The organism is Paenibacillus sp. FSL R7-0216 (assembly GCF_037969915.1).
Lineage (GTDB): Bacteria > Bacillota > Bacilli > Paenibacillales > Paenibacillaceae > Fontibacillus > Fontibacillus rhizolycopersici.
This window is the reverse complement of record NZ_CP150222.1, coordinates 2,570,032-2,685,374: the sequence shown is the minus strand read 5'-3', so window position 1 is coordinate 2,685,374 and position 115,343 is coordinate 2,570,032. Positions and strand designations below refer to the sequence as shown.

At 46.8% G+C, this 115,343-nt stretch carries 97 protein-coding genes, 4 pseudogenes and 1 other annotated feature (1 of these 102 running past the window's edge); of the genes and pseudogenes, 46 read left to right on the top strand and 55 right to left on the bottom strand.

Translation table 11 applies throughout. The features are described 5' to 3' along the window. The first annotated feature begins 90 nt into the window (after nucleotides 1-90). Together MKZ15_RS12070 and MKZ15_RS12065 are read left to right on the top strand one after the other, a co-directional pair. The gene (locus MKZ15_RS12070) at nucleotides 91-957 is read left to right on the top strand and encodes a VOC family protein (RefSeq protein WP_339816346.1); all 867 of its coding nucleotides are present in this window, start codon (nucleotides 91-93) and stop codon (nucleotides 955-957) included. Nucleotides 958-1,055: 98 nt separating this feature from the next. Continuing rightward, the gene (locus tag MKZ15_RS12065) at nucleotides 1,056-1,625 is read left to right on the top strand and encodes a GNAT family protein (RefSeq protein ID WP_339816345.1); all 570 of its coding nucleotides are present in this window, start codon (nucleotides 1,056-1,058) and stop codon (nucleotides 1,623-1,625) included. Nucleotides 1,626-1,685: 60 nt separating this feature from the next. Here the strand turns inward: MKZ15_RS12065 and MKZ15_RS12060 are convergent, their stop codons facing one another. Further along, nucleotides 1,686-2,537: an SDR family NAD(P)-dependent oxidoreductase gene (locus MKZ15_RS12060; protein WP_339816344.1), complete on the bottom strand. Its 852-nt coding sequence runs from the start codon at nucleotides 2,535-2,537 to the stop codon at nucleotides 1,686-1,688. A 177-nt stretch (nucleotides 2,538-2,714) separates the two neighbouring features. Between MKZ15_RS12060 and MKZ15_RS12055 the strand changes: the two genes are divergently transcribed. The 5 genes from MKZ15_RS12055 (at nucleotide 2,715) to MKZ15_RS12035 (ending at nucleotide 8,918) form a co-directional block, all read left to right on the top strand. After that, a complete protein-coding gene (locus tag MKZ15_RS12055) occupies nucleotides 2,715-3,224 on the top strand; it encodes a MerR family transcriptional regulator (protein ID WP_339816343.1) in 510 nt (169 codons plus the stop codon). 88 nt (nucleotides 3,225-3,312) lie between these two features. Continuing rightward, on the top strand, nucleotides 3,313-3,582 hold the full coding sequence (locus MKZ15_RS12050; RefSeq protein WP_155605949.1) for an ACT domain-containing protein: 270 nt from the start codon (nucleotides 3,313-3,315) through the stop codon (nucleotides 3,580-3,582). A 22-nt stretch (nucleotides 3,583-3,604) separates the two neighbouring features. Beyond that, nucleotides 3,605-4,960, top strand: coding sequence for a PFL family protein (locus MKZ15_RS12045; RefSeq protein WP_339822403.1), 1,356 nt, complete (start codon nucleotides 3,605-3,607; stop codon nucleotides 4,958-4,960). Between the two features lie 17 nt (nucleotides 4,961-4,977). Further along, on the top strand, nucleotides 4,978-6,939 hold the full coding sequence (locus MKZ15_RS12040; protein WP_339816342.1) for a translation factor GTPase family protein: 1,962 nt from the start codon (nucleotides 4,978-4,980) through the stop codon (nucleotides 6,937-6,939). Nucleotides 6,940-7,012: 73 nt separating this feature from the next. Next, nucleotides 7,013-7,244: a binding site (T-box leader), on the top strand. Nucleotides 7,245-7,358: 114 nt separating this feature from the next. After that, a complete protein-coding gene (locus MKZ15_RS12035) occupies nucleotides 7,359-8,918 on the top strand; it encodes a 2-isopropylmalate synthase (RefSeq protein WP_339816341.1) in 1,560 nt (519 codons plus the stop codon). A gap of 65 nt (nucleotides 8,919-8,983) precedes the next feature. Here the strand turns inward: MKZ15_RS12035 and MKZ15_RS12030 are convergent, their stop codons facing one another. Beyond that, a complete protein-coding gene (locus MKZ15_RS12030; RefSeq protein WP_068785695.1) occupies nucleotides 8,984-9,163 on the bottom strand; it encodes a small acid-soluble spore protein H in 180 nt (59 codons plus the stop codon). A 202-nt stretch (nucleotides 9,164-9,365) separates the two neighbouring features. On the opposite strand from MKZ15_RS12030, the gene MKZ15_RS12025 reads away from it, so the two are divergent. Then, nucleotides 9,366-11,540 carry a 5'-nucleotidase C-terminal domain-containing protein gene (locus MKZ15_RS12025; RefSeq protein WP_339816340.1) on the top strand — a complete coding sequence of 725 codons (2,175 nt, stop codon included), beginning with the start codon at nucleotides 9,366-9,368 and terminating at the stop codon, nucleotides 11,538-11,540. A 120-nt stretch (nucleotides 11,541-11,660) separates the two neighbouring features. Here the strand turns inward: MKZ15_RS12025 and MKZ15_RS12020 are convergent, their stop codons facing one another. After that, nucleotides 11,661-11,798, bottom strand: a complete 138-nt coding sequence (locus MKZ15_RS12020; RefSeq protein WP_339816339.1) for a DUF6254 family protein — start codon at nucleotides 11,796-11,798, stop codon at nucleotides 11,661-11,663. Between the two features lie 179 nt (nucleotides 11,799-11,977). Between MKZ15_RS12020 and MKZ15_RS12015 the strand changes: the two genes are divergently transcribed. Beyond that, a complete protein-coding gene (locus MKZ15_RS12015) occupies nucleotides 11,978-12,631 on the top strand; it encodes a hypothetical protein (RefSeq protein ID WP_339816338.1) in 654 nt (217 codons plus the stop codon). 184 nt (nucleotides 12,632-12,815) lie between these two features. Then, nucleotides 12,816-15,011: a heavy metal translocating P-type ATPase gene (locus MKZ15_RS12010; protein ID WP_339816337.1), complete on the top strand. Its 2,196-nt coding sequence runs from the start codon at nucleotides 12,816-12,818 to the stop codon at nucleotides 15,009-15,011. Between the two features lie 59 nt (nucleotides 15,012-15,070). On the opposite strand, the gene MKZ15_RS12005 is transcribed toward MKZ15_RS12010, so the two are convergent. Then, nucleotides 15,071-15,442, bottom strand: a complete 372-nt coding sequence (locus MKZ15_RS12005) for a metalloregulator ArsR/SmtB family transcription factor (protein ID WP_193416235.1) — start codon at nucleotides 15,440-15,442, stop codon at nucleotides 15,071-15,073. A 397-nt stretch (nucleotides 15,443-15,839) separates the two neighbouring features. On the opposite strand from MKZ15_RS12005, the gene MKZ15_RS12000 reads away from it, so the two are divergent. From MKZ15_RS12000 to MKZ15_RS11925, 16 genes and pseudogenes are all read left to right on the top strand, one after another. Beyond that, nucleotides 15,840-16,148: a rhodanese-like domain-containing protein gene (locus MKZ15_RS12000; RefSeq protein ID WP_339816336.1), complete on the top strand. Its 309-nt coding sequence runs from the start codon at nucleotides 15,840-15,842 to the stop codon at nucleotides 16,146-16,148. Between the two features lie 21 nt (nucleotides 16,149-16,169). Next, the gene (locus MKZ15_RS11995) at nucleotides 16,170-16,541 is read left to right on the top strand and encodes a rhodanese-like domain-containing protein (protein WP_336244898.1); all 372 of its coding nucleotides are present in this window, start codon (nucleotides 16,170-16,172) and stop codon (nucleotides 16,539-16,541) included. 135 nt (nucleotides 16,542-16,676) lie between these two features. Further along, nucleotides 16,677-17,342: a hypothetical protein gene (locus MKZ15_RS11990; RefSeq protein WP_339816335.1), complete on the top strand. Its 666-nt coding sequence runs from the start codon at nucleotides 16,677-16,679 to the stop codon at nucleotides 17,340-17,342. Beyond that, complete coding sequence (locus MKZ15_RS11985) at nucleotides 17,343-18,068, top strand: cytochrome c biogenesis protein CcdA (protein ID WP_339816334.1); 726 nt, start codon at nucleotides 17,343-17,345, stop codon at nucleotides 18,066-18,068. It begins immediately after the preceding gene. 15 nt (nucleotides 18,069-18,083) lie between these two features. Beyond that, nucleotides 18,084-18,638: a TlpA disulfide reductase family protein gene (locus tag MKZ15_RS11980; RefSeq protein WP_339816333.1), complete on the top strand. Its 555-nt coding sequence runs from the start codon at nucleotides 18,084-18,086 to the stop codon at nucleotides 18,636-18,638. Between the two features lie 474 nt (nucleotides 18,639-19,112). Further along, nucleotides 19,113-19,496 carry a DUF302 domain-containing protein gene (locus MKZ15_RS11975; protein ID WP_339816332.1) on the top strand — a complete coding sequence of 128 codons (384 nt, stop codon included), beginning with the start codon at nucleotides 19,113-19,115 and terminating at the stop codon, nucleotides 19,494-19,496. A gap of 106 nt (nucleotides 19,497-19,602) precedes the next feature. Continuing rightward, a complete protein-coding gene (locus tag MKZ15_RS11970; RefSeq protein ID WP_339816331.1) occupies nucleotides 19,603-19,956 on the top strand; it encodes a hypothetical protein in 354 nt (117 codons plus the stop codon). 96 nt (nucleotides 19,957-20,052) lie between these two features. Continuing rightward, complete coding sequence (locus tag MKZ15_RS11965; protein WP_339816329.1) at nucleotides 20,053-20,820, top strand: hypothetical protein; 768 nt, start codon at nucleotides 20,053-20,055, stop codon at nucleotides 20,818-20,820. 160 nt (nucleotides 20,821-20,980) lie between these two features. After that, nucleotides 20,981-21,163, top strand: coding sequence for a DUF2933 domain-containing protein (locus tag MKZ15_RS11960; protein WP_193416241.1), 183 nt, complete (start codon nucleotides 20,981-20,983; stop codon nucleotides 21,161-21,163). A gap of 48 nt (nucleotides 21,164-21,211) precedes the next feature. Beyond that, nucleotides 21,212-21,337, top strand: coding sequence for a hypothetical protein (locus MKZ15_RS11955; protein WP_339816328.1), 126 nt, complete (start codon nucleotides 21,212-21,214; stop codon nucleotides 21,335-21,337). 18 nt (nucleotides 21,338-21,355) lie between these two features. Continuing rightward, nucleotides 21,356-21,541 (top strand): annotated as a pseudogene (locus MKZ15_RS11950) (prolipoprotein diacylglyceryl transferase family protein); the annotation flags it as partial. 30 nt (nucleotides 21,542-21,571) lie between these two features. Further along, nucleotides 21,572-22,288, top strand: a complete 717-nt coding sequence (locus MKZ15_RS11945) for a response regulator transcription factor (protein WP_339816327.1) — start codon at nucleotides 21,572-21,574, stop codon at nucleotides 22,286-22,288. Beyond that, nucleotides 22,275-23,678: a HAMP domain-containing sensor histidine kinase gene (locus tag MKZ15_RS11940; protein ID WP_339816326.1), complete on the top strand. Its 1,404-nt coding sequence runs from the start codon at nucleotides 22,275-22,277 to the stop codon at nucleotides 23,676-23,678. Before MKZ15_RS11945 ends, MKZ15_RS11940 begins: the two co-directional genes overlap by 14 nt. A 1-nt stretch (nucleotide 23,679) precedes the next feature. Next, entirely contained in the window at nucleotides 23,680-23,877 is a 198-nt protein-coding gene (locus tag MKZ15_RS11935; protein ID WP_193416246.1) for a hypothetical protein, read from the top strand. Nucleotides 23,878-24,414: 537 nt separating this feature from the next. After that, a pseudogene (locus tag MKZ15_RS11930) lies at nucleotides 24,415-24,549 on the top strand (four-helix bundle copper-binding protein); the annotation flags it as partial. 581 nt (nucleotides 24,550-25,130) lie between these two features. Further along, nucleotides 25,131-25,421 carry a hypothetical protein gene (locus MKZ15_RS11925; protein ID WP_339816324.1) on the top strand — a complete coding sequence of 97 codons (291 nt, stop codon included), beginning with the start codon at nucleotides 25,131-25,133 and terminating at the stop codon, nucleotides 25,419-25,421. Between the two features lie 48 nt (nucleotides 25,422-25,469). Here MKZ15_RS11925 and MKZ15_RS11920 read toward each other — a convergent pair. Next, nucleotides 25,470-25,583: pseudogene (locus tag MKZ15_RS11920) on the bottom strand (SAM-dependent methyltransferase); the annotation flags it as partial. A 457-nt stretch (nucleotides 25,584-26,040) separates the two neighbouring features. On the opposite strand from MKZ15_RS11920, the gene MKZ15_RS11915 reads away from it, so the two are divergent. From MKZ15_RS11915 to MKZ15_RS11905, 3 genes are all read left to right on the top strand, one after another. Next, nucleotides 26,041-26,442: a hypothetical protein gene (locus MKZ15_RS11915; RefSeq protein ID WP_339816323.1), complete on the top strand. Its 402-nt coding sequence runs from the start codon at nucleotides 26,041-26,043 to the stop codon at nucleotides 26,440-26,442. Between the two features lie 611 nt (nucleotides 26,443-27,053). Next, nucleotides 27,054-28,214 (top strand): ATP-binding protein, encoded by a 1,161-nt coding sequence (locus MKZ15_RS11910; RefSeq protein WP_339816322.1) that lies wholly within the window; start codon nucleotides 27,054-27,056, stop codon nucleotides 28,212-28,214. Between the two features lie 240 nt (nucleotides 28,215-28,454). Further along, on the top strand, nucleotides 28,455-30,068 hold the full coding sequence (locus tag MKZ15_RS11905; protein WP_339816321.1) for a hypothetical protein: 1,614 nt from the start codon (nucleotides 28,455-28,457) through the stop codon (nucleotides 30,066-30,068). 638 nt (nucleotides 30,069-30,706) lie between these two features. Here the strand turns inward: MKZ15_RS11905 and MKZ15_RS11900 are convergent. From MKZ15_RS11900 to MKZ15_RS11885, 4 genes are all read right to left on the bottom strand, one after another. Then, a complete protein-coding gene (locus MKZ15_RS11900) occupies nucleotides 30,707-31,564 on the bottom strand; it encodes a hypothetical protein (RefSeq protein ID WP_339816320.1) in 858 nt (285 codons plus the stop codon). A gap of 260 nt (nucleotides 31,565-31,824) precedes the next feature. Further along, complete coding sequence (locus MKZ15_RS11895) at nucleotides 31,825-33,069, bottom strand: RES domain-containing protein (protein ID WP_339816319.1); 1,245 nt, start codon at nucleotides 33,067-33,069, stop codon at nucleotides 31,825-31,827. Between the two features lie 856 nt (nucleotides 33,070-33,925). After that, on the bottom strand, nucleotides 33,926-34,759 hold the full coding sequence (locus tag MKZ15_RS11890; protein WP_339816318.1) for a Ku protein: 834 nt from the start codon (nucleotides 34,757-34,759) through the stop codon (nucleotides 33,926-33,928). A 107-nt stretch (nucleotides 34,760-34,866) separates the two neighbouring features. Beyond that, nucleotides 34,867-35,208 (bottom strand): helix-turn-helix transcriptional regulator, encoded by a 342-nt coding sequence (locus MKZ15_RS11885; RefSeq protein ID WP_339816315.1) that lies wholly within the window; start codon nucleotides 35,206-35,208, stop codon nucleotides 34,867-34,869. A gap of 136 nt (nucleotides 35,209-35,344) precedes the next feature. Here MKZ15_RS11885 and MKZ15_RS11880 point away from each other — a divergent pair, with 136 nt between their 5' ends. The 6 genes from MKZ15_RS11880 (at nucleotide 35,345) to xerS (ending at nucleotide 42,643) form a co-directional block, all read left to right on the top strand. Then, a complete protein-coding gene (locus MKZ15_RS11880) occupies nucleotides 35,345-35,665 on the top strand; it encodes a Mu transposase C-terminal domain-containing protein (protein WP_339816313.1) in 321 nt (106 codons plus the stop codon). A gap of 439 nt (nucleotides 35,666-36,104) precedes the next feature. Continuing rightward, a complete protein-coding gene (locus tag MKZ15_RS11875) occupies nucleotides 36,105-36,791 on the top strand; it encodes a TnsA endonuclease N-terminal domain-containing protein (protein ID WP_339816310.1) in 687 nt (228 codons plus the stop codon). After that, complete coding sequence (locus MKZ15_RS11870) at nucleotides 36,778-38,763, top strand: hypothetical protein (RefSeq protein WP_339816309.1); 1,986 nt, start codon at nucleotides 36,778-36,780, stop codon at nucleotides 38,761-38,763. The genes MKZ15_RS11875 and MKZ15_RS11870 overlap by 14 nt, the downstream gene beginning before the upstream one ends. A 12-nt stretch (nucleotides 38,764-38,775) precedes the next feature. Continuing rightward, nucleotides 38,776-39,747: an AAA family ATPase gene (locus MKZ15_RS11865; RefSeq protein ID WP_339816307.1), complete on the top strand. Its 972-nt coding sequence runs from the start codon at nucleotides 38,776-38,778 to the stop codon at nucleotides 39,745-39,747. Nucleotides 39,748-39,821: 74 nt separating this feature from the next. Further along, a complete protein-coding gene (locus tag MKZ15_RS11860; protein ID WP_339816306.1) occupies nucleotides 39,822-41,327 on the top strand; it encodes a hypothetical protein in 1,506 nt (501 codons plus the stop codon). Nucleotides 41,328-41,572: 245 nt separating this feature from the next. Then, a complete protein-coding gene (xerS, locus tag MKZ15_RS11855; protein ID WP_339816304.1) occupies nucleotides 41,573-42,643 on the top strand; it encodes a tyrosine recombinase XerS in 1,071 nt (356 codons plus the stop codon). Between the two features lie 607 nt (nucleotides 42,644-43,250). Here the strand turns inward: xerS and MKZ15_RS11850 are convergent. The 19 genes and pseudogenes from MKZ15_RS11850 to katG form a co-directional block, all read right to left on the bottom strand. Beyond that, nucleotides 43,251-43,580, bottom strand: a complete 330-nt coding sequence (locus tag MKZ15_RS11850; protein ID WP_204801148.1) for an antibiotic biosynthesis monooxygenase family protein — start codon at nucleotides 43,578-43,580, stop codon at nucleotides 43,251-43,253. A 140-nt stretch (nucleotides 43,581-43,720) separates the two neighbouring features. Then, nucleotides 43,721-44,284, bottom strand: coding sequence for a TetR/AcrR family transcriptional regulator (locus tag MKZ15_RS11845; RefSeq protein WP_193416249.1), 564 nt, complete (start codon nucleotides 44,282-44,284; stop codon nucleotides 43,721-43,723). Nucleotides 44,285-44,938: 654 nt separating this feature from the next. Beyond that, nucleotides 44,939-45,294, bottom strand: a pseudogene (locus MKZ15_RS11840) (cation:proton antiporter); the annotation flags it as partial. Nucleotides 45,295-45,557: 263 nt separating this feature from the next. Then, nucleotides 45,558-46,988: an aldehyde dehydrogenase family protein gene (locus MKZ15_RS11835; RefSeq protein WP_339816300.1), complete on the bottom strand. Its 1,431-nt coding sequence runs from the start codon at nucleotides 46,986-46,988 to the stop codon at nucleotides 45,558-45,560. A gap of 29 nt (nucleotides 46,989-47,017) precedes the next feature. Next, nucleotides 47,018-48,184, bottom strand: a complete 1,167-nt coding sequence (locus MKZ15_RS11830) for an MFS transporter (protein ID WP_339816298.1) — start codon at nucleotides 48,182-48,184, stop codon at nucleotides 47,018-47,020. 95 nt (nucleotides 48,185-48,279) lie between these two features. After that, the gene (locus MKZ15_RS11825; RefSeq protein WP_193416252.1) at nucleotides 48,280-49,104 is read right to left on the bottom strand and encodes an oxidoreductase; all 825 of its coding nucleotides are present in this window, start codon (nucleotides 49,102-49,104) and stop codon (nucleotides 48,280-48,282) included. A gap of 285 nt (nucleotides 49,105-49,389) precedes the next feature. Continuing rightward, nucleotides 49,390-50,817, bottom strand: coding sequence for an aldehyde dehydrogenase (locus tag MKZ15_RS11820; RefSeq protein WP_213624053.1), 1,428 nt, complete (start codon nucleotides 50,815-50,817; stop codon nucleotides 49,390-49,392). A 1,464-nt stretch (nucleotides 50,818-52,281) separates the two neighbouring features. Next, a complete protein-coding gene (locus tag MKZ15_RS11815) occupies nucleotides 52,282-52,650 on the bottom strand; it encodes a hypothetical protein (RefSeq protein WP_193416254.1) in 369 nt (122 codons plus the stop codon). Between the two features lie 749 nt (nucleotides 52,651-53,399). Continuing rightward, complete coding sequence (locus tag MKZ15_RS11810) at nucleotides 53,400-53,597, bottom strand: hypothetical protein (protein WP_339816294.1); 198 nt, start codon at nucleotides 53,595-53,597, stop codon at nucleotides 53,400-53,402. A gap of 80 nt (nucleotides 53,598-53,677) precedes the next feature. Next, nucleotides 53,678-54,436 carry an ABC transporter permease gene (locus MKZ15_RS11805; RefSeq protein ID WP_339816292.1) on the bottom strand — a complete coding sequence of 253 codons (759 nt, stop codon included), beginning with the start codon at nucleotides 54,434-54,436 and terminating at the stop codon, nucleotides 53,678-53,680. Continuing rightward, entirely contained in the window at nucleotides 54,433-55,182 is a 750-nt protein-coding gene (locus MKZ15_RS11800; protein WP_339816291.1) for an ABC transporter permease, read from the bottom strand. The genes MKZ15_RS11805 and MKZ15_RS11800 overlap by 4 nt, the downstream gene beginning before the upstream one ends. Further along, entirely contained in the window at nucleotides 55,179-55,901 is a 723-nt protein-coding gene (locus tag MKZ15_RS11795) for an ATP-binding cassette domain-containing protein (protein WP_244868568.1), read from the bottom strand. The genes MKZ15_RS11800 and MKZ15_RS11795 overlap by 4 nt, the downstream gene beginning before the upstream one ends. Before the next feature lie 82 nt (nucleotides 55,902-55,983). Then, nucleotides 55,984-56,994: a HAMP domain-containing sensor histidine kinase gene (locus MKZ15_RS11790; RefSeq protein ID WP_339816287.1), complete on the bottom strand. Its 1,011-nt coding sequence runs from the start codon at nucleotides 56,992-56,994 to the stop codon at nucleotides 55,984-55,986. Further along, a complete protein-coding gene (locus MKZ15_RS11785; protein ID WP_213624058.1) occupies nucleotides 56,991-57,668 on the bottom strand; it encodes a response regulator transcription factor in 678 nt (225 codons plus the stop codon). Before MKZ15_RS11785 ends, MKZ15_RS11790 begins: the two co-directional genes overlap by 4 nt. Before the next feature lie 150 nt (nucleotides 57,669-57,818). Continuing rightward, a complete protein-coding gene (locus tag MKZ15_RS11780) occupies nucleotides 57,819-58,544 on the bottom strand; it encodes an NAD(P)H-binding protein (RefSeq protein ID WP_193416260.1) in 726 nt (241 codons plus the stop codon). A gap of 169 nt (nucleotides 58,545-58,713) precedes the next feature. Then, entirely contained in the window at nucleotides 58,714-59,046 is a 333-nt protein-coding gene (locus MKZ15_RS11775) for a helix-turn-helix domain-containing protein (protein ID WP_193416261.1), read from the bottom strand. A gap of 143 nt (nucleotides 59,047-59,189) precedes the next feature. Further along, on the bottom strand, nucleotides 59,190-61,451 hold the full coding sequence (locus MKZ15_RS11770) for a glycoside hydrolase family 3 N-terminal domain-containing protein (protein ID WP_339816283.1): 2,262 nt from the start codon (nucleotides 61,449-61,451) through the stop codon (nucleotides 59,190-59,192). 91 nt (nucleotides 61,452-61,542) lie between these two features. Further along, nucleotides 61,543-62,442, bottom strand: coding sequence for a polysaccharide deacetylase family protein (locus MKZ15_RS11765; RefSeq protein WP_339816280.1), 900 nt, complete (start codon nucleotides 62,440-62,442; stop codon nucleotides 61,543-61,545). A gap of 130 nt (nucleotides 62,443-62,572) precedes the next feature. Beyond that, nucleotides 62,573-64,762 (bottom strand): catalase/peroxidase HPI, encoded by a 2,190-nt coding sequence (katG, locus tag MKZ15_RS11760; protein ID WP_339816277.1) that lies wholly within the window; start codon nucleotides 64,760-64,762, stop codon nucleotides 62,573-62,575. A 223-nt stretch (nucleotides 64,763-64,985) separates the two neighbouring features. Here katG and MKZ15_RS11755 point away from each other — a divergent pair, with 223 nt between their 5' ends. Continuing rightward, a complete protein-coding gene (locus MKZ15_RS11755; RefSeq protein WP_213624062.1) occupies nucleotides 64,986-66,161 on the top strand; it encodes a serine hydrolase domain-containing protein in 1,176 nt (391 codons plus the stop codon). A gap of 122 nt (nucleotides 66,162-66,283) precedes the next feature. Here MKZ15_RS11755 and MKZ15_RS11750 read toward each other — a convergent pair whose 3' ends face one another. The 4 genes from MKZ15_RS11750 to MKZ15_RS11735 all read right to left on the bottom strand — a co-directional run bounded on the left by MKZ15_RS11750 (nucleotide 66,284) and on the right by MKZ15_RS11735 (nucleotide 72,422). Continuing rightward, nucleotides 66,284-67,306, bottom strand: a complete 1,023-nt coding sequence (locus MKZ15_RS11750) for a stalk domain-containing protein (RefSeq protein ID WP_339816273.1) — start codon at nucleotides 67,304-67,306, stop codon at nucleotides 66,284-66,286. A 252-nt stretch (nucleotides 67,307-67,558) separates the two neighbouring features. Beyond that, nucleotides 67,559-70,177, bottom strand: coding sequence for a phosphoenolpyruvate synthase (gene ppsA, locus MKZ15_RS11745; protein ID WP_339816271.1), 2,619 nt, complete (start codon nucleotides 70,175-70,177; stop codon nucleotides 67,559-67,561). A gap of 194 nt (nucleotides 70,178-70,371) precedes the next feature. Further along, nucleotides 70,372-71,352, bottom strand: coding sequence for an aldo/keto reductase (locus tag MKZ15_RS11740; protein WP_339816269.1), 981 nt, complete (start codon nucleotides 71,350-71,352; stop codon nucleotides 70,372-70,374). A 50-nt stretch (nucleotides 71,353-71,402) separates the two neighbouring features. Further along, nucleotides 71,403-72,422 carry a DUF2804 domain-containing protein gene (locus MKZ15_RS11735; RefSeq protein ID WP_339816267.1) on the bottom strand — a complete coding sequence of 340 codons (1,020 nt, stop codon included), beginning with the start codon at nucleotides 72,420-72,422 and terminating at the stop codon, nucleotides 71,403-71,405. Nucleotides 72,423-72,669: 247 nt separating this feature from the next. Between MKZ15_RS11735 and MKZ15_RS11730 the strand changes: the two genes are divergently transcribed. Both MKZ15_RS11730 and MKZ15_RS11725 read left to right on the top strand, forming a co-directional pair. Next, on the top strand, nucleotides 72,670-72,840 hold the full coding sequence (locus MKZ15_RS11730) for a hypothetical protein (protein ID WP_167521196.1): 171 nt from the start codon (nucleotides 72,670-72,672) through the stop codon (nucleotides 72,838-72,840). A 105-nt stretch (nucleotides 72,841-72,945) separates the two neighbouring features. Then, nucleotides 72,946-74,256 carry an MFS transporter gene (locus tag MKZ15_RS11725; RefSeq protein WP_339816261.1) on the top strand — a complete coding sequence of 437 codons (1,311 nt, stop codon included), beginning with the start codon at nucleotides 72,946-72,948 and terminating at the stop codon, nucleotides 74,254-74,256. A gap of 32 nt (nucleotides 74,257-74,288) precedes the next feature. Here MKZ15_RS11725 and MKZ15_RS11720 read toward each other — a convergent pair whose 3' ends face one another. Both MKZ15_RS11720 and MKZ15_RS11715 read right to left on the bottom strand, forming a co-directional pair. Then, entirely contained in the window at nucleotides 74,289-75,983 is a 1,695-nt protein-coding gene (locus MKZ15_RS11720; RefSeq protein ID WP_339822233.1) for a M3 family oligoendopeptidase, read from the bottom strand. 104 nt (nucleotides 75,984-76,087) lie between these two features. Then, a complete protein-coding gene (locus MKZ15_RS11715; protein WP_213624068.1) occupies nucleotides 76,088-76,852 on the bottom strand; it encodes an SDR family oxidoreductase in 765 nt (254 codons plus the stop codon). 108 nt (nucleotides 76,853-76,960) lie between these two features. Between MKZ15_RS11715 and MKZ15_RS11710 the strand changes: the two genes are divergently transcribed. Then, nucleotides 76,961-77,356, top strand: coding sequence for a MerR family transcriptional regulator (locus MKZ15_RS11710; RefSeq protein WP_155605997.1), 396 nt, complete (start codon nucleotides 76,961-76,963; stop codon nucleotides 77,354-77,356). A 39-nt stretch (nucleotides 77,357-77,395) separates the two neighbouring features. On the opposite strand, the gene MKZ15_RS11705 is transcribed toward MKZ15_RS11710, so the two are convergent. After that, complete coding sequence (locus tag MKZ15_RS11705) at nucleotides 77,396-77,896, bottom strand: hypothetical protein (RefSeq protein WP_339822227.1); 501 nt, start codon at nucleotides 77,894-77,896, stop codon at nucleotides 77,396-77,398. Nucleotides 77,897-78,110: 214 nt separating this feature from the next. Between MKZ15_RS11705 and MKZ15_RS11700 the strand changes: the two genes are divergently transcribed. Further along, nucleotides 78,111-78,620 (top strand): hypothetical protein, encoded by a 510-nt coding sequence (locus tag MKZ15_RS11700; protein WP_213624071.1) that lies wholly within the window; start codon nucleotides 78,111-78,113, stop codon nucleotides 78,618-78,620. 61 nt (nucleotides 78,621-78,681) lie between these two features. On the opposite strand, the gene MKZ15_RS11695 is transcribed toward MKZ15_RS11700, so the two are convergent. The 3 genes from MKZ15_RS11695 to MKZ15_RS11685 all read right to left on the bottom strand — a co-directional run bounded on the left by MKZ15_RS11695 (nucleotide 78,682) and on the right by MKZ15_RS11685 (nucleotide 84,205). Next, nucleotides 78,682-79,716 carry a Cfr family 23S rRNA (adenine(2503)-C(8))-methyltransferase gene (locus MKZ15_RS11695; protein ID WP_339822224.1) on the bottom strand — a complete coding sequence of 345 codons (1,035 nt, stop codon included), beginning with the start codon at nucleotides 79,714-79,716 and terminating at the stop codon, nucleotides 78,682-78,684. 309 nt (nucleotides 79,717-80,025) lie between these two features. Further along, a complete protein-coding gene (locus tag MKZ15_RS11690) occupies nucleotides 80,026-81,504 on the bottom strand; it encodes an Lsa family ABC-F type ribosomal protection protein (RefSeq protein WP_339822221.1) in 1,479 nt (492 codons plus the stop codon). Nucleotides 81,505-81,808: 304 nt separating this feature from the next. Next, the gene (locus tag MKZ15_RS11685) at nucleotides 81,809-84,205 is read right to left on the bottom strand and encodes a polyprenyl synthetase family protein (protein WP_339822219.1); all 2,397 of its coding nucleotides are present in this window, start codon (nucleotides 84,203-84,205) and stop codon (nucleotides 81,809-81,811) included. 126 nt (nucleotides 84,206-84,331) lie between these two features. Between MKZ15_RS11685 and MKZ15_RS11680 the strand changes: the two genes are divergently transcribed. Beyond that, the gene (locus MKZ15_RS11680) at nucleotides 84,332-85,192 is read left to right on the top strand and encodes a protein kinase (protein WP_339822216.1); all 861 of its coding nucleotides are present in this window, start codon (nucleotides 84,332-84,334) and stop codon (nucleotides 85,190-85,192) included. Nucleotides 85,193-85,577: 385 nt separating this feature from the next. On the opposite strand, the gene MKZ15_RS11675 is transcribed toward MKZ15_RS11680, so the two are convergent. The 6 genes from MKZ15_RS11675 to MKZ15_RS11650 all read right to left on the bottom strand — a co-directional run bounded on the left by MKZ15_RS11675 (nucleotide 85,578) and on the right by MKZ15_RS11650 (nucleotide 93,573). Further along, on the bottom strand, nucleotides 85,578-86,861 hold the full coding sequence (locus MKZ15_RS11675; protein WP_339822215.1) for a cellulase-like family protein: 1,284 nt from the start codon (nucleotides 86,859-86,861) through the stop codon (nucleotides 85,578-85,580). Between the two features lie 36 nt (nucleotides 86,862-86,897). Beyond that, nucleotides 86,898-87,701: a carbohydrate ABC transporter permease gene (locus tag MKZ15_RS11670; RefSeq protein WP_213624018.1), complete on the bottom strand. Its 804-nt coding sequence runs from the start codon at nucleotides 87,699-87,701 to the stop codon at nucleotides 86,898-86,900. After that, nucleotides 87,698-88,654, bottom strand: a complete 957-nt coding sequence (locus MKZ15_RS11665) for a sugar ABC transporter permease (protein WP_339822213.1) — start codon at nucleotides 88,652-88,654, stop codon at nucleotides 87,698-87,700. The genes MKZ15_RS11670 and MKZ15_RS11665 overlap by 4 nt, the downstream gene beginning before the upstream one ends. A 97-nt stretch (nucleotides 88,655-88,751) precedes the next feature. Next, nucleotides 88,752-90,158, bottom strand: coding sequence for an extracellular solute-binding protein (locus MKZ15_RS11660; RefSeq protein WP_155606005.1), 1,407 nt, complete (start codon nucleotides 90,156-90,158; stop codon nucleotides 88,752-88,754). Nucleotides 90,159-90,265: 107 nt separating this feature from the next. Further along, nucleotides 90,266-92,002 carry a histidine kinase gene (locus MKZ15_RS11655; RefSeq protein WP_339822210.1) on the bottom strand — a complete coding sequence of 579 codons (1,737 nt, stop codon included), beginning with the start codon at nucleotides 92,000-92,002 and terminating at the stop codon, nucleotides 90,266-90,268. Then, nucleotides 91,999-93,573, bottom strand: a complete 1,575-nt coding sequence (locus tag MKZ15_RS11650) for a response regulator (RefSeq protein ID WP_339822208.1) — start codon at nucleotides 93,571-93,573, stop codon at nucleotides 91,999-92,001. Before MKZ15_RS11650 ends, MKZ15_RS11655 begins: the two co-directional genes overlap by 4 nt. Before the next feature lie 155 nt (nucleotides 93,574-93,728). Here MKZ15_RS11650 and MKZ15_RS11645 point away from each other — a divergent pair, with 155 nt between their 5' ends. The 3 genes from MKZ15_RS11645 (at nucleotide 93,729) to MKZ15_RS11635 (ending at nucleotide 97,097) form a co-directional block, all read left to right on the top strand. Beyond that, on the top strand, nucleotides 93,729-95,189 hold the full coding sequence (locus tag MKZ15_RS11645) for a 4-hydroxyphenylacetate 3-hydroxylase N-terminal domain-containing protein (RefSeq protein ID WP_193416283.1): 1,461 nt from the start codon (nucleotides 93,729-93,731) through the stop codon (nucleotides 95,187-95,189). A 221-nt stretch (nucleotides 95,190-95,410) separates the two neighbouring features. Beyond that, nucleotides 95,411-96,553: a cation:proton antiporter gene (locus MKZ15_RS11640; protein ID WP_339822205.1), complete on the top strand. Its 1,143-nt coding sequence runs from the start codon at nucleotides 95,411-95,413 to the stop codon at nucleotides 96,551-96,553. A 139-nt stretch (nucleotides 96,554-96,692) separates the two neighbouring features. Beyond that, nucleotides 96,693-97,097: a collagen-like protein gene (locus tag MKZ15_RS11635; protein WP_193416285.1), complete on the top strand. Its 405-nt coding sequence runs from the start codon at nucleotides 96,693-96,695 to the stop codon at nucleotides 97,095-97,097. A 118-nt stretch (nucleotides 97,098-97,215) separates the two neighbouring features. On the opposite strand, the gene MKZ15_RS11630 is transcribed toward MKZ15_RS11635, so the two are convergent. After that, the gene (locus MKZ15_RS11630) at nucleotides 97,216-97,677 is read right to left on the bottom strand and encodes a DinB family protein (protein WP_339822202.1); all 462 of its coding nucleotides are present in this window, start codon (nucleotides 97,675-97,677) and stop codon (nucleotides 97,216-97,218) included. Nucleotides 97,678-97,840: 163 nt separating this feature from the next. After that, complete coding sequence (locus MKZ15_RS11625) at nucleotides 97,841-99,139, bottom strand: Nramp family divalent metal transporter (protein WP_239483821.1); 1,299 nt, start codon at nucleotides 99,137-99,139, stop codon at nucleotides 97,841-97,843. 242 nt (nucleotides 99,140-99,381) lie between these two features. Here MKZ15_RS11625 and MKZ15_RS11620 point away from each other — a divergent pair, with 242 nt between their 5' ends. Next, nucleotides 99,382-99,975: a YjgB family protein gene (locus MKZ15_RS11620; protein WP_339822199.1), complete on the top strand. Its 594-nt coding sequence runs from the start codon at nucleotides 99,382-99,384 to the stop codon at nucleotides 99,973-99,975. A 68-nt stretch (nucleotides 99,976-100,043) separates the two neighbouring features. On the opposite strand, the gene MKZ15_RS11615 is transcribed toward MKZ15_RS11620, so the two are convergent. From MKZ15_RS11615 to MKZ15_RS11585, 7 genes are all read right to left on the bottom strand, one after another. Continuing rightward, a complete protein-coding gene (locus MKZ15_RS11615; protein WP_339822196.1) occupies nucleotides 100,044-102,635 on the bottom strand; it encodes a LuxR C-terminal-related transcriptional regulator in 2,592 nt (863 codons plus the stop codon). A 146-nt stretch (nucleotides 102,636-102,781) separates the two neighbouring features. Beyond that, a complete protein-coding gene (locus tag MKZ15_RS11610) occupies nucleotides 102,782-104,389 on the bottom strand; it encodes a DUF3502 domain-containing protein (protein ID WP_155606014.1) in 1,608 nt (535 codons plus the stop codon). A gap of 39 nt (nucleotides 104,390-104,428) precedes the next feature. Beyond that, nucleotides 104,429-105,340, bottom strand: coding sequence for a carbohydrate ABC transporter permease (locus MKZ15_RS11605; RefSeq protein ID WP_193418487.1), 912 nt, complete (start codon nucleotides 105,338-105,340; stop codon nucleotides 104,429-104,431). A 12-nt stretch (nucleotides 105,341-105,352) separates the two neighbouring features. Beyond that, nucleotides 105,353-106,327, bottom strand: coding sequence for an ABC transporter permease subunit (locus MKZ15_RS11600; protein ID WP_155606016.1), 975 nt, complete (start codon nucleotides 106,325-106,327; stop codon nucleotides 105,353-105,355). A gap of 14 nt (nucleotides 106,328-106,341) precedes the next feature. Beyond that, a complete protein-coding gene (locus tag MKZ15_RS11595) occupies nucleotides 106,342-109,143 on the bottom strand; it encodes a beta-galactosidase (RefSeq protein ID WP_339822192.1) in 2,802 nt (933 codons plus the stop codon). 324 nt (nucleotides 109,144-109,467) lie between these two features. Then, on the bottom strand, nucleotides 109,468-110,520 hold the full coding sequence (locus MKZ15_RS11590; protein WP_339822189.1) for a LacI family DNA-binding transcriptional regulator: 1,053 nt from the start codon (nucleotides 110,518-110,520) through the stop codon (nucleotides 109,468-109,470). A 164-nt stretch (nucleotides 110,521-110,684) separates the two neighbouring features. Further along, on the bottom strand, nucleotides 110,685-110,849 hold the full coding sequence (locus MKZ15_RS11585; protein WP_339822186.1) for a hypothetical protein: 165 nt from the start codon (nucleotides 110,847-110,849) through the stop codon (nucleotides 110,685-110,687). Between the two features lie 338 nt (nucleotides 110,850-111,187). Between MKZ15_RS11585 and MKZ15_RS11580 the strand changes: the two genes are divergently transcribed. Further along, entirely contained in the window at nucleotides 111,188-113,239 is a 2,052-nt protein-coding gene (locus MKZ15_RS11580) for a GxGYxYP domain-containing protein (protein ID WP_339822183.1), read from the top strand. Between the two features lie 84 nt (nucleotides 113,240-113,323). Here the strand turns inward: MKZ15_RS11580 and MKZ15_RS11575 are convergent, their stop codons facing one another. Together MKZ15_RS11575 and MKZ15_RS11570 are read right to left on the bottom strand one after the other, a co-directional pair. Then, nucleotides 113,324-115,264 carry an ABC transporter permease gene (locus MKZ15_RS11575; RefSeq protein WP_213624006.1) on the bottom strand — a complete coding sequence of 647 codons (1,941 nt, stop codon included), beginning with the start codon at nucleotides 115,262-115,264 and terminating at the stop codon, nucleotides 113,324-113,326. Then, nucleotides 115,261-115,343: the final stretch of an ABC transporter ATP-binding protein gene (locus MKZ15_RS11570; RefSeq protein ID WP_155606022.1), read on the bottom strand. 673 nt of this gene lie beyond the right edge of the window; 83 of the gene's 756 nt are visible here — the last part of the coding sequence; the start codon falls outside the window, past its right edge — the gene reads right to left on this strand; its stop codon occupies nucleotides 115,261-115,263. Before MKZ15_RS11570 ends, MKZ15_RS11575 begins: the two co-directional genes overlap by 4 nt.

The following is a 115,343-nucleotide window of genomic DNA, read 5'->3' as shown; positions in this document are numbered from 1 at the left end:
CTATACTGATTACAACGACTCTTTTGTAACAATCGCAGTTACATTTAAGTGGATTATTGAAACGTTACGATCCGAAGGAGGAAATTGTTCATGGCTTATCCCTTGCCTATTCATCCCGCCGCACAAATCGGCGTTGTTCAACTAAAAGTCCGCGATCTCGATCGGTCTGTCGCATTTTACCAGGAGGTCATCGGCTTTCAGGTGCTGCGCCAGAACGGCACGATCGTCGAATTAACCTCAGATGGCAAAACCCCTTTGCTGATTCTGGAAGCAGATCAAAGCTATCGAGTGCTGCCCGAGCGGTCCGTATCCGGTTTATATCATTTTGCCATTTTAGTTCCGGACCAAGTGACGCTAGGACTTGCCTTGCGAAATCTCATCCGTCATCAAATCCCGGTTGGACAGGGCGATCATCTGGTCAGCGAGGCGTTATATTTAAACGATCCGGATCAAAACGGCATTGAGATTTACGCTGACCGTCCTCGTGATACCTGGCAAAAAAGCGCTAGTGGCGAAGTGAAGATGACCACGGATCCTGTGGACGTGGAAAACTTGTTGAATCTGTCCGAGCAAGCCGAATGGAATGGATTGCCGGAAGGCACCCGTATGGGACATGTGCATTTCCACGTCGGCGATTTAACTCAAGCCGAACAGTTCTACTGTGGCATCCTCGGATTCGAGGTCACCGCCCATTATGGCGCGGCGGCGTTATTTGTCTCCGCTGGCGGCTACCATCACCATATCGGCCTGAACTTATGGGCCGGCAAAGGTGCGCCTCCAGCACCCGAGGATGCGGTCGGCATCCGCTACTTCACAACGGAGCTGCCGGATATTCCGGCACTGGAAGCCGTTGAGAGCCGGTTGGCTGAAGCGAAGGTGGCCTATAAGCGGGAGGGGAATGAACTCCGTTTAAGCGATCCGTTTGGCATCGGAATTAGACTTACCGTTGTTGCCTGAGTCGTAGAGGATCAACTCACGCGTTTTTGACTCTTCCTTTCGGCGTAGTCCTTCACCTATAATAGATTTACGTAAACTCTAGGAAAGGACCGGTCGTTATGAAATTGTTCCCTCAACTGGAAACGGAGCGTTTTGTACTGCGAAGGCTAACTTCGAAAGATGCCGCCGATTTGTTCCATTATCTCTCCAACGACGAAGTGACCAAATATTACGATCTGGATCGTTTCGTGGAGCTCCGGGAAGCCGAAGAGTTGATCCAAATGTGGAACAGCCGTTATTTGGAGAAGCAGGGCTTCCGTTGGGCAATCACGGTCAAAGCTGAAAGCGACCGGGTGATCGGCACCTGCGGATTTCATAACTGGTCGAAGAATCATTATAAAGCCGAGGTCGGCTATGAGCTCAACCCGGATTATTGGCGCCAAGGCGTTATGACCGAAGTACTGCAGGAAATTCTGCGTTTCGGGTTCGAGGATTTGGGGCTCAACCGGATTGAAGCCTTTATCGACCCGGACAATATTCGGTCCAGGTACTTGCTGGAGAAGACCGGCTTCCACGAGGAAGGTTATCTGAAGGAAACGTTTTTTGAGAAGAACCAGTTCGTTGACGCCATTTTATTTGCGCTACTGAAGAAGCAATACGAGGCCAAACTGAACCGGATATTTCGGTAAGAAAAAGAGATTTGTTCCTGCTGATCGAACGGCGGAGCAAATCTCTTTTGTTTCTTTGCGTTATCGACCGAGAAACTCGGTTTCATAGATTGTGCGTACCTGGTTCAGCACATGTTGGGCATGCTCCCGGAACTTCAGCTCTACAGGCTGATCCTTCATCAGAAAGACGCCGGTATGGCCTTGGTGCTTACCACGTGCGCCGGCATACAGCAAGCCAGCCCCATGGGTCGGCGGGGAGAAGAAGAATTTCATGATCGGCTTTAACCAGATGGGGAGTCCCGAGCGTTTTCCCTTCCGCAGGGTATTGTTACCTCCCGGATCGACGCTGCGAATTTCGATGCCCTCAGCCGCAAGCTTGGGGGCGATGGATTTCGTCCATAAGGAGAGAGCCAGCTTGGATGTGGCGTAAGGACCTAATAGCTTGCGGAATGTTGTCGGTCGCGCTAGTTGGTCCGGATCAAAGGACTTGACCCTGCTTACCACAGCGGAAGAGGTATTGATTACGGTTTTTAACCGCCCGCTTTTTAGCAAATCCATCAATTCCATCGTGACGATATAGGGGACGACCGTCATTAACTCGTAGTGAAGCTCTCGTCCTTGCTTCGAATACTCCAATTCCGGAAAACTGCGGCCGGCATTGTTAAACAACACGTCAATTCGCGCTTCGTTGACTTTAATCAGCTCCAGCGCTTGCCGTAGGCTGTTAAAGTCGGACAAATCCGACGTCTTGTAGGTTCTTAGCTGCCCTTGGCGAGCGGCGGACTGGAGTCCCTGATCTTCCGCTGGCCAATCGGAACGGTTTAATCCGACGACTTGCCATCCTTCGTTCAGCAGCTTGCGGGTTAACTCTAGTCCGATCCCGGAGCTAGCCCCCGTTATGAAAGCGACATTTTCGTTATTAGTATGCACCATGATCATTCCTCCTGAAATCGTTTTGCAGACCCTATTGATGTCTTCTGGCCGATTCTAGATCTTGGAGTCGACTCCAAGTCAAGCTGTTTTTATGAACGAAAATGAAATTTGACTTGGAGCTGACTCCAAGTTGTATAATTCAGATTAGACACTTTGTTAGGAACAGGAGGATGAACCATGGCGATCGAATCGCTAGATAAACTCACCTTTACCATTAAGCAAGTCGCGGAGCTAACCGGGATAACCGAGGATACGATTCGATATTATGAGAAAATATCGCTCCTGCCTCGAGCCGAGCGAAAAGAGAATGGACACCGCGTTTATCACAAGGAGGACCTGGATACGATCCGATTGGTGAATTGCCTCAAGAAAACCGGGATGCCGCTGGACGAAATGCGGCCCTTCCTGAAGGTGTCCATCGATGCTGATCCCGGAGAATATCCGGAGCTGGTCGAGCAGATGGTTCAACACCGGGCCAACATCGTTGAGCAAATCGCTTCACTGCAGCAGGTTGTCGATTTTATCGATTTGAAACTTGCGCAGGGCAAGTACCGTTCTTCGGACTGCGAGGTCGAGAGGGGCAATGGCAATCGCGCGGATGGCAAGAAAGGCGCAACGCAATCGAAACCGTTGTCGACAGCCGAACTGCGTTATTTTTCCGCAGCACCGAGTGAAAGTGGTCATTGATGATTTGGTTTTCTTTTGCCATAATAAGCGGAGCAGATGACTCGTCCGAAGTCTTGGGGGAGTCTTTAAATTAAAGGGGGAACTTCGTTTGAAGGGGATTATCACCGTACTGGGCAAGGACAAAGTGGGCATTATCGCCAAGGTGTGCACCTATCTGGCCGATAATAACGTTAACATTCTCGATATTTCGCAAACGATCATTCAAGGCTATTTCAACATGATGATGATTGTCGATATTTCCGCGCCGGCCAAAGAATTCGAGAAGCTGGTCGAAGAGCTGCAGGAGCTGGGCCGTACCATTGGCGTGGAAATCAAGCTACAGCACGAGGATATTTTTAATACGATGCATCGGATCTAAGAAGAAGGGAGGGAATCGCATGATTTCACGCGTAGAAGTACAAGAAACCAACTCGATGATCCGTGAAATGAACCTCGACGTACGTACGATTACGATGGGGATCAGCCTGATGGACTGCGCTCATGAGGACATGAACGTATTTAACCGGAACATCTATGATAAAATCACTCGGTCGGCAGAGCATCTGGTCAAGACGGGGGAGGATTTAGAGAAGCAATTTGGCGTACCGATCGTCAACAAACGGATTTCGGTAACTCCCATTTCGATAGCTGCCGGGGGGCTGAAAACCGATACGTTTGTGCCAGTGGCCGAGGCACTTGACCGAGCCGCCAAGGAAGTGGGCGTCAATTTTATCGGGGGGTTCTCAGCCCTTGTGCAGAAAGGCTTTACGAACGGCGATCGCGTACTGATCAACAGCATCCCTGAAGCACTGGCCGTCACGGACCGGGTCTGCTCCTCGGTGAACGTCGGCTCCTCGCGCAGCGGGATCAATATGGATGCCGTCAAACAGATGGGCGATATCATTATCCGTACGGCCGAGCGGACGGCGGATCGGGGTTCGATCGGCTGCGCCAAGCTGGTTGTATTCTGCAACGCGGTGGAGGACAACCCGTTTATGGCCGGGGCGTTCCACGGGGTTGGGGAGCAGGAATGCGTCATCAACGTGGGCGTCAGCGGACCTGGCGTAGTGAAGCGTGCGCTGGAGGAAGTGAAGGGCAAGGATTTCGAGACATTATGCGAAACCATCAAGCGGACGGCGTTTAAAGTGACCCGGGTAGGTCAGTTGGTGGCGCAAGAAGCCTCGAAACGGCTGGGTGTGCCGTTTGGCATTATCGACTTGTCGCTTGCCCCAACGCCGGAGATCGGCGATTCGATCGCGGAGATCTTCCAGGTGATGGGCTTAGAGGAAGCGGGTGCACCGGGGACCACGGCCGCTCTGGCAATCTTGAACGACAACGTGAAAAAAGGCGGCGTCATGGCTTCCTCCTACGTCGGCGGCCTGAGCGGCGCCTTCATCCCGGTCAGCGAAGACCACGGGATGATCGAAGCGGTGCAGCGCGGCGCGCTGACGCTCGAGAAGCTGGAAGCGATGACGTGCGTCTGCTCCGTCGGGCTCGACATGATCGCGATTCCCGGCAGCACCCGTGCCGCGACAATATCCGGCATCATCGCCGACGAAGCGGCGATCGGCATGGTCAACAACAAGACGACCGCCGTCCGGATTATCCCGGTCATCGGTAAGGACGTCGGCGAAATCGTGGAATTTGGCGGCTTGTTGGGCTACGCGCCGATTATGCCGGTCAACGCCTTTAACTGCGCGCCGTTCATCGAGCGGGGCGGACGGATTCCGGCGCCGATTCATAGCTTTAAGAACTAGGCGGCGGGGGAGCAGCCATGTATAAAACGATAGGATTGCTGGCGCATGTCGACGCCGGCAAAACGACTTTTGCCGAGGCTTTGCTGTACCATACGCAAACGATCCGCTATCGAGGCAGGGTCGACCACCGCGACGCTTTTCTCGACAGTCACGAAATTGAGAAAGCGCGTGGGATCACCGTTTTCGCTGATCAGACCGAAATGAAATACGGCGAATCGACGTATTTTCTGTTGGACACGCCCGGTCACGTCGATTTCTCCGCAGAGATGGAAAGAGCGCTGCAGGTGCTCGATTACGCGATCATCATCGTCAGCGCGGTGGAAGGTGTCGAAGGACATACGGAGACGGTATGGGAGTTGCTTCGAACCTACGGGATTCCGACGTTTTTCTTTATCAACAAAATCGATCGCACCGGCGCTGATCCGGATCAGGTCTTGCAGGACATAAGCCGCGAGTTGAGTGGTGATGTGCTGGACGTATCCAGTTGGGCAGAAAGCGGGCGTATGGACGATACACAAAAGGCTTGGCTAGCTGAGCGGGAAGAAGCACTGCTGGAGGCGTTTTTGGAAGGCTCCGGTACCGCGGAGACGTGGAACGTGCACCTGGCTCGGCTCTTTCAGAGCGGGCAAGTCTATCCTTGCTTGCGAGGTTCGGCGCTGCTTGATATCGGTATCGACGCTTTTCTCGGCGCGTTGGAACGGTTAACCCGAACCGCGTATGATCCGCAGCTTCCGTTTGCTGGTCGAGTCTACAAAATACGGCATGATGAGCAAGGAACTCGAATTACGTTTCTCAAAGCTCTGCAAGGAACATTGAAGGTCCGTGATGAACTTGCTCTTGGTCTAGAAGGAGACCGGCGAACGGAAAAAATCACCGGCATCCGCAAATACAACGGGCAGCGCTTCGTTCAGGCGGATTCCGTAACTGCCGGTGAATTGTTCGCGGTAACAGGTTTAACCGAAGCTCATTCCGGTGAAGCCGTAGGGGTTTTGCATGATCCGATCCGACGTGAACTTGTGCCTACGCTACAATCCAAGGTGCTTTTTGAACCGCCTTTGCACTTAAAGGAAGTTCTTCGCGTTTTCCATCTGTTGGATGCAGAGGATCCTACCTTGGGGACCCGATGGGATGAAGCCTTGCAGGAGTTACATATCCATGTCATGGGTAAGATTCAGCTAGAAATTTTGGAGCAGGTGCTGCTGGAGCGTTTTCGGATGAAAATCGCGTTTGGGCCGCCGGAGATTTTGTATAAGGAAACGATAACCGCTCCGGTTGTGGGCTGCGGACATTTCGAGCCTTTAGGGCATTATGCGGAGGTTCATTTGCGGCTGGAACCGGGAGAACGGGGAAGTGGCGTAACCTTCAATAACGCCTGTCATGCGGATGATTTAACCGTTGGTTATCAGAACCTGATCGGCCAGCATGTGCTGGAGCAGGAGCATCGCGGCTTGTTAACCGGTTCTCCTCTGACGGATGTGCGCGTGACGTTACGAACCGGACGGTCGCATAACAAACACACCAGCGGCGGGGATTTCCGCGAGGCCACCTACCGTGCACTGCGACAAGCGCTGGAGCAGGCGGAGAATGCGCTTCTGGAACCGGTATATCAGTTTAAAATCAAGGTAGGATTGGATCAACTCGGCAAGGTATTGACCGATATCCAGCAGGCTCACGGCCGATTCGATCCGCCAGAGACGGGTGCCGAGACGGCGATCATTACTGGCGTTGTTCCGGTAGCCACTTTTATGGATTATGGGGTAGAGCTTGCATCCATGTCGCACGGGAAAGGATCCATCATGCTGAAATCTGGCGGATATGAGCCATGTCATCAGACGGATAAAGTGATCGCCCGAAAGAATTACAACAAGGACGCTGATCCGGCGTACACCTCGTCTTCGATTTTTTGCGCGAAAGGACAAGCTTATTCCGTTTCCTGGGAAGAGGCTCCGAATAAAATGCATGCCTCAGTGGAACGTTAAAATGCATCAGCCTCCGAAGCAAAATGTTGACAATCCACCGCCACGTGCATATAATAACCAATAATTCCATATGCCAAATGTGTTGATTAGAAATAGTAAAGATGACTTGACCTTTCAGAGAGCCGTTGGTTGGTGCGAAGCGGCAGTGTCCGTCATGTTGAACTCGTCTATGAACAGCTGCCTGAAATGTAGGGCCAGCCGGGATTCCGCCGTTACAAGGATAGATGGTGTTAGCCATCGAAGGAGATCATTTCATCACATGAAATGAATTAGAGTGGTACCGCGAGTTAAACCTCGTCTCTATAGCAGAGACGGGGTTTTTGTGTTGATTAAATTCCGGGTTTAATCAACCTCGCTTGACATAGATGCAAAGAAAGGTGACTTTAAACCCCAATCACAAATCAAGGAGGAGCGCACAGATGGACCGTTACCGCAACATTATCGTATTGGATACAACGTTACGCGATGGGGAGCAAGTTCCCGGCGCCAAATTGAATGTACGGCAAAAGCTGGAGTTTGCCCAGCAACTGAAGCGCCTCCGTGTAGATATTATCGAAGCGGGCTTTCCTGCCTCCTCGCAAGGAGACTTTGAGTCGGTGCAGCAAATCGCCCGAAGCGTAGGGGATAGCGTGGGAATTACGGCTTTGGCTCGAGCCGTGAAAGCCGACATCGACGCGGTATACGAGAGCATCCGTGAGGCGCAGCACCCGCTGATCCATATCGTTCTCGGCGCTTCCAACGTACATGTGGAGAAGAAATTCAACCGCTCGCAGGATGCCGTTCTGCAGATGGGCGTCGATGCCGTGAAATATGCCAAGACGCTGCTGCCCGATGTTCAATACTCCACGGAAGACGCATCTCGTGCGGACTTCGAATACTTATGGAAGACGATTGAGGCTGTCGTCAAGGCCGGAGCGACGATGATTAACGTCCCCGACACCGTTGGCTACGCAGAGCCGGAGGAATTCGGCCACCTTATCCGACGCATCCATGAGCGGTTGAAGAACTTAGACGAGCGGGTCATTCTTAGCGTGCATTGCCACAACGATCTGGGATTGGCTACTGCGAATACGTTAAGCGCCATCAAGAATGGAGCAGAGAAAATCGAGTGTACCATCAATGGACTTGGCGAACGGGCCGGCAATGCTTCGCTTGAGGAGGCGGTGATGGCGTTAAAGGTACGCGAGGCGCTGTACGGCTGCCGCACGAATATCGATGCGAAGGAGCTGACTCGCACGTCGCGGCTGCTCACCCATTTGACGGGACTTGACGTGCAAGTAAACAAAGCGATTACCGGTGACAACGCATTTGCCCATTCCTCCGGCATCCATCAAGACGGTTTGCTGAAGGATAAACAGGTATACGAAATCATGTCCCCCGAGGATGTGGGGGCTGAAAGCATGGAGTTAATACTGACGGCCCGCTCCGGTCGCCATGCCGTCAAGCATGCGGTGGAGAAGCTGGGCTTCGATTCCTCCGATGCCGTGGGGTTCGAACGGCTGTTCCAGCAATTCTTGACATTGGCTGATGCGAAAAAAGAAGTCTACGACCACGATCTCTACTATCTGCTGAGCGAACAGCAAGTGCAGAACGAATCCAGCCATTCGCTGTTCGAACTGGTTTCATTCCAGGTCATTACCAATGAGATATGCCCGACCGCCACCGCCGTCTTGAAGATCAACGGGCAAGAACGAAAGGGCAGCGCCATCGGAGACGGTCCGATCGATGCGTTATACAGCGTGATCAAGTCGTTAACCGGCATCGACGCCAAGTTGACTTCCTATAAGATTAACAGCATCTCTCACGGCAAAGAAGCCATCGGCCGCGTGAATATTCAGCTTGAAGCGGGAGGAAGAACCTACACGGGACGTGCCATGGATACCGATATCATCAAAGCGAGCGGTCAGGCGTTCCTGGCAGGGATCAACGCGATGATCTTGGCTGGCACCCATGATATTGACATAACATATATTATGTAAACTAGAGAGGTTCGGAAATTAAAAAGGCAGGCGGGATGATCGAAATCATCTCTCCTGCCTGTCCTTTATTGCTCATTAAGCTGAGATAAAGCAACTTCTTTCTCATTCTCCGGTTGTCCGAGCGGAAAGATCCGCGCGGTTTCGTTCTTCTCGTCGACATGTTGAATGTAAATCGGTACACCGTCACAAGTCACGTCTACCATGGAAGGAGAAGCGACGATCTCTTTGGCCCGTTGGCTGTTCATAGTTAACCTCCTGAATTCATTCGATGTCATCCTGCTGATCATAAAGTACCCGGGCTCCACGGTTCTTATTCTTTAGACGGCTCAAACGCAAGGAAATGTAAATTTTAATCGCTTTTTGTGTTGGAGCGATTTACATTCAAATCTCTACTACTTATATTTAATAGAGTAGTATATCAAAATGTGGTAGAGGAGGAATGGATTGATGATTTGGGGAAATAAAGCTTTCGGTAAACTGCTGGTCATGAGTACCCTTGTTGCCGGACTTGCTTCCGGAGCCGTTCAATTCCCTGTGAACGCTGCTGATGCTGTGGGTTCGGGGGCGAAGGATTATCCGTTGCGCGTCTTACATACGAATGACACGCATGCGCACCTGGATAATATCGCCCGCAGGGTGACGGCTGTAAACGCAGCCAGGAACGATCACACCTTGCTACTTGATGCGGGGGATGTTTTTTCCGGTACGTTGTATTTCAATCAGTTCAGCGGTTTAGCCGATTTATTCTTCATGAACGAGATGAAGTATGATGCCATGACGTTTGGCAACCATGAATTCGATAAAGGTCCTGGTACCTTGGCCGAGTTCATCAAGCAAGCTAAATTTCCGTTCGTCAGCGCCAACCTGGACTTTAGCGCGGATGCTAACCTCAACGTATTGAGTCATACCGGGGTAGGAAAACCCGGAGAGCAAGGACAGATCTACCCGGCCGTGATTAAAGAAATCGCTGGCGAGAAAGTGGGGATCATCGGCTTAACCACACCTGAGACCTCCGTGTTGTCTTCTCCGGGTCCTGGCATTAAGTTCGCCGACGAAGTCCAAAGCACACAGAAGCAAGTCGATGCCTTGGAAGCGGAAGGCGTCAACAAGATCATTGTGTTGTCTCATCTCGGTTACACCGTTGACCAGGATCTGGCCGAGGCCGTCGACGGTATCGATATCATTGTAGGCGGACACTCTCATACCAAACTGACGGCGCCAGAGGTGCACCATGCGGACCAAGAGCCGACGCTGATCGTGCAAACGGGCGAATATAATCAAAATTTAGGCCAGTTGGATGCCACCTTTGATGCAACCGGGAAGCTGACCGCTTGGAAAGGCGAGTTGATCGCGCTGGACGCGAAAGACGATGCAGGTAATTTCTTGATCAAAGGCGATGTCGCCGCGGAAGCTAAGCTAAAAGAATACGCCGCTCCCCTGGAAGAACTGAAGAAGACTGTCATTGGAGAATCAGACGTGAACCTGGACGGCGAGCGCGGCAGCGTTCGCAAACAGGAAACCAATTTGGGGAACCTGATCGCCGATGGCATGCGTTCGAAGGTCATGAGCATCGTAAAGGAAACCGGAGTTAAAGGTTACGTTACGATTCAAAATGGCGGCGGTATCCGCGCCTCGTTGAAGTCCGGAGATATCACTTTGGGCGATTTGCTGACAACGATGCCGTTTGGCAACAATTTGACGGCACTGAAGATGACCGGGGCAGAAATTCGCGCTGCGCTGGAAAACGGCGTCAGCGGCGTCGAAAATGGCGAAGGACGTTTCCCGCAAGTTTCGGGCCTGCGCTTCTATTACGATTCGACAAAACCAGGCGAAGTGATCGACGACGTTACCGGCAAGAAAACGCAAACCGGTCAACGCATCGTTCAAGTTCAAATCCAGAATGAAGATGGCACTTATACCGATATCGATCCTAAAGCGTATTACATTGTGGCAACGAATTCGTTTATGGCGGGGGGCGGAGATTTCTACGCTTCCATGAAGCAAGCGAAAGACGACGGTCGATTCTACGAACTGAATCTGGTGGACTATGAAGTGTTCCGTGAACACCTCGATAAAGTAGGTACCGTGAAGGCCACCCTTCAAGGTCGGATTACGGACCTGAAAGGGGCCGCGCTTCCGGCGGAAGCCGGTGGAGCAACACCGGTGGACCAAGGATCGACTCCGGAGAAGGGGGCGTCCGGATTCAAGGATATTTCCTCTGACCTTCATGCTGCATTGATCGAAGAAGCGGCTGCAGCTGGAATTGTCCAGGGGTATGGCGACGGAACGTTCCGTCCCGCTGCCGAAGTGACTCGCGCTGAATTTGTGGTCATGGTTAGCCGGGCCTTCAAGGTGCCTGCAGCTTCTACAGCAACCGGTTTTACCGATGAAGCCGATGTTCCAACTTGGGCTTTACCGGCAGTAAAAGCACTGAAGGGAGCAGGGGCTCTAGAGGGGCTCGGCGGTAAAACGTTCCTTCCGAAAAGTTCGCTAACGGTTAGAGAGGCTGCCACGGTCATCGCTAAAGCGTCGGGCAAAGAAGTCAACCTGGCGGACTTATCCGACGAATCCAAAGTTACGCGCAGCGATCTGGTATTGCTGATAACGACCGCTCAAAAATAAGTTGAATAACACACCGCTTCGTCTATTTCTTAGAGGGGCGGTGTGTTTTCGATTGTCGGGAAACGACATGAACCCGATGGAGAATAGCCAGTGCCTTCTTGTATGGGTCAAGAGGGTCAGTTACTTAGACTTGGATCCGTTAGATCCCTGATCGTATTCATTTGACAATTCTTCTAGGGACTTGATGGGACCATGCGGATGTTGAGCTTGTTTTCGGCTCTTCATTGCATTTTCTTTGCTTTTTGAGGATCGGGTCATTGTGGGATAACTCACTCCTTTCGTCAAAGATGGGAAGCATTTGCCCTCCATTTCGATAGGTTGTTTCGTGCGAGGGGCAAATATACAAAGTTGGATGATCAATGGCATGCTAGTTCGAATAAGGTAATGGGGAAGTGAAGTTGCGCATATGGACTAAGAATAGGAAGGAGTGATCACCTGTGCTGCAAAAGTATACTATACTGATGAAATTCGCGTTGTTCGTCATTATTCTGTCGCTCACGGCATGTTCGGGAGGGGCAACTGAACCTTCTGATGACTCTGATCATTCACCTCCAGTGAAAGAAGAGGTCCCGGCTCCTACACCGGGGAACGAAACGGATAACCATCCTGAGGAACCTCATTTGACACGCCCCGAGGTCGAAAGTTTCGAATTGTTGACAGGGGAGGGAAATCAGACGCTGGAGGCGAAATTGCACCAAGGCCAAGGTTTTAGCTTATATGTATTTGATAATTTCGCCTTTGACGCTGACGAAGGACGTCTGTACCTAAATAGCAATCCCAAATACGAGGTGAAAATCGAACCCCTATCCGCCAATTATGATCTAGAGCAGCTTCGAGCTGAGGGGAGAAAGGAATTGGAGGCACTCGGGAAGGTATCCGATTTTAGCGGCGAACTGGTCGAACATCCTTTGGGTTCAGCCGAAATTTATCTTCAAGCCTCAGGCGCAGACGGCATTAGCGATTATATCGTGTGGAAATCAGAAACCGGTGACGGTTTTCTGTTCCGCCTTCACAATCCAAAAGGCGAAGAGGCGTCAGATTTTGCCGGGCCGGTTCTAGTGTCGTTATCTACGGTTCTAAGCGATTCGTAAATCATTCGTGCTCCACTGCAGGATTGGCGAATAGTACAAACAGAAACGGGAGAAACCATTGGATGGCTTCTCCCGTTTCTGTTACTCTGTTCTCCATTTTATTGACAACCGTGAGATCCGAGGAATATACTACATATGAACAAGTGCTCATATATGGTTTTGGATGAAGGGATGGGACTAGAATATGGAGACCGGTAGTCCTGCGGTTAAGCGAAAATTGGTGCTAGAAGGCCTGGATTGTGCGAATTGTGCTTTAAAAATCGAGAACGGCGTCCAGAAGATTGACGGGGTTTCGGCTTGTTCGGTGAATTTTGCAAACCAAACGTTGACCCTGGAGATGTCGTCGGACCGTTCGGATGACATTCTCGAGCAGACGAAGAAGAAGATTCGTACACTCGAACCTGGAATAAAAGTGTTGGATTACGGAGCAGCCTCCAAACCTAATCACGCTCATCATCAGGATCACAGCCATGATCACAGTACCGAAGCGGCAGAAGACGGACATGGACATACCCATGACCATGCCGCGGAGAGTATCAAAGTCATGGTTGCCCGACTGATTACGGGTCTTGCCATTGGCGCGGCGGCGTTCGCCTTACCTCTGAGCGAGGAGCTTGAATGGATCCTGTTTCTGGTCGCCTATCTGATCGTGGGCGGGGATATCGTTTTCAAGGCGCTGAAGAATATCGTAAGAGGTCAAGTGTTCGACGAATACTTCCTTATGTCGATCGCGACGGTTGGCGCTTTTATGATCGGAGAGTACCCCGAGGGCGTAGCTGTCATGCTTTTTTACCAGGTTGGCGAACTGTTCCAAAGCATTGCCGTTAACCGGTCGCGGAAATCGATCGGTGCGTTGATGGACATTAGACCGGATTTTGCCAACTTGAAGTCAGATGACGAGATTCGACGGGTGAGTCCGGAGGAAGTGCGGATCGGCGACTTCATCGTCGTGCGGCCCGGTGAAAAGGTGCCTCTAGACGGTAAAGTCATTGAGGGGCTTTCGGCCATGGATACTTCAGCGTTAACCGGTGAGTCCTTACCGCGCGAGGTAGCAGCCGGCGATGACGTGCTGAGCGGATTTATGAATAAGAACGGAGTTCTGACGATTGAAGTCACGAAGGAATTTGGGGAGTCGACAGTTGCCAAAATCCTCGATCTTGTAGAGAACGCAAGCAGCAAAAAAGCCCCGACGGAAAACTTCATTACAAAGTTTGCACGTTATTATACCCCGTTTGTCGTCATTGTTGCCGTATTGCTGGCCATTCTGCCGCCGCTGCTCTTCAGCGGCGAAACTTTCGCAGATTGGGTGTACCGGGCACTGGTGTTCCTGGTCATTTCCTGTCCTTGCGCCTTGGTGGTTTCCATCCCGCTGGGCTTCTTCGGGGGCATCGGCGCTTCCTCCAAAAACGGCGTGCTGGTCAAAGGTAGCAATTACCTGGAAGCGTTAAATGACGTCAAATACGTCGTGTTTGATAAAACGGGAACACTGACCAAAGGCGCATTTAAAGTGAACGGGATCTATCCGCAGAACGGTTGGACCGAGCAAGAGCTCTTGCGCCATGCTGCTTTTGCCGAAATGCACTCCACCCACCCGATTGCCCAGTCCATCAGGGAAGCTTACGGTCAGGAATTGAATGAAGAATGGGTAGCGAGTTATAACGAAATATCAGGACACGGCATTCAGGTTAGGTTCGAAGGCAGGGAGGTACTGGCCGGGAACGCGAAGCTTATGAATCAGGAAAATATTAAGTTCACCGCACCTTCCGAGCTGGGAACCATCGTGCATGTGGCGATCGACAAACAATATGCCGGTTACCTGGTGATTGCCGACGAGGTGAAAGCGGACTCGGCGCAAGCGATTCGTTTACTGAAAAATCTCGGCATAAAGAAGATCGTCATGCTGACGGGCGATATCAAGGCAGTGGGCGAGGCAGTCGGTAAAAAGTTGGGCGTGGATGAGGTCCGGTCCGAACTGCTGCCGCAGCATAAGGTCGAAGAACTGGAGAAGATCGACCGTCAAAAGTCGAGCAAAGAGAAAATCGCATTCGTCGGCGACGGGATCAACGACACCCCGGTGTTAGCCAGAGCCGATGTTGGCGTGGCCATGGGCGGTCTCGGGTCCGATGCAGCCATTGAAGCCGCGGATATCGTCATCATGACCGACGAACCTTCCAAGCTGGCTTCCGCGATCAAGATTGCAAAGAGGACCCGGCGGATTGTATGGCAAAACATCATTTTTGCCATGCTGGTTAAAGCGGTTTTCCTGCTTCTGGGCGCGTTCGGAGTTGCCACGATGTGGGAAGCGGTATTCTCGGATGTGGGCGTGACGCTGCTCGCTGTATTGAACGCGATGCGCGTATTGAAGATCAAACCGAATTGAATGGAAATGAACACAAGGACTGTCCCACACGGGGCAGTCCTTGTTATTTGCGGCACACTTTATCCATGGTTCGTGTGCTGGAGGGTTTGTAGAAAAATCTGCTCGATATGCCCGTCGTCGAGTGAATAATAGACGGTTTTCCCAACCTTACGCCGTTTAACGATTCGGAGATTACGCAAATATCGCAGTTGGTGAGAAACGGCGGATTGACCCATTTTGAGGAGTACGGTCAGGTCATGTACGCAGAGCTCATGTTTTAACAGGGCGCTGATGATTTTGACACGCGTCGGATCACTGAAGGCCTTAAACCAGTCCGCAAATTGAACGGCTGCTTGGTCATCGATCAGCTCTTCCTTGATTACGTCCAAATCCGCAGTTGTGCCCACGCAGTTCGTTTCGCATTCTTCCACCGTATTTATAGGCTGTGTCATTCATGATCACCCTTCTATTAGGCGTTTGCATCATTATATCAAAAAGGATGGGCTAAACGAAATTATTACAATTAAGCGGCTATTGTCATCACAATAACATATAAGGATATAACGAACAAGACAGCAAATCAGGATGCCACATGTGTGACATTCCGGAACTGATCTAAATGGAAATCAATTCAATTGATCTGATATTGACAAGGGACTCCCAAGTCTTTATTATACCTATAGGGGTATAGGTAGGTGATGAAGTTCATTGCAGGTGATCTTTCCGAAGAAGATGCATTCCAGGCTAATGGCAGTCATGACCCTAGTAGAGAGGCCGTGGAACTGCTTGTTAAAAGTAGATAGTAGATAAATTGAAACAGAAGAAGATATCAGGAGGCTGGAATATAAAATGGCATTTAAAGCAACAACTCCAAACGAAGTGGCAGAGCGTCTTAACAAAGGGGAAACCTTGTCTTTACTCGATGTCCGTGAACAGGACGAATGGATGGAAGGTCATGTAGCCGGAGCTAAACACATTCCTCTGGGTGAACTGGATTTAAGACTCAACGAACTCGACCCGAACCATGAAATGATCGTCATTTGCCGCAGCGGTAATCGCAGCAGAATGGCGTGTGAGTTTCTAAGTGAAAGAGGATTTCATGTTGTTAACATGACGGGTGGGTTAAGCGCGTGGACCAGCAATCTGGTTCGAGATTAATGGCAGGCAGGTGAAGAACAAGTGAATTATCTATTTTATGCAATCCTATTCCTATTCGTTCTCTGGATGCTCTATAGACAGTTTGCCCCCGTAAAGGGATTGCGAACTTTATCTGCCGAGCAGTTCCAAAGCGAATCCAAAGGCAAGAAAGTGATAGACGTTCGGGAGATTCATGAATATAAGCGCGGGCATATTAAAGGAGCAATCAATATTCCTTTAAGTCAGCTCCAGCAGCGAATGGGTGAGATTACTAAAGATCAAGCGGTTTATGTTTATTGTCAGAGCGGAATGCGGAGCAAACAAGCCGCCAAGTTGCTCGGACGTCATGGAATCAAGGAAGTCGCGGATCTTCGCGGCGGAATCATGTCATGGAGCGGACCCACCCAAAAATAATGATTCAACAGAGAAGTTAGTCAACCAGAAATAAGGTAGATAAGAGAGAACGAAAGGGAGTCCTTTCGTTCTGTTTTTTTATCATTTCTTAACCTAGGAACGAGAAGATGACCATGAAAGCGAGGAGTGGACACTTTGTATACGATTCAGGTCGGTTCATTCGTATTGAATGGGCAAATATTGTTGCTTTTCGCGTTCGGTGCGGCAGGATGGACTGCTCTCTGGAGTTATGAGCGAAGAATGAAATGGGATCATGAGCTGGCGGACGTTTCAATTCAAGCGTTCCTGATCTGGTTGTTGGTTTGGAAAGGAAGTCTTTTGTTATGGGAGCCCACGTCGGTGATTCGGCAGCCCTTATCGATCGTTTATTTTGATGGTGGAGTCAAAGGACGGTGGGCTGCGACATTCGCCGTTATAGGATATCTTCTTTATCACCTGATCAAGAGGAAAATGTCTTTTCTTAAGGTCGCTGAAGCAGCAACGATTTATCTAATGGCCGGGTTAACGGTTTACGATCTTGGATTGGCATGGTTTATACCAGAGCAAAAACTGACATTTCTGGCCACTTCCGCCTTGTCCCTCTTGATTGTGCTCTCCTTCCAATTCACTAAAGGACAGATCCTTTGGACGGGATTAGTAGAGAGAGGGTTATGGCTATGTATCGGTTTCATAGCGATTGGATTTCTGAATTCTAACAGAGTAACCGTTTTTCTATCCTTCAACTTCTTCCAAATCGTTGGGATTGCGGCTGCAGGAGGGCTATATTTTATTTTATCGGTAATGAAAAGGAGGGCCCCCTAGGTGGATCTATTGACGATGCTGATCGCTCTCGCAGCAGGCGCTCTTTCCTTTCTCTCGCCCTGCGTGTTTCCACTCATTCCAGCTTATATCTCCCATATCACCGGGTCATCGATTCAGAATAACAAAATGGAGGTGAACCGAAAACTTTTGTTGGAACGCTCCATCAGCTTCATCCTTGGCTTCAGTGTTGTCTTTATCGCGATGGGAGCGTCGGCGAGCATGGTTGGTCGAATTTTTGCAGAACAGAGGGAACTGGTACAAAAGGGGAGCGGGCTTCTCATCATCATGTTCGGGATGCAAATGATCGGGTGGTTGCAGCTTCGTTGGTTCATGTCGAATAAGTCCTGGGATACAGGGAAGATTCGAACGACGGGCGGCATCGTGCGATCCTTTCTAACGGGACTAGCCTTTGGTTCCGGCTGGACCCCCTGTGTTGGACTCGCTTTGTCTTCGATTCTTCTGATGGCCGGTTCGTCGGAAACCCTCGGGATCGGGATAGCGATGCTGGCTGTTTATTCTTTAGGACTTGGCATCCCGTTCCTCATCCTCTCATGGGTGCTGACTTTTTCAACCGGCATGATGAAGAAAATGAATAAGTACGTTCCGATACTTTCCAAAATCAACGGTTTTATTTTCCTGGCGCTTGGCTTGCTGCTATTTACGGGCCAACTTCAGAAGATCAGCGCATGGCTCGCCAAATACACACTATTCGATATTACACTATAAAGAGGGGATAAGCGGATGAAGAAAAACGGGTTGGCCATCCTTGTTCTAATTGGACTGATTGGTTATGGAGCATATGACTACGTAACTGGAGCGACGAAGGAAACAATAAGGCATCAATCGTCGGCAACGAACGAAAAACTGCCGATAGGAATTGAGAAGGGACAAAGGGCACCGAATTTCACGTTAAACGACTTAAACGGGAACCCGATTCAGTTGGCAGATTACCGCGGGAAGAAGGTCCTGATTAACTTCTGGGCTTCATGGTGTCCGCCGTGTCGTGCTGAGATGCCGCATATGCAACAGTTTTACGAAGACTACCAGAAGGACACCGTCATTTTAGGGGTCAATTTGACATCAACCGAGGATAGCCCCAAAGACGTTAGGCCGTTCATCGAGGAATTCGGTTTAACGTTCCCCATTGTTATGGATGAAGAAGGGGCCCTCATGGCGGACTATACGGTGATTGCCTATCCCACCACCTTTGTCCTCGATGAACAAGGAGTAATCCGTGAAATATTCCGCGGAGCCATCAACTACGAAATCATGCAAAAGACGGTCGATGCCTTTTAGAGGAATGGGGCAATCAGGATAGGACCATCCGTTCGTAAATGACTTATATAAGTTGGCAATTGACAAAGAGCTCCGATGATCTTAATATATACCTATAGGGGTATGGGTTTAAAAAAAGCTGTTCCATAATGGAAAAGAAGTTGAAACCTTCGTTGGGGTACAACCGCTGGAACGCTTTACGGCAGCTATTACGAAATATGCTGCGAACTAAACAAGATCAACTAAAGGCCAATCAGTTCTAAACTGATTGGCCTTTTCTTTATACAATCCACTGCATTTCCCGTCATAACCGTTCTTTTTTACCTATAAATTTGCTCATTGGGCGGGATTTAAACGTCTTACCAAGCGCAATCGAGTTAGCTTATCAGTACTTAAAATACTTCCGGGATTTAGGAAATACCATCGTTTAATCTAAGCTTCGCAAGGTTAGGATAAGACAGAATACTTAACTTCGTGAAAGAAGGGACCTTCGAAATGTTCCATTATACAGTCGAAACGATAAAAACGCCTGAACAAGCGATAGCGGAACTTACAAATCAACTGAAAGAAGAACAATTTGGCATCCTTTGGCAATTCAACATGAAGGACAAGCTTTATGAAAAGGGCGTCGAGTTGGACATCAACTATCATATCCTAGAAGTTTGTAATCCCTTAGAGGCGAAACGAGTGCTGACTGAAAATACATTAGTGGGTTATTTCCTTCCTTGTAAACTCGTTGTCTATCAGGAAAATGAAACAACCAAGATCGGGATGCCAAGACCATCGGCACTCATCGGACTTATTGAAAACAGTGAAATGATGAAGATCGCTTCAGACATTGAGAATAGACTTATTGCATGTGTGGAAAAGAGTAAGTAAACGGATCTCCACACAAAAACTACATACTTTCTACACGATTTCTATTTAAAATAGGTATCACTTAAAAACGATACTTAGAAAATAATGAGAATTCGCAGGAGGGCTTATGAAAAAATCAATTCAATTTGGAGTCGCCTTTTTAGCTTTGGCAATCGTGTTTACGGCTTGTACGAACTCTGGAAACAACAAGGCTGCCAATGATGAGAACTCCGTCCAAACTAGTGGCATTACAACAGTTTCTGAGGGACTACCCCAAATTCCATGGATTGCTTCTAAAAATACGACTCGGATCAATACGGATGATCCCATTCAGGCTGCAGTATTGATTTCACAGACACTTTGGATGGCAACAAGCGAAGATAATCGGCCAGGAAGTGTCATTCTGACTTCCTTAGATAACTGGCAAAATGCGGTCCTTAGCGCTGATTTGATCCATCACCCTAGTAATGGGCCCATCTAGTTCGTTAATCAGGACGGTATTCCGGAAGTTACCGCAAATGAGATGAAAAGGCTAAAGCCAAAAGGCGTGGAAAGTAACAGGGGAGTTCAAGCGATCTTGGTGGGCGATCTCGATGATAAAGTTGCGAAACAGGTAAATGAGCTCGGGTTTAAAACGGATTTGGTTACTGCTGATAACCCTGCGGCTTTGGGTAAAGCCATTGATGCTTATTACGCAAAGATCGCAGGTGAAACTCCAGCCTCCGTCATTATAGGGTCCATGGATCGGCAAGAGTATACGATACCTGCCATAAATTGGATTGCGCATATGCCAGAGCCATTGCTGTATGTCAAGAAAGATGAAGTGCCCCTGGAGACGAAAGAAGCGCTGCAGCTCCGGGAAGGGAAGGCCAATATTTATATTTTGGGACCTGAATCCGTGATTTCATCCCAAGTTGAAAATGAATTAAAACAATTCGGCGCTACCCAACGCATTTCGGGCGAAGATCCATATACAAATGCGGTTGCTTTTGCCAAGTATAAAGATCCAAAATCCGGCTTTGGATGGGGAATCACAACACCGGGACATAACTTTTCATTTGTAAACAGTGATTCACCGAATTTGGCCATAGCTGCAGCTCCATTTTCCCATTTAGGCAAACATGCTCCATTACTATGGACCTACAAAAATTCAATGCCTGAAATTGTAATGTCCTATGTCATGTCTGTGCAACCGAAGTTCGAGAAGTCCCCGACGGAAGGTCCCTATAACCACGCATGGCTTACTGGGACGGTGTCCACGATTAGTGAAGCTGCCCAGGGGGAAATCGACTCGATGCTGGAAATCGTGGCCAAGACTTCAGGGGGAGGACATGGCGGTCACTAACCGATTTATATCTTTTTACATGGAAAAACGCGGTTCTATGAGCCGTGTTTTTCTTTATTTTAAAAGTCCATATATTTCGCATGCTTTCTACACGCTTTCCACACAATCGCTCTATACAATTGGATGTATCAAATGAATTATTTATAAGGGAGGAATACAAATGGATTTGTCCTGGCTGCTGTTGTTGGCTTGTCCGTTAATGATGGTATTTATGATGTTTGGAATGAAGGGTCATGGTCATGGTTCTCATTCGGATCATTCACCAAATAGCCAAGCGATGCAAGCTCAGCTTGACGAACTAAAAGTGCAAATTGAGCAAATGAAGCATGAAATTCAAAAATGAACCCGGTAAACCAATCCGGGCTTCAAATTTGATTAAGGAGGAACTAACATGAGTTGCTGCGGTAATCATAACCATGACGGAAATCATCATGCAGACGGGAAATATCATCCCATTCTTGCTATTGCTGCTCATATGCCCATTGTCGCATTTCCTGCTGATGCCGATGATGAGTAAGAAACGACACTATTTTTAAGTTATACTATGATGTATGCGCTGGTCCGGTTTTCACTCGAATTTCTGCGCGGAGACTCATCACGCTATGCCTTGGAATGGATGGCTGGACAGTGGACCAGTGCAGGTATCTTCCTGATCTCTGCAACTTTAATGATCTATTTCTTCTTTACACGAAATCATGAGGCTAAAGCAATGCCTATGTAAATTGAATCAACCGGTAAAGGCGGTGGCAGCATGCCCAAACTACAGGTTCTTGTTGTAGACGATGAATGGAATATGCGCAATCTATTGCGGATCTATTTAACGCGAGAAGGGTTTGAGGTCAAAGAAGCTACTAACGGGAATGAAGCCTTGGAGATAGCGGCTAACCATCATTTCGACATTATTCTGCTGGATTTGATGCTGCCGGATATGGACGGGTGGCAAGTCTGCAAAAAAATCCGGGAGGGAGATCATGTAGCCATTCTGATGCTCACCGCGCGTTCGGAGACAAAAGACAAAGTTTATGGGTTAGGCATTGGTGCGGATGATTATTTGACGAAGCCGTTTGAACCGGAGGAGTTACTTGCCCGTATCTATTCTTTAATCCGCCGTTCGACGATTACGCAATCCATTAAGCAGCCAGAGCCTGTTATCGAGTTCCGCCATTTGAGAATATTACCAGAGGGTAGAGAAGTATTCATTCATGATCATCCTGTTGAATTCACACAGAAAGAGTTTGATTTATTCATCTCGCTCGCGAGAAGCGTACAACGTGCGTTCAGCCGCGAAGAGTTGGTAAATCTGATCTGGGGGACCGAATACGAGGGGGAAATTCGCGTCGTAGATACGCACATCAAGAATATCCGGGAGAAGACACAAAAGGCGGGACTCGGTTACAATCCGATTCAGACCGTGTGGGGCGTAGGATATAAGTTCAACGGAGCGAGTATGTCAAATGAAAAGGAATAAAATCGGCTTCAGGCTTGGTTTCATGATTCTCGCCGCTTTTGTTGTCGTGATTCTCTCTTTAGGATTCACGATTGATCGAATGTTCACAAATTTCTATAACTCTGAAATGAGAACAGAGGTAGATGAACTCACGACTCACTTCACAGCGATGAGCCAATCGCCTGAGATGTTGTCTGAAGAGACTCTGCTCAAGTTTGCCGATTTTTCAAACGTTAGTATTTTGTTTGTTTCTGAACAAGGAGAGGTATTGGCAAATTCCGGGCCCTATGAAAAATCGGACCGAACTTTCATTAAATCCAAGGACCTGAAACTATTATTTACCGGAAAATCCGTAAAACGTGAACATACCGATGTTAATGGAGAACGTTACTTCGTGGCTGCCAGACCCGTATTGGATACCACAGGCGTTAATATTAAGGCTGCGGTGTATGTCCTTTCTTCGACCCGGCATATGGATGAATCCATTTCGGCCGTTCGCGGCGTATTGATCCTCTCTGGCCTGGGTGCCTTTCTGTTGGCACTTGGAATCACATGGATCATCGCCAAAATCCTATCCCGCCCGCTGCTACAAATGCAAGTGGCCACTCGGAACATTGCCGCAGGTCATCTAGAAACGCGATTAACGATTCGACGTGATGATGAGATTGGTATATTGGCGGATTCGATCAATCATTTGGCCACCGAACTTCAGCGGTATAGAGATACGCGGCAGGAATTTTTCGCGAACATATCCCATGACCTTCGAACTCCGATCACCTACCTGGAAGGATATGCGCGAGTTCTCAAGAAGGGTCTCTATGAATCTGAGGAAGAGAAGGACCAATATCTAGGTATAATTCATGAAGAGGCGGTTCGTTTGCAGCACCTTGTTGATGATCTATTTGATTTGGCTAAGATGGAAGAAGGTAAAGTCAGCTTATCCCTGGAATGGATTGACTTAACGGAAATCGCGGACAACGTTGTTCAAAAGATTATGCTTAGAGCCTGTGAAAAGAGTTTAACTCTTCGTACTAAAATTAACACTCATGTTGCTCTCATTTACGGAGATGGTCTGAGGATGGAGCAAGTTCTTCTGAACCTGTTGGAAAATGCCGTGCGTTACACGGAGAAAGGCAGTATCACTCTAGAGCTGGATCAAAACAACACCTATGTTTATTTAGCAGTAGAAGATACGGGGATTGGAATTCCCGAAGACGAGATTCCTTACATTTTTGAGCGCTTTTATCGAGTCGAGAAATCCAGATCGCGACAGCACGGGGGGACAGGACTCGGTTTGCCCATCGCTAAAAAGTTAGTGGAATTGCAAGGAGGAGAACTCCTAGTTTCGAGCAAATTGGGCCAAGGAACTAGATTTGAACTCCGATTCGTACCAGGTTACCCGGGGGACTAATATGAAGAAGACGGATTGGTTTATCGTAATTCTGTTCGTGGCTATGGGACTGTCATGCTTAGTCATTTCGGCTTCCTCTTTCCGCGGTATATCCTTTTTTCAAATGGGGTTTTCCATTGGTAAGGCTTGCTTAGCCATGATGGGAGTAGCTGCGATTATGGGTATCATCTATTGGTTGACGCAAAAGAAGAAGCCTTGATGCTGACCCTGAATAATTAAGGAATTGCAGGTGCATATGCGGCTACTACCGATAACGGTACCGACGATAGCGGTAAAGCAAGGAACCCAAGCACCTTTGAACAAATGTTGCCGTATGCGAAACAAATGCACCCGGATCTCTCTGAGGAACAAATCCGAGGGATGTATAATAGCTGCCATGGTAGTAATGGCGGCAACACCTCGACGGGTATGATGAACAACACACGATGGGGCAACAGTATGATGAACTTCTAATGCTAAAATCCTGACAGGCCTCGCGAGTTGCGTGAGGTCTTGTCTTTTTTTTGAAAGGATTCGTATGGGACAAACCAAAACATGAATTGTCGATGATGAACTAAACCTTCTTCACGTAATTAAGGCCCATCTGGAGAAACAGGATTACCTGGTTTATGAAACAGAAGCAGGGCAGGGGGCTCATCTTTTTTCTGACTTATGTTACATAAGCATCGACCTCATTGTTGAGATTTCTGTTATCGGATCCATTGACTTGAATAAACATTCTTAATGGTAAACAGATGAGATCTGTAAAGTCTGTGTGGAGGTTTGTGAAGCGTGCGGAAACGAATGTAAAAAGCATGAACCTGAGCATTGCCAACAATGTGCGGAAGCATGTTTTAGATGTGCCGAAGCCTGCCGTAAGATGGCTGCATAATTAAGAACCCTAAAGCCCAACAGAAACGGGTTTTAGGGTTTTCGTCTGGTTTTAATGCGAAACCATCCTAACGTGGGTGGATAGAAGTACTGTCGGGTGACAAGAACATATATGCTTAAAAGTCGCGTAACTGCGGCTTTTTTTGTTTTATCGATCAATGTTCTTGTCAAAATCCTACGACAAGAACATACATCGTTAACCGAATTTGACAAGAACATATATCATTAACCGTGATTGATAGGAATTATCATTTATGAGTTCGTAGATGCTAAAAATGTTCCCGGGTCTTGTACACACCGCCCGTCACCATTTTATCAAGCCATATGAACGGTCTACTCATACGATTATCACTAGAAATAAGCATTCAAAAATCTTGGAAAAAGTAGGTTTGAACAGGGTGCGTCAAATTTTGACGTACCCTCTAAATAAATTACTTCCTATCGTATCTGTTAAGTTGAGCGACCTTCAAGCGCAATGATGTGGCATATTGTTCCAATAAATGGTATTATGAATTTTACTAAATATTTGTATGCGGTTTCTTGATATCAGAATAAATGATAATGAAGGGAGATTCGGCAAATATGAATGAACAAAGTGCTAAAAATAAAATAGCTTGGGAACATCGAGCATATGAATTTTGGAACAGACGAGATGGTTCTCCTAAGGATAAGGCAAAACAAATATTGGATAATCCCAAAGCACAGCTGAAAAAACATAAGCAGTATTTTGAGCAGATTTCAGGAAAAAAGATTGCTAATCTTTGTGGTTCAAATGGAAGAAAAGCAGTCCCATTAGCACTGTTAGGCGCAGATGTAACCGTATTTGATATATCGGAAGAAAATAAAAAGTATGCCCTAAATCTTAACTGTTAGTGGGTTGCTATCTTCTAATAGACATATAAAAAACGTAGCTAGCGGACGTCCTTCAATCCCAATATATTCTTCACAGCCTAACTCAAACAAATCCCTTGAGGATTTGGCATCCCCACAGCCTTAATCTAAAATCATCTTGCCATTAACTTCTCCAATGAGTTCACACATGACAGGCTCGAAAAGGCCTACGAATGATCGGAGATCTAGCTCGAGCGCGTCAGAAGACGCTACATGAAGCTGACAAAGTCAGAGGCGTAGAGAACCGTACCATAAGCAAAAGGAGATATTTGGTTGCCGGTGAGAAGAATAGGTATTAGCCTTGGGAATCTAGTTGATAATGCTGCGTCCAGTTGACGCTGTTTGAAGACGAGGTAAAAGCGATAGCACTAGATGAGGCGGTCGATTCAATTAAAGACCGTTTTGGATCCACGGCGATATCGTTTTGCGCAAGCCAAGGAGCGGTCACAAAAGATCGGGGGTCATTATAAATAGCAGCCTATGGATGCTGCCTTCACATATAAAATCTTTAGCTAATTTCCATAAATCAACAAGCATCTTTTCCAATCTCGAACACACAATATGACTGTAATACGATCAAACAGACAGGAGGACAATCATCATGAATAATATTACAGTCGAAGCTCCAGGTTTAAGTAGTATCATATTGAATTTGTTAAGAACTGGTGATATGGTTGGTCCATTACAGATGCCCAACGGAGCTACTTCTGCTTCACTAACTGCAGCAACTAGCCTGCCAGGACAAACAAATCGTAAAGTAGATGATTGGCCATTTCAAGTACCTAATGGTTATGTGCGGTTCAGCGGGGAATTTAGGACCGATCGGCATTCAGGTGACGTAGCAGAGTGTGGTTGGGCAAATAATAATCCAGTTGATGGAACAGTTCATGCATATGTAAAAGCATCACAAACGAATGGTTATGCACATGCTGAAGCAAGCAATGTTTATGCAATAAAACCCGAAGCAGCAGCAAAACTGTTCAAGGATAGTCTTAACAAGTAGATCAATTAGTTCATAAAGTAATTATCAAATGAAAAACAAAAAGCCAAAGCCGTAGCTACGGCTTTTTTTATTTTAATGATATCGCGACACAAGAACATAATCACCCGGACTGAAAGGGTTTTTTGGACGTGTCTAAAATGTAGATGTTGGGGAACAATTAGATTAAATAAAAGAAGACGATACATAACGCGATGGGTTGCTATCTTCTTATTAACATATGTACAAAATCCTAATTTTGCGAACATGTGTTCCTGTCGGGTGACAAGAACATATATGCTTAAAAGTCGCGTAACTGCGGCTTTTTTTGTTTTATTGATGTATGTTCTTGTCAAAAGCCTGCGACAAGAACATACATCGTTAGCCGAATTTGACAAGAACATATATCATTAACCGTGATTGATAGGATTATCAATTAAGTAATTGGTGTTGTGAATGTTTACTGGATTGATATTTCCATCGCAACATATCTGCACAGTAATTACTTTTGCAGATATTGGAAGGATTAGACAGTTAGTTTGTCGAATTAAGCAGACTATCATTGGAATTTAGGCGTGTCATGGTTGTAGGTTAATCTTAATGGAGAACAACGAAATCAAAGGGTGTGAGCTAAAATGAGTTTTGAACTTAGGGAGGAAATTCTCAAATTAATTAGTTCAATGCGAGAGGACGATTACTGGGACTTTAAAGAAAAATTCCATTCAAGTGCTTGTGACCTGCTACATGATATCATTTGTATGGCTAATAACCGTGTTGATAGGGATGCATATATTATTTTTGGCATAACTGATAAAACCTTCGAAGTAGTTGGTGTTGAGAACGATGAGAACCGAAAGAATCAGCAACAGATGATAGACTTTCTAAAGAACAAAAAGTTTGTCTCTGGTGTTCGTCCTCGAGTAGAAATGCGAACGGTTAGGATCGAAAATCATGAAGTTGATGTTTTGGTTATTAAAAATAGTACGGATACGCCTTACTTTCTAACCGAAGACTTCCCTAATGTAGGAAGAAGAGTTCGAGCCTATCATATTTATACGCGCGTCGGAGACACGAATACTGATATTGATAAAAGTGCAGATATCAACAATATCGAATACCTCTGGAAGAAGCGATTTTTAATGACGAGATCTCCCTTCCAACAGATCATGAAACGTATTGAAAACAGGTGCGAATGGGAATTGGATGACAATGTATACTACAATGTGTATAATCCTGAGTTTACCATCACACTTGAATACGATGATGAGGGACCTGAACTACTTCCCGAATTTTACGCTTATGCTATGACTAACTCGTCAACTATGTACAAAATGTTGAGCATCAAACATTTTGGAACACAGTTATTTAAAAAACAAATAGTCATTCTCGATGGTGGAAGATATTTCACACCTGCACCTGAATGGGAATTCCTCAATTTCGGAGATTTAAGGACTCATACTGATTATGCACTAAAGTATTTTATCAAGGACAGTCCTGCTTACAAATTGAATGAATTTTTATTTGATGAAGAGGATCACGAACAGAGGTATGCTAGAAAGCGATTATTCGACTTTGTTCTTTTATTTGAGGATGCCTTTGAGAAGGATATTTTTCTTGATTACGTACACCATCGTAAAGACGATTTTTTGAATAGAATAGCTGAACTAGATGGAAAGTATTCATGGATCGATTCTAATACTAAACGTCGACAGGAACAAATTATGTTACGCTTAAAAATAGGGAAAGTTCTAAACAAGATGCTTACTGAGTTTCGACAACAGACTAATATTATATAGTTTCTTCCCGGAGATAGTAATTAATAATGAAATAGACTGTAATTAATGGATACAGTCTATTTCTCATTGGCTACACCTACAACAAGACAAAAACTATTTAGAAAGCCAAAGATGTTACCAGCACCTTGGTTATGTGTTGTTATCTTGTTAATTTAGTAATATCCAATTGTACTCGAGTTCATAACAATTATTATTTCGAAAAGACTCAACGAATTTTGCAATGGAAGGGGAAGAACATTTATGAACAAAAATGTTGTGGATCCTATTGCGGTGTATGCAACTTATAGCGATATATTCGGACAGAAGTATGACAAAGGAAGATTGATCGAAATTATTAAAGCTCTACCTCTTGGTGGTATTTTCACAATTCTCTCTCAATTAAATTCTATCGAAATTGAAAATGCTAGAATAAGAAAAAACTATTTCTCCTATATAACTTTAAATATACCGAACTCCACTTTTATTCTAGAAAAATATAAGGATCGTATTCTGTATACTCCCCAGGGGTTATTAACTATTTGGAAATGGCTTTTCGTTTATGGAGACTTTGACAAAATTAATGACGAAATCAATATTGATCATGGAATAAACTTGATTCTATATTTACACCTGATTATTTCCGATTATTTGTATGATGTTAATGACAATAAGGATCTAGTTTATGATTTCTTCAGTAACATGAACTTTAACTCTCAACAAGATGTCGGCTCTTCCATGGCCAGAGCTTGTGTAATTTATGATGAAATATCGAAGGAAGATCATTTATTTAATAGTAAAGAATATATAGACATAAGTAGAGCCTTTATGGAGAAATACGGGTATAGTATTAAGGAATTCGTGGCAATAATTTTTGCAATTTTAACATCCTTTATTAACAAAAGGGAAATAATATCTCCTTCAGCTGGCATAAATTTAGAAAAGTTCTCTTTATTTTCCCCGATTGAGAAAATAGAATCTATATTAATGAGTTTGTCAGTCGATATAGATACAATAAAAAACTGGTCCCTTGAAAATATAGACAATAGTTGGAACTTTCAGCTATTTCGAGAAAAGCCCTTATTGAGATTAGACAATGGGATATTTCTTTCCATCAGTTTAAGCTTTTTGTATGAACAAATCTATAACCAACTCTTTTTTAAAATAAGAGAGTGCTTCTCAAAAGATAATACTCAAATAATAAGTTTCATTGGCAGATGTTTTGAAAAATATGTCGAGAGAATTACTGAAGAAGCTACACGCGAATCTCAAATTAGTTATGAGCTAATTAAAGAATTTAGTTTTGGTAATGATAAATCACCTGACTGCATGATAAGGCTAGGAGATAAATTACTTGTGATAGAAGCAAAAAGTAAACGACCGAAATTAGATTCATTAATAAATAGTAATCCTGATACCATTGAGTCTGACTTAATTAATATGATTAAGCATCCTTTAGAGCAATTACATAACTGTATGAAAAAGCTATATGAGAAAAGTCATCCTGTTGTCCATGGAGTAAATGAGGTTTATTTAATGGTAGTTACTCAAGCTACTATTACTGCACTTCCACCTCAGATTAGTGAAATTTATAATGAAGTTATGACTTTATCTGGCGTGCCGGTTAAAGGTTTGTATCATCTTGATATTGAAGAATACGAATGGTTGCTAGCGATCTTGTCGAATAAAGGAGCTAAACCAATTTTTAGGATCCTCAATAATAAGAATAAACTTGCACCATATTCGTCATTTAAGAACTTTGCATTAAAAGGCTCTTATTCGAGAAGAAGGCTTAGTTACATAAACCAAAAATTTTTACACCATACAATCGATTTTGGAAAGATCCTTGTGGGGGAAGAATGGTACGGGGCTGAGTGACCGAACGCAGTACTTAGTTTGGGATGAACCCGATAGCTGTATTATATTCACTAACGAAATACGGTCCTTGCCGTGATATATGCGAGAGTAACATCAAGGTGAAAGCATGAAGAATAAACATGATACGAGATTAGGTGAACATTTTAAGTTTAGATGGGAGAGGCATCAATGAAAGATAGTCGTAACAACCGGAGTGTAGAACACTGAGGGTTAGAGCTTTCACAATAAAATCTGAACTTAGAGATAACTCAAATAAAAGAGCCGATGATTTCTTAATAGGCTCTTTTATAATAATTGTAAAATGATTTAAACGTGTGAATAGCATTCCCACCGATACCCTGACGTGAACCCGGCTGGTCAATAATTGATTTCTCGCTATATCTATGCCGACGTAAGGTGGTGGGGGGAGGTAGTGAATGCTGGCAGGAGAAAATAAAGTATTTAGTTTGTTGTATTTACACGGTATTGACATAGGGAAATTGCCCGTTTTTGAAAACCAAGGGTTAGACTAACTCTAAAATATGAAAAGTCGACAGCCAAAAACTAGGATATGAGGTTCTAGACTGTCATCATTTCATTTTGAACAATAAATGCTTTCATCTGCATAAACCAGGATAAAATGAATGAGAATTTCAAATTTATTCTTCATATATGTCTACTGTCATTTCAACACGAATACCTTCATGCAAGTACCCTTTATGGACTTGTGCTATCTCCTTCATGCAACCTAAATCTATTGGAGCAACGTGTAGACGCTCAATAACTTCCTTTTTATTAGTTTTAATGATCACTCGTGCTTCACTTTGCTCTGCAAAGCGGATGTGTTTTAGCAGTAATTCTTTAGGGTATTCATTGACACCAAAATCCATCCAACCATAAGGACCGTGTTTCTCAAAATCAACATATGATACATTCCCAATAATTATTTCAGTATCTTCTAAACCAAGTTGCCTCAATGCTTTATACAATCTATTCTTAAACTCCCCAAAGTTGTTAATAACTATCAATGCAGGTTGGTCTTCTAATGGTTTCTTTTCAATATCTTCCGGTAAAGAGTTATCTGAGAAATCTCTAAAATATGAAGCTGGTATATTAGCGGTTACCCTGTGTTGACCCTCACCATCAGGACAAGGGAACAAGCTGTATTTCATGATGTACACACAAAAGCAAGGCAACTCTAAACTTCGTTTATCTTTCATAAATAGTCGGCTTCCGCTTACTTCCTTGAGTAATGGTCTGGTATTAAGATTTAAGATGCAGCTAGACTCATATTTTTGAGTTAATTCAGAAATACGTTCAACATCTAAGCTATCACAAAATGCCAGGGTTCCCTCATAGCTATCCCCTCGTCCATCTCCATATTTTTTTGAGTAATCAATCCACGATTGAGGGGTGTTGAATTTGATTGTTCCTTTATCTAAAAAGGCATCAGCATATTTCGAACTAGTTAATCTAAAGGCAGCAGAAAAATCATTAGGTTTTGCCCATTCTCCCATAAAGCACCTCTCTTGTTCTTGTTTAAGTGAAACATCGGTATTAAACTCACTAAAGCTTTCAGTCAGTCTAACACTTTATTTTCTCAGTCTACAACTATATTCCCAGTCTAAAAACTTTAGGCATTATTTTGGTTTCAAAAGAAAAAGGTTAGAGGGAAATGGATTAAAATTTTTTGTAATGGTTTTGAAACTAACTCGCCGCTGTAGTAGGAGAACGTGCAGTATGTTATGTGTATAATCAAAGAATCTTTATGCTTAAGCTATTGATTAATAATATTGTACTGAAGACCAATTTCCTGTCTATTAATATAAACTATCGACATATCTTCAGCTTTATTGAAACTTAAGAATGCGTAATTATGATAGTCTTCTCCTCTAACACCACTATATTGGATTCCGTTATAACCTATTTCCTTACAACAATCTGCGATATAATTTGTCAATGCATAGTTATCATTATAAACACCATCAACATCAGAAATCTCTCTGATCAAACTATTAAATCTGAACAGTAGTCTATCGACATTTAACATTGTCAAGGTTTCTTTTATGTGGATATGTGCTATACAAATGTCTTGTTTACTAGTCGGGTTAACTTCAAAAGGAATGTATTCTTCTTTACTACAACAATACAATACTGAACTTCCTACTGGATTATACCTTCCATGACTAGCCCATGTCTGAGGAGGATTCCACATCTCATTTGGCTCGTAATTGATTGCACTTTTGGATATTGTACGACCACGAAACACAATAACACCTGGCTCTAATACTTCATAATGTCTCTCAATAAAATGGGTTTGAAGCAGTTTGTAGATCTGTTGCCCAACAGGATGCTTAAAGCCCAATAAAGGATGTTTTTGTAGATAATACCGAAATTCAATTAAATCTTCTTCCTTAAAAGTAATGCCGTAATCTGATGCAAAATCTCTTAACTTAAAATAGTTTAGACGTTCGTGTAAATAATTGATCTCTTTCTTAGTAAAGGCCCGGTCATCATCATAAAAAGTGAACTCACTATGATTAACTAGTAAATCTGAGTCATACTTATTAAATCCAAATCCACAGTTCTGACATGAAAGCATAGCTATAAGTTCATTAGTTGTTTTGTGTGATAATATGCCAGGAATTAACAAGGGGATTGGTGTACCCAAATTCTCTAGATCCTTTATATCTTGCTCAGACAGATCATATTCACTCCTACCACGGTCATTCTCATACAAAATATGATCAATAATTGCTCCTTCACAGATATTACAGTATTCAATTTTTTTCGAAACAGACTCTGAAAGTGTTAAAAATGATATTTCCATTATTTTTTCGCTTTGAATATAAAAACTATCCTGTTTGATTTCCTTCCCGCATTGACATATTAAATCATCATAATCTGTTGCTTTATCAAAGTAAGCTTCAAGGTAAATTTTATCAGTGCCTAGTAACGCTTTCCTTATAGATCTTTCTTCATTATTCGTAAAGCAGGTGGGACAATTTAAATTTATGTACATACTTTACACCTTTCAAATTTTTTTGATGTTGTAGCTTGAAGTGTGCAGTTATTCAGCTCATTTTTACATGTTACAGAGTGAGTCATACTATTTCTTACGAAAATAAATAATGAGTAAAGAAACAGAAGATTAGACTGTAATTGCAGAAGATATCATCTCCTATCATTCGATATCTTTCTTTTAGAATAATCTTTTTTGCGGATAAAAAAAAGTTAGGAGAACGGAGGAAAAAGCAAGGTCGGCTTGAATAGACAGAATTGAAGGGGATTTACTCCTGATTTTTTTGGAGGGGTAGATAATGATACGAGAACTACTTCACACATCATCATTTGAGCCGATTGTCTGAATGAAAATAAGATAACTAACAAGTCGGTTAGAGTGTGCCCAATATATATATATATATATATATATAACTAGGCGGACGATCCATTCAGAAGCAAATCTTACCCAAAAGGTATTCCAGGTATGCAAGGAGTTCTTTTTTGAAAATGACAGAAGGCGTGCAGTGCGGAACATCCATGTATCACTGATAATTTTAAAAGATGATGATGTCACACAATTTGATTTACTTGATGACGGCACGGAAGAACGCCAATTAGATCATACTATGGACGCGATCCAGAAGAAATTTGGTTAAACATCCCTAAACTAGACTCGCAGCTTTATGTAAGGCGGTACCTTATTGGATATAAAATCAAAATTAGTAGGCATAGACAATGATTAATGACCGCGAAAGAAATAAATGAACGCCCTTTTTAATACCGGAACACAAAGTGAAGATTGAAAAGTTTTACGAAGAGCAGATACGATAAAATAATGGTACTAAGATCAAAAGAGTACCAATAGTGGTACTCCTTCATCCTAATTTTTCTTTCCTATTTCCTTTAACAAGTGAAGCCTGACTTTGTTTTTTGGAATTACTCTTATTAATACTTACGCTTTGCTGAAGTGCCTCCAACAGATCTATAACCATCTCATCTTCTTGTACCTGTTTATATGAAAAATGCTGTCCCACGATTTTTGATTGAATTGCAGCCTGTAACCTTTCTTGCTCAGGGTTGGAGAGAGTACTTAAATCTGTTTTTCCTGCCATCCCCTTAATAATTTGTAGGGCTAATTTCAGCTGAGTATCATCAACAGAAGTGTTATCACTGAGATTAGGAACACTGTTTACTTTACGTATCTCATTAGCATAATGCATCGTCGCTAATTGTATACATTTCCCATCCAAAGCTCTCATTACACATAATTTTGTGTTCGAACGGAGAGTCAATCTACCCACAGCTAACCGTTTAGAGGTTTCGAGCGCTTTTAGAAACAAGTTATAGGCATTATTTCCATGTGTATCTGGCCCTAGGAAATATGCTTTCTGAGAAAACATCAGATCAATTTGATCTTCTTTAATAAAGTCAATAATATTGATTCTTTTGCTTGATACACCTTGAATCTTTTCTAATTCATCTTTCTCAAAAGTTACATATTGATTCGTATCGATTGGATAACCTTTTACTATATCTTCGTGTTCAACCGAGACGTTGCAAATGGGACAATACCTTTGATTTTTTATAGAAACATGACAATTACGATGAAGCATATGAAGGGATATTTCTTTATCCTCAGTAGCCGCGTAAAGTTTTACAGGAACATGAACTAATCCAAAACTAACAGAACCTTTCCAAATAGTATGCATAGAAAAACCTCCTAACGTTTATTAGGAAGTCATTCCCATAAAATCAATCAAATAAACCGCAATCCTAGTTTGGGACTGCGGTTTGACAAAACTTAAACATTAGAAAGTTATTTTTCAAAAAACTCATCCAAAAAAAGTTGAATCTTTCTTAAGTCACTCTTTTTCAAACCTATCAAAACATCCATTAATTGATTTAACATTATATCTTTTTCATTTAATACAGACTTTTGATACTTGGTGTAAGAAAAGAGATCTATTACAGGAACCCCTAATGCATTAGCAATTTTGATTAAATTGATTAAGGTAATATTTTTCTCAGCTCTCTCAACGCCGCCTATATATGAAAAGTGAAAACCGGCTTTTTCACCGAGTTGTTCTTGGGACAACCCTTTAGACTTTCGAATGTCGCGAACACGCTGCCCGATCTTTATCATTATGGAAGTTTCCATTGTTACACCTCTTGATGTAAGTGTATACAATGGGGAAGATGCGATACATCTATGCAAAAGCATCATTTATTATATTTGATATTTATACGTATCATTTATCGTTGGTTTGTCTATAGTAAATAGTGAGGTGATTAAAGTGAATATTATTGATAATTTAAACTCAAGTATCGCATATGTAACTTCAAAAGGATTGAAGTTTAACAAGATATTTTATACAAACCCATTAATGATGCAACAAGGATGGTTCGAAAAAGCAGAAAATAACGGAGAATGGAGAGTTCCCGTACTATACGATACTGATGATACTTCTTACATTTATTTAATACATCAATACCAAATATCAAAAGCCAATGAAATTAGTCTAAGCGAACGAAATATGAATCCTGAATTTCAAGCTATCTATTATGAGGCACTACAGGCTCTAAAGAACAGGCTAAATCAAAAAAAGTACGAGTAACGCTCACTTTTTAGGGGAGTAAATCATGTATAGAAATGTTTAATGCATCAGCAATGCGGTATAAGTAATGAATTCTTACAGGTTGGCGTCCGACTTCAATGTTAGCTATGGTTGATCTGGAGAGAGAAATTATCAGTGATAAGGCTTCTTGGGTATATCCAAGTTTCTCTCTGTTGATGCGAATTAAATCACCGATCTCCTTATAGCAAGTATTATTGTCCATCATTTGAACTCCTCTCGTTAATCTATTAAGTCTAGTATTACCAGATTAATAGAGAAATAGACTCTGAAAGATTAAAGATTATTGATTGTTTTAAATTGAAACATTTTGGCAATACAAGAGTTTAAATAGGATTTATATAATCATCTTCGATATTTACTTAGCAAGTGAAAATTTGCCGAAAAGAAGCTTTTTATTGTTCTGGAATGGAGGACAAGAATGTCATTCGGAACTAAAGATAGGCAGTATCAACCTATCGTACTTCCACGCAATAAACGGTATGGCAATAACTATTGGAACGCCCGAGGACCAAAGGTAGGATATAGAGATGTTATTTTGTATAGTGATTTGGAGTTTGATCATTGGCTTCAAACAGAGACAGATTGGCGTGTAAGTACGTATTGTGAACAACCACTGGAGATCACGTATGTATGTAATGAAAAAAGATTCACATCAATATTTGACATGTGGACTCTTTCAAAACACGGCAAGATTACGTTCATTGAAGTAAAGTATGAGGCTGAACTAAATCCAAAGCATAGTAAATATGAACGAACGATGAGGCAAATTGAGGCTCAACGCGAGTGGTGTAAGCAAGAAGGAGTGCATCACGAAGTGCGTACCGAGAAACAAATCCGACCAAATCGATTTAGAAATCAAAACCAATTAAAGATTTTGTCGACGATCTCAAATGAAAAAAAACCTGATCACCTAGAGCAAATTTTGGACAAGATCACAGTAAGAACGTCGATATCAAAACTCGCCGATGAACTAAGTTCTAAATTTACAAGCTTGGAGATTCAATTGGCGTGTCATTGGCTTTATTACGAGGGAAAAATCGATGCTAATCTCGATATGCAAATCTGGAGCAACGAAATGGAGGTGTGGAGAAATGAGCAGACTTAGAGTATATGAAAAAGAAGGGTTGCTAACGGAACAAACCAACCCAGAGTTATGGCCAACAGTAGACGAACTTTCTTTAAATGAGAAACATCGTCTACTGTTTATAAAAAGAAAGCAAGCAGTAATGATGTACTTTAAGAGTAAATCCAGTATGGCTGAGATACATCAAGAAACTGGAGTGGACCCTCAAACCTTGCGTCGTGTAATAAAACGTTGCATGAGTCTTGATGAATATGGCGTTGTTTTGGGATTTCGTGCCCTGATTCCTTATAAGAAAGTTAAGCCTTATGAATTAAATCCGATGAATACGAAACGAAATAAATCTCGGAAATCTGGCGAATTCTCAATGTTACTCATGAGATTCCCTGATATTAAGGATTTAATTGATGAACTGTTCTTAGGTAGGCACCGTCGAACTTTAGAACCAGCCATGAGGACAAAGAGTATCCATAAGAAAATGATCGATGCTTGTCGTAAAAAAGATATTCCTCTATCTGAGTACCCATTTAACACTAAACATATGGGATACAGGGCTCTTGAACGATATTTGAATCGTCTTGCTAGCAAATATTTTGGGAAGTCAGTATCTCGTTACGGACATGATGCCGTACAAAAGGCGAAGAACACTGGTGAAGGAGAACAGAACCATCCATCAACTTTAACTCCGTATCAAAAGGTACAATTTGATGCCCATAGGATCGATGGTTTTTTCGTCATTAATTTAAAGACACCTGAGGAAGATGATGTAACGGTAGTTCTTGATCGGTTCTGGATCTTAACAATAATTGACGTGGCTACCCGTATTATTTTGGGATATGCCATTAGTCTTAACAAAGAGTATAGCGCAGCCGATGTCATGCATTGCGTGAGAAATTGCATAATGCCTCATGAGAAGATCAATCTGACGATCGATGGATTAACTTACCATGATATTGGTGGGTACCCTTCTGAAGTATATCCGGAAACAAAATGGGCTGTATGGGACGTAATTTGTTTTGATAACGCTAAATCGCATTTAGCGAACCTGGTAAAGGATAGACTCAAGAACCTGGTGGGTTGCACGATAAATCTCGGTCCTGTTGATCTCCCAATGAGAAGGGGGATAATTGAAAGATTTTTCAAGATTCTTGAGGAAACGGGGTTCCACAGATTACCTAATACCACAGGAAGTAATCCAGATGATCCTCGCAGAACGAACCCGGAAGAAAATGCGATTAAATGGAACATAACATATGATCACTTAAAGGAAATGATCGATGTTATGATTTCTAATTACAACGGAACACCGCACGGCGGAATATACCATCAGTCACCACTCGAATTATTGGGCAAACGACTTCAAAAAGGGTTGTATCCCCATCAGCTAAACGAAAATAATCGTTCGGAAGTGTTATTCATGCACACAAAAATCAAACGTATAATTCGTGGATCTAATCAATCTGGAAAAAAACCGTATGTACAATACGAAGGAGTGGAATATCGTAGTGAAAAACTGTCGAACTCAGCACATTTAATAGGTCAAGAATTATTATTACACGTAAATGTTGATGATCTTCGCACAATCAAAGCATACGAAGAGGATGGAAGTGAATTCGGTTATTTGACCGCGGTGGGAAAGTGGTCATTCACACCACATTCTTTACAAACGAGAAAAGCAATAAATTCTCTTGTACACAGAAAGTTAATTCATTATACGACTTGGGATGATCCTGTGTTTATTTATACAGAGTATCTAATGAACAAAGCCAGAAAGGGAAGAAAAGGAGCCAGTAACAAAATAACAAACGTACAGGAAGTAGCAAAGAATAATCGAAAGACGGGAAGAGATGATGGGGAAGCAGAGGCTTTAGCGGCAGCCGAAAAGGAAAATGCAGCGCTTGAGAAGGCTCGGGAGTTGTCAGACAGAGTTCAGCAAGTGAACGAAATGGACCGTTATCAGAAGATGTTGTCTAAGTTAAAAACACATTCCTTTTAGGAGGGAAAAGCAGTGTTAGAACGTCCTAAAATTATGATTGGAACGCATCCCATTGAAGTAGGTCACTACCTCTTACCAACAAAAGAAGTTGTCCGTCTAATGGAGAGCATGATTAGAATCGTTGAAAACCGTATCCCCGGGATGATTGTTTACGGTAGACCAAGGATAGGTAAAACATCTGCTGTAAAATTTGCTATTGAAAATTTACCTTCCCAGGTTGGTGCGCCATTACCTATATTAATGGCAAACACCAATTCATATCGTATACCAAGTGAAGAAAAATTCTTTCAGGATCTACTTGCGGATTTCAAATTTCCGTTTCCTTCCAGAAGGAAACCGTCTGAGATGAGAAGACAGATCGTCAATTTGATGCTAGAGAAAGCAGAGAGATCAAGAATGAGGCGAATTATTCTGGTCATGGATGAAGCCCATCGATTAACAGAGTATCACTTTAACTGGTTAATGGACATTTATAACGAGCTCGACCGTGAAAAAGTGAGCATGTCAGTGATATCTGTAGGGCAAGAAGAGCTTCTATCACGCAGAACATTCTTTTTAGAGCAGAAAAAATCACAGATCATCGGTCGGTTTATGACCCACGAGCATCATTTTTATGGAATCAAAAAAACCGAAGAAATGCAATTGATATTAAAGTGCTTTGATTCACCTGAAATATCCGAGTATCCAGAGAAAAGTGGCTGGAGTTACACTCGTTTCTTCTTTCCGGAAGGTTATTCCAATGGCGAAAGACTTGAACACACCGCCTCAACAATTTACAGATTGTTCGTTGATCTGAGAAAGGAGTACGGTTTAGCGAATGAGTTTGAAATCCCAATGGAATATTTCGCCTATACAATTGAGAATGCCTTGAAGATTAATGGTACACATGGGAATCAGTGTGTATGGTTAAACGAGGAACACTGGCGTCATGCCATTAAAATGTCGGGGTACATTGAATCGGAAATTTACATGGCACTGGCGTGATGACTGCAAAGTTTCTCATTAATTCATTCATGGGTAGTGAGAGGGGGAACACATCAGAAAGGAGCAAGTCAAAAATGAACGTAGTATGGAGAACTGAATGGATAAAGCCTTATGAAACTCCTTGGACCATTCTTGAAAAATTTATTTTTGCAAATAGTATTGAACGAAACGACTTACTAAGATCAATTGGGATCAAGGAAGTCCAAGAGCTTAAAGGCTCTGTTATCGGAAATAAGTGGAAAGATCTATTCAATTTAAGTGGTTTTGACAATGTTAAGCTGAGTAACATACTAGGTTCAAATCTAGTCCACATGAATAATGTAAATATAACCTCTCTAACCCTACCACTTAACAACTTCAGGATACCAAACAAGAATTGGTTCAATGGACATTTAAGTTGGTGCGAAAGTTGTATCGGTGACGGTTACCATTCTTGGTTTCACCAATTTACCCTACTAAATACATGCCTAATACACAATACCCCTTTGCTTGATAAGTGCCCAAGTTGTCAAACTCAGATTCCTTTTCTTTTTAGTGATAGCCGACTTAGTAGTCCATTTACATGCAAATGCGGATATATGTTAGCCGATTTTGCTCATAGAAGATGGAGAGAATGGGACAAGAATTACGATACACTCATTCATAACGCTCTTGAGAAATTGAAGGTATTCAAAAACACGGACCTAGCAGAAAAGTGGTTGTTTCTTCCTAAGTACGCTAATATGGATATGTTTAAAGTTAAACCGAGCACCCACTTTTACCGTGATCGGTTATCACAAATGACTAAAGAAAAAATAATATCTAGTGAACAAGACATATATACCAGAATTTACCTTGAAAACAAAAATATTTTTAGGTCGATAGAAAAATATTTGTTAAACCATTATTTAATAGGGCATCGACATTGCATCAAACAGTTGTCGGAGCTAAAAAAAGAGGAAGGCAAGGAATTCCCAGCAATCTGTCCATATGCTTATGCTTATATATTTTGGAGAAAGAGTATTTTATCTCTGAATTATTTTTATCGTACCAATCGCGGGTGTGATATTGGTGATCCTCCGCGCAAGGGATTTGAAGTCCCAACAAAACTAATACAAGAAGAATTACATACTTTATTAAATGAATTCGTGAGACAGTATTCTAATGCTACAGAGATTGAACTGAACTATATCATGAATAAATTAACGGCTCATTTTTGCTTGAATTTCTTTCACGAGTGGCTAAATTTGGCAATAGAATTTAGTGAAAATATGACGGTACCAGGTTGGAGACAAATAGTCCGCATGAAGGATAATTCTTTCCCGAGAATTGCATTTAAAATTAATATTATGGATAAACATATAAATACTATTATCTGTCATGAGTTACCACAACAGATAGGGGGGACAGGGTTATCAAAAATAAATAATAGCTGCTGCCCAAATCAAACAAAAAAAATACGTAAAAAAATCAGAGAGATGGATTCTTACTTACCTTTGCAAAATGCAATAAAGTTATTCGAGAACCCGAGTGTTGAGAACAAAAATCTTCTTTATTATGTAGACAATTACATCAGTCGGTTCAATTTCTTAAATTTCTAACAGGAAAGCTGATAAAGACGAAATTGAAAAAATGCGTTAGATACTAACTAAACACTTACCAAGGCGGTTTATCGGTTAACGATGTATGTTCTTGTCTTTTAACGATGTATGTTCTTGTCGTCCGACAAGTACAAATTATTATAGTGATTGGATGCAATTCATACTCGATTTCATTATTACGTAAAATAATAATTTGACGAAATTATATATATGGATTATTCTAGAATCAGGAGGTGCGTGTTCGAATGGATAAAATTACGAAATCGCATTATATGAGCCGCATCGATGAGAAATTAACGGATTTACCCTGGTATGTTGCTGAATACATAGACACACGCAAACGCAAGCTCTCGCACACTACGCTATTAAATTACTGCCACGATTATATTATCTTTTTTGATTGGCTCGTGGCTGAACGTTTTGCTGCTCCTAACCGCAAAGAAGTTGAATTGTCGGTTCTTGAGAAACTGACTGTTCGTGAAATCGAAAGTTTTCTGACGTTCCTGGAATATCAACTAAGCAACTCGAAGTTGACGATCAACCGGAAGCTGTCTGCGCTTAAGTCGTTATTCGATTATTTGCAAAACAAAGCCGAAACCGTTGAGCTCAAGCCTTATCTCGAACGTAATGTGATGGCCAAGATAGAATTTAATGCCATGAAAGAAACCCAGGAAACGATCGCTAATCGGATTGAAGGCAAAATCCTGCGGGCGGACGATTTTGAACTATTCCGGCAGTTTGTGGCTTACGATTTCGGGGCGCAAAACCGCGACAACAAGCGGCTATATAAGTTTCACGAATTTAATCGCGAGCGTGATACGGCGATAGTTTCATTGATTCTTGGATCCGGATTACGTTTATCGGAAGTCGCCGGCATCAACCTGGAAGATCTCGACATGAACAAAGGTTTGGTACGGGTCATCCGCAAAGGCAACAAAGAACAATACGTGTATTTTAGCGAACAAGCAAAAGCGGATTTGGATAATTATATCAAAGTTCGCGAAGCTCGGTATAAACCGGAGAAGTCAGAAACGTACTTGTTTTTGGCAGCGCCAATCGGACGCAAAGGCAAAAACCGGCGGTTAACGCCTAGATCAATCGAGAAACTAATCGAGAAATACGCAACGGCTTACGGTAAACCGGCCTTAACGGTTCACTCGCTACGGCATTCCTTCGCAACGCGTTATCATCAGGAGAACAATGACGTGCCGCGTCTGAGGAATCAATTGGGCCATTCGTCCATTCAGACGACGATGATCTACACGCACTTAACCGATGAGGAAATGCGCAAAGCAGTTAATAATATGGACAAGTAGAACAGAAGCAACAGACCGTCGGAAGCAACCAAAGTGGTTCCAGCGGTCTTTCAGCATCGACTTTTTCACAAAACCCGTATTTTGTACATATGTAATCAAACCGATTTTCAGCCCTAGTTGTTCTTGAATTACTTGTCTAACGACACAAATGTCCAGACATAAATGACACAATTGTCGGGACATTCTCCCCATAACCCTCTGCTTGCTCCGCTGCTAATTAAAGAACAAATAAGCGTTTCATATCGAGGAACTTGCCGACCATGTTGAGAAGCAGTAACTCTACCCACGTTGGGCATGGATTTATCCCATTCCATTACTCCATTGATTCGCGGCCTGTTAAGAGATAATATTCTTGCCATCCGACAAGTTTAGTGTCAAACACCATATAGCTCAATTTTTGCTTAGTTTTTTATAAGTTCCCTTTCTGTTCCCTTTCTTGCAGTAAAAAAGCAATTAATCTGCGTTTCGCACTGCCCACACAACCCTCAGTATCCTTCTATTACGCATAATATCTTTAAATCCTCTCCAAATATGTTTATGGTCACGGTCAAGTATTAGTAAATTTGCTCATACTTGACCCATAACCGGCCTCAATGTCCTTACTGAATTAAGCTTCTGTAAAATCGAACGTTTTTACTACTTCGTACATGCCTGGGTCAAATGTTGCGATTGTCAAAGCTTCTTTAAAAAATGGCAACGGTCTTGGATCGTTACGCATCGCTTCGTAATGCTCCAAGCTTTTCCATTGCGCGTACATCGTGACTTTCGTGCCGTCAATGCTTTTGTGTAATGCACAAGAAATAAATCCAGGCGCAGAGTTAACGGAACCTTCTGTTGCCGCAGTCAACAGCTCGATAACACGCTGTTGGTTTTCTGGCTCTACTTTGAATACATTAATGAAAGTCAGAATTGATTCATTTGCATTAATTTGTGTCATGTTTATTTCCCTCCTACATTACAAAGATAATATAGGTTGATCCTTTAAGGATTGAAATATGCATGAACAACATTCGTCCAAGAGTCTGTGGCCAACTAACAAAAGAGACCACTGTACATATTTGTGTACAGTGGTCTCTTTTAAATGAGGATTGCTTTCCATGATGCCTCGATTATTTGTTGAATTTGCAGTTCGTTTAATGGGTATTTATTTACAAAGTATCCTTTCAAAATCGAAGAAATGATACCGTGGATCAGCTGATGGCAAAGATGTGAATCCATTTCTTTGATTATGCCCTGTCTTTGACCATCGACGATCAAATCCTGAATGATTTTACTGGAATGATAATCATCATCCTGATTGCGCAGTTCAGGTGATATATAAGGAGAAAAGGAATAACTGTCGATAAATAAAAAATTCTTTGGAAAATGCATACCAAATTTCAATCGATTCATTTGAAGACACTTAAATCGTTCGTAAAGGCTTGCATTAGGATCATAACCTTGAATAAGAAATTCACCCATTTTTAAACGTGAATCTCTGTATACCTCATTTACTAAGTCTTCTTTGTTTGTGAAATAGTTATAGATCGTGCCCGATCCGACGTTCGCACGTTTGAATAATTTAGAAAAAGTTACAGACTGCAGCCCCTCTTCGTGAATCAAGTCGAGTGTGGCCGTCATAATATCTTGCTTTTTGCTCATATCCCCACCTCTTAAACTTTATTGTAAACTCATTTCCTCGATTTCGTACAGTGTCGATTCGCGATTTCGGATCATTTTTCGTAAATAAGAAGCAAATTCGCGGTTAATATCCCCATTTTCAAATAACATCTGTACTGCATCACATTCGGCTTGCACGGCAATCCAGTGAAGCTCCCTTCTGTGTTGAACATAATTTTTGTCTTTTCGTTGTGCACCTATGACAAATTTGCGTAACTCTTCTAAAAGAGTCCTATAATAATCCAATACGGTTTCTGTCGCGTCATCGCTTTTTCGCTTACACTGCACTGAAAGCTCACTGACAACTGCTTGGGAACATTGAATTTTCAGACCCCATATCTCGGGATTTTCGCTGATATTAATGAAGTCCGAAGGCTGCTTGGCTCGTAAACCCATCGCGAAAAGTGACAGTACCTGCTTCCAAATCATTGATAGCCTCTTAACAATGGACGTTTGATTGGTCAACATGCGTTCCGTTTTGCCGAGCATTCTATAATAGATTTCAGCTTGTTCTCGCGTAATCGTGCCGTTTTCCATTCGGATGCGTATATGATTGCGTTCAATGTTTAGTGCTTGAATTCGAATTTGCATTTCGTCTCCTTGTGATCGTTTCGACAATTTGGAATCATTTTTTGTGACCGCCAATGTATCAGTAGGCGACAAAATAGCGGCCAATCCGAATCCCGCTGCGAGTGGAATAGATGGAATAAGCCAATGAACGATATAACCCACGATAAAGACAGTAACGAATACGAGGCCGAGTGCAAACACTAAAATCGGTCTTCGAAGGCGCCATAACTCAAAACGCGGCGCATGGACGCCATCGTAATAAAGTAAAGGCGATATAAACAGCAGGAAAAATAACTCGGGTTCTAAAACGCGCCGAGTGCGATTTGAATTAGTGGCACGGGTACAAACGGAACGAACCGATGTACGACATTTGAAACGCCAATTAAGACTAACAACACCAATATTAAGATGACGATATCCAAAGCCGAGTCCCAACTTTCGATTTTTTAGATGTCGCCTGTTTCCATTTTATTATGAGTCAGGTTCTTCCCCTTTATGACAAAGAATGAAATATATCTGCTTTATACTTTCGGGCTACCATCTCATGTCTTTCTCTCCCTTTCATTGTAAGACCATAAAAATATCCCCTCCAAGATTCACTCTACCCCCCAAGTAACAGGACAGTTTGTTGAGTGTTTATTTGAAGGGGATCATGTATGGCTTTTTTATAGCTAGCAAATGGACATTACGCCAGCAAATCGAATCCAGTTATTGTTTTTGTCTCCAAGCAATCTTTCATACCGTGTATGCCATATTCACGACCGATCCCGGAATGCTTGAAGCCGCCAAATGGAGCTTTCATTTCGAATCCGGCGCCGTTAATAAGCACAACGCCTGCTTGAATGAGGGAGGCCAATTCGTTAGCTCTCTCCAGATTGCCCGAACTAATATAAGCGCCAAGGCCGTAGTCTGTGTTATTTGCCATTTCGATCGCTTCTTCTTCGGTTTTGAACGTCAATATCGAAAGAACTGGTCCGAAAATTTCTTCTTTAGCGATCGTCATATCTGGAGTTACGTTAGCAAAGATCGTGGGTTTAACAAAGTTTCCTTGCTCTAATCCTACAGGGTGGCCTTCTCCGCCCGTTACCAGCTCAGCACCCTCTTGAATGCCGGCTTTAATAAAGTACTGGACTTGATTATATTGTTTCTCTGTCACGATTGGTCCAAGCACGGTGTCGGATTCGGATGGCAAACCGACTTTCATCGATTCCGCGGTTGCGCGGGCAAGCTGCTTCACTTCTTCCAAACGATGCTCCGGAACGAACAATCTTGTACCTGCAACGCAAGCTTGACCGTTATTCGAAAAACACGATTTAACAGCAGCTGGAATGGCTTTGGAGAAATCCGCGTCATCAAGAATAATGTTAGGCGATTTCCCGCCCAACTCCAACGTTACACGTTTCATTGAATCTACTGTCGCTCTGCGGATTTCTTTACCGACGCGAGTCGAGCCGGTAAAGTTGACCATTGCGACGTCTTTATTGCGAGTCAATTCTCCTCCTACTGTCGAACCAAGTCCATTAACGACGTTAATTACGCCAGCCGGAATGCCAGCAGCATCGATACATTCCGTCAGGAATTGCGTTTGCAATCCACTAAGTTCACTTGGCTTGATTACAACCGTACATCCGGCAGCGATCGCCGCACCAAGCTTGGCCGTAATCTGTGAATAGCTTGCGTTCCATGGTGTGATGATACCCATAACGCCTACAGGTTCGGACACGATTTTGGCTTTACCGATATAGTGAACAAATTCGTATTGCTCAAGTGCTTCTTTGCTAATTATTAAATTCATTGCTGCCAATTGAACACGTCCGGTAGCCGCCATCCGAGGTGCGCCATATTCAAGAATGTTAGCTTCTGCAAGCTCGTCGATTTTCGACAATATTGCATCGTTCAGACGTTGCAGCATATCTGCTCTTTCTTGTACCGTTGTTTTTGAAAACGCCGGGAATGCGGCTTTCGCTGCCGTAATTGCAAGCTTAGCGTCTTCTTCGTTGCCAAGGACTACACTTCCGATAACTTCGCGTGTTGTAGGGTCTACCAGTTTTTGACGCTCAGTGCCTTGAGGAGTGACAAACTTTCCGTTAATATAAATTTGGGTTATATTTCTCATATTTTTAGACCACCTATTGTCAGTTTAGTTTACGAAACGTCTGTCACTGTTTGATGCATACTGTTTCGAGAAAAAAGTAGGAATCCGACAGCGACAGCAACCAAGGCAACAGCCACTGCCATGAACACGTCTCGCGTAGAATTTGAGTATAAGAGCAGTTCGATCCCTCTGACGAACAACGGGCTCAGGAACTGACATGTGTAGACGCAAGCCAGCAATAAGGATATCCCTGTTGTCAAAATTAATTTTGGAACAACTTCCGAGGTCTTAATGAATGACAGCGGGAATAGCACTCCTTCGGATAGGCCAATCATGAATACCCCCAAGGCGACTGTCCACACCGCATGTGCGGAAGAAATAAGCAGGAATCCCCCAGCCATTAATACCAGCTCCAGTGGAACGAGTCTTTTCTTCAATGCACCTGTTAACCTCGTAACAGAAAGTCCACCTATAAAAACACCGATTAATGAGAATGCTATCAAATAGCCAGCTGAAGAAATGCTGCCGATACCGTTATTCGCAAGAAATAACGAAAGGTTCGTCGGAATCAGAGCAAACATCATCGTATGCAATCCTCCCGCAAGCGCTACTGCGTAGAAAAACTTCGGTATCTTTATGGATGACTTCGCCGATTGACTCACCTGAAGCGGCGGGAATTTAGGAAGAAATGCAACGACCATTACTAATAAAATGACCGCGTAGAAATACGTCATAAAGACGTCTCTCCACCCAAGCGTCGCGATAAATCCACCGATAGAGAGGAAGATAGCCCCGCCTATCCCGTTGATAGACGTTTGAATGCCGTTCATGCGCGAACGTGCTTCTCCTTGAAAGTTCTCCGCAATTAATGAGTTGAATGTCGGCGAAATTAAGCCAATACTTAGGCCTAAGAGCGCCCTACAAGCCAAGATGAACGGAAATGAGTTCATAAAGGCTGGTCCGACGCCTCCAAATAAATATAAGACTAGACCCGTGATCAAGATGGATCTCCGATTAAACTTTCTGTTAAGAATTCCTGACAAGAACAATGTCGGCAAAATGAATAAGGAAGATAACGTTACGACCCACTGTACTAACAGAGCGTCCGTATTCGGAAATGCCACGGCAAGCGGTTTAAGAGCCGGCGCTGCCATCATTATTCCGAAGGTAGTCGTTACAGCCATCGACAATAATGCGATTCTAGCACTTACTTTCAATGTGACACCCTCTTTCTGCTATATTACGACTGTTCGGAGAACGGCATAGATTACCGCTTCCGACAGTCGATACAATAGGACAAATATGCAATGGCTTAGAAATCTGTCGAACGACTAAGTTTTTCCCAACGCTTCGTTTCTTCTAATTTTCCGTTATCCATCGCATTTGCGAGCTCGACGGCATCGCTCCCAAGCAGTAAGCGAAGCGGCGGGTTTTCTTCCTTAACGATAGTGAGGATTGCTTGTGCAGCTTTCGCCGGATCTCCACTCTCTTTTCCAGTGTTTTCACGGAAATAGGTCATCATATAGCCGACAGTGTTTTTGTATTCGTCACGCGGCTGGATTTGTTGCATCGAAGAGCCTGCCCAATCAGTACGGAAACCGCCTGGTTCGATTAATGTAACCTTAATTCCCAACGGCTGTACTTCTTTCACAAGCACTTCAGAGAAGCCCTCTACCGCCCATTTCGCAGCTTGATAAGGTGCAAGGCCTGGAGCGCCGATACGACCGCCAATGGAAGAGAACTGAATGATATGGCCGTGACCCTGCTCTCTGAGCAAAGGCAGCGCGGCTTTTGTTACGTTGACTACACCCCAAAAGTTTGTTTCAACTTGTGCGCGGAAGTCTTCCATCGCTGTTTCCTCAATGGAGGAAACATTTCCGTAACCTGCGTTATTAACAAGAACATCCAGTTTTCCGAATGTTTCGAATGCGGCCTTAATGGCTGCTTCAGCTTGGTCGTAATTATTCACATCCAATTGCACGAGGCGAACTTGGTCTCCGTAACGGTCCGCTAAATCTGCAAGCTGTTCTGTATTGCGAGCTGTTGCGACAAGTCGATCTCCATTAGCGAGTACCGCTTCCGCAAGACTACGACCAAACCCTCGGGAACTACCAGTAATCAGCCAAACTTTATTCATAAGAATATTCTCCTTATCAATGTGTATTGGAATATTCATTCCACAGTTGATATAGCTCTAAGATCCAACTTGGTCAAGAATAAATGGAATGTATATTCAGGTAAATTTCAATAAAATAGACCATATATCTTGAATTATTGAAGTTATCACGACTAAATCGGAATAATAATTCCAATTAATATTATTATCGTTGTGTCACAAAGCTTGAGACCGCCTTTATTTATGCCCTTAATCACCTTAAATTTGGTAATTAAGGGCACTAAAAGGTCAAGTTGTCAGATACTATTAGATATTGATTGCTTTATGCTCAACATAGGCACCAAGACCGACAACGCCAAACTCACGTCCGATCCCGCTGGCTTTGTATCCGCCGAATGGGCCCTCGTAAGAAGCCATTGCTCCATTAACAATAAAGTAGCCTGTGCGGATTTGACGAGCGATTTCGAGTCCATGCTCAAGTGTGCCAGACCAAACGCCACCACCGAGGCCAAATGGCGAATCGTTGGCGATGCGTACGGCATCTGCTTCGTCATCGTAAGGGATAACGACAAGAACTGGTCCAAAAATTTCTTCTTGGGCTATACGCATGCTGTTGTTCACATCCGCGAATACCGTTGGTTTGACGTAGAATCCACCTTCCAATCCTGCAGGAACATCCGCTCCGCCAGTAACCAGGCGCGCGCCTTCTTGAATACCCAGTTCAATATAAGATTGAACACGTTTTTGTTGGTCTGCTCTCACCATAGGTCCGATGAAAGTCCCCGGGTCGGCAGGGTTACCAACGACGAGGCTTTCCGTCATTGTCTTAATTAGCTCGACTGCTTCTTCATAACGTTTTTTCGAAACAAGAATGCGGGTATGCGCTACACAGCTCTCCCCGTTGTTAACGAAAGATGAATACTTCAAGCCTTGAACTGCCGCTTCTAAATCCGCGTCATCCAAAATGATTGCTGCGGATTTGCCTCCGAGCTCCAAGCTTACGCGTTTTAGTTGTTCACCTGCGATCGATGCTATACGGCGCCCAGCTCCGGTCGAACCCGTAAATGCGATTTTATCGACTCCTGGATGGGATACGAGGTATTCACTTGTTTCGCGACCAGCCGGCACAATACTAATAACGCCTTCAGGGAATCCTGTTTCAGCGAAGATCTCGCCTAACAATAAGGCGTTAAGGGAAGTTTCTGGCGATGCCTTTAAGATAACTGTATTACCTGCCAGTAATGCAGGGATCATTTTAGCAAGAGCCGATTGATGTGGTGCGTTCCAAGGTATGATCGCTGCGACAACGCCAACCGCCTCACGACGAATCATCGGACCTTTTCCATCGTTCAAAGTTTCTTCCCACCCATACGATTTGGCTGCGCGAATGTAAGCATTCGCTTGCTCGGCGAGCGAGTGTTGCAAACCGTTCGTAAACCAATTAGGTGTGCCGTTCTCAGATGTAATTAAAGCAGCAATCTCATCCGCACGCGCAGCATGCAATTCATTGAAGCGAGTGACAATGTCCTGTCGTTCGCTAGGCGTCATTTTCGGCCACGGACCGTTATCGAATGCTTTTCTAGCTGCAGTGACGGCTAGATCAATATCGTCTGGGGAAGCCTGTGCCGCTTTACCAACTAGAGATTGATCATGTGGAGAACGAATCTCGATCACTTCTTGATTTACTGGGGCTTTCCATTGACCACCGATAAACAGCTTGTCATATACTTTCATTTTTGTTACTCCTTTGTGATTGTCTTTTATTTGATATGCTTTTGTTCGACTGTTATCCAATTCATTGAATTTGCTTGTGCATTTCGCCTCCCTCATTACGTTGGAACAATCGTTCCACGGGATTTATAATACCCTCGGATCTAGTGTTAGTCAAGGCACTTATGGAACATTCATTCCATGTAATATATGTAAATAAACACCTAATCAGCTGAGAAAACGATTAATAAGGGCCGAATTAATTAAATTTAATTGAAATAGCTGAATAATTGTTCCAACTTTCAGTGCAAGTATTTAAGACGTAATATGCTGCAGCATGCACTTATACAAGAGCAATTCTCAATGTAAAATCCTCTCCTGTCCTGTCCATCTCCTGAACGTGGCAAGCAAAGCTGGGTAGTTTTCCATGCCCTCGATTGAATTATTCTGCCCGTTAGGATTCCTGTAGAGAGTTATATTTGCGCTTTGCACAAAAACGAGCGCCTCCATTACGATGGGGTAACACGGGTCATAGCCCGTTATTCTCGGTGAAACTGGCGACCTCAGCAGCTATGCACATGGTAACGCGTTGCTACAGCATGCCGGCCTCAACCTGGCTGAAGCAAGTTCAGGCAAATGGAAAGGCCAAATGTCCAAGTCCATCAGTAAACGTGTCGACCAAGGCTTCGGCATGCCCAGTTCATGGCAACCAGGGCCCATATTATGAATGACGTAACGTTTAAACGACAGCACGAAGTGAATGTAAAAACGGCATGAAACCGATGCGCTTCCGTCATGAAGCTTTGCGGCAAAAATGGCACGCTGTTGGTTGCCATGGTACAGAGTGGCGAAGCTTACGAACTGGATCGAGATCTCCCTATGAAACATGTTGCTTAACCGATTCTCAACTAGCATGAATATTGGCTTATAAGCGGGATTTCAAGAGTGCACGGAGTAGCGGATTGCGTTGAACAAAAGGGCACTGACCTCGTACCGTTAGGATAACCAGCCTCCACCAACCGGATAGGCGTAACGAAGGAATGAAGGGGCATTGAACCGTCGAGAAATGGGAGTGAAAGCCTCCGGAGGTACGTGATGCAGCGTGCAGCAGAGCAGTACAAAAAGGAGCGAAAACTCGCCCCTTCTGTTCACGCATGCGCTTCGGTTGACGAATTTGACGGTACATCCCTCTTCTACTATCCAGATAGCAATGTTATCCATTAGATAGATCCTGCGAATAGGCAAGCATTCGGGAGAAAATCACATTTTACCGAGAGGTTTCATTGAATTTCGGCTGGAAATTATCTGCTGCGGCCTACATTAATGCGCTTTCCAAGCTCTTACCACATCCTCAATGACGTATCCATCCCTTTTTCCAAAGCTAACTCAAAGCCTTTTCTGCTAAAATTTGCGCTGTCATTTCTTTTTTGTTTTCACGTAAATTACGTTTCATCATCGTTTTGTTAAGTTAGGAATGATCTGCAACATCTAATTCAGATACAACTTTTTTATATTCTCGTCCATCATCCTTGCTTTGAATAGGGCTCCACACTTGGGCGAAAAACGGTTCACGTTTAGCGCGTTCTTTGTAATTCCAGCTTTCACGTTCACATTGAGGGCAGAAATGTCCTCCCTCAAGAACCAGTTTGGGACTGGCGCTAAACGTATGTCCGAATGCACATTTGAATTCAAGTTTTTCTGCCCAATCCCCCGTCGCCATCTCTGTAGATAAGCATTCACCGCCGCGGAATGTTGCAGCCCCTTCATATCTTCAATATTTAATTGTGAGGCCGGCTTATTCTCATCATAGCCATGATCGAGCTTTATGACTTTGTTCCAATAAGTGAATTTCTTCATCTCGGATAGTTTTCCCGGAATCGACTCCCAATTTTTCTTACTGCCCCAAAAAGCTTAGTTATTTCCCAAACGCCTTCTTAATGAAATACTCAAGAATATCGATAGTCAGCTTCAACTCAACGTACCCGACAGGTTGAAACGTTATACCTATTCTTACTTGGTCAATGGAAGCTTAGCGATCATACAAGAATGGATACAAGAAGGATTTATAGTCTCCAGTTTAGAACTGGCAGAGCTCATCTTTTCTTTAGCTGACCATTCATTATTGGCGTTTGACCCCTTAGAAGAGAAATGAGTATTCCCGTAACTCCCTTAAATTCACCACTGCTCTTCTATGTATTTAGATTATAGGAAAATCTTAAAGGGCGAATCGTACCAAGGGGAAGGAGATGTCCTTTTGGGAAGAAATTGAACAGCATAACTCTTGGAATGTATAATGGGCATGCAATAGAAAAAACATTATCCCGACATCTCCCAAAAGGGAAACCAAGATAATGTCAAATTTCTACTTGGAACAAGTAATACATATAAGGATAAACCTCCATCGACAGCAATTCCTCCTCCGACAGTAACGACATCTCCGGAAACCATAGCTTCTCCAGACAGTACATCATGCGAATTCGTAACCTTTGTCAACTGGCTTCCGGGAATTTTTAGCTCCATGGGAGCTGCGCCTGTGGCCACAATACTTTTACTTCTGAAACGTTATGGGACTATGTTCTTGTCCTCTGACAAATTTCAATCAACTATCATCGTTCTCTGTTAGCGAGCAGCTTGTTCAATCCCTTTAAAAGAACAGTAGCAGACCATTTGGGAAAAACCTCTTTGAAGAATTCATTTCCTAAATAGGTTAAATCAGAGTTCCGCAGTTCCAAGTCGTCCTTGAGCGAACCATCCTCATGGAATGGTTCTATAACAATTAATTGGTGTTCCACTAGAAATTTCATTAGCACCTCTTCCTTGATCTTACCTCCTTCAGATGAAAATGCAGTTTATGTTTTCAGGCGTTTAGTCAAATCAACGTGACTTAGGCATCTCTCTTACGGTAAAATACAACAGCTGCAGCAATAAAAATCAGTGCCCACAACATCAATATTCCTGTCCCCTGCACAGGTGTAAGAGCATTTATTTCATCTGTGGAAGACAGCCTATACATAGATTGCCCCGCCGCATCCGGTAAGTAAGTAATAAAGCTTCGCAATAAGCCTTTCATCAATGGACTGACAATGAAATAATAACCAAGCAGGATCACTAAAGTTGGAGTGGTTCGTCTGATTATAGCACCTACAGCTGCACTGAGTAGTGTGGTTAAGGTTAAGTAGCCTGTCGCTCCTATTATTACCTCAATCAGGGTGTCTATATCAACCCCTACTGCTGTGTCTCTCATTCTTATCCAAGGATATAGCATACCTAAAACAACGATAATAAACCCCGCGGGAATAGTCACCATGGCCAATGCTAAATGCTTGGTGGTTAATTGTAGGCTACGCCAAGGTATCGCAGTTAATGTAGTTCGAATCTGTCCACCGGTGTACTCTGAACAGGTTGTTAGGATCCCAAGGATAATGAATCCAGCTTGAAGATAACCCATAGATGAAAGCCCAATGATCAATATCCCCTGCGTCCCTGCTTCCCCTTTTAGACCAACCGAAGTAAAAGCTGCAACAACTCCTAGATTAAGAATGAATGTACATATAAGAGTAATCCATACCGATGGTAGCGTTATTAATTTATCCATTTCAGCACGAAGGGTTCGTGTGAACCTTTTACTAGAAGAGACACTCATGCAGCAACGTCCCTCCTATTAAACACAATGGTTGCAGTAATGAAAAGGACGACCACCCAGGCAAACATAGCTAACCCGCCCATGAACGGGGGAAGAAATTGATCGTTCGTAAACATAAACATTTCAATTCCAACTCGGTCTGGTAAGTATAATGCCAGCTTTGTGACCTTGGACAGCAGGAAACTAAAGGACACAAACGATGTATTAATGATAAGTACCGCAAGCGGAATCGTGCCATTCTTGGTAAGAACCGTTATCCCAAACGCTAAAAGAGCAGTAAATACCCAGTAACAAACTGCACCGAACAGCTTGGACCATTCAAATGCAGGAGTATATTCACCAAGAACAAGATACGTGGCTGATATCGTTGTCATTATAGCCAGAATACATAGCAGTATGCTGACCACGATCACTGCCCCTGCTTTTGCCAGTAATAAATGAAGCCTTGATGAGACAACCGTTAAGCTTGTTGTAATCTGTTGTCCTCCACCCGATTCACTGCTCTCTATCGAATACTCGCTGCTGACAGCAAGCACACCGAGAATAATGACACCTTGCACCCCAAGAGCGAATCCAATATAGCCAACTTCCGAAAGTCGTGTGCTAATTCCAGCAATGATTTCCGCTCTCTGTGCCATGCTGTCTAAGGCCGCTATGAGCGCTGGAGCGAATGCCCCAATAAGTAAGGACAGCCAAATCCCCGGTAGGGAGAACAATTTAGATAGTTCTGCGTTGAAGGCTCTCATCCCATTCCACCTGCTTTGTCAGATGTTAGGGCAAAATAGGCTTCCTCCAGCGAGGAATGATACCCTGTTACTTCCTCCAGTGTTCCAGAGGCAACAATTTTTCCATGCTTCATGATGACCACATCGTCAACCGTCTCTGCAAGCTCTCCTATGAGGTGACTGGATAATAATACGGTGTTTCCAGACTCAGCACGTTCACGCAGAAACGTCCGAATCCAGCGTATCCCTTCCGGATCAAGCCCGTTCACGGGTTCATCCAAAATCAATATCTCTGGATCACCCAATAATGCGGCTGCCATTCCGAGTCTTTTCCCCATTCCCAGAGAATACTTCCCTACTCTTTGACCCGCTGCTTTTGTAAGACCTACGATTTCCAAAACTTCCTCGACACGTGAGGAAGGCAATCCTGCGGCACAAGCCATCCAACGCAAGTGTGCTCGTCCTGTTCGGCTACGATGCGCTCCAGACCCATCCAGAGCGGCGCCCACTGTTGCTAATGGATGATGCAATTGTGCGAATGGCTTTCCATTAATGAGTGCGGTCCCTGAAGTCGCACGATCTAACCCAAGCAATATGCGAAGGGTCGAACTCTTCCCTGCCCCATTTGGACCTAAAAAACCAGTGACTCTACCTGGTCTCGCCTTAAAGCTGATCCCAGATAAGATATCTTGAGCTCCGCGACGCTTAACCAAGTTCCTAATTTCAAGCAACCATAACACTCCCTTTCTGTTATGGTCCAATTATATAGAAGCAAAGTTACATCCCAGCGATCCTGTGGTTTACTTCTGGGTTACCTTTAGGTTAAGCTCGACCAATTGCTACTCTTGTACCCTTGTCTTTGGATGTAATATTCGCTTTCAGCATCATCTTATTTAACATATAATCACAAGTCGATAACCCCATCCCTACCCCACGTTCATAGGAAGAGTTGTCCATACCGGGACCACGGTCTGCCACAAGGATCTGTTCTTTTGCTGCATCAACCACAATGTTTGCATATTTCCCTTCAGCCGCATGGCGAATAATATTCTGAAATAAATTATCCAGCACCCGTGTCATCCATTTCGGATCTACTTCCCAATAAAAAGTTTCGTCTGCCGGCAAATCAACATCCAGTTGAATTTCTTTCTCCTCAAAAACAGGATACCACGCAGCAACAGAAGCTCTGACTAAACGTCCAATATCCGTTGACGCGGGCTCAAATGGATATTTCCCTGATGTAAGCAATGTGTAAGACAGTAAATCATCCATTAGCACTCCGACTCTAGTAATCGTATGGTCCATCTCTGTTAAAGAGAGTTGCCCTTCTAGACTAACGGACTCATGATTTAATCGGGTGACATGTCCTCTCAAAATCGTAAGTGGTGTTCGTAAGTCGTGTGATAAATTCGCAATAAGTCGATGTCGTAATAATTCCTCTTCATAGGCTCGATTGCGACTGTCCTCAAGCTGCTGCATCATCCAATTAAAAGAACTTCCTAACTGGTCGATCTCATCCATACGATCCGATTGAACAGATACGGGTTTAGGAAATGCGCTGTTTCTAGCTGTCATTGACATGACTTCTTGCAAGTGAGAGAGACGTCTCTGAAGTTTCAAGAAAAACAACCACGATAAGATCACAAACGCGACAATAATCAAACCAAACAAAAATACGGTAATATAAAACAGATTTAAGGGATTTATTTCTTTTTTAGGGATACCAGAACCCCCAAAAAAGGCACTGAAGAAAATGAGAATCATCGGAGGTAAAAAGATGAACAGAAAATGGACTTTTAGAAAACGACGAAATAAGGATCCTGTCTGCTTCATAGTTTCACCCGATAGCCAATTCCCTTTAGCGTCTCTATAATCTCCGGAGAATCCGGGTCACGTTCCAGTTTTTGACGTAGTCGATGGATATGCACCTGAATTGTTTTGTCACCCGTAATATAGGATTCTTGCCAAATGGCTTCATAGATTTGCTCTTTGGGTATAACTTGATTAGGATGCCGCAAGAAGTACATTAAGATTTGATGTTGTTTCCCTGTCAAAATAATTTCTTCTCCCGTGCGTTTGTCATAGACCATTTGGCCTTCTGGATCCACTTCAATCTGATTCCCCAGTGAAATACGTTCGGTAGGTGTTCCACCCGTTCGACGGATTAGCACTTCTAATCTAGCAACCAATTCTTCTGTATGGAACGGTTTCGTTAAATAGTCATCGGCAAATTGTAATCCATCCACCTTGTCCTCGATCGAGGTTCGAGCAGATAACAGCAAAATAGGAATAGCAGGAGCTGCCTTTTTCAATCGTTTTCCCACCGTAAATCCATCTAACCCCGGTAACATAATGTCCAAAATAACGACGTCCTGCTGATTAACTTCTTTATCGGCACCCTCACCAGAAAGCAACCACTGAACTGAGAATCCTCGCTGCTCCAATTCTTCTTTAACCCAACTGCCTATTTTCTCATTATCTTCAATATATAGAACATTTCTTCTCAAGCAACATCCCCCGCTTTAATGGTGTTCTCTATTTAATAGATTAACACACACTTGTAATCCCTCCGAATCAAAAAAAGCCGCTCGTTATGAGCGACTCTTCCGTCATTCTATTCATTATTCAGTCATGCCAATTGAACGGCGAGGAATTCATTACTCCGAAAAATCGCTTCTGAAGGCAAGACCTACTCTTTTGCCTTTAAACAGACCTCCAAGTTTCAGATGGTCCAGCATACATTTCGCTACATCGTCATAAGCAACAGACAATTCTTGTAGCCGGCTGAACAAGTGACCGGCTATTTCTGCTTCGGAAAATTCCTTGATTGTCTCCGGAATCGGGATTGGCAAAGTTTCGGTTGTTACATGCAGATGAACCAGATTGAGATGATCTATCGAATCCATCATTGTGCCCGGACACATAATGGACCAATCGAGCTTTGTTTGCTGTAGCCGATCGAAATTCCGGTTATGATTTTTATACTCAGGCGGGAAGCCAGGCAAATTGTTGCCGATCAGATCGGTGTAAGGAATATCCAGCAGTCCGGCACCTCCCATGATCCATACCCGCCCAGAGAATGTGGGTTGGAATTCACATTGGCTTATAATATTATCAATCATACGAACGAACTCTTCTCCCTGACCCGCATGACCAGCTGCAACTATAGCGGCGTCTTGATGCTTGAGCGCTTCTCTAACTATGGCAGGGTCAAGAATATCGTCCGCGATCACCTTAACTTGCTGTGATGAAATCTCACCTAATTGTTCGTAGAGCTTTTCAGCATTTCGCACAAATGCGGTCATTTCATACCCCATTCGTATCCCTTGAGCCAAAACCCTTTTTCCTGTATTCCCAGTCGCTCCAAAAACTAAAATTTTCATAGTCCCTTCCTCCATTTCATGATCCTAAATTCGAGTTAACTTTAGCATAGCATCGCTTCAAATTTAGGGTAAGAACCCACTATTTAGTGGGGTACTTACTTAAAAGTAAGCATGGCAAAAAGGAAGGCCGGGAGAACAGGAACCTGAATTTATGACCAATGGATCCGCTTTAAGACACTGATTCAGTGTACTTCCGTTGATTATGTTGTTCTCCCCAAGCGCACATCACTTCAGCGACAGGAATCAATGTTTTCCCGTATTCACTTAGGGAATATTCTACTTTCGGAGGGACAGTAGGATAGACCGTTCTATCAACTATGCCTTCGCCTTCCAAATCTCGGAGATGTTGTGATAACATTTTTTGAGACACATCAGGTATAAGCTTCTCTAAATCGTTAAACCGCTTTGTGGAATCAATCAAATTCCACAAAATCATGGGCTTCCATTTGCCAGCTAAAACATGAATAAGTGTCTCAATTGGACATTCACGCTGATGGATCATGTTATATCATCCCCTCACCTTGACTAAAGTGCATGCACTGCACGAATATTACACTTATCAGAAGTCTACTAAAGAGACAAAAACCTCGTCAACTGATATTGACGAGGCCACAAATTATTTTGTGAAAAATCCGTAAATAGCCATTACTTCGTTGTAACTGGCAACACGCCACCGGCTTCCGATTGGCCAAGCAACACCTTAATCCCTGCGTTGGTATTCGGCTCCTGCTTCCCATAAACGGCAAGGCCCGAGCGCACGTTCTGCACATAGATCGTTTCGTACGGATTGCCGAGCGATAATAGCGCGTACCGCTTATTTCGCTTATTCAGCGAATCGATGATCGTTTGGATCTCGGCCCAACCGAATTGACTGGCCACGTTACGGAACTGGTAGGAGGCCAAAATGACATAATCCGCTTGCTCCATCGCCTGAAGCGCATCCGATGTTTTGCCTTGACCGATCACGGTAATTTCCGGCTTTAACGATGGGTTGCTTGCAACGCTCGTTAGTTGTCGCTGAAGTTGTTCTGCCTGCTCCTGACCAGCAGCAGCAATGACGACCCGGTCGTCTGGTTGTATGAAATCCGGATGGGCTCCGTCACGACTGGCCAACAAGGTGACTGACCGTTCAGCAATTTCCCGCTCCACGGCTCGATGCTTTTCGGAACCGATGACATTAGTTAATGCAGTTAACTTCTGAGCAAGGTTGTTTTCCTGGTCAAACAAACCATATTTCGATTTCAATTCCAGGATGCGCTTAACCGATTTATGGATGGTTTCAGACGGAATCGTCCCCCTCTTTACCGCTTGAACCAACGTTTGATGGGTAGCCTCCGGATCCTGCGGCATCAAGATGATATCGACACCGGCGTTGACGGCTCGTTCCACCGCTTGGTTCTCTCCAAAATGCTCCGCAATTGCATTCATCGTGAAGGCATCCGAAATGATGACCCCCTGATATCCTAGTTCCTCCCGGAGAAGTCCGGTTAGCACCTTCTTCGATAAAGTCGCGGGAATCGGCACACGGCTCCCGTCCTTGAGTGAAGTCACGTGTTCATTATCGACTGCTGGGAAAGCGATGTGAGCGGTCATGACCATCTCCACCCCACCCTCGATCGCCGCCCGAAATGGCTTCAATTCCACCTCATCGAGCCGATTACGACTATGAGTCAGCACCGGCATTCCCAGATGGGAGTCTACCGTCGTATCCCCATGCCCCGGAAAATGCTTCACAGCCGCGATAACCCCGGATTGTCGCAGCCCCTTTATTGTGGCAAGTCCAAGCCGAGATACCAGGTCCGCATCTGAGCCAAAGGAACGGATCCCGATGATCGGATTATCCGGATTGCTGTTAACGTCAAGCACCGGGGCAAAATTGACCTGCAGCCCAAGCGCCTTCAACTCTTCGCCTGTGAGCTTCCCGGCCGCTTCGGCCAGCGCCGCGTCTCCGGTTGCGCCAAGCGCCATTTGACCCGGCAGATTCGTTCCTCCAGGAATTCGCTTAATTACGCCTCCTTCTTGGTCAATACCGAGAAAGAGAGGAATGTCCCCCGCTTCGTTTTGCAGATCATGAGTCAGTTTTACGACCTGACGGGCGTCGACAATATTTTTGACAAAAAGAATAAGCCCACCCAAGTCCTGATCATGAATGCTGCGTTTCAATCCTTCATTAACGGTGGTGGTAACTTGGCCATTCCATTGTCTAATGTCAGGCATCAGCATTTGGCCAATCTGCTCACTGAGGGTCATATATGAAATTAGCTTGTCCCAATCCTCCGCCTCTATGGCAGCTTCGCGTTCAAATCGAATCACCCTTGCCAGAAATACGGAAAACTCGGCCCGTGTAACAGATCGATCTGGTCTGTAAGTGCCATCCGTATATCCGCCGATGAGCCCGTTGGAGCTCATCACGAGAATAGGCGCCGCCGCCCAATGTTGATTTACATCTCTCAAGCTAACGGATTGCTTGCCAGCGGCAAGAGAATACGCGCGTGTAAGAAACGCAGCCGTCTCTGCACGGCTCATCGCCATATCGGGATGGAAGGTACCGTCGGGAAACCCGCCCGTCAGCCCCTTTTTCTCAGCAATGGAAATTTCACGATAAAAGGGATGGGTTGTCGCCACATCGGTATAGCTCGCGCTTGCCGCACCGGATTGTAACTGTTCAGGGTAGAGCTCCCGTACCAGGAAAGTCACGGCTTGCGCTCTTGTGACTTGCTTCTCAGGAGCAAACTTCCCCTTGCCATATCCAGCAACGGTTCCTCTTTCCGCCATATAATTAATGCTGTCTGACGCCCACTTCACAGACTGGAGATCGGTAAACCGTTCTGCCGCAGCCGCGCTTCCTGCCGAAATGAGCATGGAACCGAGAACAACACCCAAAATCGTCATTACTTTCATCTTCATCTGACTACCTCTCTAGTTGTTTTTCTAGTTAATTAGACGCTTTTGGGTATGGTTTGTTGCGCGACGGCTTATTTCGGATATGACTTGGCGATCATGAATCCCCTTTCCGCTGCAAATCACGAATGGTTTTCCAAGAGATTAATTTAAGGTTCTGCCGCTTCATTTGATCCTTTACATCTGGATCATTGTAAAGCTGAACCTCCATCTCACGATTCTCATCATACGGAGTCAGTTCTTTCAATTCATCCGAGATAAATGCCGGATGTGTAGTGAATTGTGTAATCCCAGGTTTCAGATCATTCATTTGATGAATTAAATCTCGCTTAGCCCCTTCATAGCCCCCGTCACTCGAATAATGATAGTCAAGTCCAGCAAGATCGTCGATACAGAGGATACCAAGTTGATTAGCTAAACGGATCCTTTGACTAAATAGATGTTTTTGTTCCGAACTAAAATTGGGGTGCTCCAGAATCCGGATCGGCAAACAAAATGGAAGTGCGTACTTTACACACAATTCCAAAATCACTTCTAAAAAATCACGATTGTGATAAAGGCCTAATACACTCCCCGCATGGCTATCTAAATGGGTGGGGTCGATTCCTAAAGATATGGCCCTTTGAATTTGCGCCTCAACTTCAATTTTCACCTCGGCGGGGTCTGCAAATTTCTCAAAATCAGATGCCTCATCATAAAAGTACCCCTGTTCATCGGTTAAACTTAACACTTTTTCTTGAGTCGTGATGGGTTTATAGCGGCGACTTTTGTGACTGGTTAAAGTAATATGGATTCCGACGCTCAGTGTATGAATCCTCGAACATTGCTGTGCAGCTTCGTAAGCAGCATCTGCCGGAACCATGAGGGAAGTGGATGTTATGGCATGACTTTGAAACATCTGTAGAATGGCTTGATTCGTAGACCGCGTCACCCCTAAATCATCGGCGTTGATGATAATCACCCGATCGTTTGGACTAAACCCTAGTTCTTGGAGCACTCTGAACAACCTCCCTAATTGGAATTGTGAAAAAAATAAAGGAGCACAACTTGGCGTTGTGCTCCTTCTTGTTTTCGATGAAAGTTATAGTTTATCGGTATTATACACCTGTTTTTCGGAAAGTAAATAGCTAGAGGTGCTTCAAGTCAAACCGATCCGCATTCATGACCTTGACCCATGCGGCGACAAAATCACGCACGAATTTCTCCTGGTTATCGTCCTGAGCATATACTTCGGCAAGCGCACGCAGAACGGAGTTGGAGCCAAGCACGAGATCCACTCGGGTGGCCGTAAACACAACTTCCCCGGAACGGCGGTCACGCAAGTGATATAGGCCGTCTTCCACGGGCTCCCACGCCTTGTTCATGTCCAGCAAATTCACGAAGAAATCAGGGGTAAGGACGCCGATGCGATCGGTGAATACACCGTGTTTCGTACCGCCGAAATTGGTGCCCAGAACACGCATCCCTCCTATCAGAACCGTTAATTCCGGGGCAGAAAGATTCAACAATTGGGCTTTGTCCAGCAAGAGTTCTTCCGGGCTGACGCTAAATTGTTGTTTCTGGTAATTACGGAAACCGTCGGCAACCGGCTCGAGTACGGCGAAGCTTTCTACATCCGTCTGCTCCTGCGTGGCATCGCCGCGTCCGGGAGTAAATGGAACCGTGGCATCATAGCCGGCATCCCGTGCGGCCTGTTCAACGGCAGCGCTGCCTCCCAATACGATTAAATCGGCCAGGCTCACATTCTTCCCGAAATCAAACTGAATCCCTTCCAGAATGGATAACACTTTGGTCAATTGTTCGGGCTGGTTCACTTCCCAATCCTTCTGTGGAGCCAGACGAATACGGGCGCCATTCGCGCCGCCCCGATGATCGGAGCCGCGGTAAGTGCTGGCGGAAGCCCACGCCGTCGTGACCAGTTCGCCGATCGTAAGTCCCGAATCGAGGATTTTCGTTTTGAGATCGGCGATTTCTGCTTCGGTTAGATCATAATCCACAGAGGGCACGGGATCTTGCCAGATAAGCTCTTCAGCAGGAACCTCAGGCCCTAAGTATCTTGCGCGAGGACCCATGTCGCGATGCGTGAGCTTGAACCAAGCACGCGCAAACACCTCAGCAAATTCATCCGGATTCTCATAAAAACGGCGCGAAATTTTCTCGTATTCCGGATCGATACGCAAGGCCATGTCCGCGGTGGTCATCATCGTCGGAACGCGGATTGACGAATTCTCTGCATCCGGTGCCAGATGCTCCGCAGCAGGATTTACGGGAGCCCATTGGTGAGCGCCGGCTGGACTCTTCGTCAACTCCCATTCGTAACCGAACAAGAGCTCAAAGAAGCCGTTATCCCACTGTGTTGGATTTGCGGTCCAGGCGCCTTCAATCCCACTGCCGATTGTGTCGCGGCCTTTGCCGGTGCCATGTGTACTGCTCCAGCCCAAACCTTGAGCCTCAATCGGAGCTGCTTCCGGATCCGGGCCAACGAGCGCAGCGTCACCTGCACCGTGAGCCTTGCCAAACGTATGGCCGCCGGCGACCAATGCGACGGTCTCTTCATCATTCATTCCCATGCGTTTGAAGGTCTCACGAATGTCGCGAGCGCTGGCAAGCGGATCCGGATTGCCATTTGGACCTTCCGGATTGACATAAATGAGACCCATCTGTACAGCGGCAAGCGGATTTTCTAATTCACGCTCGCCCGTGTAACGGTTATCGCCAAGCCATTCTTTTTCCGCACCCCAGTAAATATCTTCTTCCGGTTGCCAAACATCCACTCGGCCGCCGCCGAAACCAAACGTCTTGCCACCCATCGATTCGATCGCAACATTCCCTGTCAGAATGAGCAAATCCGCCCAGGAGATCTGATTTCCGTACTTTTGTTTAATCGGCCACAACAAACGGCGGGCTTTATCCAGATTCACGTTGTCCGGCCAGCTGTTCAGGGGAGCGAAACGTTGCGTTCCGGTGCCAGCCCCCCCTCGGCCGTCGCCCGTACGGTAAGTCCCTGCAGAGTGCCATGCCATACGTATAAACAATGGCCCATAATGTCCATAATCGGCGGGCCACCAATCCTGTGCGTTTGTCATTAGTTCAAGGAGATCCTGCTTAAGAGCAAAGTAGTCCAGCTTTTGAAATTCCTCGGCATAATCGAAGTCCTCACCCATCGGATTCGATTTGCGGTCATGTTGATGAAGAATATTCAAGTTCAACTGATTGGGCCACCAGTCTTTATTCGTCGTACCGCTAGTTCTGGGACTGGTAGCACTTCCATGAAATACGGGACATTTCCCGGCATTCGTCATGGCCTTTGCGTCCATAAGCACCTCTCCTTTAATTAAAATGGTTGGGGCTGCGTGTGACAGAATAAATCCCTCTATTTCCTTGATAAAGGAATTTACTAGAGAAATCAACCATTTATGACTTATTCATTAAATCTTCATTCAGATCAGAGCGATCTCTATTTGCCGTAGTTGATTTTTTCAGCCTGCGCGAATAACATAGACCCTATATTAATCCATTCAATAGGGAGATAGAACAGACATGCTGGATTCCAATACGATTAGCCAGTTAAAAGCAACTCTCAAAGCAAGCCTCGACCACCATGAAATTGCCGGAGCCAACTTCATGATCATCAAGGACGGAAAAGAAGTGTTTTATCATGAAGACGGTTACGCGGATCTCGAAGCGAAGCGGCCTATTTCAAGAGATTCGATATTTCGGTTATATTCGATGACAAAACCGATTACCGCGACCGCGATCATGATCCTTCTCGAAGGAGGAAAGATCGATCTATTTGATCCTGTGAGCGCTTATCTTCCCGGTTTTAAGAATCAACGAGTTGAGAAAAATGGTGAATTAATCCCTGCCACCCGGGAAGTCAACCTTCATGATCTACTGAACATGACCTCAGGACTGATCTATGATGGCCCCAACCAAACCGGTCAGCACACGCAGGCTTTGTTTCAAGAGCTCGGAATCCGGTTGTTTGGACAAGATCCCATGAGTACGACGGAATTCGCGAATCGCCTGGGCCAGGGGCCCCTTGCCTTCGAGCCCGGATCATCTTGGGCTTACGGGACGTCGGCGGATGTGCTTGGTGCAATCGTGGAAGCAGTGAGCGGCATGCGTTACGGAGATTTTTTGAAGAAGGAAATCTTTGAACCCCTCGAGATGAATGACACGGGCTTCTGGCTGCCTGAAGAGAGCAGAAACCGCCTGGTTCATACCTATCAGGATAACGGTGAAGGCGGGTTAAAGCTCTATAAGGATAACCATCTTGGCATCATCCATGAAATGGATCGCAAGCCCGCCTTCGAATCGGGTGGCGCGGGACTTGCCTCCACCATCGAAGATGCTGCAAAATTTACCACAATGCTTCTGAACGAAGGTAGCCTGTATGGCATACAACTTCTGCGGCCAAGAACCGTTCAATATCTGACATCGGCTTCTTTGTCCGATGCCCAGCAAAAGAGCTTCGATTCGTGGCATACCCTATGCGGACATAGTTACGGCAAACAGATGCGTATCCTCACCGATGCCGGACAAGCCGGGGTCATTGGCAGTCAAGGCGAATATGGATGGGACGGTTGGCTTGGGGCGTACTTCTGTAACAGTCCTCAAGATCGCTTGACGTTCTTATTTATGGTTCAGAAGAAAGACGCCGGCACCTTACCGATCACCCGCAAGCTGCGCAATATGGTGTTTAGCTCCCTTTAATTAACTTCATCTAAGCAACGTCTGAAACAACTAAAAACAAAAAGAGCACTACCGGATCAACGGCAGTGCTCTTTTCTGTTGCTTGGCGGTGTCCTCCGATAGTTACAAAGTTACTTCACTAATTATTCATTGGTAACGATGCCGATCGTATTGGTTTTGGAATCGAAGGTGATTGAGATGCCCAGCGCTTCTGCAATATCGCGAAGCTTAAAGTAGTTGTTTCCTCCAATGGTGTAAGCGGTAAGCTTAACTTCTTCATCGTCAAGGTACACTTTTGAAGTAGATAAGGTCGCCTTCTTCGCTTGTGGATGGGCAGATACCGCAAGCTCCCCGCCTTGAGCAGTATACGCTTCGCCAGAAATCATGTTTATGGCATTATGCTCGCTGTTCCAGCCAACTTCAAAGGTCTTGTCGGTTCCGTCCACAGCCTTCGCAATATCACGAAGTTTAAAATACGTGTTGTTGTTAATATTGTAGGCTTCAAACGGCACCTGCTTTCCGTCAACTAAAACCTTAGAAACGGAAGCCGTTGCGGTTACTACCGCCGTTTGCACAGGTTTAGCGGCGGGTTTCTCTGATGGCTGATTCGATCCGGAAGTTGTATCGGAAGAAGAAGTCGAGCTCGGTTGTTCCGTTTTCGTCGTTTCGGGTGCCGAACCATCGGAAACCCAGTAAATGATTTTCGTGCTTTGATCACCCTTCCCGATTTCAAGCACAAAATAAAGACCACCCGTAAAGCCGCCATAATTTTTATGTAGTGTGGTACTTGCGGTTTGGTTGGCGCCAATTTCATTCACGGCTTCCTCTGAACCGTCAATCGTCCAGAACAGAGCGCCGCCATAAGCACCATCCACCGTATAATAACTTACTACAGCGGGCATTTTCTCCTTGGGGGTGAATTTGATTTCAGCTCCTTCCTTGACGAGAACGATTTTGTAGTTTTTCTCTGCAAGAATATTTCTGAAATTTTGGTTATCATCAAACTCTTCAAGTTCAATTCGGGTTGACTGCGTCCCTATTTCTCCGGACAAAGAATAAGCGTACTTGTCCGCAGGAACGTCTGAAGCGAATGCAGGTAATGAGGCGAATACCAACATGAGGACTGGGAGCAATAGAGCGAAAGAGACCTTCATTTTTCTTTTCATTAAACTACCTCCCGCAATTTTTTAAAAACTGCTTCCATATTATCCCTATCTCTTTTGTGTAGTCAATGAACCTTGATTCAAACCGGAAAATAAATGACGAATTATGTAGAAAATATGGAGACAAAAATAACATTATCATGTAATAAAATAGGATAATGTTATTTTTGTCCTTACTTACTGACTTATGGTATTGTTTAGCGCCCCTCTTGGATGTGCACGCCAGGATGGGCTTTTCCTTCAGCAATCGGGCGATCAGATCAACTCTATATACCCCTCCGTGCCATTCACGCGAATGCGTTGCCCGTCTTTAATCCGCCGTGTCGCATTTTCCACGCCGACGACGGCAGGAAGGCCATATTCTCTCGCAATCACGGAGCCATGGGTCATCAGGCCGCCTACCTCGGTGACTAATCCTCGAAGCGATACAAACAGGGGCGTCCAGCTAGGATCGGTAAATGGGGTGACTAGGATATCCCCCTCTTCCAGCACGGCATCTTCCATTTTCGTGATGATACGTGCGCGTCCCTCGACCACGCCCGAAGAAACCGCAAGGCCAACAATCGCGTCGGCGGGGAGATTCTCTCTTTGATACTTTCCCCGAATGATTTCGCCATCTGACGTCATTACGCGAGGAGGAATGAGTTTATCATAGAGTTTGTAATCTTCTTTTCGTTTGGAGACCATCTGTTCATCCAATCGGTTCGTCCGTACGGTCTCTCGAAGTTCTTCGAACGAGAGGTAGTAGATGTCTTCCGGGTCTGAAATGACCCCCGCTTGCGCAAGTCGTTCGCCTTCTTTCAACAAGGCTTGCTTATATATAAAGTAGCGATAGATCATGCCGTATTTCGGATACTCCCGATAACCCGAGAAATTTCGGATGAGGTCGATCATTCGTTTGGTTTCGATGGCTTTCTGTTCTCCATCCGGCAAATGCCTCAGACGTTCCAAAAGCTCTTGTTCTTTGTTCATAGCGACTTGACGTCCCTGCTCAAATTTCCGCCGGTTGGCATGAGGTTCGAAATGTCTGATGTTGCCCAGAATCACTGGCACCAGCATGTTCGGGCTTTCGATCCAACGCGTTCTCGTCATATCGATCTCTCCAGGGCATCGCATCCCATATTTGCTAAGAAAATCGTGGAAAGCCTCACGTACATCCGCTCCTCCCTCGAACCTTAAGAGTTCATCCAAGAAACGAGCGTCGTCTTCTGCTTTCTCCAAATAAGCGATGATCTCCGGATAGGGACGAATTGCGTCAGCGACATCCATAAGCGCAAGGCCCATTTCCGAAGTAATATTGCCTGGCACGGATTGCGAGATATAATCTGCAGCGTTTTTTTCGCCTAGCCACTCATTCATTTTGTCGTTCATCCATTTGGATGCATTCATACTGGCCATAATCACCGCCGAGCTTTGCGGATCAAACAAAATTTTCTTTAATTCCGCGAGGTCTTCCTGAATGAAATTCATCATTTCCATTCCCGACTTCTCACGGATGTTTTGTTTTAACGCTTCAATCGACGCTTGGCTCCGTTTGATCAAATTCGATACGAGGCTTGGATCGGTCTCGTCGATCCCGAACCGATCATCCGTCCCTGGCAGGGGCGTTCTCTTTCCGGAGTTCGATCCATCCTGATCAGGAGGGATCGATGGAATGAAGTCGCCTCGTTCAACTACGGTCATTAACGCATCCTTCATCAGCGGTTCTGAATCTCCAATGGTGTCGAGTAGCATTTGCCTGCTGTCCGGCGAAGCAAGCATAGGCGCCACATCGACAAACAGCCTACCGCCTGCTGTACGCATCGGTGCCGGAGTCGTTAGTAAATAGAATGACAGACCCAACGGCTTCATGGGGTCGGTCATCATCTGCTGATGTCCGACAGAAATATAGACGTGATTCCCCTGATCCGATTGTTCGGGGATCGGGAATAGCGTCGTGATCGGACGGCTCTGGACGATATAAAACGTATCCTCCGACAAACACCATTCGATGTCTTGAGGCTGGCCAAAGAAGGCTTCGATCCGTCTACCAATCCGATCTAGGCGTAAGATTTGCTCCTCCGTGAGGACCTGAGCCTCTTGCTGATCGGGATCAATGGATTTCGTCTCTGTACCGCCATCCTTTCGGCCATAAACCGCCAAGGTCTTTGCTGCGATCCGCTTCTCGATGATCTTTCCTTCCTTTACTTTATAACCATCTGCGGACACCAGGCCGGAAACCAAGGCCTCTCCCAATCCGAAGCCGGCATCGATGGTGAGTACCTTTCGGTTGGAATTAACCGGATCCGCCGTAAATAAAATCCCGGAGGCTTGCGGGAACACCATCTTTTGAATGATCACGGATATGGAAATGTGACCGTGATGAAATCCATTCCGCAGCCGGTACATCACTGCGCGATCCGTGTAGAGGGAAGCCCAACATTTGCGTAAATGCTCCAGGACGGATTCATAACCTATAACATTCAAATAACTGTCTTGTTGACCGGCGAAAGAAGCCTGCGGCAAATCTTCAGCCGTTGCACTGGAACGTACGGCATAAGCCTGAGCTTCATCAAACCGGGAGAGATGGCGATACACTGCTTCTGCTAGTTCTGGAGGAATCGCGACTTCCATCAGGATCTGACGAATCTGACGACTGATTTCGCCGAGTTGTTTAAGATCCTCAGTTTGAAGCTGCATCAGCTGATCTAATAAACCACGGCAGGTTTCGTTAGATTCGACGGCTTGTTGAAAAGCTGCGGTTGTTACAATAAAGCCTTCAGGGACGTGAATTCCATCAATCGTAGACAATTTGGACAGATTCATTCCTTTTCCGCCGACATGCGATAGCTGCGCTTGGTCCAACTCCCGTAGCCCAATAACCAATGATTTCACGAGCATCTCTCCTTCGATTCATTTAAAAAAAGTTTGACAAGATTTCGACTGCATGATAAGATTAAATTGTAAGATGGGTGACTACGCCTTGTTTATAGTGGTGACAGTCGTCCTTCGATTATAACATCGTTTTTTCTGCTATGCAATAAACAAAGGAACCCAGATTATTCATGGGTTCCTTTTTCGCATTGTATTTACTCCGCCCCCACTACAGGATGCGGAACATACGGCTCTTCCAGATAAGTAATTTCCTCTGCACTTAGATTAACTGATAATGACCCGACAGCATCTTCTAGGTGCGAAATTTTCGTAGCTCCAACGATAGGTGCAGCGACTTGATCTTTCTGCAGCAACCAAGCCAGCGCGATATGTGCACGGGGTACGCCATGCTTCGTCGCCAGATTCGCTACTCGCTCAATGATGAAGCGGTCTGCTTCTGCGGTCGGATCGTACTTGGATTTTTGAATCGCATCGGTTTCGGATCGAGGGGTTGTTACCGAACTATCGCGAATCAATCGACCGGAGGCTAGCGGGCTGTAAGGAGTTACCGCGATGTTTTGGTCTTTGCATAGCGGCATCATCTCCCTCTCCTCTTCCCGGTAAATCAAATTGAGATGATTTTGCATGGAGATGAACCGTGTCCAGCCGTTTTTCTCCGCGATGTGCTGCGCCTTCTGGAATTGCCAAGCGTACATAGCGGAAGCGCCGATATACCTGGCTTTTCCCGACTTCACTACCTCATGTAAAGCTTCCATCGTTTCCTCGATGGGCGTATCGTAATCCCAGCGATGAATGATATACAGGTCCACGTAATCGGTCTCCAGCCGTTTTAGGCTTTTGTCGATTTCGCTTAATATTGCTTTCCGGGATAACCCCGCTCCATTCGGACCTGGATGCATACGTCCCCACACTTTCGTGGCGAGCACGATTTCATCTCGATTCGCAAACTCCTTGAGAATCCGTCCCGTGATCTGTTCACTCGTCCCCCCTGCATAGACATTGGCCGTGTCAAAGAAGTTGATGCCGAGATCAAGCGCTCTTCTGATGATCGAACGACTCTTCTCCTCATCAAGCACCCAGGAATGCCAGCCGGGTACCACTTCACCGAAGCTCATGCACCCCAGACAAATTCGGGAGACGTCCAATCCGGTATTTCCGAATTTCACATATTCCATATAGAAATCCTCCGACTTTCAAGGTATTTATAGTATACCCCCTGCTTCTCTCACCAATGATTCACAGCATGCTCGATAAAAGCAACCATATTGTTGATCTCGAGGACCTTCCCGTCATCCAACACAGCTTTCCCATGAAACGTACCAAACAACTGGTGGCATTTGTTGTCGATAAATAACAGTTTGGTGGCGGTTTGCTGATCATAGATCGGCATGAACTCCATCTCAAATCTACCGTCCTCGCTCGTAATTTGTTTTCGGGACATGTACCCTCCCGCTGACAAATTATAGTGAACCTGACCCAATTTGTGAGGGGTGCCATCATAGAAAAGGATATTTTCCGTTGCGTTTGAGGTGTTGCCAAATCCATGCCCAATATTGAATCCGAACCGTTTCCCTTCGATATAGCAACTCCCGTTTCCCCAAAACCATTCATGCGAGAAGGGCCATACGCCGCGACCCCAGTCCAGCAAACCAAAGGCGGATTCCGGCTCAAACCGATATTCCCGTCCATCAACACGCGCGAAGCCGCTAGCAGGCATACTGTTTATTTTATGATTGTAATAAAAGTGGGACGGATCTTCATCAAATGGAGTAGCCATCACGATCGACGTCTTGTCGGGTTGGGATAGTTCGATTTCGAGCTCCATCTTAGGTAGCTGTTTCCCCATTGCACGGCAAATGAGCTTCCTGCCGCCTTCGAACACCTGAAATTGCATGAACATATTCTTTCGGTCAACCGTTAAATCACCTTCGTCTGCCGATAACGGCATGCGTAACGAGTTGAACGGCAGGACCAGCATTTGAGTCACTTCATAATGTCTGCCGGTCGCAAATTCAAATAGTTTGACGGAAACACTCCCTGCATAGGAGACATGCCCGATCGTCAGTTGCAGGCAGTAATCGTTGTTTGAGACTTGATAGAAATCCCACTCTTTGATTCGCCAAGGCCGTGCCTTAATGCTGTCCCGGTTATAAGTCAGAACGGCCTCTGTCGAGTATCCCTTCTGTATCAACACCCCTTTGGAATCTAGCAGATCCCCTGGCGTACGGATCCAATTTTGCTGCATGGCTACCCCTCCCATTTAAAGAATGGTTCTGCGTTAGAATGAGGACTACGGAGGACACTGACACTAGAATCAGAAACTTAGTAGGACCATGCCCTCCAACCCGTCTCAAAGATGTTAGTTTAATCTTAGCGGGAATCGGTAAATAACACCATCGATTTATAGCGGTGCATATTTGAGCACGTTCTGACGTATCGTAAAGTCTGAAACCGACACTCCACACACGAATTAGGGAGGTACTACATCAGCGATGGCATCTAGCAGAAATCATCAAGGGGCCCATGGCATTGGCCAGATTGAAAAGCAATTAAACCAACAGATGGAAGCCGCGGCCGAAATTCAAGGCGAAGCCGGAATCGATCAGCGGGTCAAACAGAAGGCCAAACGTCCAGCCAAAGCATCCAAGTCAGAGACCAAATAGGTCTCTGCTTCTCCTATTTTACCGCGCGCTCACCTCTTCCTTCACTTGTAGTAAAGTGCTAGAATTAACTTTTAGCTGACAACAAGCAACCGGAGGATGAACCAAGTGGGTTATTTACGAGCTTTAAACCAGGAGATGCAGGGATGGTCCAGAAATATCAAATTATTTTTCTTGGCGAACATCCTCTATCAAATCGGCACTGGTATGTTTGGAGTGCTCTATAATTTATATATACAAGGACTGGGTTACGATGACGCTATGAACGGACGCGTTGTCAGCATTCAGTCCTTTGCTACGGCTCTGATGTTCGTACCGATCGGCATCTGGGGTGACCGAACAAGCCGCAAAAAAATCCTCGTATTAGGCGCTTTGCTTAGCGGCGTCGCTTTCATTCTTCGCTCTTTCTCCTCCGGAGACACCGCGTTGCTTGGGTTTGCCGTGTTTACCGGCCTATTTGCTTCTTTCTTTCAAGTCATCTCGATCCCGTTTTTGGCCGAAAATGTCACCCCCGCGAACCGGCTCAAAATGTTCAGTTATTTCTCCTCCCTAGGCCTTGCTTCACAAGTGATTGGCAGCTTAGGCGGCGGCGTGTTCGCTGATTTCCTTAAGTCTCTCGGCTTCGAAAACTTGCTTAGCTTAAGAACCGTATTGGTCATCGGTGGAGCCGCAACCTTGGCAGCCTTTATACCGATGTTGTTCGTGCGCGAACGCAAGGCGTCGAGCTTGAAGCCGAAGACCGGTGACCAAGCGCCTTTGAAGCCGGAGGCTTCCCATCCAGCTCATATCACGAGAGCCGATGCCGCCGAATTCCGGATCATTGCCCGTTTCGTTGCTGCACAGCTGCTCATCGGTTTAGGCTCGGGCCTCGTGGTACCCTATCTTAATCTCTACTTCACGAATCGATTCTCCATTTCCTTGTCATTGATGAGTCTGTTAATCTCGCTGGGTCAGGTCATGACGATCTTCTCCATGCTGATTGGCCCATCCTTGGCGAGTCGGGTGGGACAAGTTAAAGCCGTTGTTCTCTTTCAACTATTATCCCTGCCGTTCCTGCTGCTCACCGGATTTACGAATGGATTCGCCATAGCCGCCGTAAGCTTCCTGTTCCGGCAGGCGTTGATGAATGCCGCCAATCCGATCCAATCCGCCATCATGATCGATCGCGTAGCCGACAAGCGGAGAGGTATCGCTAATTCGCTAACCCAAACGGCGTTCATGTTAGGCTGGGCCACAATGGGCCCCGTTCAATCGCATTTGGTCACCGCCTACGGAACGTATTGGGGTTACGCCATTACCTTTAGCATGACCGGTTGCTTATATACAGCTGCCTCACTCCTGTACTATTTCATGTTCCGGGGGAATACCAAGAAGCCAGGCGAGAAGAAATCCATAGAAAAAAGACGTTTGCAAATGTAATCTCATGCAAACGTCTTAATCCTGTCCCTCTTTTAGAGCACGGTATCATCAACCCGATTCAACCATGCTTCGATGGTTCCAATAACCGAAGTGACGCAGCCATCTTCAAACGGTGAAATTAAGCCGGCAATCCCCACCAAATCCGTGAAGGAGTGACTCCCCCCCTGTCTGCATAAGAGCAGGTAATCGGCCCATGCCGCTTCGCGGTCCTCGTGCATCTTTTTCCAGAACTGAAACGCACAAATTTGCGCCAGCGTATAATCGATATAATAGAACGGTGAGTTGAAAATATGACCTTGCCTGTGCCAGAATCCGCCTCGTTCCAAATAATCGTTATCCGCATAGTTCCGGTAAGGCACATATTTGCGCTCGATCTCCCGCCAAGTTTGCTTGCGTTCCGCAGGCGTAGCCTCCGGATGTTCGTAGACATAATGCTGGAATTCATCGACCGCCACGCCGTAAGGAATAAAAATGAGTGCGCTGGCTAAATGATCAAATCGGTATTTATCGGCTTGTTCTTCAAAGAACAAATCCATCCACGGCCAGGTGAAGAACTCCATGCTCATGGAGTGGATCTCACAGGCTTCAAGCGTTGGAAATTGATACTCCGGAACCTCAAACCCCCGGCTTTCATACATCTGAAAAGCATGCCCGGCTTCATGCGTCAACACATCGATATCGCCGGACGTGCCGTTAAAATTCGAGAAAATAAACGGCGCTTTGTATTCGCTAATGAAAGTGCAGTACCCACCGCTCCGTTTGCCTGGTTTGGCGACAAGATCCATCAGTTCATTTTCCGTCATAAAACTAAAAAATTCATCCGTCTCGGAAGACAGTTCCGTATACATCTTCGCCCCGTTCTTCACGATCCACTCGGGGTCGCCCTTTGGGGTCGCGTTTCCCGACTTGAAGGAAAAACTCTCGTCGTAATACAGCAGTTGCTCCACATCGATCCGGTTCTTTTGCCGCTCCTTCAGCTTTGTGGCAACAGGCACAATATGCTTCTGCACTTGGTTCCGGAAGTTTGCTACCTTCTCAGCATCATAATCCGTGCGTGACAACCGGGCATAACCAAGTTCAACGAAGTTGCGATATCCAAGCTTCTTGGCGATCTTCGTTCGCACTTGGACCAACTCATCGTAAATGCGATCAAGTTCGTCCTCATGCTCGGCTAAGAAACCATACGCCGCTTCAGCCGCACGCTTGCGAATCTCCCGATCCGTCGATTGCTGAAAGGGGACCAACTGGGATAAATTACGCTCCTCGCCTTCAAACGGGATTCTCGCAGAGGCAATCAGCTTGGCGTATTCGGTCGTCAGTCTGTTCTCCCGCTGTAAATCCTCAATCACTTCGGGGCTGAACGTCTTCAACGGAAGCTCGGCGATCTGGAACAGTTGACGTCCCCATTGCTGCTCCAACTCCTCGCGGAATTTTGAGCCAATCAACGCCCGGTAGTAGTCCGAAATGAATTCTTGGACAATCGGGTTGTTCTCATCGTAGAAGTCCTGCTCCGCCTGATAAAATTCGTCGTTGGTGTCGATGGTATGCCGGGTGCTGGCGATCTCCTGCATCGAGTCAAAGCCACTCCGCAGTTGATTGATTTCTCTCATGATCCGGCCCTGCTCTTCATAAGTATCTGCCGCTGCAAACGATTCAAGTAGCTCCTTGAATCTCTGCCTAAAAACTTGGACATCTGGGCGTTCATAGCGGTATTCGCTAAACTTCATGGCATGCACCTGCCCTTTCAAGAGAATCGTATTCGTCGCCCCATGTTGCTAGATTACGAACATTATACTAATCCTCTTTTGGGAGTGCAAACCCGTACCGGCGTTTAGAGCATCTGACCGCCTGATACCTCGAGTCGCGTCCCGTTGACCCAGCCGAACTCTTCCGTGCAAAGGGAAGCGATAACGCCTCCAATATCGTCGGCCTCGCCTACTCTGCCGAGGGCAATATTATTTGCGATAAACCCTCGCATCTGCTCATTATCCCGGACGGAGCCCCCACCGAAATCCGTAGCGATAGCCCCCGGAGCGATCACGTTGACACGAATCCCCCGCTTGCCCCATTCTTTTGCCATATATCTCGTTAATACCTCGATAGCGCCTTTCATTGCCGAATAGGCCCCGAACCCTTCGATGACAAAGCGGGTCAGACCGGTGGAAAGATTAACGACACGGCCATGGTCGGCGATCAAAGGGTACAGCTTCTGCGAGAGGAAGAAGACCCCTTTAAACTGAACATTCATCAGGCTGTCGAACTGTTCCTCCGTCGTTTCCGCAATCGGAACATGGATCCCGAATCCCGCATTATTCACCAGGATATCGAAGGTATCGCGGTTCCATCCTTCGTTCAGAATGTCCGTCAACTGCGAAACGAAAACATCAAACGAGGAGACTTTACCGGTATCCAGCTGCAGCATGGCCCCCTTTCGCCCAAAGGCTTCGATTTCTTGAACGACCTTCTCCGCTTCCTCCTTCCGGGTATGGTACGTCACAATCACGTCTATTCCTTTACGTGCGAACGCCAGTGCGCTATTTCTGCCAAGACCACGGCTGCCGCCGGTTACCAGCGCGATTTTCTTCATGGGTTTCATCTTTCGATCACTTCTCCTCTTCGTCGTAATTCGCCACTTGATCTGTGAGATGCTGTGGACTATAGTGAGTATATTGCTTCGAGTTAACTCTAAGTCAAGGGGGAGAATATGAAATATTCCATTCAAGAAGTTGCGGCAAAGTTCGGCTTAACTGCGCATACCCTGCGTTACTATGATAAGGAAGGACTACTGCCTTTTATCGGTCGGGAACCCTCCGGCAACCGGATATTTATGGAGAAGGATCTCGACTGGTTGGCCATGATCTGTTGTTTGAAGGATACGGGAATGCCCATCAAAGAAATCAAACAATACGCGGATTGGTGTGCCAAAGGAATGGAAACGCTGGAGGAACGGAAAGCCATGTTGGCGGATCATCGTTTGCAGGTCCTCAAGCAGATGGATGCGTTGCAACAAAATTTGGATCTGATCGATTCGAAAATCGCCGTTTACAATGATCCTGTGCTGGCCGAACAAAGGTATGGGAATTTCAGCGAGACAAAATAAAAAACGCGCCTAAACCCGCGCGTTCTAGATTTTCTAGGGTTATCCCGTCTTTTGAGTCTTCAGGTAACCGTCCACCTTCGCTTTCATCGATAAGATGGTGGTCTTACGGTATTGCAGCGCTAGCCGCAGAACTTTGAGCTGCTGCGTACGGGACAATTGCTTGAAACGAGGTTCTTGCCGCATAAACTTGCGAATGATCGACCAGCTGTTCGCCGAAGTCCGCTCCCGCTGGAGACGTGGTGCTTCATAAGGTAGATTCGGCTTTCGCAAACGAAGGATGAACGAGTTTAAATGTGATGAAGCTTTACCTTCATCGACTAAACAGGGAGCAACCACATTTTTGGTATGTTTTCTTAAAAAATCATAATGGTGATTGCCGCTGACGATCACATAGCCTCCGTCCTTCCGACTTTTGCGTACAACCATCAGATGCATGCAATCCTGCGCGGCTTTCCGAAGATTCTTGATTCGCTGCGTAAGTTGAATGGATATTCCGGGCTTAAGCTTATTCAGAGGGATATATTGCACCGTAATTCTCATGGAGCCACCCCTTTCTGGGTTACTTATGTATATGTATATGCCCCAATCTCCCTGATTGCGTCCTTCGGAAATGGATTGATTTTTTTAATAAATAAATGTTAATCTAATAATATCAGTGTGCAGCAAAAACGCAGGGCCATCTGAATGGCTGTGCGTTTTTTTGTGCTAATCGGCTCGTCTGCCATCTGAATTCATGAATTTGGGAGATGAAACCATGTATAACGAAATGAGACTGCCACGCAATACCAAAGAAGGCCTATTGTTTATGTTGATCGTATCGATAATCTCGGTCAACACCATTGCCCCGCTGATTATGGGGTATGAGTTTGGCTTCAACAAGGAAAATTACTTTAAGACGCTGCGAGTCATCCCGATCATGTGGATAATCGTACTGTGTTTGGTCAACTTGGTCGCAAGGCCCCTTGTAGGTAAACTCATGGCGAAGTTTACCAAACCAACGGATAGCTTTAATGCCAAGACCTTGTTTAATATTTTCTTCAGCGTCACGATTTTGTCGATCTGCCTTACCGTGATTGGCTCCTGGGTTGGCCAGCGACAAATCAGCCTGGACCCGATTCGAGAATTCTTCTACCATTGGCCGAAGAACTTCTTCATCGCTTTCTGGATTGAAACTTTGTTGGCCCAACCTATCGCTCGGTTCGTCATGAAGAGACTGCACGCGAGACAGGCCGCCAAAGCCGCGGTGGAGAATGTAGAGATGTAAGGAGCACCGAATAAACCAAACAAGGCAACCGCGAAAGCGGATTGCCTTGTTTTTTTGTTCTTTATTGCTCCGCGGCATACAACTGACCGCAGGCCGCATCGATATCACTGCCGAATTGGGTTCGGATCGTGGCATGAATCCCTTTGGATTTCAAGATTTGGACAAATCGGATCACGCGGGATCTATCGGACGATTCATAACGTTGGGGCGTCGCATCCGTCGAATTGTAAGGAATCAAATTGACGTGATAGAGATGCTCCCACGCTCCTCGCCCTCGGAATAAGGAGGCTACCGCTTCTGCATGCTCTGGAGAATCGTTAATCCCCCGTAGCAGAATGTAAGCAATATACACCTTCCGTCCTGTTTTCTGAATATGGCGATCCAATGCAACCAGCACGTCCTGCAACGGAAAGCGATCATTAATCGGCATCAGCTGGCTGCGCTGCTCGTCGAACGGCGAGTGCAGCGAGAACGTCAGATTTACTTGCGGAAACTCGTCCCCCAGTCTTTGGATTCCCGGCAGAATGCCGATCGTCGAAACCGTAATTCTGCGGTGGCCTAACCCGAATAACTGCGGGTCGGTCAGCAAATGGAGCGCGTTAAACAGCTGCGGATTAGCCAGCGCTTCCCCCATCCCCATGAAAGATACGCTATCCAAGGGATATCCACGCAAATGGAATGACAATAGCTGATCAGTGATTTCATCCGCCGTCAGGTTTCTCCTTAACCCCATCGTTCCCGTGGCGCAAAATCGGCATCCAAAGCCGCACCCGCACTGAGAAGAGATGCAATACGACTCCCAACCGCGTTGATAACTTAATCGGACCGCCTCTATACGTTCTCCCGCGTCGATAGAGAATAGAACCTTATGGACTTGGCTAGAGCTCTTCTCCAAGATCGGCGTGATGCTGGGGATGTGCTCTCCCAGCTCCCTCCCCAATTCTTCGCGCAGCGACTTTGGCAGCATGGTCATTTGCTCAAAACGGGTGATTCTATGTTTAAAGATCGCATCCGTGATTTGCCGGTACCGATAATCGGGTTGCTTCAGACTTGCTAAGAGCTGTCCGATTCTCACGTATTTGGATATTGGTTTCATCGTCATTTTCTCCTTTAAACCGGAGAAAAAACGCCAATAAAACACCCTAACGACTCACCGGTGCTCCTTTGGCGTTACCTCGACCTAAGCGATATCACTTTGGACACGGTACGAAACGTTACTTTGAACGCTTTATGACCGCTAAGTATCCCTGTAAATCGCTGGACAAAGCTCCGGTCTCCGTATAGGTTTGATTTGAACCGTGTCAAGAGTCAGGTTTGTTGACAGGTTCGCTAAATCATCTACGACTTCCAGTTGGTCTTTCATTGGTTGATCCTCCTTTAAGTTTTAATAAATATGTCTTTCGTTCTAGAGTCGTATTTGTTTCGTCGCGATCCGTTCGCAGAACTCGCGGTCATGCTCAACAAACAAAATCGTAGGCGCATAGGCCAGCAGCAAATCTTCAATTTGCATGCGGGAGATCACGTCGATGAAATTCAGCGGTTCGTCCCAAACCAGCAAATGCGCTTTTTCGCAGAGACTTTTAGCGATCAGCACCTTCTTCTTCTGGCCGCCGCTGTAATCTGCCATATCCTTCTCAAACTGCAGTCTGGAAAAATCCAACTTCCGTAAAATCGCTTTAAACAGACTCTCGTCAATGTCATGCGCTCTGGCAAAATCGGTCAAGTTTCCTTGCAGCCACGACGTTTCCTGCGAAACATAAGAAATTTTCAACTGGCTTCCTAGACGTAACGCGCCTGAATAGCGGATGTCCTCGCCGCAGAGCAGTTTCAGGATGCTCGATTTGCCGGAGCCATTGCGTCCCATCAGCACGATCCGATCCCCACGGTCGATCGTAAAGCTGATATCGTGACAAGCTTGCTTCTCTCCGTAATAAATCGAAACATGATCCAATTCGGCGAGCTGCGTTTTGTGGTAAGGCAGCTGTGCGATTTTTAGACTTTCCGAGGTTTCGATATTTTTGAGAAGGCGCGACTTCTCTTCGATCGCGGTCTGCTGCCGTTGCTCAATCGATTTGGAGCGTTGCATCATCTTAGCCGCTTTATGGCCGATATAGCCCTTGTCTACCTTCGAACCGGAATTTCGCGTACCGTTCTTCGTCTTCTCCACTTCATGCGACCAGTTACTCGTCCGTTTCGCCGCTTCCGACAAACGTTTGACGTCCTTCCGCAGCCTATCGTTTTCGGCCAACTCATAGTTGTCCTGACGCTGTTTATTTTCCCACCAATCGGAAAAATTGCCCCTTTGAATCTCAATGTTCGTCTTGTTGATGGACAGGATATGATCTACTGAGCGATCCAGAAAAGCACGGTCATGAGACACAAGAATAAACCCGCTCTTGCGGTTTAAATAATCACCCACAAGCTCCCGCGCTTCCATGTCCAAGTGGTTGGTTGGTTCATCGATCAGAAGAAAGTTGTTTTCTTTCAGGAACAACGCTGCCAGCATGACCTTCGTCTGTTCTCCGTTCGAGAGAGACTCAAAAGGCCGATATAACACATCGTCGGACACCTGAAGCAAGGAAAGCTCCCGTATGAACTCCCATAATACATAGTCCGGATAGATTTCCTCTACGACATCCAAGGTGTTATCTTCCTTATGTTTCACATCAAAGGGGAAGTAATCGAAGCTTACATCCGCGGAGATTTGACCGCTGTATTCGTGTTTATCTTGCAGCAAATTTAAAAAGGTCGTCTTCCCCCGTCCGTTTCTTCCGGTAAAGCCAAGCTTCCAATCGGTGTCGATTTGAAAGCTCACATTCTCAAAGATATGATCGTAACTGCCTTCATAGGCAAACGTCAGATGGTTCACATTAATTAAGGACATGAACAACATCCCTCCTACATAAAAAGAATGGGCCGCAAGAAAGTTACCTTTCTTACAGCCCAAAAATATAAATCAAATCCAACCCACGTCGGGTATGGATTTGTATATACGGTTGGAGTGAAAGGATGAAGTAACTTTCTTGCATAAGAAATAAACCGTGCGAATTACGTTCGCATTTCGGTTCCAAATCCTTAGCAAGAAATATCCATCCGTTTCAACTCCCTCAATTTAGATAATAAAATACTAACATAGTCCCTTATGAGGATCAAGAAACATTATCGTAGGTTAAGAAGATAAGTCCATGTCAATTTTCTCTGTGGATGATGTAATTGAGCAAATGTTTCAAAAAAACGGGAGGTCGCGGGAGGTCCATCAACGCTTCCATCGCCAGGCAATAATGTTCCCACATCGCTTTGCTCGCGGCTACCGGCCCCAGTACCGTCACATAAGTTGAACTGTCATTCTCGGCGTCCTTCCCGGCCGGTTTGCCCAGTAAACGCGGATCCCCTTCCTCATCCAGCAGATCGTCTTTGATTTGGAAGGCGATGCCCATGTGATAGGCGATTTTCTTCAAAATCTCGATTTCCGTCTCCGAAACCCGAGCTAAAATGGCCGGCGCCACCAAACAAGCTTCAAATGCAATTCCTGTTTTGTAAAAGCATACCCGGTCAAGCTCCTCAACAGTCAGCACTTTGCCCTTGGCGCTCAAATCCATCGCCTGCCCCATGCAAATATCCGCGGCCTTCCGGGACAAGTATTGCAGCAACGTAAGCACAGATTGACGATCAAACTCCTTCAAAGAAGCCTGCTCCTCGACCGCTTTTTGAATGAGAAAAATGCCGGTTAGCTCTGCGATGGCACTGCCATGCAACTCATGCAATGTCGGCCGGCCCCGGCGGGTTGCCGAGTTGTCCTGGGAAGGAAGGTCGTCGAAAATCAAGGATGCCGTATGCATGTACTCCAACGCGCGGAACAGCGGAGCCAAAGCAGCGGCATCCAAACCGTATTCCTGCACGCCCATCACCCAGGAGAGGATCGGCCGAAGCCGCTTTCCGTTGCCCTCAAGGCTGTAGTTCGCCGTTTCAAACAGCAGTCCGGTCTCCTTCATTCCTTCTTCAGTCGGCGGTTGAACCGGCAGCAAGTTGTTAATTTCGGCACGTGCCTTTTTGACGATGCTAATGAATTCCTCCTGCTCCCGCCGGTTGCTTCGCATTGCGCCTAGCAATTGATCCCGCAGCATTTTATCATAAAACGCTACGTTCTCCGCTTGACGCACCAACCGCTGGATTAACCGTTCCAGCTCCGGCTGCCCAAACGCAAAAATCCCCATGATGCGGTCAAACTCCTCTTGACCCACGCGCTGTCGATACCGCTTGAGTCCGTTGATCGCACGGTCAAGGATAATTTCCCGCGTCTTCGGTTCCGAACGGTACACCTCGTGAATCAAGTGGGAGATCACCGCCCAATAAAGCTCGAAAGGGTTAATCAAATTGGAACGTTTATCCCGGTACTTGAAGTAATAAGTGAACGGGGTCACTGCCCCGGTGTTCATATCCGCGAACATGTCGGCAAGGTCGTCGGCAAGCTGGTTGTACAGACCATAATAAAAGACGCGCTGCTCAAAACCCTCGTCCCTCGAAGCCCCGATCACGGAGCGTACGATCAATCGCGAGGATGCCGATTTTAATATGATCGGCAAATATATGTCCTTGTTCGTATAATGCGCATGCGCCAGATCTTTGGTCCGGTCCTCATCCTGAGACTCAAAAAAGACAAGAGACTGTTCAAAGAAAATTTCTTGGGTTTCCCGGTTCTGCACCTGACGGATATATTCATAAGCCTCTCGCAGCTCGGCATGGATAAAGCGGATCATTTCGAAATGGTTCCCGGTCCACTCCCCCAGCTCCGGTACGATCCCGGTTCGAATCGTCATGCGGATCATTCGGGAGTACTGCTCTTTCTCCCCTTCATTCAGCACCTCAGAGTCGAGAAGATCGTCGATGAATGGATACGTCAACCCATAATAATAACCCAGCTTCAGCGCATCCCCTAATCTGCGGGAACGTTCGCTGGAAGGGATTCCCTCGTCCATCTCGTCAATCACGTGCATAACGACACCGAATATAATTTTGATCAACTTGCGTTCGGCTTCCTCCGCATTCATTGCTTCGGGCAAATGGGAGGATACCCGCTTCAGCTTATCGATGACCCAAATCATTTCCGGTTCAATCGTTTCACGCTGGGCCCACCGATACAACGCAACCATGCTGAGAAATTCGGAAGCGGGTTCCGAGGGATCATCGTCTTGGCGTTCCAAACGGCGTTTCAGTTCGGCCGTAAAGCGCTCGATTCTTGCCAAGGTCCGCGGAGATGACAGATCATGGCCCAAGTCGCGCAAGAACATGTAAGAAACGCTTCGCTCCAAATAGTCGTCCAGCTTCCCGGTACGGGTTAACCAGGCAAGATAACGGGCAGAATCGGCAGGATCGGGCGAGGCGAAACGCCGAAACCATCGGGTTAGCTGAAAGGGGCGCGGAAGATGCCCCTTCTTCCATTCGCCGAAATCGTCAAGTAATGAAGCCGTGTAACCCTTATTGCGAATGTTTGTTTCCAGCGACGCCAAATATCCCTCCGCCTTATCCAGGGCCTGTCGATACCCGCGGTCCGCTGCCGCCTCCGTACTTGTAGGGATTATCGTCATATCATTATACCTCGGCTCAAGAATTCATTATAATCATAGTATAAAATAACAAGTAACGAAAACGGCAAGGGTCGGTGATTCTCCTAGACCTAAGTCTGGGATCACGAGGGGAGTCGTCAAAAGGAAATGCGAATGATTTCATTCTTCAGTTCCTTTGCGGCAGCATGGCGGGATTATCGGCTAGACTCCGGCACGCAGCTAGCAAATCGATATACGGTTCGGGAATTGATCGGCGAGGGCAGCTACGGGTTGACCTACAAATGCACGGACGAAACCACTGGCAGTATCGTGGCTGTCAAGCAAGCCCGGCCCAGCAAAGGGGAGTACGCCAAGCAACTGCTGGTGCATGAAGCCAATGTCTTAAAAACGCTACACCATCCGCACATCCCCGGCTATTTAGATCAATTTGAGGAAGGTCGCAACAGCTACCTGGTCATGACTTTTTTAAGGGGGGCCACGTTGGAGGATTTGATTTTTGGACAGGGCCGGAGATACGACGAAGCGGAATCCGTCAGGGTCACTCTTCAGTTGCTGGAACTGGTTGACGATATTCATCGTCAAGGATTCGTTCATCTTGATTTGCGTATCCCCAACGTCGTATTTCAGGAAGAAGAGTTATATCTCATCGATTTTGGCTTGTCCCGCGGAATTGGCGAGTCGCCGATTGCTCTGCCGTCTCAGGGGCGCTGGCATCAACGAGAACATGCGGCCTCCCGCGCCTTCATCCCCGCGGAACCGCAATCCGACCTGGAAGACGTTGGTCACTTCTTGGTATTTCTGCTCTACTCCACCTTTGATACGAAGCGTCAGTCCTCGCACCCGACTCATGGGAACCGCCAAATTTCAGAGTCAAGCTGGCAAGACGAATTACACCTGTCTGGTGAACTGACAACCCGGGTCGAACGACTCCTTCAACTCCGGGATCCATATGCTCATGTATCGGAAGCGATCGCGGATCTGCAAGCCTTGCGGAGCCTGCAGCGTTGAACGCCGGGTTTCTTTTATGTCCAATACCGAATACAATGGAAATAAAAGCAATTCAAATCAGAAAGGTGGGTTTATGACATGTTACGGAGATTCATCAATAAGTTCCTCCACTCAGCATCGCATAGTCACCGAAGGCATTACAGTAGCTCTGCCAGACGATATGGACAGGGACCTTACAACGGCAAACGATACAGCAGCAGCCAAGGTTATGCGAGGCCGATAGGCTCCTCCTCTGATCACAAGCGTCGTCATGGCCATATGGGCCAAGGGTATTATAAATCCAGAAGATATAGTTCCAGCTAGCCGTGACCCCAATCGATAAAATAAACGTGGAGTGTCTTATTGAAAGATACTCCACGTTTGTTTAGCTTATCCGGCCTCATGTTTACGCCTCTTCAAGAATTCGTTGATTCAACCTTTTTTGCCACGCCACATCCTGCCAGAACGGGTGATGCGGCGCGCAGTTGGAGCACAGCACCATACCCCAGAAGCCCTGCTCCAGCCCTTTCTGAACCGCATATTCGGCAATGAATTTGCCGACAGGGCCCTCCTCGAAACCAGTTAGCAGCGGCGTGTAGCCGACGTAACCTTCCCCAATCACGACCGGAATCCCCTGTCGTCTGGCCCAGCGTCCGACTTCTGCATAACGTTGGTCCGTTTTTTGCAGCATCGACAACTTATGGGCATGATATCGGTCATAAAGGAACAGGTCCCACTTGTCCGGGTCCGCCCAATCATGCAAGTAGAACAATCGCAAACCTATGGGGTTCCCTTGTAACCGCCACACCTCTTCCTTCGCTAGGCGGTAACTCTCAAACGGTGGCGCCTCCTCACGAAGCATCGCCTTCACCATCTCGTTCGGAAAGTCCCCAGCTTGGGAGCGCAGGTTCGTTGCATCCATCAACTCTTGCAGTACACCGTTTAAATACAGGTGGAAATGCGCGATCTGGACGTTTTGCGCCACCTGCTCCTTTCCATAGTCGCTGTTCAAGGTGTAGCACGCGGTGATCAGTATATCCGGATGGCGATCCTTCAAGTAGCCGACGGCTTCCTCTAGATACGGCTTCATTGCCTCGATGATTGCCGGGCTATCCTCGAACGGAATTCCTTGATCCAAACCGATTTGCGCCAACCCGCCGAACTCGACTTCGTTATGAAGTTCTGCATAAGCGATTTGGTCTCGGTACCCCCGTTCCTTCAACATATCGATCAACCGGCTCATCGATCGAGCCAACGTCATAAATCGCTCGTGCGGCGGAATTTGCTGTAATTGGTCCGCCAGTTCCCGGCTCTCAAGAAAGGCCGGACTCTGCTGATATTCCCATGAGGACAAGATCACGTAGCAGCCATGGGCTTGAGCTTGTCGGAACAGCTCCAGCAAATGCGCATGCCCGTCCAGCTCGGCTCCCCCCTGACAGTTATACCATCGCGTTCGCCGGCCGATCTCCCCCAGACTGCTGAATCGAAGCGGACCGGGACGCCGCCCTTGCTCGTCGAACAGGAAGAACGGCATAGCGCAAGTCCGAATCGTGTTATACCCTCGCTCGACCAGCTCATCGAACCGCGACGCCAAATCGCAGTACGGCTCCCCCGGCCTCGTCATTGTATACCAGGAGAAATCCCATAGCGAAATCGTTAACTTGCGAGGCAAATGGTCGGGAATCCTCATTCTAGCTCAGCTCCTTCCTCCTATTAATTCATCACATTAACCCTTGATCGCGCCGGCCGTAATCCCTTTAATGAAGGAGCGGCTGCCCATAAGGAAGATCAGCAGCACCGGTATCGTCGCCATACAGAGCGCCGCCATCCGCGCCCCGTAATCCGTCCGATGGACGATCCCCAGCGTAGAGACGAACAACGGCAATGTAAACCACTTCGAGTTGTTGATCGTCACCAACGGGAGCAAATAATTGTTCCAGGACCACAGGAACACAAGCGTTGCCAAGGTAGATAGGCCAGGTTTGACGAGCGGAAGCACGATTTTACCGAAGATCATCGGCTCCGGCGCCCCATCGATCCGCGCGCATTCGAGCAGCTCGTTTGGCACTGTGTCGCGCATGAACTGGATCATAAAGAAAGCTCCGAACGGCCAAGCGCTCCACGTTAGAATAATCGGCATCAGCGTGTTGCCGAACCCGAGGTTTTTCATTTCGATGATATAGCCGATTAGGCCCACTTGGGTTGGCACCATCATCGTGATGATGATGAAGTAATTCAAAAATCGCTTCAGCCTGAACCGAAACTTAGCTACAGCATAACCCACCAGCATGCTGGTCGTTACGCCCAACAACACCGACGTAATGGAAACGATTAAGCTATTGGCATACACCCGGAAAAAATCAGTTTGCAGCACTGTTCGCAAGTTGTTCAGCCCGTAATCGGAAGGCACCAGCGGCAAACCCTTGAAGATGTCCTCCGAATAATAAGTGGACATCATGATCATGACGTAGAACGGAAATAACGATATGAGTGAGATCGCCGCAATAAATCCCCATTTTACGATTTTCACTCCTTCTCCTCCTTCCCTGCGCTAAGCCGGTAGCTGAAGATCGAAAATAGGACGATGACGAGAAACAACGTGTAAGCAATCGCCGAGCCGTAGCCAAACCTCGTGCCCGTAATAAAGGAATCGTTGACGAATTTCCAGATGACCGTCAGCGCCGCATTGTCCGGTCCTCCTGAGGTGCTGGCCGTCCAACCGCCGTAAAGCAGCTTCGGTTCATCGAATAACTGCAGGCCGCCAATGTTCGAAGTGACGACAAGAAATACCGTGATATTCCGTAGTAGCGGCAATGTGATTCGGCGGAACGTATGCAGCCCGGTCGAGCCATCCACACGCGCCGCTTCGTAGATATCCTGCGGGATCGCCGTCATCCCCGCTAAATAAATCGCCATGAAGTATCCCAAATTGCGCCAGATGATCATAACCGCGATGATGACGCGGGACATCCACGGGTCCATCAACCAATAGAAGCCTTCCGTCAACCATCCCAGCTTGACGAGCAGCATGTTGACGATGCCGGTTTGCCAGTCGAACATAAACGAGAAGATAAATCCGATGGCCACCGGCGTCGTGATATACGGCAAGAAGTTAATCGTTTGCGCGAGGGTACGTCCTTTCGTCAGATTAAAGATCAGGTAAGCCAGCACCATGCCGAGCAAGATCATGAACGGCACGGACAAGGCCATAATGACGACCGTATTGAATAAAGACTTGTAGAACAGCGGGTCCTTCGTCAGCAGCATGACATAGTTCTTCAATCCGATAAACGTCTTGCTGCCGATCCCATTCCATTCGTGTAAGCTGAGATAGAACGAATAAAGCAGCGGGTAACACTGAAAGGCAAGATAACAACCGATGAATGGCAAAGCGAACCAGTACGGCCAAAGATTGAGGCGTTTTTTGCTAGGGGAAGGCAGTCCGGCGACCGGAGCCGAATCCGCTGCGGTATTGAGCTTCATGCGTTTCCACTCCCTTCAACTTCATGAACGAGAGGAACGGCTGCCGACGCCCTTGGCGAAGTGCAGTCGTTCCTTTTGAGCTCTTCAAGCCGGACGGTTAATTTACCGTTGCATCCGGCGCCATGTTTTGGACTTCGCTCTTTAGCTTGTCGAGCGCGGCGTTCAAGTCGATGCTCGTATCCTTCATCCAGAGTGGATACAACGAGTTGTAGGCGTTTTGCACGATGGAATGATATTTCGTTTGCGGCTCTGCTTTGACGGTCGGGACGATTTTTTCGTAGAACGTTTTATTGAGGTTTTGCCCGGCAAAAAATTTGTCATATTCCGTACCGGCTTCGATCCAATCCTTGTGGTTCTCGAAGAAAGCCTTTGTACCGGCCATATTGCCGAACTCTTTGTAATTGACCTCCATGCCTTCGTCGGACATGTAGGCAAATTGAATGTAGGCCCAAGCCGCTTCCTTGTTTTTGCTGCCTTTATACACGCTGATCGAAGTCCCGCCGTACGTGTAGCTGCCTTCCGGTGCCGCGATGAGGCCCCACCGGCCTTCTCCGTCCGGATCGTTGGCGGCGATATTCCATTTGGCCCCCCAAGGCGCCATCGGATAGAAGAGAGTGTCGCCCTTCGCGAACGAAGCATTCCAACCTGGCGTATAAGCTTCGTATTTGCCTAGGATGCCGGCGTCCCTCATTTGGAACACAGTGCCTAGCGGTTTCGTCAATCGTTCGGTCAAATTGATCGTGTTCCCGTCTACGTACGCCTTGGACGTTTGCTCGCGCAAAATGCGGTAAGCATCGTCGAAGCTGGCAAACATCGTGACTTTGCCGCCGCTCTTCGAGACGACCTCCTTGCCTTTCTCGATAAATGCATTCCAATCCGGGAATAACGCAGCGACCTGGTCCGGATCATCCGTGCCCAAATATTCCTTCGCCAAATCCCTGCGGTAAGCCAAGCCGGCCGGCGTAATCGATTGATCTACCCCAACCAATTCTCCTTTGGGATTGGAAAGAATCGGCGCCAAATAATCAAGCAATTGGTCTTTCGAGAAATTGTAGGGAGCTTGCTCCAGATTGTCGAGAATATCCAGGTCAAACAATTGCCCGCGATAGTTCATCTCGCCAAGAATCACGTCCGGTACATCCGAGCCGGAAGCGATGCCGCTTTGAATTTTCTGCATATAGTCGTTGTTGTTGACGACGGTGTATTCCACCTTGACGTTGGGATACACTTTGTTGAATTCCGGAACCATCTTCGTGAGGAAAGCCTCGTCCCAGTCCCACACCTTGATCGTTCCTTGCAAATCAGCAGGCGAGACGGATTCGCTCCCGGTAGCGGCATTATCAGCCCCCCCGTTCGTTGCTTGATTGGCGGGGGTGTTCCCTGCCCCGTTCGAATTGTCAGACTTCGTGTTTCCTCCTGACGAGCAACCCGTTATGACCAGAATGAATGCCATGAGAAGTGCCATCAGCATGACCGGCAGTTGCCTTGTCTGTACTCGTTCCATCAGAACCCCTCCCTAAGATTGAAATCGCTTACAGATCTAAAATAACGCTTGCTCCACCTCAACAAAAGTTCACGATTCGGCGATTTCGCTCATGATCCGGGGATTTATCAAAAAAGGGGGTCAATGGCGGAGACCTCCTCCCTTAGGTAAGGCAGCCTCAGAGAAACGACGGTACCGCGTCCCGGCTCGCTGTCCACCTCGATCCCATAGGCTTCTCCGTAATGATAGGTGATCCGCTCCATCACATTGGCTAAGCCGATGCCCTTCTTGACCGGCATCTCCTTCCTTGGCAAGCTGAGCTCCCGCAAACGTTCCGGTTCCATCCCGATCCCGTTGTCTTTAACACAAATATGCAGCCCCCCCTCCCGAACCGCTGCACTAATCCGGATTATGCCGTTATCTTCGATTCCGTGAAATAACGCGTTTTCCACTAAGGGTTGGAGCATCATGCGCAGCACCTGGCAGGAATGAAGTTCGCTCGGGATATCCCATTCGAGCCGGAATCTGCCCGGATAGCGGTATTGCTGAATGACGACGTATTTCCGGATCATATCGATTTCCTCCTGCAAAGTGCAGAAATAAGCGCCCTCCCCGGTTTTGATCGTATCCTGCAAGATGTCAATGAACGCCTTGGTCATCGTGATCGTATCCTGGTTTCTTCCAGCGTGGGACAAATAAATGACTGTATTCAGCGTATTGTATATAAAATGCGGGTTTATTTCGGACAATAGCAGATTGATTTGCATTTTGCGTTTCATCTCTTGCTCGCGCAGGGAAGATTTCATCCACAAATCCAGGTCATTCACCATTTGATTGAAGCCGGCTGCGAGCTCTTCCATCTCGTCTCCGGTACGGAAGGAAACGCGGGTATTCAACTCGCCGGCCGACACCCGGCGCATGGCACGCGCCAGTTGGGAGATCGGACGGGTAAACTTGGCGCTTACGGGCGGAATGACCGCCATGGCAAACAGCAGGCTGCCGAATACGATAAGCAGATAGAAATACAGGATCGGGCGTACACTTTCCATTAGTTTGCTTTCGGATAAGAAGGCTTCCAGAACCCATTTCCCGTCATCGGCCTGATATTTCAATGGAATCACACGCTGTTGCTGTTGTGTTGCTGCATTCGGCTTCTCCCGATTTACGCCGGCGCTGTCGTAAACGACGATCCCGTCTTCCATCGACAAGGCGAGCCGTGCAAAGTCTTTCTCACTATCCTCGAAAATCTTCTCCACCTCAGTCAGCTTCAAGTCGAGCACCAGGATATAAGGGGCTGCGTCGGCGCTTAGATCCTCCCAGTTTTTGTAGGCCGTTACGTAACTGATCACCTTCTGATTGCCGTTGATATAACGAAACTCATGGGGAGCGGAGAAATGACCCGGACTGATCTGGCCCGACAGGAAAGGCGTTAGCCAAGCACCCTGCAAATAATCAGCATAGTAGCTTTCGTATCCGCTATAGTTGGAGAACACCTCCTGGTCCGGCCGAATGATCATCATGTTCAACAAATTAGAATCCAGGGCGACAAAACGCTGCAGCTGTTTTTGGACCGCTACTTTCTTGAAATAACGTTCCTGCAGGCTGTCGCTTTCCCGCAAGAGGATCGGTTTGTTGATTTCTTCGGCAGCGATGATCGTTTCTGCCGTATTCTCCAGCCTTTCCTGCATCCGCTTGATCGAAGAAGACATTTGCGCTAACTTCGTCATATTGTCACGGACCGCCTGATCACGGACGATTTGGGTCACATAGTTAAAAGTAATGTAGCTGCACGCGATCAAAGAGACCGAGACGATCAGCACTGTGCCCGTAATGACTTTATTGCGGAAGCTCAGCTTCAGCTTCATTCGTCCCCCTCCCTTTCCTTTCGCTTGGCGTATTCCAGAGGCAGGAGGCCTGTCGTTTTGTGGAAAATTTTGCTGAAATAGTGACTGCTGCGATACCCGACCCGATCCGCGACCTCGTATAGCTTGTACCGGCCAGTTCTCAACAAGCGTTTCGCCTTCTCCATCCGATAAACGGTAATGTACTCAAGCAACGTCTGCCCGGTCTCCTCCTTGAACAGGTGGCGTAAATGATCTCCGCTGATTCCCAACCGATTGGCGATGGAATCGGTGCTGATTTCCGTGTTGTACGCTTGCGAGATAAACTCGATTGCCTCGCGTACTTTCCCGGTATACCGGGAAGCTGAATTCTCGAGAAAGGTGTTCCGGTATAGGCGCAGAAAACCTTCCTTAACCCCGTCCGCCCCCCTCCACTCCAGCATATCGAATTCGTCATTTTCGGCCCGACTAGTAAGCGCTTCCATCTTCTTGGCTCGACGTTCGTTTTTCAGCAACCCGGCGAGCTCGTCACATAGCTGCTCCAACATAAAAGCGTCTTTCGTCTGGTTGGCGATGTCGAATGTCTCAGTGATCAATTGCAACAATTGTTCGGGGTCTTCATTTTTCCGGGCTCGCTCCAACCGCTCCCGCCATTCATAGTTGGTTCGTGCCGCCTCATTGCCGCTGCCCCCCCTCGATTCGGGGGAAATGACCGGCTGGCTTCCACTAAACCAACGTTGCTTCAATCGTTCCATCGTTGCGGCATGAACCTCAGCCAGGGACCGCCATTCCGAAAAAGGTGAGGAGTACGCGGCATAGATTGGTTCCGCGGGATTAGCCTCTTGGTATAGCCGCCGCAGTTCCGAAACCGCCTCGAATTGCGCCTCGGCTAACTTCAAACGGCTATTGGAGGGTTGAAAGGCCAACACCATCCCTACTTGTCCCTCTTTGCTGTAGAGATTGAACACCTCTATCACTTTCTCAGACAACAGGTGGGCATCAATCGGCGGTAGGCCCGGTAAGAAGACCGATGCTTGTCCCAGTTCTTTGAGAGGTACCACATTGCCTGCAGCGATCATCACGTACGTCAAGCTACTGCCTACTAGTCGCAGCGACTCCAACAAAGGACCAAGCGACATCTCGCCGAGCGAATTACCATCGATCAGTCCGATCAACAATTGCCGCAGCTGTGTTTTCAGCCGTTCCCGTTCTTCCTCGATTTGCGGTTTGATCGCTTCCAGCTCACGAAGCAGGATCTCTGGCTCCAGCTCGTGTTTGACAAGATACCCGGATGCCCCGAACTTTAAAGCTTCCTTCACATAATCAAACTCCTTATAAGAAGTCAGTAGCAGAATTCGGCAATGCAGCCCGGCGGCAACGACCTGCTTGCAAAGCTCAATTCCGTCTAACATCGGCATTTTGATGTCCGATATGATCAAGTCCGGCTTCACCTCCTGAATGAGCGCAAGCGCGCGCGTAGGCCTTGTCGTCTCGCCGGCTATGACAAAACCGACCGATGGCCAGTCGATCAAATGGCGTAGATGCTCGATCGCCAGCACCTCGTCGTCAATCACGACGACCTTATGCAAATCCATACGAACTCCCCCTTTTTTTGAAAATAACGGGTTTTATCTAGATTATCCTCAAAAATGGGCGTTCCGGAAAGCAAAATCGTGAAGTTCGCCGATACACACCCCATTCGTCTATGCACTATATATAAAAGAGTAAAGTAAGGGGGATTAGGGGATCCATGCCAATAAAAAACGGAATGCAATATATCGAACGGATCAATCGACAGCGCCTTCAGCTATGGTATAACGGCGAACGCGTGAATGGGCCGTTATCCGAGCACCCCGCCTTTCGCGGGCTCATCCGGACGCAGGCCGCGATGTATGAGATGCAGTGTGAAGCAAGCCGGAGTGAAGACATGTCATATGCGTCTCCGGCAACCGGCGAACGCGTCGGGCTTTCATTTCTCCCCCCGGCTAATGCTGAGGACCTGATCCGCAGAAGGAAGATGTCCGAAATCTGGGCTAACTACCATCACGGCTTTCTCGGCCGCTCTCCCGACTATATGAACACCGCTTTGATGTCCTTTTATACCGCCGCCACTGTATTGGAGAAAGCATCGACAGAGTACGCCCAAAATCTGCGTAACTATTACGAATATTGCCGGGACCACGATATTACGTTGTCTCACGCTTTTGTGCAGCCTATGGCCAGCAAATGGTCGGGACCCGCGGATGCGGAAGAGTCTCTTGCCGCCAAAGTGATCGAGACCCGTCCGGAAGGACGGGTCGTGAGCGGCGCTTTCCTCATGGCGACCCAGGGACCCACTTGCGAAGAAATCCTTGTCCTCCCTACGCCATCTTTTATGATGGGAGACGGACAAGTGAACCCTAGTGCATTCGCTTTTGCCGTACCTAATGATCTGGAGGGAATCACCTTTATTTGCCGAGAGAGCCATGCGCATGATTCGAGTTATGATCATCCGCTCTCGAGTCGATATGAGGAGATGGACACGATGGTCATCTTCGATCGGGTCCTTGTCCCCCATGACCGGGTATTCTTTGTTGGAGAAGAACGCCTATACGATCAGCTCTTTCAAGAAGGGCACTTCCACGCTTACGCGGGCCATCACATTATCACTCGGTACATCGCCAAGACCGAATTTCTGTTGGGACTCCTGCAAGCGTTGGCCGAGGAGCAAAATACGGATACCGAGAACTCGTTCGTGAGTCAAATCGTCAAAGTTATGGCGATGCTGGAAAACCTGAAAGCGTTGCGACTCGCCGCCGAAACCGGCGGGACGATGACGGAATCCGGTTGCTATGTACCTGCGCTTGCTCCGCTGACTGCGGCGGGAATTCAGTTTCCCGACTTGCATGAGGAAATGCTGCGCATGGTCCGCTCGATTAGCGCGAGCCAGCTGATCATGAATCCCTTCGAAGCGGATTTCAACTCGGAGAACCAAACCTCTCTCGAGGTCTATTTACAGGGATTATCCAGCCCCGCCAAGGATCGCATCATCCTCTTTAGACTAGCTTGGGAACTGGGCGGCGGTGCATTCGGAGGAAGGCAAAACCAGTTCGAGCGTTTCTTCTTCGGCAATGGGAAGACAATCGCAAATCGGATGTACGGTTGCTGCGAAGGTCTGGATGAGTACAAATCGAGAGTTTACCATCTGATTGGCCGCGACGAGCAGTCGTAATACACCGTCCTTTAAAAGAGATCAAAAATCATCTGGCGCCTATCAGCTAGATTTGGTATAATCGATTCTGTTAATTTAAATTTGATATGTTTTGCCCGGAGGAGCCTGTCACCAAGGGTGGACTATGCCGTTTATCGGTATATTCCGCCCGTGGTTGCAGGCTCTTTTTGTATTTATTTTTTGCAAATTCCGCAAATTAACAGCAAACGGAGGATGATAAGATGTTGATTTTAGAACTGGCCATTATTTTGATTGCTTCCAAACTAGCGGGAGAATTAAGTGTACGGCTGAAACAACCGGCGGTTTTAGGTAAATTGTTGATCGGGATTGTCCTGGGGCCTGCCCTTCTGGGCTGGATTAACGAAACCGAAGTACTGGAAGAGATCAGCCAAATCGGCGTGATTTTATTAATGTTCCTCGCAGGTCTTGAAACGGATGTCGACGAGTTTAAACGGACTGGGAAAGCCTCGACTTACGTAGGACTCGCAGGGATCGCTCTCCCCTTCGGATTTGGTTATTTGGCGGCCATACTGTTGGGCATGCCCCTTTTTGAAGCAATTTTTCTCGGGCTGCTGCTCTCGGCAACAAGCGTTAGCATTTCTGTACAAGCATTAAAGGAAATGGGGCGGCTGAAATCCAGAGAAGGCACCACGATTCTCGGGGCGGCCGTCATTGATGACGTCCTCGTCATCATCCTGTTGGCCTTCGTCATGAGTTTTGCGGGCGGGGACGTCAACCTGGGGTTGGTCATCTTGAAGAAGTTCATATTTTTTGCGGTCGTCATCGTTTTGAGTTGGAAAGTCGTTCCGTGGGTCATGCGTAAGTTTGCTCCGCTGCAGGTATCCGAATCGGTGATCTCCGCGGGATTAATCATCTGCTTCCTGTATGCTTACATGGCTGAATATGCCGGCGTAGCAGCTATTATCGGTGCTTATATCGCGGGTGTCGCTCTCAGTCTGACGGATTACAAGCATGAAGTGACCGAGAAGATCGAAACGATTGGTTATGCGGTCTTCGTCCCCGTATTCTTTACCACAATCGGCGTGAAGGTCGATTTCACCGGGCTGGCCTCCCAGATTCCTTTAATCATTGGTTTAAGCTTGCTGGCCATCGCCACCAAGCTCGTAGGTTCAGCTTATGGAGCTCGATTGGCCGGATTCGGCTGGCGCAGCGCATTAGGGATCGGATCGGCTATGGTTTCGCGTGGAGAGGTTGCTTTAATCATCGCCGCCATCGGTCAGGATGCCGGTCTACTCCAAGACGACCTGTTTGCCGTGATCGTGCTAGTCGTGTTGGTAACAACGATCGTTACTCCGCCAATGATGAAGTACTTTTTCGCTCAACCGGAAAAATCCAGCTTCTAAGAGGAACTTGCCTCTGCTAAATTGCGTCCAATAATGAGAATCCGAAATCTTGAGGTGTATATAGACATCCGCCCAACCGCTCTCTCCGCGAATGCATATGATGATAATGCCTATTCATCGAAAAAAGGAGCGATCACATATGGGATTTTTTCCATCACCAGGACCCGGCGGAGGATTTCCGGGATTTCCAGGCGGGCCCGGCGTACCGGGAGGGCCCGGATTTCCGGGAGGGGGGCCTGGAGGGTTTCCAGGCGGAGGGCCGGGAGGATTCCCGGGAGGTTCACCAGGAGGCGTTCAAGCGCCAACGTCGCCACCCCCGCAATTCGTACCGCAAATGCAGGTCGGCACCTTTGCTATCGATCCCGGCGGGATCAGACGTTGCCTGTTTCGCAACACCTACGTTTGGCTGAACAACGGCGAGCAATTCTGGTTCTTCCCGGTTTTCGTCGGGCGGAATTCCATTGCAGGGTTCCGATGGTTTGGGTTCTTCTGGGGGTACTTCGGCATCGATTTGAATCAGATTCGCTCGTTCACGTGCTTCTAAAACCAGACAACGAAAGAGAACAACCTGAGGGCTGTTCTCTTTGTTTTTTTGCGATTGACCTTCTTAACGATGATGAAGCTCATGCTTTCTCGGCGGTTGATGAGACGTTTGTTTTTGTTTATACGAGGAGGATCCCTTCGCTTCTGAGAAACCGCTCGATTTGGCCTTTATGATGTTCATCATGCCCTACAAATTCGGGGATTAGAAAGGCTAACGAATAGTTCGTTTTCAGTTGGTAAATCTCTTCCGGCAGCGCCAGGAGTTCGGCAACGCCCCGCTCCCTCTCCCGAATGGTTTCCTTGATCAATTCAGATTGTGAAATACCTGATCTCGCGTAATCCGCCGCAAGTTGGTTATAGCTGTCCTCGTCGGGGAAGCGAATCATTTGACCCTGCCTTACAGCGGGAATAACCGAGTCTTGAATAAACCGATCCCAGTTCATGAGATGGGATACGATCTCGGCAGAAGACCACTTTCCTCTTGCCACGGGCTTCAGCCAGAATTTTGAATCGACGTTGTTCAACAGGTTGAGCCATTCGCAAAACCGCTTAAATGCGAAAATCTCCTGATTCATGTTCATCCTTTATCTCTCCGATCCTCACCTGAATGTCTTGTTAACAATTCCATCATAAGCCCTATATATTGACAACAGCATGTCATATTAATAAATAAAAAAGGACCCCATCCCCGCTTCAGCGGAAATGGAGGTCCACTTCATAACCCTTTTCAGGGTCTGCACGACATCAAAACAGCATTTGAACGATCAAGAACAGATTCAGGCCGACCACCAAGGCGGAGATGATCCAACCTAACGTCGTGGTAATCCGGTGATTCGCCAGGCTTCCCATGATTTTGCGATTCGAAGTGAACAAGATCAAAGGAATCAAGGCAAAGGCAATGCCAAACGATAGAATCACTTGGCTCATGACCAACGCACTTGTCGGATTGACGCCCGAAATAATGATGGCGAGCGGCGGAATGGTCGTAATGGCCCGCCGAACGTACAGGTTGATTCGTTTGTTGATGAAACCTTGCATCACGACATCCCCTGCCATCGTACCTACCGAAGAACTCGACAGGCCGGCAATCAGCAAGCCAAGCCCGAAGGAGACGGCGGTGACGGGTCCGGCTATCGTTCCAAATTGGTGGAAAGCAACGTCTAGATCCTCCACTACCAGCCCATTCTTAAAGAGCAGTCCTGCGGATACGATCACCATCGCCATATTCACCGCCCCGGCAATCAACATGGCCAACACGATATCGACAAATTCCAATTTGAATATTCTCTTCTTCTCAGCTTCATTTCGGCCGACAATGCGGTTTTGCGTCAACGAAGAATGCAAGTAGATCGCATGTGGCATTACTGTGGCCCCTAAAATACCGGCAGCCAGCAATATGCTATCCACCCCGTCAAATCGCGGAGTTATCATGCCTGTTCCAACCGCACCGAAATCCGGATTCGCCGCAATCACCTGAAAAGCAAAGGCCAATACCACGATTAGCACCATCGCAGCGATTCCCGCTTCCAGCGCACGATATCCCCTCCGCTGCAGTTCCAGAATCGCGAAGGAACCAATCGCGGTAATAACCGCAGCCGGCAGCATCGGTATGCCAAACAACAGATATAATCCTAATGCGGCTCCGATAAATTCGGCCAAATCCGTAGCGATAATGACCAGTTCGCTCTGGATCCACAGGAAGATCGATACCCCCTTCGGAAACCGCTCACGAGCAACCTCGGGCAGGTTCTTGCCAGTGGCGATCCCCAGTTTGGCCGATAACGATTGAATGAGCACCGCCATTAAATTGGAAGCAAAAATCACCCATAACAGAAGATACCCGTATTTGGATCCCGCGGTAATATTCGTCGCGAAATTACCCGGATCAATATAAGCAACCGCCGCGATGAACGCAGGTCCAAGAAACGGCAGCAGTCGTTTCAATCCTTTCGTTCTGCCATCCAGTGCGGCATGCGCAGACGATTTGTGATCCAATCCTCTTGATGTGACTGGAGTGGTTTGATGCGCAACACTTTGTTCCATCTTGACTATCCCTCCCTTAAACCATCCAATGTTGTCTATATCCATTAATGTTTCCTTAGTGCAACTTTATAGCATTAGTATATGCTTCATTTTGAAAAATGTAAATCCATTTTCTTGCGAAATTGAAATTTCTATTTAACGAATTCGACACTTGTTCTCCTGCGGTTTCCCCTATCATATGGAATGTAGATCATCGTCGTCATAACCCATTCCATTTCATAGGGTAGAGAAGGAGCTTGAATATGAACCTTAAAATGATCAGTAGTAAAGCTGTTATTGCACTCCTCGCAGCCGGAATCCTTGGCATTAGCACATGGGCTACATCCAGCAGTGTCGTTAAGGCGCAGTCACCGAAGCCCACAGCTGCCCAGATCCAGAAGGAAGCCGCCGCGCATGCCTTAGATACCTTAAACAGCTTCTATAAACCGGCATTAAAAGGGCAGTTCCCTGGAGCCGTCGCCGGTTTGACGGTTGGCAAAAGCAGCAAGAAAGACGTGATCAAGCTGATCGGCGAGCCTTCTATCACCGGCAAAGGAAGCTTGGCATTTGACTTGTACAGCGCAAACATGGGCAATCCGGGTTACGCTTTTTCCTATGCAAAAGATAAGATTCAGGAAATGCGCTACTTCGGCACCAACGTGGAACGCCAAACCAATATCGGCGGCATTACCATGAAAATGCTGAAGCAAAACTGGTTTGCATCGGACGCAAGCAGCACGATCAAGAACGGCAACGCCAAGCAGACCAAACTGACCTATATCCGCGGCGATTACAAACTCGAATTCATATTTAATAGCAGCACGGACCTGGATCACATCAATCTCCTAAAGAAATAAGCCATCTGATCTTCATCTTAGAAAAAAAAGGCTGAGCCGGACGTGCGACTCTTAGAGACCACGCCGATTCAGCCTTCGATTTCTTTCCCCCGTTTGATCGCTTCCACGCGATTTTTCACCTGCAGCTTGCCGTAAATCCGGTTAATGTGAGCTTTAAGCGTCCCCATACCGATGCCTAATGCTTCTACAATCGAAGGATTATCCATCCCTTCCTCCATGCAGCGAAAGATCGTAAGTTCTCGCGGCGTGAGTAACGTCTCTAAGCCTTTCGAGGATGCAGCAGCCCCCTTCGCCGGTCGATCAAAGCTTGACCATACTCTGCGTACATACTCAAGCGGCGGGGCGTTGTCATCGCGCAGGTTCCCCTTTTGTCGCTGCTCAATGTATTCGGCAAGCAAATCGGATAAACGTTGGCCCTTGTCTGTGAACACCCGGATGTAATCGTCCGGCTTCGCCAGCTTAAGCGCCGTTTCCAATTTGAGCAGTGCTTCCTGCGGTTTTCCCGCCAATTGTAAAATGATCGCCTGCAGCGTTTCGAGATCCAGCGCATCCATCGGCCGGTGGCCTCTCACGGCGATCGACAGCAACCTTTCGGATAAACGCCACGCTTCGTCTAACCGCCCCGTTTCGCTCAACAGCCGAACCAGGAACGTATAAGGGAACAACTGATGGACAGACACCGGATCATCTGCCGAAAGGCCGTAGCGCTCCTGCCATTCCAGCGCCTGGCTTAAGTCTCCCTGACGCAGGCGCATCGCTGCCCGCTCCGTATCCAGTAAAACGAGAGCTTCGTTGGCCCCCCCCTCAACGGCTCGCCGGATCGCATCATTGATCCAGCCCTCGGCCTGTTCCGTATCTCGTCTCGCTTGATGGATTCGAGACAGGAATAACGAAGCGGGGACGTATACTTTTTCTGGTTGATAATGCGCTTGGCTTTGTCCCTGCAAACCCCTTTTCAAATAAATTTCCGCCTGTTCCAACTCATTGCGTTCATACAACAGTTCCCCATAGCAGACGACCACCGAATCCTGCAAACCCATTCTTCCCATGAAGTCGATCATGCTCAAGAAGAAACCGTCGGCTAACCCGCGAGGCAAATGAAGCCCTCGCTTCCCGTTATATGAACGGAATACGGAAGGCAACAGCGGCATCAAGGGGGAGGCAAAAATCAGATCCGTTCCCTCCGGACTATACTGCAAGGAAAGCTGAATATATTTCAGCCCCTTCACCATATCCATTTCGTATTGGGTAGCCTTAAAATTCCTGACGTAATACAGATAACCCAAATAGCGATTTCTCTCCGCTGGTTCCCAGTTGCCCCCGATCTCTTCGTCATGCTGCTCCGCTCGGCGCAGATACGTTTCCGCAAGGTCGACGTCCTGCGACCATAACAGGGAATGCGTGTAGGAGAAATAAAGATACGGATGGAGCAACAACAGATCTTCGGGAATGGCTGACAACCAGGACTTCATCGTTGAAAACTCTCGGCGAATGAGGACGCTCCTCATTTGCTCGAGAAGTCGAATGGCTTCTTTGTAGCAAGCTCCGGCTAAGTAATAATCCACCGCTTCTTCCAGCAGTTCTCGTGATTCGCACCATTCCGCCGCCATGCGCAGAAGAATAGCGGCATTCCCGGGTCGCCGACGCTCCTCCTCCTTGCGCAAGAAATCACCAAACAAACGATGGAATTGATACCACTGCCGAGCGTCGTCCAGCGGAAGCAAAAACAGGTTCAGCCGGACAACCTCATCGAGCCTTTCCGCCCCGTCTTCTCCAGCAACCGCTTGGCATAGAGAGCCGTGCAATCGCTGCAGCACGGAAACATCGAGCAGAAATTGTTGGATGGGCTCGTCCAGTGCGTCGAACACTTCTTGGAATAAATAATCCTCCACCCCGCTGCGTTCAAAAGACGGCAATTTCAGTGCCCGGAGCCCTTCGTCATGACGCCAGGACAAGGCAATTAACTTGATCCCCGTTACCCAGCCTTCGGTTTGCAGAAGAACATGTTCGATCTGATCGTGATTCAACTCCCTGTGCGCAGCCAGTCGAAAAAACGCGACCGTTTCCGGCCTATCAAACCGCATGTGCACGTCATGAATCTGCGATACCCAACCTCGGCTGATCCACCGGGCCTTGATAAAGTCGTTATCATGCCGGGCAGCGAAAGTGAGATGTATCGTTTGAGGCAGATATTCCAGCATGAATGCGACGGAAGTCAGAATGTCCGGGTCTTGAATCACGTGCCAATCGTCCAGGATCAAGGCATGCGGCTGAGCCAAGTCGTTAAGCTCATTAAGTAACGCGATGACCATCGGTTCATATTGGCCGGGACTCAGCATAGCAAACGACGCATGAAACGCGTCGGATAACCGGCCCACCGCCCCCTCGATCGCAGCCGTAACATAGTGCCAAAAGCGGATCAAATCATTATCTTTATCATCCAGCGACAGCCAAGCTACCGGACGATGCAATTGATTGGCCCATTCGCCGAGCAAAGTCGTTTTCCCATATCCGGCCGGAGCCGAGATCAAGGTCGCCCTACCGCCCAGTCCTTCGTTTAGCCGGTCGATTAGCCGGGGACGCGGCACTGGCGCCTGGATTTTTCCAGGCTTATTGATTTTGGATAAGAGCAATATATGATTCTCGTTCATTTCGTGCATGGCAGTCCCTCCGATAAAGATCATACCATGCCGGAAGATCGGACGGGGAGCAAAAACTGAGTAGTCAGGGCCTTCGATAAAGTCCGTCTCCCCAAAATAACGGACTCGCGAATTCGCGAGTCCGCACTCTTTTTTCTAACAAGACCTTATTCGCCTAGTTGAGCTTTATAGGCATCCAGCTGTTTTTGCAGTTCAGCTAACACCTTGTCGTAACCGGCCTGTTTTAACTTGCTTCGGAACTCCTCTACCGCTTGCGCCGGATCTCCGGCTTTCCCCATCACGATGGCCGGACCTAGCTCCCCGGTGACCTGCGAAACGGCTGTCAATTCAGCTTCCACCGGCGTTTTATCGAAGACAAATTGTCCATACACGTAAGGCTTCTTGATTTTGTCGTATTCGGCATACAACGTTTCTTCGATCTGATCCCATGTCGTTTCACTAGGAATTTCAAATTTGTCGACCCGACCGCCCCAGAAATCCGCATAGAAATTGTCTCTCGCGTCGTCGTAACCTTCCGGACGTGCACGTTTTCCGTCCTTGATCACATATTGCACGCCTTCAAGCCCATAGTTAATCAAATGATAGATTTCTTCATTGTTACGGATCAGATCATAAGCCATTAGCGCACGTTCCGGGTTTTTGCTGTGAGCCCCGAGGGACGTGCCGCCATGCGTGATCGACAGCTCCATTAGGTTCGTGCCTCGCGTCCGGGAGAACGGAAACATCTGCAGCTCCGACCCGGGTTGCGCTTTATCCATCTCTACGCGAAGTCCCGAGAACGTCTGCGTATGGTGCTGGTCGAGTCCCGACAAGCCCGCTTTCAACGCATCGCGGTTGTTGTTCTTGTTGTTCAGGGCGTCTTCGCGCCAGAAGCCTTGATCCGCCCAGCTTTTCATCATGGTGGCATATTTCAGGAAAACGTCCTCGAACACCGGGCTGGTCGCGGTAAATTTCTCTTCGAACGATTTCGCCGTAAATACGGGCATGAAGCCGGTAGAGATCGGAAGCTCCAGCTCATCCGTATACGATTGCACGAATCCGCCCCAGGTTTGGGCTCCGGACGCCGCGTCCCACGGAATCACGTCCGGTTTATTGTCCTTAATGTACCGCAGGTATTTCTCAATTCCCTCCCAATCCTTAATCGGTTCGGTCATCCCGGCTTCCTTCGCCCAATCGCCGCGGTAGAAGAAGCCATGGTTGACCCACTGCGTATAATCGTTCTCCGGGATCAAGACGATTTTGCCGTTATATTTGCTCTCGTCCCAGTCCTCCTTCGGAATAGAGTTCCACGTTTCCGGTGCGTATTTCGGGAGAAGCTCATCCAGATTCATGAAAGCGCCGCGCTGCGCATTCCCCCAGGTGTCCAGCCAATCTGTTCCGATCGTAATCAGATCAATCGGTTCGCCGGAGGCTAACGCCAGATTGTATTTGGTCTGCCAATCCGCCCATTCGATCCATTTCCACTCCAGCTCGGCGTTGATTTTTTCTTTCATGATTTTGTTGACTTCCGTAAGGACTTTCTCGAATTGGCCATTCTTCGGTTTGTCACCCAACACGAGATAGCTAATCTTCACGAATTTGGACGTATCCACCCCACTGTCCGTCTCCTGACTGGCATTCGACTTGTTTCCTCCATTATTCGCCGTATCTCCGCTAGCCCCGTTGTTGCCGTTTGAACCGCCGCCGCAGGACGCGAGCAGCAGCACCAACAAGCTTACCATCACCCAAATTGAAGTTTGCTTCCATCGAATCATTTGTACCAACCTCCCTCTTCTATATCAAATTGTGAAGCCTCAGCCTTTTACAGCGCCGACGGTGATCCCCTTGATGAAGTAGCGCTGTACAAACGGATAGAATAAAATCACCGGGCCCGTCGCAACGATGGCCGTCGCCATCTTCATGGATTCGAGCGGAACATCCCGCAACTCCACGTTCGAAGCCGCCGCTGAATTACGGATAAAGTCCGCGCTGGTGATGACGTTATACAAGAACAGCTGCAGCGGACGGTACTTCATGTCCGGCGATAAGAACAACATCGAGTTATACCATTCGTTCCAATACCCTAGTGCGATAAATAAACCTATCGTAGCGAGTGCGGGAGTTGTCATAGGCAGGATGAGACGGATGAAAATCGTGAAATCCCCGGCCCCGTCGATTTTGGCGGATTCGGTGATGGCGTGAGGAATGGAGCGGACGAAGCTTTTCATCATAATAATGAGGAAAGGACTTAGCAAGCCGGGCAGTAAGACGGCCAAGTAATTGTCCTTCAGGCTCAAATACTGCGTCACGAGTAGATAGAACGGAACCAGACCGCCGGTGAACAACGTCGTAAAGTAGATAAAGAAGGAAATGCGGTTTCGATAGGCAAAATCGGGCCGCTGCAGCGCGTAACCAGTCATCGCCACCAGGAACAGCCCCAGCGCGGTACCGCAAACCGTGATGCCGATCGTCACGAGATAGGAGCCGACGATGAGGTCCGGATTTTCGAAGACGATTTTATAGGAGAAGGCGCTGAACTCTCGGGGCCAGAAATTGAATCCAAATCGTTTGATCGCGGACTCCGACGTAAAGGATGTGCCAAGGACAAGCAGAAAGGGCAATAAGCAGCATAGGGAGAAGAAGCCGATAAACAAGTAGCCTACGATTTTGACGATGATGCCGCCTAGATCTGTGCGGATGCTCCGGGCTTCATAAGCGTCATCCATACCTTGCACCTCCTAGAATAGTGAGTTGTCAGGCGAAACCTTCTTGACTAGCCAGTTGGCGGTCATGACCACGATAAATCCGAAGACGGATTGATACAGGCTGACGGCGCTGCCGATCGAGAAATTGAAATTCGTCATGAGGGCGCGGAACACGTAGGTTTCAATGATATCCGTCGTCGCGTACAGGGCCGTATTGTTTGCTCCAACCAGGTTGAAGAACAACCCGAAATTCCCGCGCAGAATACCGCCAAGCGAGAACAGAAGAAGGATGATAAAGGTTGGCTTCAGCCAGGGGAGCACGATATAACGGATTCGTTGGAACGCGCCTGCCCCATCGATTTCTGCGGCTTCGATAATCTCGTTATCGAGACCCATGATCGCCGCGAAATACACGATGGATCCATAACCGGTCGATTGCCATAAATAAGTCAGCACGATGATAAACGGCCAGATCCCGGCGTTCGAATACGTCTTCACCGGATCGAATCCCAGCGAGGTCAGGATGCTGTTGAGCAGGCCATAGTCATAGCTCAGCACATTGTAAGCGATCAAGCCAATCAGGACCGCTGAGATGAAATGCGGCAAGAACATCAAGGTTTGGGTCAGCTTTTTGAACCATTTGAGGCGAATTTCGTTCAGAAATACGGCGACGATGATTTGCAATACGTTCCCAAGCAGGATAAAAGCCAGGTTATAAACCACCGTGTTAAAAGTCAGGCGCCACAAATCGCCCGTCATGACCAGGAATCGGAAGTTATCAAAGCCCACGAACGGACTCTTGAAAATCCCATCCGTGTAGTTGTACTTGATGAAGGCTAAATATAAGCCGGGCATCGGTAAATAGGCGAAAATGATAAAGAAGATGATGGCAGGCAGACACATGAGCAGCAGGGTCTTATTGTTCCAAAACCGTCTGAATCGGCCGTTCTGGGCCCTGTGCAATTGCGGCGGCCGTTTGCGCACCTTTGTAGGCGTCGTGATCTCCATATGCATCCTCCCTTCTATACGGAAATAACCTCAAGGCTCTCCAATTTGCCTGGAGCCTGTTCATCTGCCGCCTCGAGATAGATGGACAGCTGCGCCTGGTTGTCATGAAACCAAGGTCCCGGCAAGTAAAACGAATTCATGCTTCCGCCGGTCATCGTTGGCCTTCCCGTCCCTCCAGGCAACCAAAGCCGGCCGACGATCCGCTCATCCATAAACACGGTAAGCTTTAAACCAGAGCCTGCCGCACGTACCCTCCACCCTTTGCCTTGAGCGGAATTGTTGATTGCGGCGAACAACCAACCTGTCTTTCCAGAGTCAAGACTCAGCGGCAAATGCCCTGGAGCGGCAGAAGCAATCCTATGGTCCGCTTCTGCCTTCAGCTCGGCTTCCTCCGCCGCAGCAACCGTGAACGTCGAAGCCTCGACACCTTCATAAATCACCACTTCACCGCCAGGCTGCCCCATCGTTCGCAGCAGATGGACTTCCAGCTGTAGCTCTTGGCCTGGGGTGACATAGGGCTTTAGATCGATAAAAGCATCCATCGGATGGATGGAACCCACCTCGACGCCATTTACCCAAAGCTGCGCGTAGCCTTGCAAATTCCGAAAGTGCAGGATCCACGCCGATGGTTTAGCTGTGGGTACAAACTTCTTGCGAAACACTTGTTGTGACGGGTGATCCGCGGATAACCAGCTTCCAAAGCCGACCACCGGCCAAAGCGCTTCATCTATCTTAGTCGCGGCACTTGGCGACAAGCGTTCGCCACTTGGATTCACGCTCCAGTTCGCAGTTATGTCGTGAATGGCCGTGATCGCTGTAACGCCTCCTATCCCCTTCAAGGAAGGTAGGCAGAGGGCGGGAAGCCGGAGATCATTAAAGTTACTGTGCCCCCAAATTTCTACGCGTGCTTGAATCTTCTTGGCATCTCGTCCGTCAACAGGAACAAACACGCTGGCTCCTCCAGGAGTCAAGGTTCCGAGGTAAGTCCCGTCGGCATACAACGAGACAACATCGCTGGCTTGTCGGATAAGAAGTCCCCGAAGCTGGTCATCCGCGTTAATCAGGTTAACGTTGGCCTCATACCAAGCGTATCCGCGATAGATGCCCAGCCGTTCCAGAAAATCAAGCTTCGCCTCATCCGTTAACGCCGATACCGCCTGCAATGGCGGTTTCCATCCTTCCCCTGAAACAAACTGCCACTCTAGAGCTGGCGACGGGTCGGAGTTGTTCAACTTCGGTTGAAACATAGAAGCCGTCATCGTGCCGTCCAGGTTGATCGTCTCGGTATGAAGCGCTTTCAATCGATTTGTGACAATCACCGTGAACCGTCGTCCATCCTTCAGTTCGAACCGGCAATACGCTGTTTCTTCGCCAGTAAGAAGCAATTCTATATGTCCCTCGCGCCTGATAACTTGCATTCCCTGCGCTAACGGCGCATGTACCGCTTCGATGGCTAAAGCGATCCTTCCGTGATTTCCTTCCGTGTGAAACGCCAGTACGGTGCCATCATTCTGTTGTCCCGCCATATAAAGTTCCGCCGTGGAGAAGATGAGCTGTCCCGGCACTCCCCAAAGGGACAACGGAACATTTACCGGAAGTGCCAGGGATCTTGATGCAGACAAAGTCAAAGCGCCAGTTGATGAGGCGTGGGCTCCCATGTCCCCTAGCAAATTGATTTGCTTGGCACGGTCTTCACCGTTAGTAACAAAAATCAGCTCCCCACCGCCTTGTAGACGCAGCACAAATGGACCAAACACCCCCTCCGTTTCTCCTTGAACAGACCATGTACCACCGGAATCCGGTTCGGCTTCCGCAATCGCTCTGCCATAGGCACGAATTAATCTGGCAAGAAGCTTCGCCTCCTGGGCTTCTGCGCGAAGATGGCCTTCCGGCGAAATCATACCCCCGAAGTCATAATCCGACGTCAGGAAAGCCAGCGGCTTGCCCCAGTTATTAATGGCATTCGTGAAGCCAAAGTTCGTGCCTGAAACCTGAAGGTATGGTCCCAGCAGCTTGGTTCCGGTTGACAGCAGCCTGCGGAGCAGGTAATGACTTCGGTTCGTTTCGGTGACAAGCAGTGGATAATTCATCCCGTGAAGTACATGTCGATAATGCAGCACTTTCTTTTCAAAATGGGGATCCTGGTCATCGGGGTAAAAATTACAAGTCGGTACAACGCCATCTGTTAATCCAGACGCCTGCAACAGGCCGCCTTGACCCGCACAAGCGATGAGCGGAACGGATAATCCATGAGCGACTGCCATGTCGCGGAGGGCCGCCATATATCCTGCGGGATCGGAGCAACCGTAGAAGTCCAGCTCATTCTCCAGTTGAACGAGGATGACACTCCCTCCGCTCGTGACTTCATGACGCCTAAGAATCGGCAGGATCTGTGCGTACCATCTGGCCACATGCTGCAAAAAGGCGGGATCGTTGTTCCTGATACGCATATAGGGCTCTTTGGCGTAAAGATACGAAGGTAAAGCACCTCCGTCCCACTCCGAACAAATGTAAGGGCCTGGACGGGCGACGACCCATAACCCCGCTTCGCTTGCCAGTTGTAGGAATTTCTCCGCATCCCGCATCCCGTTGAAGTCCCACTTCCCCTCTTGGGGTTCGTGGAAATTCCACGGGAAGTAGACATCGATACAGTTATAGCCAGCTTCCTTGACCTGATCCAACCGCTCTTTCCACAATTCCGAAGGAACCCGGAAATAAAAAAGCGAGGCGCAAAGCAGAATCACGCTTTCACCATGAATGCTGACCGCTTGGCCGGATAAACTCACTACAGATTCGGACTCGACACGCGTATTCATAGCGGACCACTCCCAGCGTCTGTAATATTTGATTTTTTAATGAATCCCATTTCATGAAACCCGTTACATTTTGGTTAACACAAAATGAATGAAACGGGTTTCATTTTTGGGTTAAATCACTCTTCACGTCGTTCTGTCAGATGCTTGAGATGAAGTACTGGTCATCAGAAATCGTTGGTGAATGTAGTAAAGTGAATTGTCACATAGGGGGGTGTGCAGAAGAAGTGCAGGTACTTGGAGTAAATGTAAGGGCTTTCGCAGTTATTCTAGCTTAGCAAGATTTGCGTTGTCAATCCTTTTTTTGCCACAATCGGGCCGAAGCTCCTAACTTTTGTTAAGAGGCATGGTAGATTCCCGAATGATCAGCTCCGGCTTAAGCCAGGTTGTTTTGTTTACCTTGGACTTCGTGATCATTTGGTGCAGCACTTCCCCCGCCGTCCGCCCCAGATCATGGGTTCGAAGCGAAACGGTCGTGAGCTCCGGAATGCTGTTGGATGCAAATGGGATATCATCATAACCGATAATCGACAGATCCTCGGGGACTCTAAGTCCCGCTTTGACGGCTGCTTTCAATACGCCGATCGCCACCAGGTCGTTCAGGCAAAAGATCGCGGTCGGCCGATTAGCCAACTCCAACAACTGGTTCATAAACGCGGTACCGCTGGCAACGGAGAACCCTCCATGGAGTACCCACTCTTTGCGCACTGTAAGGCCCGACTGCGCCATCCTCTTCATAAACGCTGACGTTCGTTGCACCGTGTTGGACATATTCCGGTAGCCGCCAACGATCGCAATGTCGCGGTGCCCGAGCTCGATCAGGTGCTGCGCCGCCAACTCTGCGCCATGCTTCTCATCCACTGCCACTCGGTTTAATCCCGAGTTGGACAGCCTACCATTTAAGAGAAGTACAGGTAGCCTTTTGCCGATCTCGACAACCTCTTCGACCAACTGCCCATCGGGTTTGGCTAAATCGACCCTTCCCCCCATCATCACAATTCCGTCCACCTGCTTCTCCGCAAGCGCGTTCAAATATTGAGATTCCCGGATATACTGTTCCGCGCTGTCTACACTGGCTGATACGGTATCGCAAAGGAAATAGGTGTACCCTTGCTTACGCGCTTCCAGATCGAATCCGGACAAAACTTCCGGAAAGAAGGGGTTTGTAATATCCGGGAGAATAATGCCGATCATTCCTGTTTCTTTTTTTGACAAACTTCGCGCCAGCGCATTGGGTTGAAACTGGTATTTGCTGATCAGTTCATTAATGCGTTCCCGGGTCTCCTTTTTGACGGGAGCCGTATTGTTAAGTACGCGAGAGACCGTGGCAACAGAGACGTTGGCTTCCTTGGCGATGTCGTATACTGTAATCGGTTTCATAAAATCACCTACCCGAAATTAGTAGCACAGAACATCCCAAGTATATCAAATTTTCCAACATTTGAGAACGGAAACGTCTCTATTCCAGATGCAATGTACGAATGAGTCAGCATGGCAAAAAACAGGCCCTCTTCTTCTAGAGAGGGCTCTGTTCCCTGTCAGGATTACGTTTGATCTTGCTCCGCTTCCTTGTTGTCGGGATCATATGCGGTTACATCCGGTTGCTCCGGCATAAATCCAGAACGTGTATGCGGGGTTGTATCTTCATAAATCGTGCGTGGGTCTCCATCCGTTTCGATTCGTTCTTGATCTTGATTTTGATTTGGCATACCTATAGTCCCCCTTTACGCTGAATAGCGTCTCCGGCATCGAACATTTTCATTCACAGGCTCAACATATGATATATTTGCTATATTTAAAAAGGACAACATCTATCTTTTTGAATGAGTTCTTTTCGATGGTGTCTGAAGTCGAAAACTGGTCTAACTCTGAAAGCTTTAATCGATCTCTGCAAAGTTTTGTCGAAGGTATTGAAATATACAATAACATATATTAAATATATCATGTAAACCTTTCCAATCCAGCCAATTGCTATGCCAGGAGGTGGATCATCGATCTTAACGAAATCAACGACGCTACCTATTCCCATTAAGAGAGGTGACGATTTATGTTTCGCAAATGGATCATGTTAAGTTTAGCTCTAGTTTTTACGTTAACCATGCCGTTAGGAGCATCCGCTGAGACTTCCAGCCAAGCGGATCTAAACCGTAAAAACGGTATCGTCTGGCCGAAGGATCAGGAGCTCCCCACCTTCGCCAAAGTCAAACGTTTGGATGTGGCGCAAGTGTACGACGCTTCGGGCGACATCAAGATTCTGCTGACAACGCTCCAAGGCATCGTCAACCGCACGGAACCGAGAATTTACGTGCAGCAGAATGAGCAAGATCCCTGGATCAACGATCTTCATGTCCCTTATCGCGTTCATGATAACGCGATGGATATCGTTAAGGCTTACGCCCGGGAGGTCAAGGGCGTGATCGTCTACGATCCGGCCGTTCCTGACTCCATCAATGTTGCAACGACGCTTGCTGGATTGAAGGACGCTGTCGTGGCCAGCCCTGAACTGGCCAAAGAACTGACCGCGGAGCCTTATCGCCTGAAAGTGATCGAGGATCTGCAAGGGAAGTTCCAAGATCGAATGGACGCTTACACTTGGCAGTATGAGCATTTATGGAGTCAAACGACGAAACGAATGCTGGTCGGACTCAGCCCGAATACGTCCATCCCGCTTCCTCCGGACAATTTCGAGTCCTTCAAGACGGTTCTTACTGAACCGGAACAAATTCGCGATGCAAGCAACCGGAGAACGTATGATCTAGACTTGTCCGAGTTTCTGGGAGAAGATGCCGTCTATCTGCGCTTCCAGGATGCTTTCACGCAAGACGGCTGGGGGCCTGCGGTTCATGAATTCAGCGTTACGGCAGACGGCGAGGAGATCCTTCGCTTCGAAACCGGAAAGCCGGAAGAAGAAGCGTATCTGTATGACCGGCAAGGCTCTAAATTTCTGCCGGGCGCGGACCACCGTTTTGCCGACAACGGCAACTACTTCGTGTACAAGTTCAACCCGCCGGCGGGCACTCAGCAATTGACGGTTACCGTCGAAATGTGGAACCAATTCAAGGTCTCCGCCAGCAACGTAAAGCCGCTCTCCTCGGAGCAAAAGGAGCCGTACGGTTACCTCCGCGATTATGCGGTGGCCAACAAAGCGATGGTGTTCTGGCTCTCCAGCGGAGTGCCTGAGCAAAGGGAGTTGTTCGAACGGATCTTAGCGGATGTAGAACCGGGAACACCGTATTTGGGTTGGTTCGATAATGATGTTGAAGGCGAAGTCGCAGGGATCGACCTGACTTCACGTCACGGCGTTTACGTCTTGCCTTCCGACTGGTTCCATAATATGACGGTAATGGCGGGGACAAAAGCGAAGCCGGCAAAGCCTAACAAGCCGGTAACCCCGAAGCTGAACAACAAGATCTACGTGACCTTCACGTTTGGCGAGGGCGATAATCTACAATACGATCAAAATCATATGCGCAATCTTTGGAATGATCCTGCTCGCGGCCAAGTGCCCATGAACTGGACGGCTAGCCCGCTCCTCGTTGATGCGGCCCCTACGATCCTAGACTATTACCAGTCCACCGCGACGAAGAACGATCTGCTGGTGGCCGGACCATCAGGAGCCGGGTATTTCAGTCCGCAGGTATGGCCGGAGGAGAGCTTTGCCGCATTCATGAAAGATTCCTACCCGTACTTGAAGAAATCCGGCATGTCATATCCTTTTGTCATCAACCGTGAAGACAATCATGACGTTCCTCTCACCGGTTTCAAAGCGGAATCCTATGTGAAAGATTTGAAAGTGCCTGGCCTGTTCCTTGGAGGCGGTAGCCAAAATTACGTAGAAATCGTCAACGGCAATTTACCCGTTTCTTATTTCAAAGGCACGACCACTGCTAGAGATGGAATCAACCTTTTGAACGATGCGAAAGCTTCTTGGGACGGGAACTCGCCGATGTTTGTTTCCGTTGGGGTCAACGCGTGGAGCATGAGACCATCGGACGTCGTAGAGATCACGCAAGCACTGGGACCTGAATTTGAAGTCGTGTTAGCGGATAGCTATTTTACGCTGATTCGAGAAGCCTACGGACTTCCGAAGAAACCTTAACCCTAGAATAACCCTCAAAAAAACAAGGCGGGAGCGTCCTAAAAAGACGATTCCGCCTTGTTCCTGTCTGGAGGGTCCTGGTTTTTATAACGATTCCTTGATAATACGCTTATAGAACAGGACCGACAACAAACCAAAGATCGAATAAAGTGCCGTATAGATCAACATCACCAGGATCATCGGTGTCCAGAGCTCCGTCCCGAACAAAAACCAACCGGAACGGACGGCAAAATAACTATGCGACAAGCCAACGGCCAACGGGATACCGAAGTTGAACACCTGCTTGAATTGAATCCCCCGCAGCAGATTGCCCGGCGTAAATCCAAGCTTTCGCAAGATGGTGTAGCTCGGCTTCTCTTCTTCCCCTTCGCCCATCTGCTTGAAATACAGAATGCAACCTGAAGTGATGAGGAAGGTTAATCCCAGAAAACCTACGATAAACATGATCAACCCCATATTGCTCTTCTGGTCCATGATGATCTGATATTGGGAGTATGCACCCGACGTTTCTTCATAACTCTTGTCTTGATAGATTTGATTCGCTTGCTCCAGCAAATCGGGATTCACCACATCGATCCCGTAGTAGACCGGGTCAGGTCGCTGAAGTTCCGGTTTTGCATCCTGCATCAGTCGTTCGAATACGGCATGATCGAGGATCACAGACGGCATTCCGGAGGAATAACGAAGCGATACGATCGCATCTTTTTTCGTATCGATCACGGTGACCGGGATGGATTCCGAGCTTCCTTTTAACGTGATTTTCCCTTCCGAGTGCAAGCCCATAAATTGCTCCACGGCATTGCTCGAGCCGGCGAACAGTACTTCCTTCGAATCCAGTTCGACGCCTTCGACTTCTTGTTCGTCAACGACGGCAAGCGTGACGTCATTGGAGCCCTCTTGCTTCTCCAAGACGGTATCAAAGATTTGAGAAACATCAGCCTCAACGATGAGCACACGGCGCTGGGTTTCTCGCGTATCGATCCCGGCTGTCTTCAAAGCTTGCTTGAAAGCCTCTACGTCCGCAGGCTCTGACAATGCAAAATGATTCGGTACGGTTTGCTCCGCCGATTTTTCCGTCGAATAGAAAGAGATGTAGCTTAGCGACAACAAGCCGATCGCCAGCGCCGACACGGTCGTGATGATCGTCAGCAGCAGCGCGTTCGATTTCATTCGGAACATGATTGAGGATAAGGACAGCACCTCATTCAGCGACAGATACCCCCCCTTCGCTTTACGCACCAAGTTGAAGATAAAACTGACCGACCCTTTATAAAACAGGTATGTTCCGATAATCACCGACCCTAATATCAGGATCATCGCGAGAAACAGCTCCTGCATTCCGGTATAGTCGCCGCTGAACAAATCCGCCGATATCCGGTAACCGTAAAGGATCAGCCCGATTCCCAGAATACCGAAGACGATTTCGGACAACGGCATCCTGCGGTAAGCGTTCTCCGTGGTAGACGTCACCCGGAACAGCGACAGGATGCTTTGACGCTTGATGAACAAATAGTTCATCAGCATGATCAACAGGTAGATCGCCGCAAAAACAACGACGGTCTGTATCAGTGCCTGCGGGGAGAATCGCAATGTCGCCTCGGCATCCACGCCAATGATCTGAAACAGAATCATAAGCAACAACCGGGAGCAGGAAAACCCGACGAACATGCCGATCAGCATGGAGCCGAAATAAAGAATCAGGTTTTCGCTGCTGAGGATGCCAAAGATCTTTCCTTTCGTTAATCCGATTAATTGAAACAAGCCAATTTCCTTACTTCTCCGTTTGATGAAGATGGTATTCGCATAGAGCAAGAAAATAGCGACGATCGCAACGAGCAGCACTGACGCAGCGGCTAATCCGGCCGCTCCTTTCACGGAGCCCTTCATTTCGTCCAGCGCCGGGTCGTACTGTAAGGTGACAAATGCGAAGTATAACGCAACGCTGAAAATCAAGGCGAACACGTACAAGTAATAGTTTTTCAGGTTTTTTTTCAGATTGCGGTAAATCAGATGGGTCAAGCTCATTCCTGCACCCCGCCCAAAACGCCCTGAGCCTTGATGATGTCGTTGAAGAACGCCTGCCTTGGCTCGTCGCCTTTATTTA

Coding starts and splice junctions, on each gene's coding strand:
- MKZ15_RS12070 (WP_339816346.1), top strand. CDS start 91: ATGGCTTATCCCTTGCCTATTCATCCCGCCGCACAAATCGGCGTTGTT.
- MKZ15_RS12065 (WP_339816345.1), top strand. CDS start 1,056: ATGAAATTGTTCCCTCAACTGGAAACGGAGCGTTTTGTACTGCGAAGG.
- MKZ15_RS12060 (WP_339816344.1), bottom strand. CDS start 2,537: ATGGTGCATACTAATAACGAAAATGTCGCTTTCATAACGGGGGCTAGC.
- MKZ15_RS12055 (WP_339816343.1), top strand. CDS start 2,715: ATGGCGATCGAATCGCTAGATAAACTCACCTTTACCATTAAGCAAGTC.
- MKZ15_RS12040 (WP_339816342.1), top strand. CDS start 4,978: ATGTATAAAACGATAGGATTGCTGGCGCATGTCGACGCCGGCAAAACG.
- MKZ15_RS12035 (WP_339816341.1), top strand. CDS start 7,359: ATGGACCGTTACCGCAACATTATCGTATTGGATACAACGTTACGCGAT.
- MKZ15_RS12030 (WP_068785695.1), bottom strand. CDS start 9,163: ATGAACAGCCAACGGGCCAAAGAGATCGTCGCTTCTCCTTCCATGGTA.
- MKZ15_RS12025 (WP_339816340.1), top strand. CDS start 9,366: ATGATTTGGGGAAATAAAGCTTTCGGTAAACTGCTGGTCATGAGTACC.
- MKZ15_RS12020 (WP_339816339.1), bottom strand. CDS start 11,798: ATGACCCGATCCTCAAAAAGCAAAGAAAATGCAATGAAGAGCCGAAAA.
- MKZ15_RS12010 (WP_339816337.1), top strand. CDS start 12,816: ATGGAGACCGGTAGTCCTGCGGTTAAGCGAAAATTGGTGCTAGAAGGC.
- MKZ15_RS12005 (WP_193416235.1), bottom strand. CDS start 15,442: ATGACACAGCCTATAAATACGGTGGAAGAATGCGAAACGAACTGCGTG.
- MKZ15_RS12000 (WP_339816336.1), top strand. CDS start 15,840: ATGGCATTTAAAGCAACAACTCCAAACGAAGTGGCAGAGCGTCTTAAC.
- MKZ15_RS11980 (WP_339816333.1), top strand. CDS start 18,084: ATGAAGAAAAACGGGTTGGCCATCCTTGTTCTAATTGGACTGATTGGT.
- MKZ15_RS11975 (WP_339816332.1), top strand. CDS start 19,113: ATGTTCCATTATACAGTCGAAACGATAAAAACGCCTGAACAAGCGATA.
- MKZ15_RS11970 (WP_339816331.1), top strand. CDS start 19,603: ATGAAAAAATCAATTCAATTTGGAGTCGCCTTTTTAGCTTTGGCAATC.
- MKZ15_RS11960 (WP_193416241.1), top strand. CDS start 20,981: ATGGATTTGTCCTGGCTGCTGTTGTTGGCTTGTCCGTTAATGATGGTA.
- MKZ15_RS11955 (WP_339816328.1), top strand. CDS start 21,212: ATGAGTTGCTGCGGTAATCATAACCATGACGGAAATCATCATGCAGAC.
- MKZ15_RS11945 (WP_339816327.1), top strand. CDS start 21,572: ATGCCCAAACTACAGGTTCTTGTTGTAGACGATGAATGGAATATGCGC.
- MKZ15_RS11940 (WP_339816326.1), top strand. CDS start 22,275: ATGAAAAGGAATAAAATCGGCTTCAGGCTTGGTTTCATGATTCTCGCC.
- MKZ15_RS11935 (WP_193416246.1), top strand. CDS start 23,680: ATGAAGAAGACGGATTGGTTTATCGTAATTCTGTTCGTGGCTATGGGA.
- MKZ15_RS11925 (WP_339816324.1), top strand. CDS start 25,131: ATGAATGAACAAAGTGCTAAAAATAAAATAGCTTGGGAACATCGAGCA.
- MKZ15_RS11915 (WP_339816323.1), top strand. CDS start 26,041: ATGAATAATATTACAGTCGAAGCTCCAGGTTTAAGTAGTATCATATTG.
- MKZ15_RS11910 (WP_339816322.1), top strand. CDS start 27,054: ATGAGTTTTGAACTTAGGGAGGAAATTCTCAAATTAATTAGTTCAATG.
- MKZ15_RS11905 (WP_339816321.1), top strand. CDS start 28,455: ATGAACAAAAATGTTGTGGATCCTATTGCGGTGTATGCAACTTATAGC.
- MKZ15_RS11900 (WP_339816320.1), bottom strand. CDS start 31,564: ATGGGAGAATGGGCAAAACCTAATGATTTTTCTGCTGCCTTTAGATTA.
- MKZ15_RS11895 (WP_339816319.1), bottom strand. CDS start 33,069: ATGTACATAAATTTAAATTGTCCCACCTGCTTTACGAATAATGAAGAA.
- MKZ15_RS11890 (WP_339816318.1), bottom strand. CDS start 34,759: ATGCATACTATTTGGAAAGGTTCTGTTAGTTTTGGATTAGTTCATGTT.
- MKZ15_RS11885 (WP_339816315.1), bottom strand. CDS start 35,208: ATGGAAACTTCCATAATGATAAAGATCGGGCAGCGTGTTCGCGACATT.
- MKZ15_RS11875 (WP_339816310.1), top strand. CDS start 36,105: ATGTCATTCGGAACTAAAGATAGGCAGTATCAACCTATCGTACTTCCA.
- MKZ15_RS11870 (WP_339816309.1), top strand. CDS start 36,778: ATGAGCAGACTTAGAGTATATGAAAAAGAAGGGTTGCTAACGGAACAA.
- MKZ15_RS11860 (WP_339816306.1), top strand. CDS start 39,822: ATGAACGTAGTATGGAGAACTGAATGGATAAAGCCTTATGAAACTCCT.
- xerS (WP_339816304.1), top strand. CDS start 41,573: ATGGATAAAATTACGAAATCGCATTATATGAGCCGCATCGATGAGAAA.
- MKZ15_RS11850 (WP_204801148.1), bottom strand. CDS start 43,580: ATGACACAAATTAATGCAAATGAATCAATTCTGACTTTCATTAATGTA.
- MKZ15_RS11845 (WP_193416249.1), bottom strand. CDS start 44,284: ATGAGCAAAAAGCAAGATATTATGACGGCCACACTCGACTTGATTCAC.
- MKZ15_RS11835 (WP_339816300.1), bottom strand. CDS start 46,988: ATGAGAAATATAACCCAAATTTATATTAACGGAAAGTTTGTCACTCCT.
- MKZ15_RS11825 (WP_193416252.1), bottom strand. CDS start 49,104: ATGAATAAAGTTTGGCTGATTACTGGTAGTTCCCGAGGGTTTGGTCGT.
- MKZ15_RS11820 (WP_213624053.1), bottom strand. CDS start 50,817: ATGAAAGTATATGACAAGCTGTTTATCGGTGGTCAATGGAAAGCCCCA.
- MKZ15_RS11815 (WP_193416254.1), bottom strand. CDS start 52,650: ATGAAGAAATTCACTTATTGGAACAAAGTCATAAAGCTCGATCATGGC.
- MKZ15_RS11810 (WP_339816294.1), bottom strand. CDS start 53,597: ATGAAATTTCTAGTGGAACACCAATTAATTGTTATAGAACCATTCCAT.
- MKZ15_RS11805 (WP_339816292.1), bottom strand. CDS start 54,436: ATGAGTGTCTCTTCTAGTAAAAGGTTCACACGAACCCTTCGTGCTGAA.
- MKZ15_RS11800 (WP_339816291.1), bottom strand. CDS start 55,182: ATGAGAGCCTTCAACGCAGAACTATCTAAATTGTTCTCCCTACCGGGG.
- MKZ15_RS11790 (WP_339816287.1), bottom strand. CDS start 56,994: ATGAAGCAGACAGGATCCTTATTTCGTCGTTTTCTAAAAGTCCATTTT.
- MKZ15_RS11780 (WP_193416260.1), bottom strand. CDS start 58,544: ATGAAAATTTTAGTTTTTGGAGCGACTGGGAATACAGGAAAAAGGGTT.
- MKZ15_RS11775 (WP_193416261.1), bottom strand. CDS start 59,046: ATGATCCATCAGCGTGAATGTCCAATTGAGACACTTATTCATGTTTTA.
- MKZ15_RS11770 (WP_339816283.1), bottom strand. CDS start 61,451: ATGAAGATGAAAGTAATGACGATTTTGGGTGTTGTTCTCGGTTCCATG.
- katG (WP_339816277.1), bottom strand. CDS start 64,762: ATGGACGCAAAGGCCATGACGAATGCCGGGAAATGTCCCGTATTTCAT.
- MKZ15_RS11755 (WP_213624062.1), top strand. CDS start 64,986: ATGCTGGATTCCAATACGATTAGCCAGTTAAAAGCAACTCTCAAAGCA.
- MKZ15_RS11750 (WP_339816273.1), bottom strand. CDS start 67,306: ATGAAAAGAAAAATGAAGGTCTCTTTCGCTCTATTGCTCCCAGTCCTC.
- MKZ15_RS11740 (WP_339816269.1), bottom strand. CDS start 71,352: ATGGAATATGTGAAATTCGGAAATACCGGATTGGACGTCTCCCGAATT.
- MKZ15_RS11735 (WP_339816267.1), bottom strand. CDS start 72,422: ATGCAGCAAAATTGGATCCGTACGCCAGGGGATCTGCTAGATTCCAAA.
- MKZ15_RS11730 (WP_167521196.1), top strand. CDS start 72,670: ATGGCATCTAGCAGAAATCATCAAGGGGCCCATGGCATTGGCCAGATT.
- MKZ15_RS11720 (WP_339822233.1), bottom strand. CDS start 75,983: ATGAAGTTTAGCGAATACCGCTATGAACGCCCAGATGTCCAAGTTTTT.
- MKZ15_RS11715 (WP_213624068.1), bottom strand. CDS start 76,852: ATGAAACCCATGAAGAAAATCGCGCTGGTAACCGGCGGCAGCCGTGGT.
- MKZ15_RS11710 (WP_155605997.1), top strand. CDS start 76,961: ATGAAATATTCCATTCAAGAAGTTGCGGCAAAGTTCGGCTTAACTGCG.
- MKZ15_RS11705 (WP_339822227.1), bottom strand. CDS start 77,896: ATGAGAATTACGGTGCAATATATCCCTCTGAATAAGCTTAAGCCCGGA.
- MKZ15_RS11700 (WP_213624071.1), top strand. CDS start 78,111: ATGTATAACGAAATGAGACTGCCACGCAATACCAAAGAAGGCCTATTG.
- MKZ15_RS11695 (WP_339822224.1), bottom strand. CDS start 79,716: ATGAAACCAATATCCAAATACGTGAGAATCGGACAGCTCTTAGCAAGT.
- MKZ15_RS11690 (WP_339822221.1), bottom strand. CDS start 81,504: ATGTCCTTAATTAATGTGAACCATCTGACGTTTGCCTATGAAGGCAGT.
- MKZ15_RS11685 (WP_339822219.1), bottom strand. CDS start 84,205: ATGACGATAATCCCTACAAGTACGGAGGCGGCAGCGGACCGCGGGTAT.
- MKZ15_RS11680 (WP_339822216.1), top strand. CDS start 84,332: ATGCGAATGATTTCATTCTTCAGTTCCTTTGCGGCAGCATGGCGGGAT.
- MKZ15_RS11675 (WP_339822215.1), bottom strand. CDS start 86,861: ATGAGGATTCCCGACCATTTGCCTCGCAAGTTAACGATTTCGCTATGG.
- MKZ15_RS11665 (WP_339822213.1), bottom strand. CDS start 88,654: ATGAAGCTCAATACCGCAGCGGATTCGGCTCCGGTCGCCGGACTGCCT.
- MKZ15_RS11660 (WP_155606005.1), bottom strand. CDS start 90,158: ATGGAACGAGTACAGACAAGGCAACTGCCGGTCATGCTGATGGCACTT.
- MKZ15_RS11655 (WP_339822210.1), bottom strand. CDS start 92,002: ATGAAGCTGAAGCTGAGCTTCCGCAATAAAGTCATTACGGGCACAGTG.
- MKZ15_RS11650 (WP_339822208.1), bottom strand. CDS start 93,573: ATGGATTTGCATAAGGTCGTCGTGATTGACGACGAGGTGCTGGCGATC.
- MKZ15_RS11645 (WP_193416283.1), top strand. CDS start 93,729: ATGCCAATAAAAAACGGAATGCAATATATCGAACGGATCAATCGACAG.
- MKZ15_RS11640 (WP_339822205.1), top strand. CDS start 95,411: ATGTTGATTTTAGAACTGGCCATTATTTTGATTGCTTCCAAACTAGCG.
- MKZ15_RS11635 (WP_193416285.1), top strand. CDS start 96,693: ATGGGATTTTTTCCATCACCAGGACCCGGCGGAGGATTTCCGGGATTT.
- MKZ15_RS11630 (WP_339822202.1), bottom strand. CDS start 97,677: ATGAACATGAATCAGGAGATTTTCGCATTTAAGCGGTTTTGCGAATGG.
- MKZ15_RS11625 (WP_239483821.1), bottom strand. CDS start 99,139: ATGGAACAAAGTGTTGCGCATCAAACCACTCCAGTCACATCAAGAGGA.
- MKZ15_RS11620 (WP_339822199.1), top strand. CDS start 99,382: ATGAACCTTAAAATGATCAGTAGTAAAGCTGTTATTGCACTCCTCGCA.
- MKZ15_RS11615 (WP_339822196.1), bottom strand. CDS start 102,635: ATGCACGAAATGAACGAGAATCATATATTGCTCTTATCCAAAATCAAT.
- MKZ15_RS11610 (WP_155606014.1), bottom strand. CDS start 104,389: ATGATTCGATGGAAGCAAACTTCAATTTGGGTGATGGTAAGCTTGTTG.
- MKZ15_RS11605 (WP_193418487.1), bottom strand. CDS start 105,340: ATGGATGACGCTTATGAAGCCCGGAGCATCCGCACAGATCTAGGCGGC.
- MKZ15_RS11600 (WP_155606016.1), bottom strand. CDS start 106,327: ATGGAGATCACGACGCCTACAAAGGTGCGCAAACGGCCGCCGCAATTG.
- MKZ15_RS11595 (WP_339822192.1), bottom strand. CDS start 109,143: ATGAATACGCGTGTCGAGTCCGAATCTGTAGTGAGTTTATCCGGCCAA.
- MKZ15_RS11590 (WP_339822189.1), bottom strand. CDS start 110,520: ATGAAACCGATTACAGTATACGACATCGCCAAGGAAGCCAACGTCTCT.
- MKZ15_RS11585 (WP_339822186.1), bottom strand. CDS start 110,849: ATGCCAAATCAAAATCAAGATCAAGAACGAATCGAAACGGATGGAGAC.
- MKZ15_RS11580 (WP_339822183.1), top strand. CDS start 111,188: ATGTTTCGCAAATGGATCATGTTAAGTTTAGCTCTAGTTTTTACGTTA.
- MKZ15_RS11575 (WP_213624006.1), bottom strand. CDS start 115,264: ATGAGCTTGACCCATCTGATTTACCGCAATCTGAAAAAAAACCTGAAA.